The 83,848-nt window shown below is 66.1% G+C and carries 71 protein-coding genes and 3 pseudogenes (1 of these 74 cut by a window edge); 30 read left to right on the top strand and 44 right to left on the bottom strand.

What is annotated here, in order from left to right; all coding sequences use genetic code 11:
• Positions 1-496: pseudogene (locus tag CJ028_RS16820) on the bottom strand (DEAD/DEAH box helicase); the annotation flags it as partial.
• A 258-nt stretch (positions 497-754) separates the two neighbouring features.
• Here CJ028_RS16820 and CJ028_RS16815 point away from each other — a divergent pair.
• Positions 755-1,216, top strand: a complete 462-nt coding sequence (locus CJ028_RS16815; protein WP_105036364.1) for a GNAT family N-acetyltransferase — start codon at positions 755-757, stop codon at positions 1,214-1,216.
• Positions 1,217-1,353: 137 nt separating this feature from the next.
• On the top strand, positions 1,354-2,511 hold the full coding sequence (locus CJ028_RS16810; protein ID WP_105036363.1) for an alpha/beta hydrolase: 1,158 nt from the start codon (positions 1,354-1,356) through the stop codon (positions 2,509-2,511).
• 91 nt (positions 2,512-2,602) lie between these two features.
• Here CJ028_RS16810 and CJ028_RS16805 read toward each other — a convergent pair whose 3' ends face one another.
• A complete protein-coding gene (locus CJ028_RS16805; RefSeq protein WP_105036362.1) occupies positions 2,603-3,370 on the bottom strand; it encodes an IclR family transcriptional regulator in 768 nt (255 codons plus the stop codon).
• Between the two features lie 98 nt (positions 3,371-3,468).
• Here CJ028_RS16805 and hutH point away from each other — a divergent pair, with 98 nt between their 5' ends.
• Complete coding sequence (hutH, locus tag CJ028_RS16800) at positions 3,469-5,052, top strand: histidine ammonia-lyase (RefSeq protein WP_105036361.1); 1,584 nt, start codon at positions 3,469-3,471, stop codon at positions 5,050-5,052.
• Between the two features lie 216 nt (positions 5,053-5,268).
• Positions 5,269-6,840 carry a M23 family metallopeptidase gene (locus tag CJ028_RS16795; RefSeq protein WP_105036360.1) on the top strand — a complete coding sequence of 524 codons (1,572 nt, stop codon included), beginning with the start codon at positions 5,269-5,271 and terminating at the stop codon, positions 6,838-6,840.
• 175 nt (positions 6,841-7,015) lie between these two features.
• Here the strand turns inward: CJ028_RS16795 and CJ028_RS16790 are convergent, their stop codons facing one another.
• Both CJ028_RS16790 and yczR read right to left on the bottom strand, forming a co-directional pair.
• Positions 7,016-10,255: an efflux RND transporter permease subunit gene (locus CJ028_RS16790; protein ID WP_105036359.1), complete on the bottom strand. Its 3,240-nt coding sequence runs from the start codon at positions 10,253-10,255 to the stop codon at positions 7,016-7,018.
• A gap of 35 nt (positions 10,256-10,290) precedes the next feature.
• Positions 10,291-11,751 (bottom strand): MocR-like transcription factor YczR, encoded by a 1,461-nt coding sequence (gene yczR / locus CJ028_RS16785; RefSeq protein WP_105036358.1) that lies wholly within the window; start codon positions 11,749-11,751, stop codon positions 10,291-10,293.
• Positions 11,752-11,814: 63 nt separating this feature from the next.
• Between yczR and yczE the strand changes: the two genes are divergently transcribed.
• Positions 11,815-12,429 (top strand): membrane protein YczE, encoded by a 615-nt coding sequence (gene yczE, locus CJ028_RS16780; RefSeq protein ID WP_105036357.1) that lies wholly within the window; start codon positions 11,815-11,817, stop codon positions 12,427-12,429.
• 9 nt (positions 12,430-12,438) lie between these two features.
• On the opposite strand, the gene CJ028_RS16775 is transcribed toward yczE, so the two are convergent.
• Positions 12,439-12,843, bottom strand: coding sequence for a TipAS antibiotic-recognition domain-containing protein (locus CJ028_RS16775; RefSeq protein WP_105036356.1), 405 nt, complete (start codon positions 12,841-12,843; stop codon positions 12,439-12,441).
• A gap of 157 nt (positions 12,844-13,000) precedes the next feature.
• Between CJ028_RS16775 and CJ028_RS16770 the strand changes: the two genes are divergently transcribed.
• A complete protein-coding gene (locus tag CJ028_RS16770) occupies positions 13,001-13,459 on the top strand; it encodes a pyridoxamine 5'-phosphate oxidase family protein (protein ID WP_105036355.1) in 459 nt (152 codons plus the stop codon).
• Here the strand turns inward: CJ028_RS16770 and CJ028_RS16765 are convergent.
• Positions 13,446-14,612, bottom strand: a complete 1,167-nt coding sequence (locus CJ028_RS16765) for a M20/M25/M40 family metallo-hydrolase (RefSeq protein WP_105036354.1) — start codon at positions 14,610-14,612, stop codon at positions 13,446-13,448. The two genes, CJ028_RS16770 and CJ028_RS16765, sit on opposite strands and share 14 nt — an antisense overlap.
• A 126-nt stretch (positions 14,613-14,738) precedes the next feature.
• Here CJ028_RS16765 and CJ028_RS16760 point away from each other — a divergent pair, with 126 nt between their 5' ends.
• The 4 genes from CJ028_RS16760 to CJ028_RS16745 all read left to right on the top strand — a co-directional run bounded on the left by CJ028_RS16760 (position 14,739) and on the right by CJ028_RS16745 (position 19,766).
• On the top strand, positions 14,739-15,533 hold the full coding sequence (locus CJ028_RS16760) for a CPBP family intramembrane glutamic endopeptidase (protein WP_105036353.1): 795 nt from the start codon (positions 14,739-14,741) through the stop codon (positions 15,531-15,533).
• Positions 15,534-15,621: 88 nt separating this feature from the next.
• The gene (locus CJ028_RS16755) at positions 15,622-16,503 is read left to right on the top strand and encodes a DUF4097 family beta strand repeat-containing protein (RefSeq protein WP_105036352.1); all 882 of its coding nucleotides are present in this window, start codon (positions 15,622-15,624) and stop codon (positions 16,501-16,503) included.
• Positions 16,500-17,240 (top strand): PadR family transcriptional regulator, encoded by a 741-nt coding sequence (locus CJ028_RS21530; protein WP_240607374.1) that lies wholly within the window; start codon positions 16,500-16,502, stop codon positions 17,238-17,240. The genes CJ028_RS16755 and CJ028_RS21530 overlap by 4 nt, the downstream gene beginning before the upstream one ends.
• Positions 17,241-17,624: 384 nt before the next feature.
• Positions 17,625-19,766, top strand: a complete 2,142-nt coding sequence (locus CJ028_RS16745) for an APC family permease (RefSeq protein WP_240607373.1) — start codon at positions 17,625-17,627, stop codon at positions 19,764-19,766.
• A 6-nt stretch (positions 19,767-19,772) separates the two neighbouring features.
• On the opposite strand, the gene CJ028_RS16740 is transcribed toward CJ028_RS16745, so the two are convergent.
• Positions 19,773-20,858: an NAD(P)-binding domain-containing protein gene (locus CJ028_RS16740; protein WP_105036351.1), complete on the bottom strand. Its 1,086-nt coding sequence runs from the start codon at positions 20,856-20,858 to the stop codon at positions 19,773-19,775.
• Between the two features lie 152 nt (positions 20,859-21,010).
• On the opposite strand from CJ028_RS16740, the gene CJ028_RS16735 reads away from it, so the two are divergent.
• Complete coding sequence (locus CJ028_RS16735; protein ID WP_105036350.1) at positions 21,011-21,292, top strand: DUF3073 domain-containing protein; 282 nt, start codon at positions 21,011-21,013, stop codon at positions 21,290-21,292.
• A gap of 113 nt (positions 21,293-21,405) precedes the next feature.
• On the opposite strand, the gene purM is transcribed toward CJ028_RS16735, so the two are convergent.
• The 3 genes from purM to CJ028_RS16720 are packed head-to-tail and all read right to left on the bottom strand — an operon-like array spanning position 21,406 to position 24,587.
• A complete protein-coding gene (gene purM, locus CJ028_RS16730; RefSeq protein WP_105036349.1) occupies positions 21,406-22,527 on the bottom strand; it encodes a phosphoribosylformylglycinamidine cyclo-ligase in 1,122 nt (373 codons plus the stop codon).
• On the bottom strand, positions 22,524-24,113 hold the full coding sequence (gene purF, locus CJ028_RS16725) for an amidophosphoribosyltransferase (RefSeq protein ID WP_240607372.1): 1,590 nt from the start codon (positions 24,111-24,113) through the stop codon (positions 22,524-22,526). The genes purM and purF overlap by 4 nt, the downstream gene beginning before the upstream one ends.
• A 12-nt stretch (positions 24,114-24,125) precedes the next feature.
• Positions 24,126-24,587: a hypothetical protein gene (locus tag CJ028_RS16720; protein ID WP_105036348.1), complete on the bottom strand. Its 462-nt coding sequence runs from the start codon at positions 24,585-24,587 to the stop codon at positions 24,126-24,128.
• Between the two features lie 38 nt (positions 24,588-24,625).
• Between CJ028_RS16720 and CJ028_RS16715 the strand changes: the two genes are divergently transcribed.
• Complete coding sequence (locus tag CJ028_RS16715) at positions 24,626-25,543, top strand: ribokinase (protein ID WP_105036347.1); 918 nt, start codon at positions 24,626-24,628, stop codon at positions 25,541-25,543.
• Positions 25,544-25,557: 14 nt separating this feature from the next.
• Here the strand turns inward: CJ028_RS16715 and CJ028_RS16710 are convergent, their stop codons facing one another.
• Together CJ028_RS16710 and CJ028_RS16705 are read right to left on the bottom strand one after the other, a co-directional pair.
• Positions 25,558-30,120: a metallophosphoesterase gene (locus CJ028_RS16710; RefSeq protein ID WP_105036346.1), complete on the bottom strand. Its 4,563-nt coding sequence runs from the start codon at positions 30,118-30,120 to the stop codon at positions 25,558-25,560.
• A 209-nt stretch (positions 30,121-30,329) separates the two neighbouring features.
• The gene (locus tag CJ028_RS16705) at positions 30,330-30,707 is read right to left on the bottom strand and encodes a sterol carrier family protein (RefSeq protein WP_105036377.1); all 378 of its coding nucleotides are present in this window, start codon (positions 30,705-30,707) and stop codon (positions 30,330-30,332) included.
• Positions 30,708-30,759: 52 nt separating this feature from the next.
• On the opposite strand from CJ028_RS16705, the gene purD reads away from it, so the two are divergent.
• Positions 30,760-32,025 carry a phosphoribosylamine--glycine ligase gene (gene purD / locus CJ028_RS16700; protein ID WP_105036345.1) on the top strand — a complete coding sequence of 422 codons (1,266 nt, stop codon included), beginning with the start codon at positions 30,760-30,762 and terminating at the stop codon, positions 32,023-32,025.
• A gap of 51 nt (positions 32,026-32,076) precedes the next feature.
• Here purD and CJ028_RS16695 read toward each other — a convergent pair whose 3' ends face one another.
• Genes CJ028_RS16695 through CJ028_RS16685 form a run of 3 tightly spaced genes read right to left on the bottom strand, consistent with a single transcriptional unit; the run spans position 32,077 to position 36,219 of the window.
• Complete coding sequence (locus CJ028_RS16695; protein ID WP_240607371.1) at positions 32,077-33,603, bottom strand: carboxyl transferase domain-containing protein; 1,527 nt, start codon at positions 33,601-33,603, stop codon at positions 32,077-32,079.
• Position 33,604: 1 nt separating this feature from the next.
• On the bottom strand, positions 33,605-34,813 hold the full coding sequence (locus tag CJ028_RS16690; protein WP_105036344.1) for a CaiB/BaiF CoA transferase family protein: 1,209 nt from the start codon (positions 34,811-34,813) through the stop codon (positions 33,605-33,607).
• A gap of 38 nt (positions 34,814-34,851) precedes the next feature.
• Positions 34,852-36,219, bottom strand: a complete 1,368-nt coding sequence (locus CJ028_RS16685) for an SLC13 family permease (protein WP_105036343.1) — start codon at positions 36,217-36,219, stop codon at positions 34,852-34,854.
• Between the two features lie 125 nt (positions 36,220-36,344).
• On the opposite strand from CJ028_RS16685, the gene CJ028_RS16680 reads away from it, so the two are divergent.
• From CJ028_RS16680 to CJ028_RS16670, 3 genes are all read left to right on the top strand, one after another.
• Positions 36,345-37,046, top strand: coding sequence for a FadR/GntR family transcriptional regulator (locus CJ028_RS16680; protein WP_105036342.1), 702 nt, complete (start codon positions 36,345-36,347; stop codon positions 37,044-37,046).
• Between the two features lie 14 nt (positions 37,047-37,060).
• Positions 37,061-38,011, top strand: a complete 951-nt coding sequence (locus CJ028_RS16675; RefSeq protein ID WP_105036341.1) for a phosphoribosylaminoimidazolesuccinocarboxamide synthase — start codon at positions 37,061-37,063, stop codon at positions 38,009-38,011.
• Between the two features lie 145 nt (positions 38,012-38,156).
• The gene (locus tag CJ028_RS16670) at positions 38,157-38,987 is read left to right on the top strand and encodes a VOC family protein (protein ID WP_105036375.1); all 831 of its coding nucleotides are present in this window, start codon (positions 38,157-38,159) and stop codon (positions 38,985-38,987) included.
• Between the two features lie 3 nt (positions 38,988-38,990).
• Here CJ028_RS16670 and CJ028_RS16665 read toward each other — a convergent pair whose 3' ends face one another.
• Positions 38,991-39,710, bottom strand: a complete 720-nt coding sequence (locus CJ028_RS16665) for a TetR/AcrR family transcriptional regulator (protein WP_105036340.1) — start codon at positions 39,708-39,710, stop codon at positions 38,991-38,993.
• A 96-nt stretch (positions 39,711-39,806) separates the two neighbouring features.
• Between CJ028_RS16665 and kynA the strand changes: the two genes are divergently transcribed.
• The 5 genes from kynA (at position 39,807) to purQ (ending at position 43,915) form a co-directional block, all read left to right on the top strand.
• Positions 39,807-40,661, top strand: coding sequence for a tryptophan 2,3-dioxygenase (gene kynA / locus CJ028_RS16660; RefSeq protein WP_105036339.1), 855 nt, complete (start codon positions 39,807-39,809; stop codon positions 40,659-40,661).
• Positions 40,658-41,557 carry an amidohydrolase family protein gene (locus CJ028_RS16655; protein WP_105036338.1) on the top strand — a complete coding sequence of 300 codons (900 nt, stop codon included), beginning with the start codon at positions 40,658-40,660 and terminating at the stop codon, positions 41,555-41,557. The genes kynA and CJ028_RS16655 overlap by 4 nt, the downstream gene beginning before the upstream one ends.
• A complete protein-coding gene (locus CJ028_RS16650) occupies positions 41,554-42,846 on the top strand; it encodes a kynureninase (protein WP_105036337.1) in 1,293 nt (430 codons plus the stop codon). The genes CJ028_RS16655 and CJ028_RS16650 overlap by 4 nt, the downstream gene beginning before the upstream one ends.
• Before the next feature lie 86 nt (positions 42,847-42,932).
• Positions 42,933-43,217, top strand: coding sequence for a phosphoribosylformylglycinamidine synthase subunit PurS (locus CJ028_RS16645; protein ID WP_105036336.1), 285 nt, complete (start codon positions 42,933-42,935; stop codon positions 43,215-43,217).
• Entirely contained in the window at positions 43,217-43,915 is a 699-nt protein-coding gene (gene purQ, locus CJ028_RS16640) for a phosphoribosylformylglycinamidine synthase subunit PurQ (RefSeq protein WP_105036335.1), read from the top strand. The genes CJ028_RS16645 and purQ overlap by 1 nt, the downstream gene beginning before the upstream one ends.
• Positions 43,916-43,921: 6 nt before the next feature.
• Here the strand turns inward: purQ and CJ028_RS16635 are convergent, their stop codons facing one another.
• From CJ028_RS16635 to CJ028_RS16630, 3 genes and pseudogenes are all read right to left on the bottom strand, one after another.
• A complete protein-coding gene (locus CJ028_RS16635; RefSeq protein ID WP_439099055.1) occupies positions 43,922-45,055 on the bottom strand; it encodes an MFS transporter in 1,134 nt (377 codons plus the stop codon).
• A gap of 91 nt (positions 45,056-45,146) precedes the next feature.
• A pseudogene (locus CJ028_RS22100) lies at positions 45,147-45,440 on the bottom strand (MFS transporter); the annotation flags it as partial.
• Between the two features lie 89 nt (positions 45,441-45,529).
• Positions 45,530-46,168 (bottom strand): TetR/AcrR family transcriptional regulator, encoded by a 639-nt coding sequence (locus CJ028_RS16630; RefSeq protein WP_105036334.1) that lies wholly within the window; start codon positions 46,166-46,168, stop codon positions 45,530-45,532.
• 149 nt (positions 46,169-46,317) lie between these two features.
• Here CJ028_RS16630 and CJ028_RS16625 point away from each other — a divergent pair, with 149 nt between their 5' ends.
• Positions 46,318-46,779 (top strand): DUF3817 domain-containing protein, encoded by a 462-nt coding sequence (locus tag CJ028_RS16625; protein WP_105036333.1) that lies wholly within the window; start codon positions 46,318-46,320, stop codon positions 46,777-46,779.
• 128 nt (positions 46,780-46,907) lie between these two features.
• Here the strand turns inward: CJ028_RS16625 and CJ028_RS16620 are convergent, their stop codons facing one another.
• From CJ028_RS16620 to CJ028_RS16595, 6 genes are read right to left on the bottom strand one after another with little or no spacing between them, the layout of a single operon-like run.
• Positions 46,908-48,110, bottom strand: coding sequence for an alcohol dehydrogenase catalytic domain-containing protein (locus CJ028_RS16620; RefSeq protein ID WP_105036332.1), 1,203 nt, complete (start codon positions 48,108-48,110; stop codon positions 46,908-46,910).
• 2 nt (positions 48,111-48,112) lie between these two features.
• Positions 48,113-48,865 carry a phosphonatase-like hydrolase gene (locus CJ028_RS16615; protein ID WP_105036331.1) on the bottom strand — a complete coding sequence of 251 codons (753 nt, stop codon included), beginning with the start codon at positions 48,863-48,865 and terminating at the stop codon, positions 48,113-48,115.
• Complete coding sequence (locus CJ028_RS16610) at positions 48,862-50,025, bottom strand: TIGR03364 family FAD-dependent oxidoreductase (protein ID WP_240607370.1); 1,164 nt, start codon at positions 50,023-50,025, stop codon at positions 48,862-48,864. Before CJ028_RS16610 ends, CJ028_RS16615 begins: the two co-directional genes overlap by 4 nt.
• Positions 50,022-51,707: a PhnE/PtxC family ABC transporter permease gene (locus tag CJ028_RS16605; protein WP_105036330.1), complete on the bottom strand. Its 1,686-nt coding sequence runs from the start codon at positions 51,705-51,707 to the stop codon at positions 50,022-50,024. The genes CJ028_RS16610 and CJ028_RS16605 overlap by 4 nt, the downstream gene beginning before the upstream one ends.
• Positions 51,704-52,591 (bottom strand): phosphonate ABC transporter ATP-binding protein, encoded by an 888-nt coding sequence (gene phnC / locus CJ028_RS16600; RefSeq protein WP_105036329.1) that lies wholly within the window; start codon positions 52,589-52,591, stop codon positions 51,704-51,706. The genes CJ028_RS16605 and phnC overlap by 4 nt, the downstream gene beginning before the upstream one ends.
• Positions 52,592-52,608: 17 nt before the next feature.
• Positions 52,609-53,556 carry a phosphate/phosphite/phosphonate ABC transporter substrate-binding protein gene (locus CJ028_RS16595; protein ID WP_240607369.1) on the bottom strand — a complete coding sequence of 316 codons (948 nt, stop codon included), beginning with the start codon at positions 53,554-53,556 and terminating at the stop codon, positions 52,609-52,611.
• A gap of 194 nt (positions 53,557-53,750) precedes the next feature.
• Between CJ028_RS16595 and CJ028_RS16590 the strand changes: the two genes are divergently transcribed.
• Positions 53,751-55,343 (top strand): AMP-binding protein, encoded by a 1,593-nt coding sequence (locus tag CJ028_RS16590; protein ID WP_105036328.1) that lies wholly within the window; start codon positions 53,751-53,753, stop codon positions 55,341-55,343.
• Positions 55,344-55,490: 147 nt separating this feature from the next.
• Here CJ028_RS16590 and CJ028_RS16585 read toward each other — a convergent pair whose 3' ends face one another.
• Complete coding sequence (locus tag CJ028_RS16585; RefSeq protein ID WP_105036327.1) at positions 55,491-56,330, bottom strand: endonuclease/exonuclease/phosphatase family protein; 840 nt, start codon at positions 56,328-56,330, stop codon at positions 55,491-55,493.
• A 272-nt stretch (positions 56,331-56,602) separates the two neighbouring features.
• Here CJ028_RS16585 and purL point away from each other — a divergent pair, with 272 nt between their 5' ends.
• Entirely contained in the window at positions 56,603-58,909 is a 2,307-nt protein-coding gene (gene purL / locus CJ028_RS16580) for a phosphoribosylformylglycinamidine synthase subunit PurL (protein WP_240607368.1), read from the top strand.
• Between the two features lie 144 nt (positions 58,910-59,053).
• Positions 59,054-60,040: a DUF559 domain-containing protein gene (locus CJ028_RS16575; RefSeq protein ID WP_105036325.1), complete on the top strand. Its 987-nt coding sequence runs from the start codon at positions 59,054-59,056 to the stop codon at positions 60,038-60,040.
• Between the two features lie 74 nt (positions 60,041-60,114).
• On the opposite strand, the gene CJ028_RS16570 is transcribed toward CJ028_RS16575, so the two are convergent.
• From CJ028_RS16570 to CJ028_RS16530, 9 genes and pseudogenes are all read right to left on the bottom strand, one after another.
• The gene (locus CJ028_RS16570) at positions 60,115-61,125 is read right to left on the bottom strand and encodes an aldo/keto reductase (RefSeq protein ID WP_105036324.1); all 1,011 of its coding nucleotides are present in this window, start codon (positions 61,123-61,125) and stop codon (positions 60,115-60,117) included.
• A 99-nt stretch (positions 61,126-61,224) separates the two neighbouring features.
• Positions 61,225-62,148: an SDR family NAD(P)-dependent oxidoreductase gene (locus tag CJ028_RS16565; RefSeq protein ID WP_105036323.1), complete on the bottom strand. Its 924-nt coding sequence runs from the start codon at positions 62,146-62,148 to the stop codon at positions 61,225-61,227.
• A gap of 131 nt (positions 62,149-62,279) precedes the next feature.
• Positions 62,280-62,606 (bottom strand): annotated as a pseudogene (locus CJ028_RS16560) (chorismate mutase); the annotation flags it as partial.
• A gap of 21 nt (positions 62,607-62,627) precedes the next feature.
• Complete coding sequence (locus CJ028_RS16555) at positions 62,628-63,587, bottom strand: DMT family transporter (protein WP_276309397.1); 960 nt, start codon at positions 63,585-63,587, stop codon at positions 62,628-62,630.
• 108 nt (positions 63,588-63,695) lie between these two features.
• A complete protein-coding gene (locus CJ028_RS16550; protein ID WP_105036321.1) occupies positions 63,696-64,454 on the bottom strand; it encodes a GNAT family N-acetyltransferase in 759 nt (252 codons plus the stop codon).
• A 63-nt stretch (positions 64,455-64,517) separates the two neighbouring features.
• Entirely contained in the window at positions 64,518-65,804 is a 1,287-nt protein-coding gene (locus CJ028_RS16545; protein WP_105036320.1) for an adenylosuccinate synthase, read from the bottom strand.
• Positions 65,805-66,290: a DUF3151 domain-containing protein gene (locus tag CJ028_RS16540; protein WP_240607367.1), complete on the bottom strand. Its 486-nt coding sequence runs from the start codon at positions 66,288-66,290 to the stop codon at positions 65,805-65,807.
• Between the two features lie 77 nt (positions 66,291-66,367).
• On the bottom strand, positions 66,368-66,736 hold the full coding sequence (locus CJ028_RS16535; RefSeq protein WP_105036318.1) for a nuclear transport factor 2 family protein: 369 nt from the start codon (positions 66,734-66,736) through the stop codon (positions 66,368-66,370).
• A 42-nt stretch (positions 66,737-66,778) separates the two neighbouring features.
• A complete protein-coding gene (locus CJ028_RS16530) occupies positions 66,779-67,441 on the bottom strand; it encodes a TrmH family RNA methyltransferase (protein ID WP_105036317.1) in 663 nt (220 codons plus the stop codon).
• Positions 67,442-67,659: 218 nt separating this feature from the next.
• On the opposite strand from CJ028_RS16530, the gene CJ028_RS16525 reads away from it, so the two are divergent.
• The 4 genes from CJ028_RS16525 (at position 67,660) to CJ028_RS16510 (ending at position 72,034) form a co-directional block, all read left to right on the top strand.
• Positions 67,660-69,111: a catalase gene (locus CJ028_RS16525; protein ID WP_105036316.1), complete on the top strand. Its 1,452-nt coding sequence runs from the start codon at positions 67,660-67,662 to the stop codon at positions 69,109-69,111.
• A 75-nt stretch (positions 69,112-69,186) separates the two neighbouring features.
• The gene (locus CJ028_RS16520) at positions 69,187-70,458 is read left to right on the top strand and encodes an Nramp family divalent metal transporter (protein ID WP_105036315.1); all 1,272 of its coding nucleotides are present in this window, start codon (positions 69,187-69,189) and stop codon (positions 70,456-70,458) included.
• Positions 70,459-70,494: 36 nt separating this feature from the next.
• Positions 70,495-71,139, top strand: coding sequence for a metal-dependent transcriptional regulator (locus tag CJ028_RS16515; RefSeq protein WP_105036314.1), 645 nt, complete (start codon positions 70,495-70,497; stop codon positions 71,137-71,139).
• Positions 71,140-71,233: 94 nt separating this feature from the next.
• On the top strand, positions 71,234-72,034 hold the full coding sequence (locus CJ028_RS16510; protein ID WP_105036313.1) for an HAD-IIA family hydrolase: 801 nt from the start codon (positions 71,234-71,236) through the stop codon (positions 72,032-72,034).
• A 296-nt stretch (positions 72,035-72,330) separates the two neighbouring features.
• On the opposite strand, the gene CJ028_RS16505 is transcribed toward CJ028_RS16510, so the two are convergent.
• The 3 genes from CJ028_RS16505 to pyrE all read right to left on the bottom strand — a co-directional run bounded on the left by CJ028_RS16505 (position 72,331) and on the right by pyrE (position 76,348).
• Positions 72,331-74,112 carry an HNH endonuclease signature motif containing protein gene (locus tag CJ028_RS16505; RefSeq protein WP_161499013.1) on the bottom strand — a complete coding sequence of 594 codons (1,782 nt, stop codon included), beginning with the start codon at positions 74,110-74,112 and terminating at the stop codon, positions 72,331-72,333.
• Between the two features lie 416 nt (positions 74,113-74,528).
• Positions 74,529-75,800: a hypothetical protein gene (locus tag CJ028_RS16500; protein ID WP_105036311.1), complete on the bottom strand. Its 1,272-nt coding sequence runs from the start codon at positions 75,798-75,800 to the stop codon at positions 74,529-74,531.
• On the bottom strand, positions 75,800-76,348 hold the full coding sequence (gene pyrE / locus CJ028_RS16495; protein WP_105036310.1) for an orotate phosphoribosyltransferase: 549 nt from the start codon (positions 76,346-76,348) through the stop codon (positions 75,800-75,802). Before pyrE ends, CJ028_RS16500 begins: the two co-directional genes overlap by 1 nt.
• Positions 76,349-76,824: 476 nt before the next feature.
• Here pyrE and CJ028_RS16490 point away from each other — a divergent pair, with 476 nt between their 5' ends.
• Positions 76,825-77,739, top strand: a complete 915-nt coding sequence (locus CJ028_RS16490; protein ID WP_105036309.1) for a LysR family transcriptional regulator — start codon at positions 76,825-76,827, stop codon at positions 77,737-77,739.
• Positions 77,740-77,813: 74 nt separating this feature from the next.
• Here the strand turns inward: CJ028_RS16490 and CJ028_RS16485 are convergent, their stop codons facing one another.
• The 6 genes from CJ028_RS16485 to CJ028_RS16460 form a co-directional block, all read right to left on the bottom strand.
• A complete protein-coding gene (locus CJ028_RS16485; protein WP_105036308.1) occupies positions 77,814-79,313 on the bottom strand; it encodes a CoA-acylating methylmalonate-semialdehyde dehydrogenase in 1,500 nt (499 codons plus the stop codon).
• Between the two features lie 27 nt (positions 79,314-79,340).
• Complete coding sequence (locus CJ028_RS16480) at positions 79,341-80,663, bottom strand: aspartate aminotransferase family protein (RefSeq protein ID WP_105036307.1); 1,323 nt, start codon at positions 80,661-80,663, stop codon at positions 79,341-79,343.
• Positions 80,664-80,779: 116 nt separating this feature from the next.
• The gene (locus CJ028_RS16475) at positions 80,780-81,916 is read right to left on the bottom strand and encodes an ABC transporter substrate-binding protein (protein WP_105036306.1); all 1,137 of its coding nucleotides are present in this window, start codon (positions 81,914-81,916) and stop codon (positions 80,780-80,782) included.
• A 44-nt stretch (positions 81,917-81,960) separates the two neighbouring features.
• On the bottom strand, positions 81,961-82,731 hold the full coding sequence (locus CJ028_RS16470) for an ABC transporter permease (protein ID WP_105036305.1): 771 nt from the start codon (positions 82,729-82,731) through the stop codon (positions 81,961-81,963).
• Positions 82,728-83,570: an ABC transporter ATP-binding protein gene (locus CJ028_RS16465; protein ID WP_105036304.1), complete on the bottom strand. Its 843-nt coding sequence runs from the start codon at positions 83,568-83,570 to the stop codon at positions 82,728-82,730. Before CJ028_RS16465 ends, CJ028_RS16470 begins: the two co-directional genes overlap by 4 nt.
• Positions 83,567-83,848, bottom strand: partial view of an ABC transporter permease gene (locus CJ028_RS16460; protein ID WP_105036303.1) — the end only. The gene runs 675 nt beyond the window's last position; only the last 282 of its 957 coding nucleotides appear in the window; its start codon lies off the right edge, out of view; it ends in the stop codon at positions 83,567-83,569. The genes CJ028_RS16465 and CJ028_RS16460 overlap by 4 nt, the downstream gene beginning before the upstream one ends.

Raw genomic sequence — 83,848 nt, 5'->3', positions numbered from 1 at the left:
GGGGACGGTCGTTGTTGTAGGCCGGACGGTCGGTGCGCGGGGCACGGTCACCATACGACGGACGGTCGTTGTTGCGGTCGTTGTTGTAGGCCGGGCGGTCGGTGCGCGGGGCACGGTCACCGTAGGACGGACGCTCGGTGCGGGCCGGACGGTCGTTGTTGTAGGCCGGACGATCCGTGCGGGGACGGTCGTTGTTGTAGGCGGGGCGCTCGTTGCGCTCGCTGTTGGTGCGGCCACCGTTTTCGGGTCGAACGGAACGCGAGCCATAGGCCGGGCGCTCGCTCGAGGGGCGCTCGTTCGAACGCGCAGCGCGCTCGTCGGCGTTCCAGCGCTGCTTCTTAGGGGCTCCCTCGTCAGCGCGGTAGCCGCGGTGTCCGGGGCTCTTGCTGCCGGCGTTGTTGGAACCGCCGTGGCCCGATCCACCCTTGGCGTACTTGGGATCGAAGTTCTTACCATTACGACCGACGGTAGAGTTGTGCGAATTGCCTTGAGGCATAAAAATATCTCTGGGTTGTGTTCAGTACATGGCAGAACAACATCGCACATGCGACGTAACTGAGAACCCGAGCAATCTTGGTCGGGGCCGTTCACATACAGTGATTTTTCACCAGCGGATTACTGGGAAACCGGCCCAACTTGACTTACAAACCCATCCGCGCACAGCGCGGTGTCAAGAGCCGACTTGTCTACGTTACCGGAAGCTTCCTGAAATGTCACGCACAAGGGTGCACTTGCCTCGCTATATTCTGGTGACATGACCATTTCGATCAATATCGAGCCGCCCCGGCAGGCCGACGTCGAGGCGTTGCTCGCCGCCGGAACCGTGTTCGCGTACTCGCTCTACCCAGTGGAGAACACGTTCCTGCTCAATACTGACGAACTCGAGCGTCCGGGCGTCACCGTGTACGTGGCCCGCGACGCGGAGGGTGCCGCCTGCGGCATGGCCGCTCTGGTTCCGCTGGACTCCCCTGGCACGGCCGAGCTGAAGCGACTGTTCGTGCACTCCGAGGTCCGGGGCCGCGGTGTGGCCGGCCGCCTGCTCGACCGCATCGAAGCGGATGCCGCCAGCCGCGGCATCCGCTCTCTCGCGTTGGAGACCGGCACGCTGCAAGACGCTGCCATGGCGCTGTACCGCGGTCGCGGCTACCAGCAAATCGAGCTGTTCGGCCCGTACATCGGCGAAGAGCTCAGCGTCTGCTTCGCCAAAAGCCTCTGACTAAAGCGGCGCGTGTCGGTGAGGGCGTTCCTGACCACACTGTCGGCGATCGCAGCACCGGGTCGGCCGGCCGCGATTCGGTGGCCGCAGCGGATGCGCCTAGTCTCGAATCGACGAGATACGATCCGGGGGCGTCAGTGACACGAGCACGACGCCCGACCCCGCGCAGCCAACGCCGACTCACCCGCGGGAGCATCGCGCTCATTGCGACCAGCGTGGCGATCGTCGCCACTGGTCTGTTGGCCGGCTTTCGGGTCGACCTGTATGACGTCGCTCCCGACGATCCGGCCGCGCGCGCCAGCGAGCTGACCACCAACGACGTCGTGGGAATCCGCACCTTTATGCCCGGCGACAACGTGACCGTCACGACCGATGTGGTCTACGGCACGCAATCCGACGGCGCGCTGCTCACCCTCGACGTCTGTTCGCCGGCTCCCCCACGATCGACCAGCACCCCCGACCCGTCGGCCACCGCTTTTGTTAACACAGATTCTGTTGACGCGACGGATGCCGACACTGCCGCGACCGTTCTGCCGGGCACCGGCACCGAAACCGAGGCTGCGGAACCGTCGGACGCCACGGCATCCGCTGCTGAGCGAGCACTGCTGCCGGCCGTCATCTCGGTGCACGGCGGCAGTTGGGCCCGCGGCGACAAGGGCAACAGCGACTGGCGGCTGGTCTGCGAATGGCTGGCGAGTGAGGGGTTCGTAACCTACTCGGTGAACTATCGGCTGGTTCCCGACGCCGTCTTTCCGGCCGCGATCGACGATCTGAAGCTCGCCGTGGAATGGGTACGTGACCTGGACAACGCCGAGGAATACGGCATCGATCCCAACCACATCGGGGCGTTCGGCGGGTCGGCCGGCGGCAACCTCGTTGCGCTGCTCGGCACGAGCGGCCGCGGCGCGCTCACGGCCGATGCACGGATCGCCGCAGTGGCCGAGCTGTCGGGGCCGGTCGATCTGCGGGCGACGGGGCTGGTCAATGCCTCCGACGGGCTCACTCGCATCTCCCGCAACTACCTCGGCTGCGAGAACATCAACCGGTGCGCGCAGTCCGTGGAGGCCTCGGCATCGAGTCGGCTCGACCGCAGCGACCCGCCGGTGTTCATTGGCACATCCTCGGACGAGTTCATTCCGTTGAGCCAGTCGACCGACTTCGCGGCTCAGTTGGAGAGCCTCGGCATTCGCACCGAGCTCGTGGTCGTGCCCGGAGACCTGCACTCGATTGGCATCCTCGACGCGGGCATGCGCGCCCGGGTCGCGGCCTTCCTGCACGCCGAACTGGGCTGGTAGACGGTGGCGGCACTCGTTGGTGCTGGGGCACCCCTAGCACCGAGCGCCCGCAGCTGTAACGAGTGCCGCGAGGTCCGTAAGGGGTGCGCGCTCAGCGCGGCCGGCCGCCGATCCGGCGGGACAGCTCCGCCGCAGTCGCCGCCACGGTCTCGGCGAGCGCCGGCCAGTCAGCGTCGGGGAACCGGTCGTGCGCGAAGGTCACCGCGATGGCGGCGGCGGGCCAGCCGGCGTGGTCGTGCACTGCGAGCGCAACGGAGGCGATGCCGGGCGTGATCTCACCGTTTTCGGTGGCGTAGGCATCCGTTTTGACGCGGTCGAGCACGGCTCGAAGTTCGAGCCGGGTGCGCGGGCCGCGGCCGTCGCGCTGTTCGAGCGCAGCCTGGTTCGGGTAGAGTGCGCGCACTTGGGCGGCGGGCAGCGCCGCGAGCAGGGCACGTCCACTCGCGGTGAGGTGGGCGGGCAGCCGCACCCCCACGTCGGAAACGAGGGAAGGGCGATGCAGAGCACGCTCCTCGACCAGGTAGATCACATCACGCCCGTGCAGCACCACGAGGTGTGCGCTCTCCCCGAGCCGGTCGACGAGCTGGGCGATCAGCGGGCGGCCGAGGCGGGAGAGTGGTTCCTGGCGGCTGAACCCCGAGCTCAATTCGAAGGCGGCGATGCCGAGCCCGTAGCGGTGTTCCTCGGGCAGGTGCACCACGAAACCCTCGGCCACGAGCACGTCGAGCAACTGGTACACCGTTGAGCGCGGCAGGCCGAGCGCACTGGCGAGGGCCACCGCGGGGATTGGCCCGCGCTGGGCGGCGAGATGCGTCAGAACGCGCAGTGTGCCCTGCGCGGCTGGAACCTTCGACGCCATCTGCGTTCCCTTCAGAGCGGATGCCTGTGTCCGGTATGCCAGACACCGTCCAGCGTATCGCTCTGTCGCCTGGCTCCGCGAGGGTGTGCAATCGAAGCATGAGCCTTGCAACCACGCCCGAAACCGACCTGACCGACCCGAACGGGGCATCCGCTTCGAGCATTGTTGTGGGAGCCGGAGCACTCTCGTTTGCCGACGTGATCGCCGTTGCCCGCCACAATGCACACGTCACCCTCGACCCGGCCAGTCTCGGCGAGGTCGCGACGACCCGAACGATCATCGATGCCCTCGCGGCCGACACCGAGCCGCACTACGGCATCTCCACCGGCTTCGGCGCCCTCGCGACGACGTTCATCACCAATGACCGACGCGCCCAGCTGCAGGCGAGCCTGGTGCGCTCGCACGCCGCCGGCAGCGGCCCCGAGGTAGAACGCGAGGTCGTACGCGCCCTCATGCTGCTGCGCCTCGGCACCCTGATGACCGGGCGCACCGGCGTGCGGCCGGCCACCGCGGAGACCTACGCCGCCGTGCTGAACGCCCAGATCACGCCGGTCGTGCACGAATACGGATCCCTCGGCTGCTCCGGCGACCTCGCTCCGCTCGCCCACTGCGCCCTCGTCCTGATGGGCGAGGGCCAGGCGCGCGATGCGACCGGCGCGCTGGTCAGCGGCGGCGATGCCCTGGCCGCTGCCGGCATCGCACCAGTCGTGCTCGCCGAAAAAGAAGGCCTCGCCCTGATCAACGGCACCGACGGCATGCTCGGCATGCTCGTACTCGCCCTCGACGACCTCGCCCGCCTGCTCGTGACGGCCGACATCGCGGCGGCCATGAGCGTCGAGGCCCTGCTCGGAACGGATGCCGTCTTCGCGGCCGATCTGCAGCAGCTGCGGCCCCAGCTCGGCCAGGCCGACAGCGCCGCGAACCTGCGCCGGCTGCTCGCCGGCTCGGGCCTGCTGGCGAGCCATGCCGGGCCGGAAGACACGTCTGTGCAGGACGCCTACTCGCTGCGCTGCGCCCCGCAGGTGCACGGAGCCGCGCGCGACACCGCCGCCCACGCCGCCCTGGTGGCCGGCCGCGAACTGGCCAGCGCCATCGACAACCCGGTCGTTACCCTCGACGGGCGCGTGATGTCGAACGGCAACTTTCACGGCGCTCCGCTCGGCTACGTCCTCGACTTTCTTGCCATCGCCTCAGCGGATGTCGCGAGCATGAGTGAGAGGCGCACGGACCGCCACCTCGATGCCAGCCGCAGCAAGGGCCTGCCGCCATTTCTCGCGCACGAGGTGGGTGTGGATTCCGGGCTTATGATCGCGCAGTACACCGCCGCCGGGATCGTGTCGGAGATGAAGCGATTGGCCGCGCCGGCCTCCGTTGACTCGATTCCGTCGTCGGCGATGCAGGAGGACCACGTGTCAATGGGCTGGCATGCCGCCCGCAAGCTGCGCCGTTCGCTCGACGGACTCGGCCGTGTGCTCGCGATCGAGATCATGACCGCCGCTCGATCGCTCGACCTGAGGGCGCCGCTCACCCCGGCGGCGGCGACCGGAGCGGTGCGCGACCTCGTGCGCACCGTGGCCGCCGGCCCTGGGCACGACCGCTTTCTCTCCCCCGAAATCGAGGGGATCGTGGCGCTCGTGGCGTCTGGCGCGGTGCGCTGGGCTGCCGGAACCGGATTGGCATGAAAATTCGGCCAACCTTGTAGCGACCTTGCACAACGCCTCCAACCCGTTGTAAGCACTGCGGTGCCGTGCCATACTTGCGCCACGCTGGCCCGCCCGAGCCGCGTAAATCCATTACCCGAAATGGATCAGGTCCCCAAAATGTTGCCACCCGCCAAACACCGACGCACAGTGTGGTTCGAGCGAGCGAAACCGCGGCGTCGGGCCAGTGTTAAGCGGATGCTGGGACGCCGCGACGGCTGGCTCGCCGCGGTCGTTGTCACGGCACTCGTACTGTTCGGCGCACCGACCGCGGCGAGCGCCGACGGCCTGCCAGCGGATTCGTCGGCCACGCCGACGCCCGTTGTCAGCGCGACGACGGAGCCGGCACCGACGCCTGCGCCGACGCCCGCGCCAATGGCGCCGACGCCAGAACCCGTGTCGCCGCCCATGCCTGACCCCGCACCTGAACCGACCATCGCGCCGACCCCGGAACCGACCGCACAGCCCACACCGGAGCCGACACAGACCCCCACACCGACTCCGACGCCAACCCCGACCGAGGCGCCCGCCCCGGAACCGAGTGATGGTCCCATCCCACCGGTGACGGAGACTCCAGAGCCAACCCCAGACCCGACCACCGACCTGAACCCGGTCACTCCCACCGATGCCATCGCAACGGCAGCACAGGCCGCGGCCGCAGCATCCGCTCAAGCGACGGCACGCGAGGCCGCCGCCCTGGCACTCGCGGCGCAGCGGGCCACCGCCACGCGGGTGGCCGCCGAGCGCGCCGCTGCCCAGGATCTGACCGTGCAACGCGCCGCAGCACTGGCGACCGCACTGACCCGCTCGCAGACCGCGCAGGTCGCGCTGGACACCGCGCACAGCGACCTGGAATCAACGCGGGCGAGCCAGACGATCGCGCTCGGTCGCGCCTCCCTCGTGCACCGCCTCGCTCTCGAGGCCTCGCAGCAGGCGGCCGTCTCACGGCGCAGCTTCGCGGTACTCGCGCGCAAGCTCGCCCAGCAACAAGGCGGCGCCGGCGTTGCCGACGTCTTCCTCGGCGGGCACTCGCTGGGCAACGTGCTCGATCAGCTCAGCACGCTCGACCAGCTGGGCCGCGTCACCGAAAACATCGAGACGATCCAGTCGCGCGCCGAGGCCGACTCAGCGCGCGCCGACCGGCTGAACCGGCAAGATTCCGAGACGCGCGCCGCAGCGAGCACGGTGTCGGTTGACGCCAGCCAGGAAACCCTCGACGCGGCCACGAGCGACTTCGAGGCCGCGGGGGTGGCACTAGTCGCGGCAGCATCGCTGGCGGCTACCGCAGCCGCCAGCCTGGCCGCACTCGACGTGCGCCCGATCATTCGCACCGACGTCGGCCAGCTCAGCGCGCAAGGTTGGGCCAACCCGGTGCACGGTGCAATAACGGATACCTACGGGCCACGCCCGACTCGCCCGCTCCCCGGAGTCGGCGCGTTCCACTACGGCACCGACATCGGGGCGAGCTGTCGGGCACCCGTTTTTGCAGCCACGTCGGGAATCGTGCGGGCAGCGGGCTCCGTGGGGAGTTATGGCAACTGGATCCTGATCGACCATGGGGAGGGGGTGCAGACGGGCTACGCCCACCTCGCCAGCGGTGAAACCCTGGTCGCTGCCGGTGATCGGGTTACCCCCGGCCAGCAGATTGGCAGCGTCGGCAGCACCGGCCTGTCCACCGGCTGCCACTCCCACCTCGAGGTTCGGGTCGACGGCGTGCGCATCGACCCGCAGCCATTTTTCCTGAACCGCGGCGTCGTTCTCGGAAGCTGACGGCATCGTTTTTGATGCCGAGGCGGGCCATTCTGGCTGTGCGTATCGAGGGTGCCGTGCATAACCGCGGAGACTCTACCCTTCGACGGCGAGAATGGACAATTTCGCGGCTGCCGCTCGGAATTTCCGCACTTGTGAACAGCACCCCGACGAAACCAGCCGCCCCTGGCCGAATTCAGCCGGCCCGACGCACCGCCCGCCGCTCGCGCGTGCCCTCAACCAGCAGGTAGAGCACCGGCAGCACGATCAGGGTCAGCACGGTCGACGAGACGAGCCCGCCGATGACCACGAGGGCGAGCGGCTGCGAGATGAATCCGCCGTGACCGGTGAGGCCGATCGCCATCGGCAGCAGGGCGAAGATCGTGGCGAGCGCCGTCATCAGAATGGGCCGCAGCCGCCGACTGGCACCGGCCACGAGGGCGTCGGGCACCGAGAGACCGCGCCGCCGGTACTGGTTGACCAGGTCCACCAGCACGATCGCGTTGGTCACGACGATTCCAATCAGCATGAGCACGCCGATGAGTGACGGCACCCCGAGCGGGATGCCGGTCATAACCTGCAGTGCAATCGCCCCGGTCGCCGCGAACGGCACCGACACGAGCAGCAACAGCGGCTGAAGCAGTGACCGGAACGTGGCGACCATCACGATGTAGACGATGAGGATGGCCACGAGCATCGCTACGCCGAGCTGCGCAAAAGCCTCGGCCTGGTCGGCGCTCACCCCGCCGAGGGTCGCGGTGGCCCCGGTCGGCAGCGTCGTGTCGGCGAGCATCTGGTTCAGCTGTGCGTTCGCCGTACCCAGGTCATCGCTCGCAGGGGTCGCCGAAACGGTCGCCGTGCGCAGCCCCTTCGCCGTCGTGAGCGTGCTCGGACCCTCGACCTGTTTCACGGTCGCGAGGGTATCCAGGGCCACCGCCCCGGTACGGGTGGGAATCTGCAGGGTCGCGAGTTCGGCGCTCGTCGTCGGCGGTGACTGCGCCGACAGGTACACGGTGAGGCTGGTCTCGTCGATCACGATCGAGCCGATCGCGCTCGGCTGCATGGCCTGCGACACCAGCGTTCCGAGGGCGAATTCGCTCAGGCCGACCGCGGCCGCCGCCTCCCGATTGACGGTGATGGCAAGGTACGGCAGCGAGGCGGCGAGGGTGCTCGCGCTCTCTTTGATGGCGGCGAGTTTCTGCACCGCGCTGAGAATGGAGGTGGTCGCGGCTTCAAGGTCGGCATCCGTTGCGGCCGTGATATCGACGGCGATGTCGGACGAGGCCCCGAAACCGCTCGCCGCAGCCACCGAAATCTCGCCGACGTCGCCCAGTTTGGCCAGGGCCGTGCGCGCGTTATTTTGCACCGCATCAGCGTTGGCGCCGTCGGCGGTGGTGATCGAATAGGTGACCGCGCTCGAGGTGGGCGCCCCGCCGCGGAACGCGCTCGCGGCGCTCCCTCCGCCGATCGAGAGCTGCACGATGTCGATTCCGCTCAGGTCACGCAGAGCTTTTTCGACCGAAGCGGATGCCGTATCCTGCGCGGCCAGGCTGCTGCCGACCGGCAGCGTTTGCGTCACCCGGAAGGTGTTCTGTCCGGTGGATCCGAGAAAGTTCACCTTCATGAACGGCACGAGCGCGGCTGTTCCGCCGAGCACGAGCACGGCGAGCAACAGTGTCGCGACGGCGTGTTTGAGGGTGAACCGAATCACCGGCAGGTAGCCCTTCTGCAGCCGCCCCGGGTTCTCGCCGGCCTCGGCGGCCGCCGACAGCCCTGTTGGCCGGTCCGGCGCCAGCCCGGTCGTAGCGGATACCGCGGCTGCATGCCGCGAGTGCGCTGCGGTCACTGCAACGGCCACGGGCACCGGTACCGCGTCCGACCCGGTCGGCCTGACTTCGTCTGCCGGGTCGGCGGGGCTCTCCGCGGCGGCCACGACGGCCTTCGGCACGCGCAGAAACCAGTACGCGAGCACGGGCACGATGGTGAGCGACACGAGCAGTGAGGCCAGCAGAGCGATCGTCACGGTGAGCGCGAACGGTCGAAACAGCTCGCCGGTTGACCCTCCCACGAAGGAGATGGGCAGGAACACGGTGACCGTCGTGATGGTGGACGCCGTGATGGCCCCGGCCACTTCACGCACGGCGAAGACGATCGTGACCGCCCGGTCGGCGCCCGCGACGAGGTGACGCTTGATGTTCTCGATCACCACAATGGAGTCGTCGACGACCCGGCCGATAGCGATGGTGAGCGCGCCGAGGGTGAGGATATTGAGCGAATACCCCACGCTCTGCAAGCCGATGAAGGTGATCAGCACCGACGTCGGAATCGAGATCGCGGTGACGAGCGTGGCGCGCACGGAGAGCAAAAACAACAAAATCACGATCACCGCGAAGACGAGGCCGAGCAATCCTTCCTGGGTGAGCGCGTCGATCGACTGCTGAATGAACGGCGCCTGGTCGAACACGACCGTGAACGTCGCGGGCGCGACGGCCGCCTCGAGCTGCGGCAAAATCGCGCGCACCGCCTTCGACACGTCAACGGTGTTCGCGGCGGGAACCTTGGTGACGGCGATGGTGAGCGCAGGTTCGCCGTTCACCCGGGAGATGCTCGTGACCGGGTTCTCGGCGAGGACGACCGTGGCGACGTCGCCGATGGTCGCGGGGGCGGCATCCGCTGTGCTGGCGGTGAAACCGGTTGCGCTGGTCACGAGCGGCAGTGCGGCGATGTCGTCGACCGACCCGAGCTTTGCGCCGGCCTGCACCGACAGCGCCGTGTCGCCCTCGGTGATGGCGCCGGCCGGAATGAGCGACCCGTTCTGCTGCAGCGCATCCCGCAGGTTTTGCGTGCTGAAGCCGCGGGCGGCGAGCTCGTCGGCGTTGGGCGTGATCGTGACGCGGCGTCCGATATCGCCGACCAACGCGGCTTCGCGCACGCCGGCCACGTCGCGAATATCGCCGAGCACGCTGCGTTTCAGCTGGTCGGCGAGGGCCACGGTATCACTCGAGGCGACCGCGAGGGAGATCACGGGGAAATCGTCGATGCTACCGCTGATCACCTGCGGGTCGACATCGGCCGGCAGAGCGTTTTTGATGCGGTTGATAGCCTGATCAATGCGGGATTCGGCCTTGACCAGGTCTGTGCCGTAGGTGAAGGTGGCGCTCACCAGCGACGAGTTCGTGTTGCTCGTCGTCGACGTCGTTTCGAGGCCGACGAGCCCCTGAATGGCAGTCTCGATCGGGGTCGAGACGTCGTCGTTGACGACCTGCGGCGATGCCCCCGGATAGCTGGTGGACACGAGCAGCTGCGGCAGTTGCAGCGACGGGATCAGCTCCTGCTTGAGGCCGGTCAGGGCCAGGCTGCCGAACACGGCAGCCACAATGGTGATGAGGGCGATCAACGCCCGATTCTTCATGCTTACTACCGCAAGAAAATGCACCCGCTCAGTATGCCAGTGCGCGCCGGCCGCACGGGTCAGACCACTTCGGCCAGGTACCCGGTATCGATAAATGGATGCTGCAGCAGCGACCCCCAAGCGGCCTCCAGCGCGTCGACGGCCCGGTCGGTGTCCGCAACGGAGTGCGAGAACGGTACTCGCAGGAACCGCTCGAAGGCACCGTCGAGGCCGAACCGCGGACCGGCCGGCACGAGCAGGCCGTGGCTGCGCGCGGCGAGCGCGAGCTGCGAACTCACGGGGCTGCCGAGGTTCACCCAGGCGGTGATTCCGCCGTCGACGTGCGGCACCTGCCAGTCGGGAAAGGTCTCGCCGAGACGGCGTTCCAGGTGGTCACGGCCCACTCGCAGCAGCTCCCGGCGTCCGGCCAGGATGGCGGGCATCTCGGCGAGCAGCCGCGTCACGATGAGCTGTTCGAGAATGGGGGTACCGAGGTCGTTGGTGCAGCGGGAGGCCGCAAGCTTGCTGATGAGCGCCGGTTCGGCGCGGATCCATCCGATGCGAATGCCGCCCCACACGGTTTTGCCCACCGAGCCGACACTCACCACGCGCGGAGCCGAACGCACGTCGGTGCAGGCCGCGAACGGCGGAAACTCGCCCTCGCGGTCAATGTCGAGTTCGGCGATGGTCTCGTCGATGATGAGCATCGTGCACGCGTCGGCAGCGGCGGAGGCCACCCGTTCGCGTTGCTCGGCGGGCATGCTTTGGCCGGTGGGATTGTGAAAGTCGGGCATGAGGTAGCCGACGACCGGGCTGCTGCGCTGCAGGGTCTGCAGCAGGCCGGCTTCATCCCAGCCCCGGGTGTCCGGGTCGTCCTGCGGCCCGCCGACCGACACGTTCACGGCGGCGAGGCGGGCACCGGCCGCACGCAGGGCCTCGGCCGCGTGCGGATACGTCGGCGTTTCGATCAGGGCGCGGTCTCCCCGGCCCACGAGCACGCGGGCGAGGAGGGCGATGGCGTGCTGGGCACCGAGGGTCACCATGACCTGCTCCGGCGCGGTGGGCAGGCCGCGAGCGGTGTAGCGGTCGGCAATGGCGACCCGCAGCTCGGGGATGCCCACGGGGTCGAAACCGGAGTCACCCAGGTGCCGCGGAAATTCGGCGGCGGCGTGAGCTGCGGCATCCGCCAGCCCGGGCAGGGCCGGCATTGTGGCCTTGCTGAAATCGAGGATGCCCTCGGCGTCCGGAGTCGGGCTCGGGGTGCCCGCCAGCGGCAAACGCACGACACTGCCCGAACCGCGCACACTGCGCAGGTAACCCGCGTCGCGCAGTTCGCGATAGGCAGCCGTCACCGTGGTTCGACTCACGCCCAGGCGCTCGCTCAAGTCACGTTCGGCCGGCAGGCGGCTGTCAGTGGGGATCCGTCCGTCGAGGGTCAGCAAGCGGATGCGATCGCTCAACGCACGATAGGCGCTCGCTCCGCCGCGCCACTCGCCCAACAGGGCGTCGAGACCCCGCGCACTCAGGTGGTTCTCACTCATGAGGCCACTCTAGTCAGATTGGCCTCTTGATAACAGGCCAGTTATGCAATTGGATTGGCAACTATGACACGTCGAATCACGCAACTACTTATTGGCCTCTTCCTCTATGGAATCGGCATTGCTCTGATCGTGCGCGGCGGCATAGGCGTTGCCCCCTGGGACGTGCTCACCCAGGGCATCGACAACCACACCCACCTGGGCTTCGGGCTGATCACCATTCTGACCAGCGCCGTCGTACTCCTGCTGTGGATTCCGATTCGGCAGAAGCCCGGCTCCGGAACACTTCTGAACGCCGTACTCGTCGGGCCGGCAGCGGATGTTGGGTTGTGGCTGATTCCCGCCGACCTCGACCTCTGGGCGCGCATCCTCCTGTTCGCCGTTGGCCTCCTGACCATCGCCGTCGCCACCGGCCTGTACATCGGTGCTCACTTCGGCCCCGGCCCGCGCGACGGCCTGATGACCGGTCTGCACAAGCGCACCGGCTGGAAGATCTGGATCGTGCGCACCGGCATCGAAGTGATCGCCCTTGGCATCGGCTGGGCGCTCGGCGGCAACGTGGGAATCGGAACCCTCCTGTTCGCCGTGCTGATCGGCCCCCTCTGCCAGCGCACGCTGCCGTTGTTCGCGATCAAGCGCCCCGTCATCGCCGCCGAGCCGATTCTTGAGCCCGCGCCGTAGCCGAGAAGCCTATAGGTTCCGCTCTGCAAACCGAAGCATCGCGTCCCGCACGAATTCAGTGCCGACCTGACCGCCGTAGTTCGCCGCGAACCGCTCGTCCGCCACGTACATCTCGGCGAGCCCCACGAAGTATTCCCGGGCCAGCCCCGGTCCTTCCCCGCCCGGCGTTCCCGGGATGGCCCGGAGCCATTCGAACTGCCGCTGCGCTAAGTCCTGCGCTTCGTCGCCGCCCGGGTCGATGCCCCGCACGGCTGCCGCCTGCCAGTCGGCACCGAGTGACTGCTGGCTCAGCTTCCATGCGGCTTTCTCCGCCGTGGACGTGCTGCCCCACCAATGGTCGCCTTGGCGGTAGGCATCCGCTCCCCCAGCGTTGCTCGACCTCCTCGCGATCCTTGGTGTGGTCGAAACCGTCAAACATGTTCTCGGCCATGAGTTGCTCTTCTCCGTTCAGCGTGTCAATCGTGTTTATGGGCCAGTCCATATCGCTCCTGCCGGGTTGCTCCCACCAGAGGACTTGACGCTACGTCAAGGTCAAGCGCTCGTGTCGGTGCGGCGGGGTACCGTTTATGGCATGGCAACGTGGCGAGAAATTCAGGCGGATTCCCCGCAATTCGCGTCAAGGGTGCGCGCGCTATTCGATGCGGGCACCAACAAGACAATGGCCTCTCTGCGCCGAGATGGTTCCCCGCGGATCAGCGGCACCGAACTGGTTTTCGACACCGAGCGCATCACTCTGGGCATGATGCCCGATTCGCTCAAGCTGCACGACGTGCTGCGGGACCCGCGGGTCGCCATCCACTCGCCCACCCTGGAACCATCGGCCGGGCAACCGTCAGACTGGGCCGGCGACGCGAAGCTGGCCGGCGAGCTGGTCGGGACCGAGCCAGCACTAGGGGATCCACCCCGCACGTCGAGCTTCGAGGTAAACGTACACGAGGTCGTGCTCACCTACATCGACCCCGACAACACCCATCTGGTCATCGAGTCCTGGCATGAGGGCAGAGGGTGGCAGCGAATCAACCGGCTGTAGGCCCGCAGAACTCGGTGATCGTGCCGGTCAGAATGTCGGCGAGCGCGCGCACCGACTTCGCGTCGGCCCACTCGGTATCGGCGTGCAAGCCTTCGCCGTCGGCGCCGAACACCACGCAGGGAATGCCGGCTTCGAGAATGAGCCCGGCGTCGGTCCAGAACGGTTCGCCGCGCGTTTTCGCTGGTTGCCCGAGCACGCGCTCGGCGTTCGCGGTGAGCGCCCGCACGATGGGCCAGTGCGGCTCGGCTTCGAAGGCCGCCCGGGCCACCAGCCGGGTGAGCGTGAACTGAAACTGGGGTTCGTCAACGGCCAGCTCGGTGAACAGGGCGCGCAGCTCGGCCTCGATACTGTCGGGGGACTGGCCGGGCAGCATCCGTCGTTCCAGGGTGAGCACGCAGCGGGCCGCGACGGTGGCAGCATCGTCGCCGCCAGCGATCTTTGACACCCGCACGGCGCCGTGACCGAGCGTGGCGTGGGCCGGTTCCGAGTTCAGTCGCTGGCGCAGTCCGTCGAGGGCGGCGAGGGCCAGCCCTGCATGCCAGATGGCGTCGACGCCGAGCTCGGGCTGCGAGCCGTGTGCGGCCAGGCCGGCCAGTCCGAGCTCGAACCAGGCGAAGCCGCGATGCGCGGTGGTGAGTTCAAGGCTGCTCGGCTCGATCACCAGGGCGGCGTCGGCGCTTACTGTGCGCAGCACCTCTTCGGTGCCGATGCTGCCGAATTCTTCGTCGGCGACCAGCGTCACGATCACGTCGCCGGCCAACTCGCCAGCGGATGCCCGCGCCGCCGCCACGAGAATGGCCGCGAGCCCGCTCTTGGTGTCGACGGCTCCGCGCCCGTACACCCGGCCGTCCCGTCGCGCGCCGCTGAACGGGTCGCCAGCGTAGGTTGCGACACCGACCGTGTCGAGGTGGGCGTTGAGCATGAGCGAGCGGCCGGCGCCGCTGCCGCGCTTCACGCCGACGACCGACGGGCGCCCGGGAGTCTCCTCCAGCACGGTGACCTCGAAACCCTGCTGGCGCAGCCAGCCACCGCACCAGGCCGCGATCTCGGCCTCCCCGGCGGCTCCCGGCACGAGGTCGGGGTTCACTGAATCGATGCGCACGAGCTGCTGCAAAATCGCGACGGGGTCGCTCTCCGGGGGTAGACGAGTCATCCCTAAAATCTAGGCCCTCCCGCGAGAGCGGGAAAATCGCTGCTTCCGGGTCGCTGAAGCAACATTTTTCCCGCTCTCGCGGAACTGGGAACTGGGAACTGGGAACTGCTCTGGATAGGGTGCAGCATGGCAAAGACATTGCGGTGGGGGCTGATTCCGGCGGCGCTGGTGAGCGCATCCGCTGTGCTGCTCTTTGCGCTGCGGATGCCGGCTCCCGGCTACTTCATGCTCGCCGCGGCCCTGGTGCTCGCGTTTGTGATCAACCGGGCTTTGTTTCGCGACCTGTTGCTCATTGCCGTCGGCCTCGGCATCATCAGCACGATCTCGGTCGAGGCGAACATCAGTTACCCGAACATCGCCGTCATGGGAACCGTGCTGAGCCTCGCGGTACTCGTGCCCTACCTGCTCTCGCGCTACTACTTCAAGGACCACACGATCCGGTTTCCGATTCGCACCGGGCAACGCTGGACCACCCTGGAACGGGCGTACTTGCCGATCGTGTTGCTGCTCGGGTACCTGATTCTGCCGACCTATTTCATCGGAAGCGGCGCCTACCAGAACTGGCCGACCGTGACCGCGCCCGATGAGATCGCCCGGCTGTTCGTGGGCGTGGGTTTCGTGGGCATTTGGGACGAACTGTTCTTCATCTGCATCGCGTTCGCCCTGCTGCGGCGGCATTTTGCCGACTGGCAGGCCAACATTCTGCAGGCCGTGATCTTCTCGTCATTTCTCTGGGAGCTCGGCTACCAGGCGTGGGGTCCGTTGCTGACCGTGCCGTTCGCGCTGCTGCAGGGCTACACGTTTGCCCGCACCCGCTCCTTGACCTACGTGGTCTGCGTGCACCTTCTGTTCGACGTGGTGGTGTTTCTCGTGCTCGTGCACGCCCACAATCGCCAGTGGCTTGACATCTTTCTATATTGACCCTCTTGCGTGTCACAGGAACGCGATATATCGTGGCCTTCAGAACTCGCGATATAGCGCGAGTTCACCCTTCTGAAAGGACAACCCAGTGTCACTGGAAAAATGGCTGGTCGCCCCCGGGCAAACCAAAATCATTGATGTCGAGCTGGTGCGCAAGCTCAAGGTCGGTCTCATCGCCGGCACGGTCGACATCATCGGCCATGACGAACCCGGCGCTCGCATCGAAGTGCACGGCGTCACCGGCAAAGACCTGAAGATCTCGATGGATGGCGACCGCCTCGAAATCGACCACCCGCAGCTGCGCTGGGACAACTTCATCGAGGTGTTCGCCTCGTTCCGCGGCACCGCGCGGGCCGAGGTGAGCATCTCGGTCCCCCGCGATGTCGCGCTGCGCTTCGGCGTGGTCTCGGCCGATGCCCTCGTCTCTGGCCTCCGCAATGACGCCAAACTCAGCACTGTCTCCGGCGATCTCGTCATCGATGACGTTCAGGGCGACCTCGAACTCAATGCGGTGAACGGTGAGATCTCGGTGCGCAACCACGTGGGAGCCTTGGTCGTGCACACCGTTTCCGGCGATATCACGGCGAGCGGCAGCATCCGTCAATTCACGCTCGACGGGGTTTCGAGCAACGTGTTCCTCGACGTCACGGGCACGCCAGACCAGATCGTGACGAACTCGGTCAGCGGCAACCTCACGGTGCGGCTCGAGCCGGGCGTCGCCGCAAGGTACCACCTCAATACCCTCTCCGGCACGCTGCAGCTTGATGATCACACCGTGCGCACCGCGTTCGGCAAGGGTTACGAGGGCTCCACGGGCGCCCTCGACGGCAGCTGGGTCGACATGCGTTCCAACTCGGTGTCCGGCGATATCTCGGTCGTGCGCAGCGAATCCACGAGCACCGCATCGACCACGACAGCGGATGCCGCAGCGCCCGCCTCCGACACCCACTCTCCCCAGGACCCGGCATGAGTGCCATGTTCGCCCACGGCAGCCTGCGGCTCTACCTGCTGAGCCTGCTCAATGAGCGACCTCGGCACGGCTACGAGCTGATCCAGGCACTCAGCGACCGCTTCGGCGGGACCTACAGCCCGAGCGCCGGCACGATCTACCCGCGGCTGGCCAAGCTCGAGGAGGAAGGCCTCGTCACCAAGCAAGCGGATGGCCGCAAGACCGTCTACGAGATCACCGACGCCGGCCGCGCCGAGCTGCTCGCCCGCGAGGGCGAACTCGGCGCGATCGAAGACGAGGTGACCGACTCGGTGCGCAGGCTCGCCGATCAGGTGCGTACCGGCGTCAACTCCGCCATGAAGACCCTGCGCGCCGACCTCGCCTCGGCCGCCCGCCAGGCCCGCGACGCGTCGTCGCCGACGCGCGGCTACGACGGCACGCCTGAATCCTGGGATCCAACGGGGTCGTCGACCTGGCATCGTTCCCACCCGACGCCGACAGAGGGAGTGCCAGCCGAACCCTCGACCGCCAATGCTGCGACCGACAACGTCCCGGCCGAGGCTGCCGGGGGCGCGCGCCAGGAATCGACGCAGGCCCTACGGGAGGCCGACATGGTGCTGAACGAGTTCCGGCAGCAGCTCCGCACGGACCTCCGAACGCAGGCGGCTCGATCGGTCGTTCCATCGGACACTGTGCCGTCACTTCGGCGGCAGCTCGCCGACGTGCGCGCGAGCATCCTGGCGACCTTGCACCCGTAGCCCCGCCTCCCCGAGATCGCCAGCGCCAGCCGATGGCGGTCTCGTGGGCAGGACCTGGATCGAGCCTGTCAGTGATCTCGACTACCGGAATGGTTGGCTTCCGCAGACACAGCTGCGCCAGCCGATGGCGGTCTCGGCGGGCTCGACCAACGGATGGGGACGTTCCAGAGACATGTTGCGTTGCGCTCGCGCCCGATCCAGTGCCAGAGCGGCTGAATACGTCGGCGAGATGGCTCGGCTCCAAGGATTGGGTCGCGTCGATTGCCCGTGCTTCGCAGCGTGCAGTGTCTCGCCCCTCGTCGTCGCGGCCCACACGCACCTGTTTCGGACCCGAGGAAACGCCCAAGAACACCCAGGGATTTGACAGGGGTCGCCGTAGGTGTAATGTCGTCCCTCGTGACACCCGAGGCGAGCGCCCCAGTACCGGAAAGTCGTTCACCCAAGCGGTGGATCATCGGCGATCCGCTTCCCACCGAGCATTTGGACGGCCAACTGCTGCCCAAACACCTCGCCTTGCCCATCTTCGCAAGCGACCCGCTATCGAGTGTGGCGTACGCGCCGCAAGAACTCCTCATGATCCTCACCCTCGGCGGGCTCGCCTTTTTGAGCTTCGCGCCGTGGGTAGCCGCGGTCGTCGTCGTGCTGCTCGTCGTCGTGGTCGCCTCCTACCGCCAGCTGATCAAGGCCTACCCCTCTGGCGGCGGTGACTACGAGGTCGCCCACAAAAACCTGGGCGAGAAGGCCGGTTTGGTCGTCGCATCCGCTCTGCTGGTGGACTACGTGATGACCGTGGTCGTGTCGGTCGCCAGCGGCGTGGACAACATCATCTCGGCGATACCGTCGCTGGCCCCCCTGCGCGTCGAACTCGCCGTCGTGTTCATCATCTTGCTCGCGGCAGCCAACCTGCGCGGCGTACGGGAGTCAAGCAAGGCCTTCGCCGTTCCGACCTACCTGTTCATCGGCAGCGTGCTGCTCATGATCGTCGTCGGCCTTGTTCGCGCGTTGCTCGGCGATGCGCCGGTGGCCGAATCGGCTGGCTATGACGTGAAGGGCGAGAACCTCGCGCAGGCCGCTTTCATCTTGCTGCTGCTGCGCTCCTTCGCGAGCGGATGCTCCGCCCTCACCGGCGTGGAAGCGATCGCCAATGGGGTGCCAGCGTTCAAACACCCCAAGATCAAGAACGCCCAGCGCACGCTCACCCTCATGGGCGGCATCGCCATCGTCCTGTTCGTCGGGCTGACGACCCTCGCCCTCATCTCCCAGGTGCACTACGCGGAGCGCGCCTGCGACCTGATCGGCTGGGCCGAGTGCGCCACAGCTCCGCAACGCAGCCTGATCGCTCAGGTCGCCGCGGCAACGTTCGGCGATTTCTCGATCATGTTCTTCGTACTGCAGGCGGCCACAGCGGCCGTGCTGCTGCTCGCTGCGAACACGGCTTTCAACGGCTTCCCGCTGCTCGGATCGGTGCTCGCCCGCGACTCCTACGCGCCGAAGTCGCTCAGCACCCGGGGTGACCGTCTCATCTATTCCAACGGGGTTGTGCTGCTCGCCCTCGCCGCCTGCATGATCATGGTGGTCTACCGGGCCAACCTCACGGTGCTTATTCAGCTGTATATCATCGGCGTTTTCGTGTCGTTCACGCTTGGCCAGACCGGCATGGTGCGACACTGGCTGAAACTTCTCAAGAAGAATCCGCCGAACCGAGGCTCGATCATTCTGAGCTTGTCGATCAACGGTTTTGGCGCGGCATTGACCGGCGTCGTGCTTATCGTCGTCACCGTGACGAAGTTCACCCACGGCGCGTGGCTGGTGTTCGTGATGATGCCGGTGCTGTTCTTTCTCATGATGGGCGTCAACCGCTATTACCGGGACGTGGCCAAGGAGATCGAGGTCGACCCGATCACGACCTTCGGCTCGCAGGGCGACCACGCAATCGTGCTCGTCGGCAAGATGCAGAAGCCGGTGCTGAAGGCCCTCGACTACGCCATCGCCGCGCGGCATGTCAGCCTCGAAGCGGTGCATGTCTCCATTGACACCGCCGAGACCAAGGAGCTTAAACGCGCCTGGGTCAAACAGAACATCCAGGTGCCGCTGCGTATCGTCGCCTCGCCCTACCGGGACATCAGCTGGCCGCTGATCAGCTACATTCGCGGACGTCGTGACGATCACGGTTCCGAAGTCATCACCGTATACACCCCCATCTACATTGTCGGCCACTGGTGGGAAGGCCTACTGCACAACCACAAGGCCCGCCGCCTGCGCCAGAAGCTGATGCTCGTGCACGGGGTCACGATCGCCCTCGTGCCGTGGCTGCTCGACTCCTCCGAGCTCATCTACGGCCGTCGCTCCCGCCCGATCCCCGGCCAGGACCGTCGCTGCGAGCCGGTGCGTTCCCGGCCGGTGTCGCGCCGACCGCTCGCCCCGCCGGCGGGCACCGTGGACGGGGCGACAAAGTCGACCCCAATCGTCGGAACCGTTCCGCCGCAGTCCCGACCGTCGGCATCACGAAGGCGCAAACGCAAATAGTGGCTGCTAGAGCTTGGCCATGATCTGCCGCGCGATGATGCGGCCAGCCCGGTTGGCGCCCACCGTGCTCGCCTGCGGGCCGTACCCGGCGAAGAAGATGCGCGGGTCGGTCCAGGACACACCAGACCCGACCGAGACGCCACCGGCCTTTTCCCGCAGTTTAAGCGGGGCCAGGTGCCGCAGCTCCGGTCGGAAACCGGACGCCCAGACAATCGCGTCAGCCTCGGTGAAGGTTCCGTCGCTCCAGCGCACCCCTTTTGGTTCGATTCTCGCGAACATGGGGCGCGCCACGAGCAGTCCACGGTCGATGCCGGCCGCAATACGGCGGGTGACCGGCACTCCGGTACCGCTGACGATGCTGGGAAGGGCCTTGCCCGCGCGGGCTGCGCGATCCTGTTGCATCACGGCCGCGACGGCAGTCACCTCGGCGAGCTCGTCGGTGTGACTGAAGTCGATCGGTCGACGTGACACCCAGGTGAGGTCGCTCGCCACCCCCTCGAGCTCGAGCAGAAAACCGATCGCCGACGTGCCGCCGCCGACAACGATTACCCGCTGGCCGGCAAACGTCTCGCTCGAGACGTAGTTGGCCGTGTGCACCTGCGTTCCCTCGAAGGTGTTCGCGCCCGGGTAATGCGGCACGAACGGCGCACCCCAGGTGCCGGTCGCATTAACGATCATGCGCGCGTTGGTCTTCTGGTCGCCGAAGACGGGTGAACTCGTGGACACGACCAGGTCGGACTTCATCGGCGCCACGCTGGTCACGGTCACCGGACGCACCACGTTCAACTCGTAGTGCTGCTCATAGTCACGGTAGTAGTCGCTGACGACGTCGCGGGCCGGCAGATTTCGGTCGGCCGTGTCAAAGCTCAGGCCGAGCTCTTTCATACCGGGAAGGTCGTTTACGCGGTGCGCCGACCCGAGATGCAGGGCCTGCCAACGGTGCTGCCAGGCGCCGCCGGTGCCCGGTCCTCGGTCGAAGATAATGAAGTCCCGGCCTGCCACGAGCTCGAACCGGCGCAGGTAGAAACCAACGGATAGCCCGGCCTGGCCGGCGCCGATGATGACGATGGGCACGCTGACATTGCCCGTCATGCCACCCCATTCCTACGGATTAGCCTTGCGAACGGCGTCCGCGGGGCGCAAGGCCCACCATGCTAAACTAAACTCTAGTTTTTACACATTCCGTTCGGCAAATCCCGAGGGTCTCACGACTCGCTCGGCCTGGCATCGTAAGGGGGTCACGCATGGGGCGCGGCCGTCAAAAAGCAAAGCACACCAAGGTAGCTCGGGAGCTGAAATATTTCAGCCCGGATACCAACTACAACGCGCTCGAACGCGAGCTCACCGGGCATCCGTCCGACCCGCGTCTCGACGAGGATCTCGCCAAATGGCCTGAGTACGAAGCGGACAAGGCCAAGAAGGCTGCTGACGCTGGCACCACGGATTCCGCTGACGACGATGACGATCCCGACGACGACCGCTACGTCGACCACTACGCCACCGAAGACGAGAAGAAGCGCGCCTAGGCTTCTTCCTCGTCGGCGAGCGGCGGCATCCGTTTAGGGTGCCCGCGATGTGTCAATCAGCGTACGCGCTGCCGAATGGTTCGCTCGCCGGGGTCACCGCCGCCGGCCGCGCGCTAGCTCGCGTAGGCCCCGACCAGGCGCACAGCGCCACCGTTGACGCCCTTTGCGCCCTGCTCGAATCCGGTCAGGTCGTGAGCAGCGCGCGAGACCCGGCCGGTGACCCAGGCGGGAATGCCGCTCGTGGCCAACCGGGCGATGACCGACGAAGCGGATGCCGCATCCACGACCGCAAACATGCCCACTCCCAGGTTCCAGGTTCCTTCAGCGCTTTCCAGCGTGGACCCGGCCATGTCGCCGAGCACCCGGAACACGGGGGCGGGCGACCAGGTGGACCGGTCAACCTCGACCCAGGATCCGACGGGCAGCACGCGGGCGAGGTTCGCCGCGATGCCGCCACCGGTGACATGGCTGAGCGAGTGGATGGCGCCGACCAGCTCTGGGTCATTGATCACGTCGAGCAGCGGGCCGGTGTACAGGCGGGTCGGCTCGAGCAGAACCTCGCCGACCACGCCGCCGAGTTCGGCCGACGTGTCGGTGTAGCCGATGCCGCGTTGCGCCAGAATGTGGCGCACGAGCGAGTATCCGTTGGAGTGCAGGCCGCTGGAGGCCATCGCGATGACGACGTCACCGGAAACGACCTTGTCGGCGCCGAGTACCTGGTCGGCTTCGACCACTCCGGTGGCCGCGCCGGCCACGTCGTAGTCGTCAGTGCCGAGCAGGCCAGGGTGTTCGGCGGTTTCGCCGCCGACGAGGGCGGTTCCAGTCTCAGAGCAGGCCCGGGCGATGCCTGCCACGATCGAGGCGATGCGCTCGGGTACGACCTTGCCACAGGCGATGTAGTCGGTCATGAACAACGGGCGCGCGCCGACGACGATGATGTCGTCGACGACCATGCCGACCAGGTCTTGCCCAATGGTGTCGTGCTTGTCGATGGCTTGGGCGATGGCGACCTTGGTGCCAACACCGTCCGTTGAGGTGGCCAGCAGGGGCTGGCGAAACTTGGTGAGGAACGACACGTTGAACAGTCCGGCGAAGCCGCCGACCCCGCCCCAGACCTCGGGGCCGTGCGTCTTCGCGACGGCCGACTTCATGAGCTCGACCGCCAGGTCACCGGCGTGGGTGTCGACTCCGGCTGCTGCATACGTTGCATTTGAACTAGTGCGGGCGTTGCTCATTCTGGTCTTCCCGGGTCACCGAACGGTACCTGGCCCAGACGGGCGAGGGCTTCTTCTTTGCGCGAGACGGGTGCCAGCACGACTTCCAGATCAGAATCCGGCCCGGGATCGCATCCGTTCGAGGCGGTAGGCCGCTCGAGCAGATTCTTGCCGAGGTGCTGCGCTTCGGGCAGCGCAATCGGGTAGACGCCGGTGAAGCAGGCGGTGCAGAGACGTTCGCGCGGCTGCTCGGTGGCTTCGATCATGCCGTCTTCGGAGAGATAGCCGAGGCTGTCGGCTCCGATCGATTGGCGCACCTCGTCGATCTCCAGGCCGGTCGCAATGAGCTCGGCGCGGCTGGCGAAGTCGATTCCGTAGAAACACGGCCAGGTGATCGGCGGGCTCGAGATGCGCACGTGCACCTCGGCGGCGCCGGCCTCCCGAAGCATGCTCACGAGGGCGCGCTGCGTGTTGCCGCGCACGATCGAGTCGTCCACCACGATCAGGCGTTTGCCCTTGATCACGTTCTTGAGCGGATTCAATTTCAAGCGGATGCCGCGCTGCCGGATAGTCTGCGACGGCGCGATGAAGGTACGCCCGACGTAGGAGTTCTTGACGAGACCCTGGCCGAACGGAATGCCAGACGCCTGCGCGTAGCCGATGGCTGCCGGGGTGCCGGATTCCGGGGTGGGGATGACGAGGTCGGCCTCGACCGGGTGCTCGGCGGCGAGCTTGCGGCCCATTTCGACCCTGGCTTCGTGCACGCCGCGACCGGCGATCGTGGTGTCGGGGCGGGCGAGGTAGACGTACTCGAAGACACAGCCCTTGGGCTCGGCCTTGGCGAAGCGCTGCGTGCGCAGCCCGTTCTCATCGATGGTGATGAGCTCACCCGGTTCGACCTCGCGCACGAAGCTCGCCCCGACGATGTCGAGGGCGGCGGTCTCGGAGGCGACGACCCAGCCGCGTTCGAGGCGGCCGAGCACCAGCGGCCTGACACCCTGGGGGTCGCGGGCCGCGTAAAGCGTGGATTCATCCATGAAGACGAGGCAGTAGGCGCCGCGGAGGCGCGGCAGTACCTCGAGTGCGGTGGCTTCGAGGGTGTGGTCGAGGTCGCCGGTGAGCAGCGCAGTGACCACGGCGGTGTCGGTGGTGTTGCCGCGGGCGAGTTCGCCGTCGACCTTCGGGTAGCGCTCCCGCACCAGTTCGAGCAACTCAGCCGTGTTGGTGAGGTTGCCGTTGTGACCGAGGGCCACTGTTCCACTCGCCGTGCGACCGAGGGTCGGCTGGGCGTTCTGCCAGCTCGACGAACCGGTGGTGGAATAGCGGGTGTGCCCCACGGCGATGTGCCCGAGCAGGGTGCTCAGCGAGGCCTCATTGAACACCTGTGAGACCAGTCCCATGTCTTTGTAGATGAGAATCTTGCTGCCGTCGCTCGTGGCGATTCCAGCCGATTCCTGGCCGCGGTGTTGCAGGGCATAGAGGCCGAAGTAGCTGAGTTTGGCTACCTCTTCGCCGGGAGCCCACACACCGAAGACTCCACAAGCATCTTGTGGGCCCTTCTCATTGGGAAGAAGATCGTGATTTAACAGTCCGTCGCCACCGGGCAAGCCGCAGCCTCTTTACTTCTCGTTGAACGTTTGAAAATCATCATTGGGGGTGCCGGAGCCAGGCTCAGCAGCACGCACTTCGTTCGCACTGTGCTGGTTGGCATCGCGGTCGTTGGTGCGCAGTTCGTTCGCGCCCAGTCTATCGGCGACCACCGTCATTCGCGATCGACCGACAATGCGGTCGATCACGAGCGCGACCGCGGCGCCGAGAGTCGTACCGACAGCCAAACCACCGAGCAGCAGAAAGCCGAAAATCTGCAACCGATCATAGTCTTTATTCTCGGGAAAGGAGACCGTGAGAATGAGGGCGAGCAGCACGCCGACCACCGCCCCGAGCAGCATGAAGTTGCGGTAGCGCGGCGCCCGGTGCACGGTCACGGTCGCCTCGGACAGCACGGTTTCGCCGTTATCGACGAGATTCTCGGCCGACTGGTCTTGGGGTTGTTCAGCGCTGGGCTGCTCAGAAGAACTCACCCGTTCATTGTCCCATGGGCAGATGCGAGACTGACTCTATGAACACGATTGCGGTACTCGGAAGCGCCAACATGGATCTCGTCGTACGCCAGGCGCGCCTCCCCCGGCCCGGCGAGACGATGTTCGGGGCCGGGTTCAGTACGGTTCCGGGCGGCAAAGGTCTGAACCAGGCGGTCGCTGCAGCCCGATTGGGAGCGGATGTGACTTTTCTGGGAGCGGTGGGAGCGGATGCCTACGGGACACAACTGCGCGCGCTGCTGGCGACCGAGGGCATCCGTTCTACCGAATTGGCCGTAGCGGATGCCCCCACCGGCACCGCCCACATCTCCGTGGTGGACAGCGGCGAGAATTCCATCGTCGTGGTCTCGGGGGCCAATGCCACCGTAACCACCCTGAACGTGGAGCAGCGCGCGGTCGTGGCCGATTCGGTCTTTCTCGTGATGCAGTGCGAGCTGCCGGTTTCTGTGCTCGTCGAAGGGATCCGGGTTGCCCGCGCCGCCGGCGTGTTCACGGTGCTGACCCCGGCGCCGGTGGTGCGCCTGCCGGCCGGTTTTCTCGCCTCGGTCGACCTCGTCGTGCCGAACCAGATCGAGGCCGCCGAGCTCACCGGGGAGAGCGACCCCGTGCGTGCCGCCGAGGTGCTGAGCGCCGGGGGCACGTGGGCGATCGTGACGCTGGGTTCGGAGGGTTCGGTCGTGGCCTTCGACGGCGAAGCCCTCGGGCTTGCGCCGGCCCGCCCGGTGACGGCCGTCGATACGACGGCGGCCGGCGACACCTTTGTCGGAGCCCTGGTGGCGCGCCTGGCTGTCGATTACGTGCGCGGCACCGCCGTCACCCCCGACCAGATGATCGAAGCGGTGCGCTACGCCACGGTGGCGTCCTCCATCGCGGTGACCCGGGCCGGGGCCACCACCTCGATGCCGGTCTCGGCCGAAGTCGCGGCAATCCTCGCCTAGCCCGCGAGAGCAGGTTAGTGGCGGGCGCGGAAAATTCGGATGGTCACCACGCCGATCGTGGCCGCGGCCAGGGCACCGAGCAGGATCAGCGCCAGGGTCCGGATGTTGAATGGCACGACATCGTCAACGACGGTGACCTCGCCGAGGGCACCACGATCGTCGCTCGGGGTGTCGCCGCCGCGAGTTGTCTGTGGGGCGGTGGCGGCATCCGTTTGTGCGGCGGCTATCTCTGCCGCGAGCGCTGCTCTCGCGGCGTCGGCGATGGCCTGCGAGGCGGCCGTCAGCTCGGCGGGAACCGCGGTGCGTCGCGAGCTGGATGCGCTGGATGGGGGAACGGATTCCGCAGATGGCGCCACCTCTGGCAGGCTCACCGCTGGCACGCTCGCCTCTGGCACGACCGTCGCGGCGACGGTCAGGCGGCGCACCTCGGAGTAGGCGACAGCTCCGTAGGGGTCTTCGGAATAGGCGAACCAGCCGTGGGTGCCGATGCCGGGATTCCAGCTCGCGGTGACGGCTGTGCCGCTGGCCACGGCCTCGAAGGCGGCGATCGGGGTGGTCGTCAGGATGTCGACGGTGAAGGCATCCGTTGCGAGCGTTTTCTGCATCGACGTCATGCCGAAGGCTGCGTAGGGAACCGTGAATTCCTGGTGCTCGAGGTCGAGGGTGGGGTCGTCGGAGTTGTACGCGTCGAGGTAGGGCGAGTAGGTGCGCACGCTGATCTGCTCGGCGGCGTTGTCGAAGTGCAGCAGCCGCAGAAACGACTGGCCCCCCTCGGGCAGGCCCTGATAGTCGAACAGCATCTGGTAGACCGAGCGGTCGGGGGTGCCGTCACCGTTGTCGTCGAACTGATCGATGCGCGTGAAGGCGTCGTGGTAGTGCCCGGAGAAGACCATGGCGACGTTAGCGTTCGGCGCGACGACCTCGTCGTAAATCTGCTGCGGCACCGCCCCTAATCCGCCGGTGGTGAGCATATATTCGTGCAGGTTGAGAATGGCCGTGCGCTCTGGGTATTGGGCGAGCACCTCGTTGAGCCAGGCGATTCCCTCCGCGCTCGGCGCCCAGCCGAGGTAGAGCATGATGAAGTCGATGCCGCCAGCTGTGATCAGGTCGTAGTGACCCCGATTGTTTTCGAAGCTCTCGCCGTACCAGGGGTTGGCCTGGTATCGTTCGGCCCCGAAATTCGCCTTATAGGCGGCATAGTCGGCGTCTTTCTGGCCGACATCGTGGTTGCCGGCGAGCACGCCGTAGGGCAGCTGGGCGTCGTCGAGCATGCTGTAGGCCGCGTTGGCGTTGGTCCACTGGTGTTCGGCTTCGAAGTTGTCGACGATATCGCCGGTGTGAAACAGGTACTGCAGGTTGATGGCCGATCGTTGCTCGAGCAGGTAGTCGTGGATGTCGAGTTGGCGCTGGTAGAACGTGTCGTTGTAGTACTGCGTGTCGGACTCGACGGCGAGCGTGAAGTCGTAGTTTGCCCGCGCGGTGTCGTTCACGTTGTTCACGGGTAGGGTGCTCGACCGGTCGGAGAGGTCGGCACCGGCGAAGCCCTCGGAGTGCTGGATCAGCACGGTCATGACCTGGTTTTTCACGTGGTCGAGGGCCGGCACCATGGCATCGAGGGTGAACGCGGTCGCGCCCTCGCCGATGGTCACGTGGCGGTCGAATTCTTCCCAGGCGCCCGTGCTGAGGTTCTGCACGTAGAGCAGCACCTTGGCGTCGGCGTTCGCCGTGCCGTCCCACCGCACCCGCGCGGTGAAGTCGGCGCCGGCATCCGCTGGCACATCCACCTCGAATAATTGGTAGGGAAACTGCGAGTCGGAGGTGACCGGCTCTGCCGTGCCGTCCAGGCGCGCCATGGCTGTGACCTGGTCATCGGTCAGGAGGGTTTTGATGGCGCGATCGGTGCCGTTCGCGATGGCCGTGGTGCCCGAGTAGCCGCGTACGCTGCTGTCAGCAGCGGATGCGACGAATCCCCGTCGAAAGTCGACGTCCAGCTGGTCACTGCTCGGGTCGGTCGCCCGCGCGCTGAGGTCGAGCGGTCCTTCCTCGACGATGGCGCCGTCTAGCGGGGTGATCAGTTCATTGCCGGGTTCCTCGACCGGGGTGGAGAACACCGTGCTCAGCTCACCGACGTTGCCGACCCGATCTCTGGCCGTCAGCAGCAGGGTGTGTTCACCGTCGGCCAGTTTGATCGACGAAGTGGCATAGGGCAGCTCGATGACCCGGCCGTCGAGGGTCGCGACGAGCGTGTCAAAGCCGGCACCGGCATCCGTCGCCGCGCCGTCGAGCATGAACTCGCCCTGGTAGAGCTGGCCCGAAACAGCGGATGTCGTCACGACCGGAGCTGTGTTGTCGACCATCAGCGAGCGGGTCACCGAGTCGACCCCGTTGCTCGCCTGAACGGTGTGCGCGCCGTCGGTGACCGTGGTGGTATCCCAGTCGTAGGCGACGGCCTGGTAGGCGTCTTCGGGAAGGGTGAAGCTCGAGTTGTAGAAGTCGAGCTTGCCGGCGCTGTCACCCATGTTGAGCGCCAGGCTGGGGTCGGTATAGCCGTCGGGCTGCAGGCTGCGGCCGTCGGGCAGAACCAGGCGCATGTTTCGAATTTGAAAGTCGTCGTTGTTCTCGTTCGGGTTGATCTCTGGGGCGACCTTGGAGCCGGCCCAGACGCCGACAACGAGGTCCTCGCCCTGCTTCACGTAGGTGAGCGGCACCGGCGTCGCGATGGTCTCCCAGCCCGTCGGGATGCCGTCGTCGAAGATGCGCAGCACGTCGGTCCCGATTCGCACACCGTTTTGAAAGAAGGTATTGACGGCGGTGACCTCGAACACGAATTGGGGGGCGAACTCCAGTTCGAGGTTCGTCGGCACGATCTGGTCGTCGATGCTCAAGCTCATGGTGCTGCTGTCGCCGGCGGCCGAGAGCGTGGTGCTGCCGGCGACGAACTGGCCATCGGTGACGTTGAGGCGCACCGGCGAGTTGTCGACGCCGGTGAGGTCGACCCGCACGACCGGGGAGCTGGCCTCTGTGCTGCCATCGCCGGCCGTGAAGTAGTACTCGTACCAGCGCTTGCCGGTGAGGTCGACCCGTTGCAGGTCGTGGCGGTAACCGTCGGAGCCGTCGGTCGACAGGTTCATTGTCGCGAAGTCGGCGTCAATGTTGCTCTTCAGGTGCAGTTCAACGGTGCGCGCCTGCACGTCGTCGGTGACCGTGGCCGAGAGGGCGAAATTCTGCGCCGGATCAATTTCGTCGAGGGTGTCATCGACGATCACCGGTGGGGTCGCGTCGTCGGCGACAGTCTTGAGGTTGCCGGCCACCTGCGCCGCGAACACCGTGCCCGGGTTGGCCGCGACCTTCGCGAGGTTGAGCTGTCGCCCCGGGTTGCTGCTGTCGTTGCCGTACTGAATACCCACGTTCGCATCGACGTCGTCAGCGCCGGCCAGGTTGTAGTACGCGGTATTCACGCTGAACCCGGTGTTGGTCAAAATCTCGATGCCGCGTGGTGAGCCGTTGGCCATTCCGCCGCTGAAGACCTCGACCAAGTCGGTGCCGAGGGTCAGGTTTGACCCGAACGCAGCGTTGAAGTCGGTGGCCGTGAGAGCGTCATTCTGGCCGTTCTTGATCCAGAACACGAGGTTGCCGCCGGGGGCGACGTCCAGGTCGGTCGGAGTGCTCGGCCAGCGCACGGTGGAACTGTTGGTGAGGTCGGCGAGCGGGTACAGGTAGTTGAGCGCGTAGTCCCCAAAGTTGATGGAGGCATCGGTGGCGTTGAACACCTCGATGAACTCAAAGCCGTCGGCCGACCCGACGTTGGTGGAGTCTGGCGTGATCTCGGTAATTTGCAGCGGGGCGGTGTCGGCATTGGATGGCGCAGACGGCGCCGCCGTGGCGGTCGGACTGGGGGTTGGCGTCGGCGCTGATTCCGGGGCGGGGTTGCCGGGTGTGGGAACGCCGCGTGACTGCACGAGCTCCTGCGACAGGGATGCGCTCGTTGCGGGGGCGCCGAAGTGCGCGCTCGCGTCGACGGCGACGGAACCGGCGGGGTAGACCGCCCAACTGATCGAGGCGTCGGTGCCGTCGACGATGCGGATTCCGCGGCCACCACCGTTGGCCATACCCGGCTGCCCGGTGACCCGCACCACTGGATACACGTCGGTGGAACTGGTCTCCGTGGCGAAATGGGCACGGAAATCGGCTGTGCTAAACGCCTGGGTATCGACTGTCGTAGTGCGGTAATCGAGCCAGAACACGGTGCTTGCCCCGGCAGCGATGGCGGTGTAAGCCGGGATACGGAATGGTACGTCCTTGGCGCGGTCATCCGAGTCGGTGAAGATGTAGTTCAGGCCGATGCCGGCCGCATCGAGGTCGATGTCGACGGTTGTCGTGTTCGTGACCTCGAAGAACTCGAAATTGTCGTAGCCCACGTTGTCCGGGGTGATTTCGGTGACGAGGAGCGCCGGCATTGCCACCTCGGTGGCGGCCGTGGCCGACAGCGCAGGGGCGATGGCGCCCGCTCCTCCGATCAGCAGCACGAGGCCCAATGCGGTCAGCGACAGACGGAAGGAACGAGAGAGAATGCGCACTGAACAAGGCCTTTGTTTCCGGGGCGGTCCCGCTCAAGCTAGGGGCGTCAAGGGGCTTGTTTGTGACTTCCCGGTGAACGGGCGGGGTCGCAGCGGATCACTCCTGCGTACTCGCAGATGCCGTTCAAAGTTGCGGAGATACCGCAGGCCACGGGCGTTTCCAACCAAATTCCACAGAATTCAGCCGGAATCTCCGCACTTCGGTACGGCTACTGCGGAGGCAGCACCGGGACGTGGCCGGTCAGGTCGGCGCGGGCACCTGAGGCGTGGATGGCTCCGCTCGCCAGGCCGTCCGCCCAGGGCAGGGAGCCGGTGGCGAGCGCGAGCCAGGTGGCGGCATCCGTTTCGATGACGTTGGGCGGTGTACCGCGGGTGTGGCGGGGCCCGGCGACGCACTGCACGGCACCGAACGGCGGCACGCGCACCTCGAGGGTGTTGCCCTCAGCCTGTTCGGCCAGCAGCTGCAGGGTGTAACGCACGGCCTGCGCCCGGATGTCCCGGCTCGCGCTGGTTCCGCCGGCGAGCGCGGCGAGCGCCTGACGCACGGCCGCACGGCCAGCTCCGTCGTCAATTCGTGCTCGTGCCATGGTTCCAGTCTGCACGATCGGCCAGCCCCGAGGCATCGGGTAGCCTGAAACGGTGAAAATTCTGGTCCTTGGTTCCGGTGCCCGCGAGCACGCCATCATCACCGCGCTGCTTCGCGAGGAGCCGCGGCCGAGCGTTACGTGCGCCCCCGGCAATGCCGGTATCGCCGCCGAAGTTGCGGTCGTAGCGCTCGACCCCAACGACCCGGTCGCCGTCACCGACTATGCGGTGCTGCACAGCATCGAACTCGTCGTCATCGGTCCGGAGGCTCCGCTCGTGGCCGGGGTCGCCGACGCCCTGCGCGCCCGTGGAATCGCCGTGTTCGGGCCCGACCGGGCCGCCGCCGCGCTCGAAGGAAGCAAAACCTTCGCCAAACGCATCATGGATGCGGCCGGCGTTCCGACCGGGCGCGCCGTGCGCGCCGGCACTCTCGCCGAGGCCGAAGCCGCTCTCGACGAGTTCGGAGCCCCCTACGTGGTGAAGGCCGACGGCCTCGCCGCCGGCAAGGGCGTGCTCGTCACCCCGGATCGCCCCGCGGCCCTCGCCCACGCGACCTACTGGCTCGAACACGGCAGCGTGCTCATCGAAGAGTTTCTCGACGGCCAGGAGATCTCGCTCTTTCTGCTCAGCGACGGCCAAAATGTGCTGCCGCTCTCCCCCGCCCAGGACTACAAACGCGCCCTCGACCACGACGCCGGGCCCAACACCGGCGGCATGGGCGCCTATTCGCCGCTGCCCTGGCTCGACGAAAAGTTCGGCAGTGAAAACAAATTCATCGACGAGATCATCGAAACCGTCGCACTGCCGACCGTGCGCCAGCTCGCCGCCGAGGGTACCCCGTTCGTCGGCCTGCTCTACTGCGGACTCATTCTGACGGATGCCGGCATTCGCGTCATCGAGTTCAATGCACGTTTCGGAGATCCAGAGACGCAGGTCGTGCTGCCGCGCTTGGTCACGCCGCTGTCCGGCCTGCTGCTGGCCGCCGCGACCGGCACGCTCGGCGCACTCCCCCGGCCCGAATTCTCGGCCGAGGTCGCCGTGACGGTCGTGCTGGCGAGCGAGAACTACCCGGACACCCCGCTCATCGGGCGTGAAATCAGCGGGCTCACGGCCGCCCTGACCGTGGACGGCGTCACGATCGCCCACGCGGCCACCCGGGTGGTTGACGGAGCTCTCGTATCCACCGGCGGACGCGTGCTCAGCGTGGTCGCCGTCGGCGAATCCTTCGCCCACGCCCGAGCCCGCGCCTACGAGGCCATGGGACACGTGTCCCTAGCCGGCGCCCACTTTCGCACGGATATTGCCGCCCGGGTAGCCTGAGCGAAGCCCCGACACCGCGCAAAAGTCGGTGCCGGGCTTCGCCACCAGGGCTCAGGTACGTCGGCCCATTGCCCGGAACTTAGACACCCGGCGGGTGAGCAGCTCGTCTACCGGCACGCTCGCGAGCGTGGAGAGCTCGTACTCGATGGCCGCCGCCATCCGCTGGCAGAATGCCCGACCTTCCTCCGCTGCGTCGGGGCGCTCGTCGACGATGTGGTCGACGATCCCATTGGCAAAGAGCGACGCAACGTTCACGCCCTGCGCTTCCGACATGGCCGGGGCAAATTCCGTCGTCCGGTGCACGATGGCGCTCGCGCCCTCGGGCGGCAGCGGCGACAGCCAGGAATGCTGCGCGGCAATGGTGCGGTCGGCCGGTAACAGTGCGAGTGCCCCACCGCCGGCTCCCTGGCCGAGCAAGACCGACACGCTGGCCGACCGCAGGCCGATGAGCTCGTGCAGGGAGCGGGCGATTTCACCGGCCATCCCGCCCTCCTCTGACTCCTTCGACAGGGCCGCCCCGGCCGTATCGATCACGGTGAGCAGCGGCAGGCCGAGTTCCTCGGCGAGGCGCATACCCCGGCGGGCCTCGCGCAGCGACCCCGGGCCCATCGTGGTGTCTCGCGACGGCCGCGGGCGGATGTGGCCGAGAACGATGCAGCTCTGCTGCCCGAAGCGCGCCATGGCGAGCATGAGCCCCGGGTCGTTCTCGCCCTCGCCCGTGCCGTTGAGCGGCAGCACGTCGTGGGAGCCATAGGCGAGTAGCTGGCGCAGGTCGGGCCGGCGCGGGTTTCTCGAGATTTGAATGGATTCCCACGCGCCAACAGGAACGGGCCGCACCTGCAGGGTCGCCGGGACCGCCACCGGGGTGGTCGCCTTGCCGGTGAGGATGGTGAGCGCCCGGTCGACAATTTCCGGCAGCTGCTCGGGCGGAACAACGGCGTCGATCAGGCCGTGGTGGAACAAGTTTTCGGCGACCTGCACGTTCTCCGGAAACTTTTTTCCGTAGAGCGCTTCATAGACCCGTGGGCCCAGAAACCCGAGCAGCGCGCCCGGCTCCGCCACCGTGACATGCCCGAGCGATCCCCACGACGCCATGACCCCACCCGTGGTGGGGTGCCGCAGGTAGACCAGATACGGATGCCCCGCCTCGCGATGCGCGCGCACGGCGGCGGTGATCTTCACCATGGACAGAAAGGCCAGCGTGCCCTCCTGCATGCGGGTACCGCCGGAGGCTGGTCCGGCCAGTACCGGCAACCCGTCGCGGGTGGCGCGCTCGATCGCGTCGACGATACGGTCCGCGGCGGAGAGCCCGATCGAGCCGGCCAGAAAAGCGAACTCGCTCACCACGATAGCTACCCGATGCCCGCGGATCAGGCCCTCACCCGTTAGCACGGATTCGTCACTGCCGCTCTTCTGCCGAGCCTTCACCAAATCAAGCCGGTAGGCCTCGTTCGGGTCGGGATCGACCACGGGTTGGTCCCAGCTCGAGAATGATCCGCCGTCGAGGACCACCGCAATGAGTTCGGCGGCGCTGAGGTGGCGGGTTTTCGGTTCGGTCAACGCGTTCTCTTTCTGCACGTTAGATCCCTTCCACTGCGCGATTGAGCCACTCACGTATTTCGGCGCCGTGCTGGTTGAGCACCGGCGGAGCAGAGTGCGTGGTGTTGGTCGTTTCGGCGGTGTCGGCGGGTCCGAAGAACCGCAGCGGCGGGCCCGGGAGGCTGATCTTGCCGAGCACGTCATGCTCGACGTCGATCAACAGCCCCTGCGACAACACCTGATCCCACTGGTAGACCTCGTCCAATGAGCGCACCTTCCCGGCCGGAATTCCAGCCTGTGCGAGCTTCTCAAGCAGCGGCGCGGCGTCGAACTGAGCGAAGGCATCCGTTATCGCCGCCTTGAGGCTCTCTCGGTTGCGCACGCGGTGCGCGTTAGTGGCCCACTCGGCCTGGGCGGGATCGAGGCCGAACTGGGCCGCGAAGGTGGCCCAGAGCTTCTCACTTCCGATGCTGATCTGCACGCTGCCGTCGCGGCACGCGTACAGGCCGTAGGGTGCGATCGACGGATGGTGGTTGCCCTGGGCCTCGGGCACCTCACCAGCTACCGTGGCACGGGTGCCCTGAAAGGCGTGCACTCCCACGAGCGCGGCCAAAAGCGAGGTGCGAACGATCTGCCCCTCCCCCGTGCGCTCGCGCTGCAGTAAGGCCGCGAGAAGCCCGAAGGCGCCGTACATGCCCGAGAGCAGATCGGCGATCGGCACCCCCACCCGCTGCGGGTCGTCGGGGCCGGATCCGGTGAGCGACATGAGGCCGGCTTCGCCCTGCAGAATCTGGTCGTAGCCGCTGCGGCTCGACTCGGGGCCGTCGTGGCCGAAACCGGTGATCGAGAGAATAACGAGCGACGGGTTGAGCTCGTGCATCGCCTCCGGCGAGAATCCGAGGCGGTCCAGAACGCCGGGGCGGAAGTTCTCCACCACCACGTCGGCGCGCAGCAGCAGGTCGCGCAGCACCGCGCGGCCGTCGTCGCTCTTCAAGTCGAGGGCGATCGACTCCTTGTTGCGATTGCAAGAGAGGAAATACGTGGATTGCAGGTTGTCGTCGGGACCGACGAACGGCGGACCCCAGCCCCGGGTATCGTCTCCCATTCCGGGATTCTCCACCTTGATGACGCGTGCCCCGAGGTCGGCGAGCATCATGCTCGCGTGCGGCCCGGCGAGGGCACGACTCAGGTCGACGACCAGATAGCCCTCGAGTGGACCTTTCGCTCGGGTCTGAGTGTCCGTGCTCATATTCAATCCTCTCTCGATGTGCGGTATGCGGTATGCGTCTACAGCCAGCCGGGTAGGACCAGCACCGCCCAGGCGATGGCGGGGCCGGCCACCACGACGATGCCGCTGTAGGCCAGGATCTGCTTGTAGAAGCGGTCCTTGTCGACGTCGTCGGGGGCGTTGGCCAGCACGAGAGCACCGTTCGTGGAGAACGGCGACACGTCCACGATGGTCGAGGCCACGGCGAGGGCGCAGATCACGCCGATCGCGCCGATTTCGCCGGTGGCCAGGAACGGCACGGCGAGCGGAATCAGGGCGGCCAGGATGGCGGTCGAGGAAGCGAACGCCGAGACGATGGCACCGATGTAGCAAATCAGCAGCGCCGCCAGCAGGGGCATGCCCAGGTGGGCTACGGCATCCGACACGTATTCGATGGTGCCTGCCTCTTCGAGGACGCCCACGAAGGTGAGCATGCCGCAGATGAGCAGCACGGTCGACCAGCTGATCTTGTTGACGGCACCCTTCTGCGCCGCGGGCGAGACCAGGGCGAGGATGACGGCGATGGTGATGGCCACGAAGCCGACGTCAACCTTGAAGCCGAGCGCGATGACGGCCAGGGCGATGAGGCCGGCCATGGTGATCAGCTGAGGAATGCGTTCTGCACGGCTCGGCGCCTCTTGTGCGCCGTCACCGGCGGGGTCGCGGGGGCCGTAGATGCCGGAGCCGAAGCCCTTGAACGCCACGTCGCCACCGGCTCTGGCGCCCACGCTGACCGCCATCCGAGCCTCGGCTGCCTGCTCCACGAAGTGTCCGACCCGGCTCGAGAGGAGCCCCCGGCCACCGAGCACGATGAACAAGACGACGGCGATCAGGAAGTTGAAGATGAGGCTCGACAGGAACACCGCCGTGGGGCTCGCGTCGAGCCCCGTGGTCGAGATGAGGCTGTTGACGATCACGCCGTAGACGGCGATGGGCGAGAATCCGCCACCCTGCGCTCCGTGAATCACCATCATGCCCATGAGCAGGGGGCTGATCTTGTACTTGCGGGCGAAACCGAGCGCGATCGGTGCCACGATGGCCACTGCGGCCGGAGACAGGGCGCCCACGGCGGTGATCACGGCCGTGATGATGAACATGATCCAGGGAATGAGCGCGACCCGTCCACCGACAAGTCGAACCGAGCCGCGCACGAGCAGGTCGATCGTGCCGTTGCCCTGCGCGATCGCAAAGAGGTACGTGACCCCGACGAGTGTCAGGAAGAGCCCGCCGGGAAAATTGGCGAGAATATCGGTGGTCTCCATGCCGAGGAATACGGTCCCCAGCAGGAAGGCACCGACGAAAGCCAGCGCCCCCATGTTGACGGGAAGTAGCGTGGCGGTCAGAAACATCACCGCCAGGATGATGATCGAGATGATGGGAGCGGACATCCTTGTTCCTCCATGATTTAAGCGAATGTGGGCTATTGGCTCACTGGACTAGCCTCCTAGATAGTAGGTGAGTTTGTCAATGCCCATGTATCCTGAGGATCACACTTCGATGAGGAGGCATACGCGTGGCCCAGGAAGTAGAACCCCAGCCCCTGTCGCGAGTGTCGAAACCACGGCTGTACGAACAGCTCGTGGCGCAGCTTCTCTCCTATATCGAGTCGGCACATCTCGGCCCCGGCGACCTGCTGCCCGCCGAGCGCGATCTCGCGGAACGTCTCGGTGTCTCCCGCGCCACCCTGGCGCAGGCGCTCGTCGCTCTCGAGGTGCTCGGAGTCATCGATGTTCAGCACGGCACCGGCGCCGTACTCGTGTACCGGCCCAGCATCGCGACGGTGATCAAGGGACTTCGTGACCACCGAAATCGGTTGCCGGAAATCGTTGAGGCTCGCAGTACCCTTGAGGTAAAACTGGCCGAGCTCGCCGCGCTGCGGCGTACCGATGCCGACCTGGCCGCGATCGAGAACGCCGTGCAGATAATGGCCGAAGAAATCGCGGTCGGCGACCGCGGCGCGCACGGCGACGAGCTCTTCCACCAGGCCGTCACGGCAGCCGCCCATTCCCCCGTACTCGCCCAGCTCATGACGTTCATCGCCGAGATGATTCTCGAAACCAGATTGGAATCCCTGGCCCAGCCCGGCCGGCCCGAGCAGTCCCTGGCCTCGCACCAAACGATCACCGCAGCGATCCGGGCGCAGGACGTCACGGCCACGAGCGCGGCGATGCTCTCGCACATCGAGCTCGTCTCCGACGTTGCCCTGCTGAAGTAAGAGAGAATACAAGCGTGACCGAATCCGCGCAGCCCACAGCATCCATCGCCCGCGATCTGCCCGGATGGCTTCATGCCTACTCGGGCAAGGTGCGGGACCTCTATATTCCAACCGACGGCACGACGGATGCCCCGGCCGACTTGCTGAGCGCCTCCCGTGTGCTCGTGGTCGCCAGCGACCGAGTGAGCGCGTTCGATCATGTGCTCGAGCCCGGAATTCCAGGAAAGGGCGAGTTGCTCACCACCCTGAGCCTGTGGTGGTTCGACCGGTTGACCGGTGTGCCCAACCACCTCATCGCCGACCACGAACAGGTCGGCGATACCGTGCGTGAGCTCATTCCCGCGAGCGTCGCCGGCCGGGCAATGCTCTGCCGCACCCTCGACATGTACCCGATCGAGTGCGTCGTGCGCGGCTACCTGACCGGCAGCGGCTGGAAGGAATACCTCGACACCCAGTCGGTCTGCGGCATCGCATTGCCGGCCGGTCTGCAGAACGGTGACCGCCTCCCGGAACCCATCTACACCCCGGCCTGGAAGGCCCCGATGGGCCAGCACGACGAGAACATCTCGTTCGAGCGCACCGTGGAACTCGTCGGGCCCACCATTGCCGCCGAACTGCGCGACCTCTCCCTTGCCCTGTTTCAGGCGGCCGGAACGATCGCCGAGAAGGCCGGCGTCATCCTCGCCGACACCAAGTTCGAATTCGGCGCTGACCGACAGACCGGCGTAACCGTACTCGCCGACGAGGTTCTCACGAGCGACTCCAGCCGCTACTGGGATGCCGCCGCCTGGCACACCGGCACCACCCCCGAAGCCCGCATGGCCAGCTTCGACAAGCAGATCGTGCGCAACTGGCTCTCCGCCCACTGGGACGGCGCCGGCACCCCGCCCGACTTGCCCACCGAGATCGTGGAGCAGACGGCGGCCCGCTACCGTGAGCTGCTCGAACGCCTCACCGGCGCCTGAGTACACCAACACCCCGGCATACCCAAAACACGACGCGCAAACGGGGGTAGCCGAACCCTACCGATCGCGGAATAGCCGCACCCACATCGCAGTTGTGCCTGCTGTGACCCTCACTGCGAAAGACCTCCTCGCCGGCGACACCGGAATGGGCGCGGTGACCCTGCGCGTGGGCAACCTCGACGCCATGATCGCCTATTACCGCGACATTGTGACCCTGGAGCTGCAAAGCCACGACGGCCCGGTCGCCGTGCTCGGGCGCGGCCAGACCCCGCTCGTGATTTTGCAGCACTCCCTCGAGCTCAAAGCCGCCGACGCACGCTCAGCCGGGCTCTATCACACGGCCATTCTGTTCGACACGCAGGCAGACCTCGCCGCCGCCGTGTACTCGATCGGCACGAAGTCCCCGGGAACGTTCACCGGCAGCGCCGATCACCTGGTCAGCCAGGCTTTCTATTTCACCGACCCCGAGGGCAACGGCATCGAGCTGTACTGGGATCGCGACCGCACCCTGTGGAGCTGGACCCACGGACAGGTCGAAATGGCCTCGCTTTACCTCGACCCGAACGCATTCATTTCCGAGCATTTGTCGGCTGAAGCGAGCGAGGGCCATGCCATCGTTGGCCACATCCACCTCTCGGTGGGCGACGTCGCGAGCGCCCGGGAGTTCTACGTGAACCGTCTCGGTTTCGAGGCGACCGCGAACTTCGGCCCCTCAGCCCTGTTCGTCTCGGCCGGCGGCTATCACCACCATATGGCGATGAACACCTGGGAAAGCTCGGGCAGCGGCAAGCGCCGCCTGGCGCTCGGTCTCGGCGAAGTCAGCATCATCGTGCCCAGCACCGACGACGTGGGCGCTCTCAACGAGCGGATGTCCCACTACAAAGTCGACACCGCTCACGACGGTCAGACCCTCGCCTTCGACGACCCGTGGGCCAACCGCATCCGGGTGAGCGCGACCGACGCAGCAACCGTCTGACCCTCACCGCGCGGCGCGGGCTGCCCGACGGGTCAGGCCGTGCACGGTGGCCTGGTAGTCCTTCACGTTGAGCGGGCGGCCAGGCAATTTGGGCCGGGGCGCGTCGGCGGCGCGCAGGCCGTCGAGCACGATCGAGAGCTGACGCCGCCACTGCCCGGCGTAACCGTCGCCGAGGCCGCCGAGCGAGCCGACCATGGTAACCAGTACCGCGAGGTCGACCGCGTCGACGTCACGCCGCAGGGTACCGTCCTTCTTAGCGCGGGCTACCAGGCTCGCGATGAAGCCGTCGAACTCGGCAGCGGGCCTTGCTGAGGGGTCGAGCTGCGCCATGCGCCGCAGAATCGGCGGGAGTGACGGGTCGGCGACGAGCCATTCGGCGACTCGTTCGGTGTAGACAACGAGTGCCTCCCACGAGGTAGGCGCGGCCTCGATCTCCCCGCGCACCGCGTGCAGTTCTGCCAGAGCCAAGTCGTAGAGCGCCCGAACCAGGTCGTCTCGCGCCGGAAAGTTGCGGTACAGGGTCGCCACACCCACCTCGGCCTGACGCGCGATCTCCTCGAGTGAGGCGTCGATCCCATACTGGGCGAACTGGGCGCGAGCCGACACAATGAGGCGGTCCCGATTCAACCGGGCGTCTCGGCGCCGGGGCGGCGGTGGGGCAGTTCGCTCGGGTGCAGACGGGGCTGGCACGCCATCCTGGGGCTTTCGGGTCGGCGGGGTCATGCGCTCCAGTCTAGAACTTTGACCTGCACGGTTCGCTGTGGTGTTGCGCCGACAGCCTCAACCTGCGCACAATTTGAACAAGCCGAACGGAACCCGATGACTCTCAAGAACAATACCCGCGACTTCGACCCCGAAATCGTCACCGATTTTCGAGAGAAGATGAGCTACGGGGCCTACCTCGACCTGCCCACCCTGCTCGATGCCCAGAAGCCGGTCAGTGTTCCGGAACATCACGACGAGCTCTTGTTCATCATCCAGCACCAGACCACAGAGCTCTGGCTCAAGCTCGTGCTGCACGAGATCCAGGCGGCCATCCAGGCGCTGCTTCAGGATCAGCTCGCGCCGGCCCTCAAGGGCATCGCCCGGGTCAAGCACATTCAGCGCACCCTCACCGAACAGTGGTCGGTGCTCGCGACCCTCACGCCCACCGAATACGCCCAGTTTCGGCACTTTCTCGGCTCTTCCAGCGGCTTTCAGTCGTACCAGTACCGCGCCGTCGAGTTCGCGCTCGGCAACAAGAATGCTCGCATGCTCACGGTCTTCGAAGCGGATTCCGCCGCCCACGCTCTGCTCACCGCCACCTTCGAGGCACCCAGCCTCTACGACGAGTTTCTGCGTTACCTGCACCGTGCCGGCTACGACATTCCCGCCGCCGTGCTTGAACGCGACGTCACCGAGGCGTGGACCTTCCACCCCGAACTCGTGCATACCTTTCGCGGAATATACGAGAATGCCTCCGAGCATTGGGCTGCTTATGAGGCCTGCGAAGAACTCGTCGACCTCGAGGACAACTTTCAACTGTGGCGGTTTCGCCACCTCAAGACGGTGCAGCGCATCATCGGCATGAAGCACGGCACCGGCGGTTCGAGCGGTGCCGCATTTCTGCAGAAGGCCCTCGAACTCACCTTCTTCCCGGAGCTGTTCGCCGTGCGCACGGAGATCGGCGCGTGACCACTCACTTTCTGGTCGGTCGCGGCACCGTGTTGCCGGGCTTTCTGGACGCGCACCTGCACCTGGCCCTGATCGACGGCACACTTCTTTCCAGCGGCGGAATCGCCCGTGCACTCGATCTCGGCGGCTGGCTGCCAGAAGGCCTCCGCACGTCCATGCCCGATCTGGCATACGCGCACCAGTTCATCACTGCTCCCGGAGGCTACCCCAGTCGGGCCGGCTGGGCCGAGCCCGATTGGAGCTGCGGCGTCGCGGGGGCAGCGGATGCCGCCACCGCGGTCGACCTGCAGGCGGCGGCCGGGGCATCCGTTCTGAAAATCACCCTCAACTCGGTGGCGGGCCCGGTGCTCGGCACCGAGGTGTTGGCCGCGCTCGTCGGGCGGGCGCACGAACGCTCCCTGCCGGTCGTAGCGCACGCCGAGGGTGCCGGTCAGGCCGATCGCGCGTTCACCGCCGGAGTGGATGCGTTCGCGCACACTCCCTTTACGGAGCGCCTGGCCGACGACCTGGTGACCGCGATGGCCGCCCGCATGACCTGGATCAGCACCCTGGACATTCACGGCTGGGGTCGCCCCACCGCCGCGTTCGAGATTGCCAGCGACAATCTGCGGCGGTTCCACGCCGCTGGCGGTCGGGTGCTGTACGGCACCGATCTCGGCAACGGGCCGCTGCCGCTCGGGCTGAACTCCGGTGAGATCGCGGCACTGCTCGGCGCGGGGCTGACCCCCGGCGAGGTTCTGACCGCCCTGTGCTCGCCGGCACCGCTTGGCCTGACCCTGTCCGATACTCGGGTGACCTTTATTCCGGGCGAACGGCCGCGCGATCCCCTGGACTTCACCGACTGGCTCTGCACCGCTCGCGCCCTCACTCGCCCCGAACTCGAGGTCCTCGCATGACTCCCAGCTTCACCAGCTCGACCGGCCTCGATGCCCACCTCGCCTTCGCGCGCCGGATGGACCGTATCGACGGTCTTGCGCACTACAGAGTCCGGTTCCTCGGCACCGACGCCGGCCCCGACACGGCCAACCCGCGCGCCTACCTCGACGGCAACTCGCTCGGCCGCCCGCTGCACGCGAGCGCCGAACGTATCGCCGATTTTCTCGTCAACGACTGGGGCACTCGGCTCATTCGCGGCTGGGACGAGCAGTGGATGGAACTGCCCCTGCAGATCGGCGACGACCTCGGCCGGGCCTGCCTCGGCGCCGCGGCCGGCCAGATTTTCGTCGGCGACTCCACCACCGTGCTGCTCTACAAACTGGCCCGCGCCGCCGTGGATTCGCGCCCGCACCGCACCGAGATCGTGCTCGACAGCGATAACTTTCCCACCGACCGCTACATTCTGGAGGGCATTGCACGGGAGCGCGGCCTCACCCTGCGGTGGATCGAATCCGATACCACGGGCGGGGTGACCGCCGAACAGGTGCGCAGCGTGATCGGCCCCGAGACATCGCTCGTGCTGCTCAGCCACGTGGCTTACCGTTCCGGCTACCTCGCCGACATGCAGACCATCACCGCCGTCGCCCACGAGCACGATGCCCTCGTGCTCTGGGACCTCAGCCATTCGGTCGGGTCGGTGCCGGTCGAACTCGACCGCTGCGACGTCGACCTCGCCGTCGGCTGCTCCTACAAATACTTGAGCGGCGGCCCGGGCGCCCCCGCCTTCGGCTACGTCAAGAGTGACCTGCACGAGGTGCTGACCCAGCCGATCCAGGGTTGGATGGGCGCGCAGGCCATCTTCGAGATGGGGCCGGGGTATCGGCCGGCCACTGGCATCCGTCGTTTTATGAGCGGCACGCCCGCGGTGCTGGGCATGCTCGCCATGCAGGACACGATTGCCATGATCGATGAGGCCACGATCAATTCGGTGCGGGCGAAGTCGGTGGCGCTGACCGAGTTCGCGATCACCCTCGTCGATGAGTGGCTGGCACCGATGGGCGTCACCGTCGCCTCGCCTCGCGAGCAGACGCATCGCGGCGGTCACGTGACCATCAACCATCGACTCATGCGTCAGGTCACGAAAATTCTGTGGGACAACGACGTGATTCCGGATTTTCGCGGCCCCAACGGCCTGCGACTCGGCCTCGCCCCGCTCAGCACGAGCTTCGTCGAAACCTACGACGGTGTGGCCGCCGTACGCGACGTGCTGCGCGGCATCCTGCTCGGCCAGAACGGTGTCGCCGAGTGACGCGCGCCGGGCCGCCCGAGCTGCGGCCTGTAGAATTGCAGTGATTTACCACGACTATAAGCCCCAGACTGTATGCGGAGTGCCCTGTGCCAACGATCGTCGTCGAAGTAATGCCCAAGGCCGAGTTGCTTGACCCCCAGGGCAAGGCCGTCGCCGGCGCCCTCGGTCGCCTCGGTCAGACCCAGCCAGCGCTGGCCAACGTCACCGGCGTGCGCGTCGGCAAGCGCTTCGAGATTTCCATTGACGGCGAAGCGGATGCCGCTACCCTCGCCGCCGTGCGCGAGCTCGCCGACACCGTGCTCTCCAACTCCGTGATCGAGGATGTCGTCGGCATCCACGTGCAGGACGCCCCCTCGGCAGCGGTCGCCTGATGCGCATCGGCGTCGTCACCTTTCCCGGCTCGCTCGATGATCGTGACGCTGCGCGCGCGATCCGCCTGGCCGGCGCCGACGCCGTAGCCCTCTGGCACGGCGACCACGACCTGCACGGCGTCGACGCCCTCGTGCTGCCGGGCGGGTTCAGCTACGGCGATTATCTGCGGGCCGGCGCCATCGCGAGCCTGTCACCGATCATGACCGAGGTCATCGACGCGGCGAACCAGGGCATGCCGGTGCTCGGAATCTGCAACGGATTCCAGATGCTCACCGAGGCCCACCTGCTCGACGGCGGACTCATCCGGAACGACAAGGGCCGCTTCATCTGCCGCGACCAGGGTCTGCGCATCGAGAACAACGCGAGCGACTGGACGACCGGGTTCGAAGCCAACACCGAGATCGTCATTCCGCTCAAGAACGGTGAGGGCTCGTTTATGGCCTCCGCCGAGACCCTCAAGGCACTCGAGGGCGAGGGCCGCATCGTGGCCCGCTACATCGGCGGCAACCCGAACGGATCACTGAACGACATCGCCGGCGTGACCAACGCCCGCGGCAATGTCGTGGGCCTCATGCCCCACCCCGAGCACGCCGTCGAGGCCGGGTTCGGTCCCGACACCGACGACGCCATGGCGAGCGGCATCGACGGCCTCACCTTCTTCACCTCGGTCATCGCCCGGGCGCTCGTCGGCGCGTAGCCGCACTCACGAATCCCGCCCGGGAACGGCAACTGACCCCCGGGTCGTGGACGGCAGGGCGCCATCCGTTTCGAGGGTTTCGGGCAGGATATCGCGCTCGATCGTGGTGGCGAGCGGCTTCTCGGTCACGAAGCAGAGCAGGATGACCGCGACAACGATCAGCGGCACGATATAGAGGAAGACCGGGGTGAGCGCGTCGTTGTAGCCGCCGATGATGACCTGGCGGGCGGCCTCCGGCAGCTCGCGCACCATAGCCGGGGTGAAGGAGTTCGCCGCGCTGGCACCACCGGCGGGCATCCGCTCGGTCAGCAGCTCGGTCAGGCGGGCGGCGAACAGGCTGCCGACCACAGCGGAGCCGATGGAGGCTCCGATCTGGCGGAAGTAGTTGTTCGAGGCTGTGGCCGTTCCAACCTGCGAGTTCGGGAAGGAGTTCTGCACGATCAGGATGAGAATCTGCATGCTCAGGCCGAGCCCAACGCCCATGACGGCGAGGTAGCTGCAGAGCACCCAGGTCGCCAACGTGGGGGTCATGGTCGAGAGCAGCACGAGAGCGACACCGACGATGATCGTGCCGACGACGGGCATCCACTTGTACCGACCGAATTTGCTGACCAGCCAGCCGGATCCGATCGAACTGATCAGCAGCGCGGCCATCATCGGGATCATCAGGAACCCGGCCTCGGTGGCGTTCGCACCGGTCACCATCTGCAGGTAGGTGGGCAGGTAGGCCAGGGCACCGAACATCGCGATACCGGTGATGAGACCGGCGATGGTGGTGAGGTTGAAGTTGCGGTCCTTGAACAGGTGCAGCGGCATGATCGGCTCGGCGGCGCGACGCTCGACCATGACGAAGGCCACGGCGGCGACGATAGTGCCGACGATGAGCGAGAGGATCAGCAGGGAATCCCAGTCGTAGGTCGTTCCGCCCCAGGTCGTGATCAGCACGAGTCCGGTCGAGGCCAGGGCGAGCAGGCCCATACCGGCGACGTCGAGCTTCGGCTTCGTGTTGTCCACCTTGGGCAGGCGGAGGAAGAAGATGGCGGTGACGATGGCGAGGGCACCGAGGGGGATGTTCATCCAGAACGCCCAGCGCCAGCCGATGCCCTCGGTGAACCAGCCACCGAGCAGCGGACCGGCCACGGAGGACAGGGCGAAGACGCCCCCCCATGATGCCCATGTATTTTCCGCGCTCGCGGGCCGGCACGACGTCGGCGATGATCGCCTGCGAGAGGATCATCAGCCCGCCGCCACCGAGGCCCTGCACCGCACGGCCGATGATGAGCCAGGTCATATCGGGGGCCAGTCCGCCCACGATCGAGCCCAGAATGAAGATGCTGATCGCGCCGATGAACAGGCCCTTACGGCCGATCAGGTCGCCGAGCTTGCCGTAGACGGGCAGCATGATGGTCGACGCGAGAATGTAAGCGGTCGTCACCCAAAGCATGTGGTCGACGCCGTTGAGTTCGCCAACGATGGTCGGCAGGGCGGTGCTGAAGATGGTCTGGTCGAGCGAGGCGAGCAGCATGGTGACCATGAGCCCGGCGAAGACCAGCAGAATGTGACGCTTGCCGGGTAAAGCGGCTGCCGGGGCCTCGCGCAAGGACAGTGTGGTGGTCATGAAAGTTTTACGGATACCTCTCTGGCGAGCGAGATTGCTCGTGATTCAAGTTGTTCGGCCGCACCATCGGCGTCGGTCGGGTTCATTTCGGCCCATTCCTTCACGGCAACGCGCACCGCGCCGCCGCAGAGGACGAGCACCAGGTCAGCGGATGCCGCCAGCTCGGCCGATGAGCCGCCAGCGAAGTGTGCGTCCCGCGCCACGAGGGCGGCGACGGCATCGGTAACTTCGGTGGTCATCTGGGTAAATTGGGCAAGCTGCGTCGTGAGTAGGTGGGGGTGACGGCGCAGGATCTCCAGCCGATCCTCGCGCATGGTCAGTCGGGTCGACGGCGGGCCGATCACGGTCAGCAGCAGGTGAATGACGCACTCGATCAGTCCATGTTCGGCCACGCGGTCGCACTGTTCGGCCAGCTCGGACTCTGCGATTTCAACCTGGCGGAGGCCGAGGATGGCGGCATCCTTGCTCTCGAAGTATTTGAAGAAGGTGCGCGGCGACACGTCGGCGAGCTCGCTTATCGCGTCGACCGTGGTGTGCTCGAGTCCATCGCGGAGCACGAGGGTTACCGCGGCGTCTTCGAGCCGCAGACGCGTTGCGAGGCGCTTGCGGTCTCGCAGGCCGAGGTTCGGTTCCATGTTCACGTTAACAGTTATTGCGCACACTGCGTATTTGCACAACTGCAATTTTACAGTGATGCATCTTTCTTGGCGAATGCTCAGGTGCTTGTTCAGGTGCGGCTGAGACGATAGAAGCTCCCTTGCCCCGCCATCACTGGAAAGTCCCGATGACCCCGCGCCTGCTGTTTCGTTCTGTTGCCATTGCCGAAGCCATCACCTGGGCAATGTTGATCGCAGGGATGCTCATGAAATACGTGCTCGAGGTCGGTGAGGTCGGGGTGCAAATTGGTGGTTTTGTACACGGTCTCGTCTTCATCGCCTTTGGACTGATGGCCCTGCTGGTGGGAATCAACCAGCACTGGGGCATGCGCCTCACTCTGATCGCAATGTTCACGGCGATCGTTCCGTTTGGCACGATCCCATTGGACCGCGGGCTCGAGAAGAACGGCTTGCTCGACGGCGACTGGCGGCATACCCGCACCAACGACCCCCGCGATCACACCCGAGTGAGCGCTCTGCTGCGGCAGATGCTGGCCCGACCGGTGCTTCTGACGCTAGCCATGGGCGTCGCCCTGGTCGGGGTCATGGCCACCCTACTCCGGATCGGCCCACCCGGCGGCGCCAGCTAGCCGCCCTCAATACGGACGGGGCCCGGGCCCCATCCCGGGGCCCAGTTTATAAACTGGGCCCGCGGACGGGGCCTGGGCCCCGTCCAACGAAGGATGGGCCCCATCGACCAGAGGGAGCGCCGGGCGGGTCAGCCGAGGGTGGCCGGCGGCTGCGGTGTCAGGCCCACGCGGGGGTGGCGGGCTGTCGCGGCCATCAGGAGGGCGGCATCCGCTTTCGCGAGATCGTAGGTCGTCCCGACCAGGGCAGAGAACGGATGCCGGTGCCAGGCAACGCTGAGATAGGTCACCGCCTGCGCCAGATCGTCCGGCGTGTAGTTGTGCACGCCGCGCACGGTGATCAGGCGGCGCACGATCGACTCCGGGTCGAGCAGAACCGGCTCCCCGGGTGAGACGCTGCCGACCAGCACGACCACGCCACCGATGCCGATTAAATCGAGCGCGGTGTGCACGGCCGAGCGGGCACCGCTCAGTTCGAGGGCGATCGTCACCTCGGCAGCACCGGCATCCGCGAGCGCGGCGAGCACGCTCGCCACTCCGGTCGGAGACTCACGCGGTGCCCCCGGGTCCGCGACGGCGGCGGCACCGAAGGCGAGCGCGAGTTGCCGCCGGGCGGGGTCCGGATCGCTGACGACCACGAGAGCACCGGCATCCGTCGCCATCGCGCAGGCCGTCACTCCGAGCATCCCCGCGCCGGTCACCAGCACGGTCGCTCCGGCCAGCGGCACGAGAGCGGATGCCGCCCCCAGCGCCGCAACTACCGTCGCGGTCGCGCAGGAGGCCGGCGCCAAAACCGTGGCCGGCACCTGTTCGTCGACGACCACGACCGCTGTTCCGGCACGCACCTGCACGTGGGTGGCGAAACCGCCGCTCAGTTCCCAGCCACGCTGCATCCGCTCGTGGCCGTATTTCACCAACTCGAGGCACTTCTGGGGCAGGCCGCGGCGACAGCGCGGGCAGGTTCCGCAGCTCACGGCGACCGACCAGACCACGCGCTGCCCGACCCGCAGTGGCATTCCAGTTGCGGCATATGACTGCTCAGTGACGGCAATGATGCGGCCGACCTGCTCGTGCCCGAGCACAAGCGGCTTCGAAGTGAGGCGGTGACCCACAGCCGTGTGCACGTCGGAGCCGCAGATCGTGGCCAATTCGACCTCCACCAGTACGTCGCCGGGCCGGAGCAGCACGCCGGGTACTGCCACGCACTCCAGCGGCAGGCCGACACCCGACCAGACCATGGCCTCGGCGGCGCGCGGCAAGACGACCCCCCGGCCGACGCCGAGGGTGAGGGCCGGCAGCGTCACGGGTTGAGCAGCTGGATCGTGTTCGGGCATGGCTACTCGATCGTTTCCTCACGCAGGCCGAGCAGTTCGGCGAGGTCGGCGACGCTCGCGATGACGACGTCAGCCCCTGCGTCCTCGAGGGTGTCGGTGTCGTGCGTGCCGGTCAGCACTCCCACGACCAGGCCGGCGCCCGCACTCAGGCCGGAGAGCATGTCGCTCGCCGTGTCACCGACGACGACCATGGCGGCAACGCTCGACGCGCCGGTGCGGAGCAGCGCGGTGAGCGGCAGGTCGGGGTACGGGCGACCACGGCCAGCTTCGGCCGGGCACAGGCTCACGTCGATCAACTCACTCCAGCCCAGTGCATCGATGAGCGTGTCCTGCGTTGCTCGGGAGAATCCGGTGACCAGGGCCACCTTCACGCCGGCGTCCCGGAGTTCCTGGAACAGGTCGGCCGCGCCAGCGATGGCCGTCACCCCCACCTGTTCGACGAGTTCGCCGTAGGCGGTTTCGAAGGCCACGGTCGCCGCGACGGCCTGCTCTTCGGAATCGGTCAGCTCGCGAAAGACGTCGAGTTTGGACTGCCCCATGGTCTCGCGCACGAACGCGACGGCCTCCTCGAGGTCCTCGGCGGTGTCGACCAGTCCGCTGCGCTCGGCGGCGAGCACGAACGCCCGCTCGACCAGTCCGTCGTCACTCACGGTGGTGCCCGCCATGTCGAAAACGACGAGCTCAACGTCAACGTCTTCGGTGTCGAAATCATCAAGGTCAAGGTCAAGGTCAAGATCAAGGGGTGCGGTGCTCATACGGTGCCTTTCAGGGTGAGGGAGCGGGAGTCATAAACGCAGGAAACGACGTGTTCGGCAAGACCAAGCCCGGTGGTCATGCCGATTCCCGTGGTGGCTGCTACGAGATACACACCGGGTTCGGGCTGGTCGATGAGAAAGTCGGCCCGGCCGGAGGCGTAGACGCCCTGCCACCGTTCGAGCACCCGCGGGCGCGGTACGCCGAACAGCTCACCGGTGAGCTGCAGCAGCTGTTCGAACGCATTCTCATTTTGGAATGGAGAAACGGATGCCCCGCGATAGTGGGTGTCCCCCACGATCAGCGAGCCGTCGGGTAGTTGGGTGTACATCTGGTTGAGGTCGAGTTCGGCCAGCAGCGGATACTCCCGCCGCAGCCGTTCGCCCAGAGTGACTGCCGCCGGAAGGCTGGAAAATGCGCCGTAGCGCAGCAGCGACCAGCCGGTGAGGATCGGGGCGGGCAGCGGCGTGCGCAGGCCGGCATCGACGCGCAGCATGTCCAGGCCGCACCGCACAATGCCGTCGCGCTCGGCGATTTCCGGGTAGAGCTGGTCGATGTCATGGTTGACCGCGACGATGACCGTTCCGGCGTCGATCGACCCACGGGTGGTCGCAACCCGCCCCGTCCGCACGGCCGTGACGGCGGTGCGGTAGCGAAACTCGACGCCCTGGCCGGCCAGGTACGCGGCCAGTCCCGCACCGGCCTGGCGCGGATTGACCTGCAGGTCCCAAGGAAGGTACGCGCCGCCCAGCGCGGTGCCTTCGGCGAGCGGCAGACGTTCCGATACCTCGGTGGCGTCGAGCAGCACGACGTCCGGTTCACCGATACCAAAGACCGACTCGGCTCCGCGCTGCGCCGCCAGCTCCTGCAGCACCGCCAATTCGTCGTCGTGCCGGGCGAGCACGACCGTGCCCGATTCGCGTAGCCAGACACCGGCATCCACTTGCAGACGCAGCCAGAGCGGGCGGGACCGCAGGGCGAATTCTCGAGCCGGCCCGCTTTGCGGGGTGAAACACAGGTGCCCAAAATTGCGAACGGATGCCCCACCGATGGCCGCCGCGCGGTCCACAACCACGACGGACAGCCCGCGGTCACTGGCGGCGAGGGCGTGCCCGAGTCCCACGATGCCGCTGCCGATGACGACCACGTCGAAGTGGGTCACCGGAACACCCGTCGCATCCACATCGCCAGGCCTTCGACCGCGACCACCGTCACGAGAATCATCAGCACGATCGTGGTGACCAGGTCGTACCGCGAGCCCTGACCGGCGTTCAGCAGGTAGTAGCCGACCCCGCCACCACCGACCAGGCCGAGGATGGTGGCCGCCCGTATATTGGTATCGAGCATGTAGAAGCTGTGTCCGATCAGGGCTTTCATGCCCTGCGGCGCCGTGGCGCCGGCATAGACCTGCAGCCGGGTCGCGCCAACCGCGGCGAGCGCCTGCTCCGGACCGGACCTGACCTCTTCGAGCGAGTCGGCGAGCAGCTTGCCGAGCAGGCCGATGCCTCCGATGGCCAGCGCGATGGTGCCGGCCTGCGTGCCGAGGCCGGTCACGACGATCAGAACGATGGCCAGGATGATCTCGGGTATGCCGCGGATCGTGACGAGCACCAGCCGAAAGCCGGCGCGCACGCGCTTCGACGGCGCCACGTTGCGGGCGGCGAGCGAGCCGATCACGATCGAGGCGACGATCGTGAGGATCGTCGCAGCCAGGGCGATCGCAATGGTTTCGCCCATCGCCGCGAGCATGACCGAGGCGTCATAGCTGCCGAAGCTCGGCGGCCAGAATTTGGCGGCGGTTTCGGGCAGGTAAGACCAGACAGTGAGAAAGTCGCCCCATTTAATCTCGCAGATCCAGACACTGCCGATGACGATCAGCACGAAGAGCAAACCCCAGACCGCGTTGCGCAGGCGGGCGTAGGTCCAGGGACGGTGCGAGGCATCCGCTTTCAGGCCGGTAACCCCGAGGCGGCGCAGCAGCCGGTCTCCGATCCCTTGGCGGGTGGGCGCGAGGCCGAGCATGACGGTGCGAACGGCGCTCGACACGATCTCCATGACCACACAGAGCGCGAAAATGACCAGCGCTATGCCGAGCCCAAGCGAGTAGTTGAGCGATTTGAAGGCGTACGACATCTCGAGGCCGAGGCCGGCGACCCCGACGTAACCGAGAATGACCGAGCCGCGCAGGTTAATGTCATTGCGGTGCAGCACGGTCGCCACCCACGACGGCAGCACCTGCGGCAGCACGCCGGAAAAGAACTCCTGTACCGGGGTTCCGCCGGCGGCACGAATGGCCAGCCGTGGCCCTTCGTCAATCTGCTCGATCGCGTCGGCGAACATTTTGCTGATCATACCGATCGAGTGGATGCCGATCGCCAGAATTCCGGGAAGGGTGCCGAGCGAGAACATGAGCACGAACACCATCGCGAGCACGACGTCGGGCACCGCCCGGATCAGCACGCCGAGAAATCGGGCGAAGGCCATCCACCCGCGACTGGGCGCGGTATTCGTGGCGGCGAGCCAGGCCAGCGGCACCGAGAAGAAGGCGGCGAACAGGGTGCCGAGCAGCACGAGGCCCACGGTGAGCGCGGTCAGGTAGAGCAGCTCGCCCGGCGCGGGAAAGCTGATGACTCCCACCCGATCAAAGAACCGAGTGGCGTTCGACCAGCTCGCCGCTATTTGCGGCAGCGAGATATCCACGCTGATCAGCGACAGAACGGATGCCGTCACCAGCGCCACGAGGGTGAGCCCGGCCGCGATTTTCTCGGGGCGCGCGCGGGGTTGCGGGGCCGGGGTGACGGCATGCGCTTGGTCGGCCCTGGGGCGTTCGAGCGTGAGCGTCACCGGCGGTTGTCCCGCGCCGAGCTGAAGGTCGCGAGGTCGAGCTCGCCCTGCTCGTCTGGCTCACCCGGTTCAACGGTGCCCAGCTCGGTCTCGATCGCGTCGAGCTCACCGGTCGAGGTCGTGACCCGGCCGTAGATCTCCATTACGTTCTGCTTCGACAGACCCTGCGTAGCGGTATCAAGTACCACTTCGCCGTGCCGCAGGCCGACGATGCGATCGCCCCAGGACAGGGCGAGGTCAACCTGATGCAGGCTGCAGACCACGGTCAGACCACTGTCAATGGCGATCTCCCGGATGAGTGCCATCACCTGGGCGCTGGACTCCGGGTCAAGCGAGGCGACCGGTTCGTCGGCGAGCAGAATGCGCGGGTTCTGCATGAGCGCTCTCGCGATGCCGACCCGCTGCTGCTGGCCGCCCGACAGGGTGTCGGCGCGCTGGTAGGCCTGTGCGAGCAGTCCCACCCGATCAAGGTGGCCGCGCGCGGCCTGCTTGAGGTCGCGGCGGTATCCCCAGAGGCCAAGTCTCGGCCCGCGCACCCGGAACAGGGCGCCGGTCAGCACATTTTCGAGCACGGTGAGCGACCCGACCAGCTCGAACTGCTGAAACACGAAGCCGACCTGACCGCGCAGCGCGCGCAGCGGCCGACCCCTGAGGCTCGATACCGCGGTGCCGAGCACGGTTACCGTGCCGGAATCGGGCCGGTCGAGGCCATCGAGGTGTCGAAGCAGGGTGGATTTGCCCGACCCCGACAACCCGAGCAGCACGACAATTTCGCCGCGGGCGACGGTGAGTGACACGTGCTTCAGGGCCGTGGTCTCGCCGAAGTTTTTGGTAATACCGCGCACGTCGATCACCGGTTCCGCCGCGGGGACGGAACCGGCCATGACGCTGGACTTACTGGTTAGCCCTGGCACTGCGAGGCCGACGTCTTCACGCAGATGTCGCGAATGGTGTCGTAGTACTGGTCATCCACCGGCTCGGTGGCGTAGAACGTGTCGCGAAAGGCCTGGGTGTCGGCGCTGGTCACGCCCGAGGCGATGATGTCGTCGATGGTGACCTCGCCGAGCACCTCGGCGAGCTGGGTCTTCAGCTCGGCCGGCAGGGTGTCGGAGACGACGATCGGCGCACCGGGAACCATGGTCTCGGCGATGACCTTCACCTTGTCGCTCTTAGCGACCTCGCTGTCTTCGGCGAAGCCGACCTCGCACTCCTTGCCCTCGCCCACCTTCTGCACACTCACGTCGTGCTTGCCAGCGAACACCGCCGTCACGTCGGAGACGGGGTCAACGCCGGCTTCGAGCAGGTTGTAGGACGGAAACAGGTATCCGCTCGTCGATGACGGGTCGACGAAGCAGACCTTCTTGCCGGCGAACTCGTCGAGCGACGTGATCGTGCTGTCGGACGGAACGATCGCCTGCGAGTAATACCCGGGCACCTCGCCCTCGGTCGTCACGATCGAGGAGATCGGGGTGATGGCCGCGCCGTTGTTGGTCGCGGTGATGTAGGTGAAACCGGAGAACGAGGCCACGTCGATCTTGCCGGCGATTGCGGCTTCGATCAGCGCGGCGTAGTCGGTCGACTCGTGGTACTCCACGGTTTTGCCGGTCTCCTGCTCGATGTAGTCCATCAGCGGCTGGTAGTTGGTCTGGGTGTCGACCGAGTCGGGAACCACACCGAACACGAGAGTGTTCTCATCGGCGGCATAGCTGACGCCGTCGGTGCCCGCCGCGTCGGCGGTGTCCGCCGAGCAGGAGGCAAGGCTCAGGGTGAGCAGAACAGCGGCGCCGGCGGCAAACGCCGACTTGGCTGCGAGAGAAGTGGTGCGTGAAAAAGCGCTGTGGATTGCCACGTGAAACCTTCCTGCGTCGAGGGCATTACGTTTACCCACGTTAAGCAGGTCGCCCGAACAGCGAAGGTGCACCGGGTAACGGGCAGGTAAACGGGCAGCGGCAATTCAACGAGCGTGACTGAGGCACATGCACAGTTTCGCCCCAGCGCTGGGCGGTACCGTGGGCAGGCCACACCCGATCAAAGGAGATCCCTGTGTTCACGAGCCCGTACGCTCCCGTTGAGATTCCCAACGTCAGCATTTTCGATTACCTGTTCGGTGACCTGAGCGAGGGCGAGCTCGATCGCACCGCCGTCATCGACGGGGTCAGCGGCGAGGAACTCAGCTATCGCACTCTGGTCGATCAGATCACCCGGGTGGCCGGTGCCCTCGCCGCCGACGGCGTCGGTCCCGGCACGGTCGTGGGTCTGCTCTGCCCGAACACGCCTCAATTCACGGCCGTCTTCCACGGCATCCTGCGCGCGGGCGCCACCGTCACCACCATCAACTCGCTCTACACCCGCGACGACATCCAGCGTCAGCTCCACGATTCCGGTGCAAGCTGGCTGGTGACCGTCACCCCGTTACTGGTGGGCGCCAAGGCTGCAGCGCACGCGGCGGGCATCTCCAACGAGCACATCGTGGTGATCGAAGGTGAGCCGGGGCATCCGTCGCTGGCTGATTTTCTGGCAGCGAATGCCGCAGCGCCGGCCGTAGCCATCGACCCGGCCACGCACGTGGCCGTTCTGCCCTACTCCTCTGGCACGACCGCGGCACCGAAGGGCGTCATGCTCAGCCACCGCAACCTGGTGGCGAATGTGCAGCAGGCCCGCAACCTGATCGGGGTCGCACCCGAGGACAAGGTGCTCGCGCTACTGCCGTTTTATCACATTTATGGAATGACGGTTCTGCTAAATCTCGCCTTTAAACAGCGGGCCTCCCTCGTCACGATGGCCAAGTTCGACTTTGTCGAGTTTCTACGCATGATCCAGGATCACCGCTGCAGTTACGTCTTTATCGCGCCGCCGATTGCGGTGGCCGTGGCGAAGCATCCGCTGGTAGAAAATTACGACCTGTCGAGCGTGCACACCATTCTCTCCGGGGCTGCCCCGCTCGACGGCGCGCTCGCCGCGGCCGTGGCCACCCGGCTGGACTGCCGCATTCTGCAGGGCTACGGCATGACCGAGGTCAGCCCGGTGAGTCACCTGATTCCTATCGATGCTCCGCACCTGTCACGCGCCTCGGTGGGGGTGACCGTGCCGAACATGGACTGCAAGCTCGTCTCGACCGAAACCGGCGAAGAGATCGAGATTCCGGCAGAAGGGGTTAGCGAGCCCGGTGAGCTGCTTGTTCGCGGCCCGAACGTGATGCTCGGCTACCTGAACAATGAGAAAGCCACCCGGGAGACCATCGATGCCGACGGGTTTCTGCACACCGGCGACATCGCCACCGTGAGTGCGCAGGGCGAGGTGACCATCGTCGACCGCAGCAAGGAGCTGATCAAATACAAGGGCTACCAGATCGCTCCGGCCGAGCTGGAGGCGCTGCTGCTCACCCACCCGCACATCAAGGATGCGGCCGTGATCGGTGCAGCGGATGCCGACGGCCAGGAGATACCGAAAGCTTTCGTCGTCGTCGCGGCTGAGTCGACGGTCACCGCCGAGGAGATCATGGCCTACGTCACCGAGCGGGTCGCCCCGCACAAGAAGGTGCGCGCGGTCGAGTTCATCGAGGTGATTCCGAAGTCGGCCTCCGGCAAGATTCTGCGCAAGGACCTGCGCGCCAAGGAGAAGGCCGCCGCGGTGTAGCCGTGCGGGCGAGTCAGTACCCGCTCCCGGACATACCGCCCATCGGTCATGCGCGCGGCGCGACTCCTCACTTCCGCCTGACTTGCCCCCTCACTGAGAGCGATAGTGAGGGCGCAGTGAAGACGAGTCAGGGATCGAAGTCCCTTCTCATGTTTCGGAGGCGATGCCTGCGAGATTCACGACGGTCTGGATCGCGGCGTGGTCCGACGGCCAGCCGCCGTCACAGCGCTTCACGTTAATGGCGGCCTTCAGCACGGTGACGCCGGGCGTGACGAGGATCCAGTCGATCCGCTTGTGGTTGCCTTGCGGCGGGCGGTAGTTCAGGAACGTTCCCCACCCGTCGGTGAGGCGTTCTTCTGCTGTATCCCAGGAATCCAGGAGCAGGCCCTGGCCGGTGAGGCGGTCATACGGGGCGGTACTCGCATCCGTGTTGAAATCGCCGGTCACGATCGTGGGCAGCTGCGACGCTGACACGATTCGTCGAAGCACGTCGGCGGATCGCAGCCGCGAGGTGCGGGAGCGGTGGTCGAAGTGCGTGTTCACGGCCTGAAAATCGATACCGGTGGCGATGTCGTGAAAGAGCGCGTCGACGACGACGCGCGGGGTGCGGTTACCCCAGGAGGTGGATCCCGGCTGCGATGGTGTCTCGAAGAGTGCCGTCTGCTTCCACTCAAGCACGCGCAGCCGATGTGAATCGTAAAAGATCGGGCAGCCTTCCCCTCCCTTGTTGGTTTCCCGGCCATAGCCGATCGAGCGGTAACGCTCGCCGAGCGCGTGGCGCACAAAGTTCGCCTGGTCGAACAGTGCTTCTTGCACGCCGATCAGTGCGGGCCGTTCCGCCGCGAGCAGACGTTTCAGTAGCGGCCGGCGGTGCACCCACCGATCGGGGCTGCGCGGGTTGAGGTGCGGCAGGCGTCGACGGATGTTGAAACTCATGACATGCAGATCCGGCGCGGCGACGGGCCCGATCAGTGCGCTGTCTGTCATGGAGACAGCCTATGGCGACGGTGCGCGAAGTCGTGCTCGGTCACCGCGCCACCTACCGGTGAGCGCGCCATCTACACCTGGCGCGGTCACCCACAACGGGCGCGCTGACGGTGGCCAAGCCCACCTCGGTTGCGAACCGCAACCGCCCATTCCGGCAGGAGGCGCACGAGATGACTCAGACCTCCACTCTGACGAGAGCCACGCGGGCAGGGGCGAGGCGACCGGTAGACTTGCCGGGTCAAGCATCCGCTATCTCGGGGAGAATTCCACACGTGACCGCTGTTTCCAACACCTCTTCCCGCGGCGTCGCCGACACCGTTTCCAACGCCATTGCGACGCCAGAGAAGGACCAGCCCTACGGCGCGCTCGGGCTCAAGGCCGACGAATACGCGAAGATCCGTGAAATTCTGGGCCGCCGCCCCACGAGCGGCGAACTCGCCATGTATTCGGTGATGTGGAGCGAGCACTGCTCCTATAAAAGCTCGAAAATGTACCTGCGCCAGTTCGGAGACAAGGTCACCCCCGCCATGAAGAAGAACCTCATGGTCGGCATGGGCGAAAACGCCGGTGTGCTCGACGTCGGCGAGGGCTGGGCGGTCACGTTCAAGATCGAATCGCACAACCACCCCTCCTACATCGAGCCGTTCCAGGGCGCCGCGACCGGCGTCGGCGGAATCGTGCGCGACATCATCTCGATGGGCGCCCGCCCGGTCGCCGTGATGGATGCCCTACGCTTCGGTGACATCAACGATCCAGATACCGCCCGCGTCGTACACGGCGTGGTCTCCGGCATCAGCTTCTACGGCAACTGCCTCGGCCTGCCGAACATCGGCGGTGAGACCGTGTTCGACAAGGTCTACCAGGGCAACCCGCTGGTCAACGCGCTCTCGGTTGGCGTGCTGCGCCACGAAGACCTGCACCTTGCCAACGCCCGCGGCGTCGGCAACCAGGTCGTGTTGTTTGGAGCCCGCACCGGCGGCGACGGCATCGGCGGGGCATCCATTCTCGCCTCCGACACCTTCAGTGCTGGCGGACCGACCAAGCGCCCAGCCGTGCAGGTCGGCGACCCGTTCGCCGAGAAGGTACTCATCGAGTGCTGCCTCGAACTGTTCGCCGGCAAGCTCGTCGAGGGTATCCAGGACCTCGGCGCGGCCGGAATCAGCTGCGCGACCAGCGAGCTCGCCTCGAACGGTGACGGCGGCATGTTCATCGAACTCGAGAAGGTGCTGCTGCGCGACCCAACGCTCACCGCCGAAGAGATTCTGATGAGCGAGAGCCAGGAACGCATGATGGCCATCGTCACGCCAGAGAAGCTCGAGGGCTTCCTCGCCGTCACGAAAAAGTGGGATGTCGAGACCAGCGTGCTCGGCGAGGTCACCGACACCGGCCGCCTCATCATCAATTGGCACGGTGAAGAGATCGTCAACGTGCTGCCGCGCACCGTGGCCGTGGACGGCCCGGTCTACGAGCGCCCGCTCGCCTACCCGACCTGGATCGACGCCCTGCAGGCCGATACCGCCTCCGTGCTGCCGCGCGCGCTCGACGGGGAGACCCTGCGCGAGCAGTTCCTCGACCTGCTCGGCTCGCCGAACCAGGCCGACCCGAGCTGGATCACCGACCAGTACGACCACTACGTGCAGGGCAACACGGCGCTGTCCTTTCCCGATGACGGCGGCATGATCCGCGTCGACGAAGAGAGCGGCCTCGGTTTCGCGATCGCGACCGACGCGAACGGCCGTTACTGCCAGCTCGACCCGTACCGCGGCGCGCAGCTGGCCCTGGCCGAGGCGTACCGCAACGTCGCCGCGACCGGCGCGGTACCCGCCGGCGTCAGCGACTGCCTCAACTTCGGCTCGCCCGAGAACCCCGAGGTCATGTGGCAGTTCCGCGAGGCCGTTACCGCCCTCGCCGACGGATGCCTGGAGCTCGAGATTCCCGTCACCGGTGGCAACGTCTCGTTCTACAACCAGACCGGCGACCAGCCGATCCACCCGACCCCGGTCGTGGCCGTGCTCGGCGTGATCGACGACGTCGCCCGCCGCATCCCGAGCGGCTGGCAGGACGACGGGCACAACATCTACCTGCTGGGGGATACCCGCCTCGAACTCGACGGCTCGGCCTGGGCCGGCGTCGTGCACGACCACCTCGGTGGTCGTCCGCCGGTCGTGGATCTTGGCCGCGAGAAGGCCCTTGCCGGTCTGCTGCACGCCGCGTCGAAGGAAGCCCTCATCGACAGTGCCCACGACCTCAGCGAGGGTGGGCTCGCCCAGGCCCTCGCCGAAGCCGTGATGCGCTTCGGTGTGGGCGCGCGGGTCTGGCTGGGTGACATTCTGGATCGGGACGGGGTGGACGCATCCACTGCCCTGTTCTCGGAATCGGCCGGTCGCGTCATCGTTTCGGTGCCGCGCGAAGACGACGTAAAGTTTCTCGGTCTGTGCGCCGGCCGCTACATTCCGGTGCTGCGCATCGGCGTAACGGATGCCACCCTGCACGCCCTAGAGGTGCAGGACGTCTTTACGGCGCCGCTCGCCGAGGTGCGCAACCGCCACCAATCACCCCTCCCCGCAGCCTTCGCCTAACTCCCTCCCTCCCTCCCTCCCTCCATCCCTCCCTCCCTCCCTCCCTCCCTCCCTCCATCCCTCCCTCCCTCCCCGACTGCTCGCGAAAGCGGGAAAATTGTTGCTTCACGGTAGCTGAAGCAACGTATTTTCCGCTTTCGCGTGATGGACGGCCTGTGGAACCAGCCGAACCTGTGGATAACCTGCACGGGATCTCGGGTGCAGGGCATGCTCTGGAGCATGAAGCGTGCCAGTCAACTCCCGCCGGAACTGCAGCACAGGGGATTTAGCACCCGCGAGGGCCTCGATTTCGGATTGAGCGCCACACGCATGCGCGGCGCTGACCTCGGGCATCCGTTCCCTGGCACGCGAGTGCAGCGCGGCGCCCCCGACAACGTTGAATCGCGCATCGAAACCTACAGCAAGCGGATGCCGACGACCCACTACTTCAGTCACGTGACGGCCGCCATCATCCACGGTCTCCCGATGCCCTGGGGCCGGCAGCATTCCTGGGACGTGCACGTCTGCTCGGACGTGGCCGCTACTCGTCCCGACGTTCGCGGCGTCATCGCGCACCACGCTGAGCCCGGCAGCCTGCGCATCCAGGAGGTGCGCGGCCTGCACGTCACGTGCCCGGTTGACACGTGGTGCCAGCTCTCCAGCATGCTCGGCCTCGACGACTTGATCCGCCTGGGCGATGCGCTCGTGCGCCGTCAACATCCGTTAGCCGAGATGCGCGACCTGCTGGCAGCCGTTCGTCGCTATTCCGGACACCGTGGCGTTAAACGCCTGCACGAGGCGCTGATCTGGATTCGACCGGGCGTCGATTCACCCCGCGAGACCGACCTGCGGCTGCTCATCGTGCGGGCCGGCCTGCCCGAACCCGAGGTCAATGCCATCATCATGAGCCGCACCGGGGTGAAACTCGCCACCGGCGACCTGGTCTTTCGCCGGTACCGCGTTCTGCTCGAGTACGATGGCGGGCAGCATCGTACCGACGAAAACCAGTACCACTGGGACGTTGACCGCCTCGACGCGCTCATGGAGAACACCTGGCGGGTCATCCGCATCAACAAATCCCACCTCCGAAATCCATCCGAGGTGATCCGCAGAGTAACAGCTGCGCTAATAACCGGCGGTTGGCACCCGTGAGCCGAGAGCGGGAAATTTGCTGCATCGCGCACCCCGAAGCAGCATTTTTCCTGCTCTCGCGAGACGGGTAGGGGCTATTCGCGACCGGCAGAGACCCACTGGGGGTTGAATGATCGGCCGGCGACGATGCGGTCCGCGAGCGCGTCCAAGCGCGCTACGTGTGCGGCATCGAGACGGATGTTCGTGGCCGCGAGATTCTCGTCCACTCGCTCGGTGAAACGCGACCCGGGGATCGGGGACAGAGCAAGCCCGAGGGTGCGACCCTTGTCATAGAGCCAGGCAAGCGCGACCTGCGCTGGTGAAACTGCCGCCTCGCGAGCCACCGCGATCACCTCGTCGAGAATGGGCTGGTTGGCGGCGAGGGCATCCGGGGTGAACCGGGGAAACTTATGCCGCCCGTCTGCGTCCGTGAGCGCGCTGCGGTCGAATAGCCCGGTGAGCCACTGGCGGCCCAGAGGCGAATACGGGACGAACCCGACGCCCAGCTCGATCGCGGTAGGGACAACGTGCCGCTCGACGTCTCGGCTGATAATGCTCCACTCGGACTGCACTGCGGCGATCGGGTGAACGGCGGAAGCGCGGCGCAGCTCCTCACCAGTCGGTTCGGAGAGACCGATGTGGCGGATCTTGCCCGCCTGAACCAGTTCGGCGAGCGCCCCGACGGTCTCTTCGATGGGCACGTCGGGGTCGACTCGGTGCTGGTAGTAGAGGTCCAGGTGGTCGGTGGCGAGGCGCGCGAGGCTCAGATCGATCTGCTCGAACACGTAGGCACGGTCACCACGGATGCCGCGTGCACCGATTCCCCCGCCCGAAAGGATGCCGAACTTGCTCGCCAGCTGCACTTCATCGCGTCGGGTGGCGAGCAGTCGGGCAATGGTGCGTTCGCTTAACCCGTTGCCGTAGACGTTGGCCGTGTCGATGAAGGTGAGGCCCGAGTCAACGGCGTGCGTCAGCGTGCGCAGGGCATCGTCGGGGTCGATCGGACCATAGACCGGCGTGAGCGACATGCCTCCGTAGCCCTGCGGGCTGACGGTGAGTCCGTCTCCCAGTGTGACTGCGGGCAGGACAGCGGGCAATGTAGTCATCTGATCAGACTACCTGCGACGCGTGCCGTCTTTCGAGAGCGGGAAATATGCTGCTTCGCGCACGCTGAAGCAGCATATTTCCCGCTTTCGCGTGAAGGCCTAGAGGAAGGGATCTCCGACCAGGGTCTCGGCTCGCTCCCAGAGACGCGCGGCCACCGCTCGGTCTCGGGAGGTTCGGGTGGCGGGCTGGCGCGTGGGAGCACCGCGGGTAAGCAGGCGCGGGCCGAAGTAGTCGCCGCCGTGGGCATCCGGGTCGATTGCGGCCCGTACGGTCGACCAGGCTCCGTGATGCTTGCCCTGGGCGCCGACCACCGTTTGCAGCCCGTCGATCACGCGCTTTGCCGGGGTGATTTCGTTAACACCGGAGATGGTGGGGGTCAACCCCGAAATCGAATATCCCGGATGCGCGACCAGCGACTGCACCATTCCGGCACCATTCATTCGCAGCCGCCGATCGAGCTCGAACCCAAACACCTGCATGGCGATCTTGGACTGGGCGTACGCCTTCCACCCGTTGTACGTGGTCGCCAGCTGCAGATCATCGAGCGAGGAATCCATCAGCCGAGAAATCAGCGACCCGAGCGACACCACCCGGCTGCCGGGCGTCCGCCGCAAGGCCATGAGCGACCCGGCAGTCAAAGCAAAATGCCCGAGAAAGTTCGTCGCGAAGACCAGCTCGTTACCGTCGAGGCTCACAGCTCGGTCGGTCGGCGGGTGCACGATGCCGGCGTTCAGAATCAGGCCGTCCAGGCGCGGTAGCGCGCGCAGAGTTTCGCTGACATCGCGCACCGAGCTCAGGTCAGATACGTCGAGCTGCAACACCGAAACGGATGCCGCGGGCACACGCGCGCGAATCGCCGCCGCTGCGGCATCCGCTTTCACCAGGTTGCGGCAGGCGAGCACGACGTGGGCGCCCGCGCCGGCGAGCTGTTCGCTGGTGAAGTAGCCGAGGCCGGCGTTGGCGCCGGTGATAACGAACGTCTTGCCGGTCTGGTCGGGCAGAGCCCGCGGGTTCCAGCTCACCTACGCTACAACGCTGCGCTCGGCGCGTGCGCGGCCGGCGGACGTGGAAGCGGATGCGCCGCAGCAACCTGCACAGCCGGCGCGGCAACGGGAGTGGACAGCGGTGCCGCCCCTGCAACACGCCCCGGCGGCACAGCATCCCCACCGGCGATCTTCACGTGGTGGTGGATGACCTCAGCGATGATGAAATTCAGAAACTTCTCGGCGAAGGCCGGGTCGAGGTGGGCCTCTTCGGCGAGCCCGCGCAGCCGGTCGATCTGCATGAGTTCACGCGCCGGGTCAGCAGCCGGCAGCCCGTGGGCAGCTTTAAGCCGCCCGACCTGCTGGGTGAACTTGAACCGCTCGGCCAGCAGGTGAATGAGCGCGGCGTCGATATTATCGATGCTCTCGCGAATACTGTGCAGCTCCTCGATGGCAGCGGCGTCGGCGCCTTCGGGTAATTCCTCGTATACGACCATACTTTTACGATAATGCATGGCCTAAGCGGATGCCGCCGCCTCCCGGACTGCGGGTCGCAGCGCCCCGAACCGCAACCGTTTCTGCGTCAGAAGTATGCCCAGCAGCACCAGCAGCGCCCCCGTCGGCTCGTGCCAGGAGAACGTTTCGGCCAGCACCAGCACCCCCAGAATCACTCCGACCACGGGCGTCACGTAGGTCACCGTGGACGCGTTGGTCGGGCCCCAGGCGCGCAACACGTTGATGTTCCAGATGTACGCCAGACCGGTGCCGAGCGCACCGAGCGCGAGCAGGCCCAGCACGATCGGCAGCGTCAGCTGCACCGGGCTCCAGGCCAGCACCGGGGTCAACAGCAGCATGATCCCGCCGGCAATCCCGATATTGAGAAACGCGAACGTCGATGCCGCGATCGGCCGCCCACTCAGAAAACGGCGGGTGTAGCCGAAAGTGAAGCCGTAGCAGACGGCCGCGCCAAGGCAGGCAAGCTGGCCCCACAGATCACCGGTCAGCGAGGAATACTGCCACGGACCAATGATCACAACTACGCCGACAATGCCGAGTACGACACCCGCGACCTGCGCGCGCACGAGCCTCTCCACCCGAAACGCGAGCGTCGCCATGAGCGCGGTCATGATCGGGGTGACCGCGTTGTAGATGCTTGCCAGGCTCGAAGAGACGTACTGTTCGGCCCAGGCGAACAGCAGGTGGGGAATCACGCACCCGCTGACCGCGATCACCAGAAAGTGCAGCCAGACCGCGCCCTCCCGCGGCAGCACCGGCCCGTTGTTGATGCGCGGCCGGTTCACCAGCACGATCAGGCCAAGGGTCAGCCCGCCGAGCACGAGCCGCGACCAGGCGATCTGCCCGAAGCTCACACCATCGAGGGCGATCTTCATGAACAGAAAACTGGAGCCCCAGATCAATCCCATGCCCAGAAATTGCAGCACAATGAGAGTCTTATTGGCGGCAGGAGTTGAGGACACTCTCCGAGCCTATAGCCGGCCGTGCCGCGCGCACGCCCGGCCGAGCACAACGTCTGAAAAGCGCCGAAAAAAGTGGCAGCGGATGCCCGCCCACGCGGATGCGCGCACCTACTGCGACGTGTCAGCCCCGGCGTTGCGTTCGACGTCCGGCGCCTCTGGGGCGTTTCTGGCGCTCAGACCAAAGCCGCCCCGCGGCCCACCGCCGCTGATGGTGCCGCTCGAACCGGCCGGGCGCAGGCTCCGATACGTGACGAACCGGGCCTCGAACGCGTCGAGGCGGGCCTCGAGCCCGGCGCGCACGGCCGGCCACTCGTCAGCGAGGATCGAGTACACGGCGCTGTCCCGCCAGGTGCCGTCCGCGCGAGGGCGATCATGGCGCAGGATGCCCTCGAAGGTGGCGCCGATGCCGAGGATGGCGGCGCGGGAACGCTCGTTGATGGCATCCGCTTGAATTTTGACCCGGCCGAACCCATTGTCGAAGGCGGTACCGAGCACGAGCAGTTTGGTTTCGGCGTTGACGGCGGTACCCCAGACGCGCGGGTCATAGGCGGTCCAGCCGAGGTGGATGGATTCGTTGACCTCGTCGATGTCGCCGAGGGTGGTGGTGCCGACGACGTCGCCGTCGTTGGGGCCGCCGAGCAGGCGCACCACGTAGGGCAGGTCTTCCCACTGAAAATAATCGTGTGCCCACTTGATGAAGCCATCGACGCCCTGGTGCAGCGCGGCCGGGCCGCCGCCGTAGCCCACGGCGAAGACTTCGGGGTGCGCGATGGCGCGCGCCAGGTCGGGCAGCACCGCACTTCCGAGCGGTTGCAACTGCACAAAACGACCGGTCAGGGTCAGGGAATGGGGTCTCACGGCGTTCACTGCCCCAGTGTGGCACGTCAAAGTGAGGTTTTGTACCCGGTTAGTGGCAACCAGCCCAGAAAGTTAGTCGATCAGGTCGTGCCGTACCACGATGGCTTCACGGTCGGGGCCGACGCCGATCGCGGAAATACGCGATCCGCTCATACCCTCGAGGGCGAGCACGTAGTTCTGTGCGGCCTGCGGCAGTTCCTCGAAGGTGCGCATGCCGGTGATGTCCTCGGTCCAGCCGGGAAAGTTCTCGTAGATCGGAACGGCGTGGTGAAAGTCGCTCTGCGAGACCGGGACCTCTTCGACGCGCACACCGTCGACCGAGTACGCCACGCAGACCGGAATCTCGGCCAGGCCGGTGAGCACGTCCAGCTTGGTCAGCACGAAGTCGGTGACGCCGTTGATGCGCGCGGTGTAGCGGGCGATCGGAGCGTCGTACCAGCCGCAGCGACGCGGGCGCCCGGTGGTGGTGCCGAACTCGAAGCCGTTGGCGCGCAGGTATTCGCCCGACTCGTCGAAGAGCTCGGTAGGGAACGGGCCGCTGCCGACCCGGGTCGTGTACGCCTTGACCACGGCGATGACGCGGTCGATGCGGTTCGGGGCTATGCCGGAACCGGTCACCGCACCGCCGGAGGTGGCGTTCGACGACGTGACGAAGGGGTAGGTACCATGGTCGACGTCGAGCATGGTGGCCTGGCCGCCCTCGAACAATACGGTCTTGCCCGCCGTCAACGCCTGATGCAGCAGCAGCGCCGTGTCGGTGACCATGGGGCGCATACGTTCGGCGTAGCTGAGCAGCTCGGTGACGATCTCCTCGACCTCAATGGCACGACGGTTGTAGACCTTGACCAGCATGTGGTTCTTCTGGTCGAGGGCTCCCTCGACCTTCTGGCGCAGAATGTTCTCGTCAAACAGGTCCTGCACGCGGACACCGACCCGGTTGATCTTGTCGGCGTAGGCCGGGCCGATGCCGCGGCCGGTGGTGCCGATTTGGCGCTTGCCGAGAAAACGCTCGGTGACCTTGTCGAGGGTGCGGTGGTACGCGGTAATGACGTGCGCGTTGAGGCTGACCTTGAGCCGGGAAACGTCGACACCGCGCTCAGCGAGAGCGTCGAGCTCTTCGAACAATACCTCGACGTCGACGACGACGCCGTTGGCGATGACCGGGGTGACTCCCGGGCTCAGGATGCCCGACGGCAGCAGGTGCAGCGCATACTTCTCGTCGCCCACGACCACGGTGTGGCCGGCGTTGTTGCCGCCATTGAACTTGACGACATAGTCGACCCGGCTGCCGAGCAGGTCGGTGGCCTTACCCTTGCCCTCGTCGCCCCACTGGGCTCCGATGAGTACGATCGCGGGCATTTAGTCTTCTCCTCGAATAACAAAAGCTTCAGTGGGCGGCGCCGGATCGAACCCCGGGCTACCGGTGTGCAGGGTGGCGATGATGTCGATGGCGTCCGGATCGGCATCCGTCAGAAAAGCCGTGAGGCGGGCGACTTCGTCGCCCTCGCCGATCTCTTCGGCGCCGCGGCGCAGCGCGAACAGGGCGCGCAGCACACCGCGGTTGGGTTCGTGGTGCCACGGAATGGGGCCGTGGCCGCGCCAGCCGGCCTTGCGCAGGGCGTCGAGTCCGCGGTGGTAGCCGACCCGGGCGTAGGCGTATGACTCGAGGATGCGACCCTCATGATGGGTGGCGTCGGCCAGTTCGGCCCAGGCCAGCGGGGAGGTCGGGTGCACCTGCACCACGGCCGCGATCTCGCTCCTCGCGGTTCGGCGCAGGGCCTCGAGCACCTCCGGTTCTGCGGGAAGAAGGGTCTCGGGCTCTGAAATCAAATTGTCGCCGGTCACACTGAATGCTACCAAGACCGCAGGGCTGGTAGCCCCGGCGACCGGCCCGATGACCATAAACGCCAGGGTCTACATCGCTACGCCGGGCTCTGCTGCCGAGCCGCGACCCGCCAGCCACCGTTGACGAACAGGTAAGTCGTCGACATGTTCAGCTCGGCCACGACCTCACCGCGGCGAGCGATGGCCTTGTACACCACGACACCGGCATGCTCGCCGAGCCGGATGATCGCGGGTTCGTGAATGCCGTAGCTCTCCCACGGAGCCGCCTCGTCGAAGTAGGCGGTGACCTGGTCGCGCGTGATGACTGCGCCCGGCACGATCATCAAGCCGTCGTCGGTCATTTCGCGCTGGTAGTAGGCGCCGCCGTTCCCGCCCAGGATGGCCTCCCATCCGGCATTTTCTTCGTGGAGGAGGCGGGCCGGAAGATCGTCAGTGATCGCAGTCATACCGCCACGCTAGCCCCAAACCGTCACTGAAGACAGGAAAGATCAGAACCGGTGCTGAACCACCCAGGAATGCATCGTGACGGCCGCGGCGGCCGAGGCGTTGATCGACCGGGTCGACCCGAACTGGCTAATTTCCACGATGGAATCGGCAGCCGCGATGGCTTCTTCCGACAGGCCGGGACCTTCCTGACCGAACAACAACACGCAGCGCTCCGGAAAAGTGAAGGTCTCGATGATGACGCTGCCGGGCACGTTGTCGATGGCGATAATCGGCAGTTCCCCGGTGGCACACCAGTCGACGAACGCGGCGACATCCGGGTGGTGCAGCACGTGCTGGTAGCGGTCGGTGACCATGGCGCCGCGCTTGTTCCAGCGCTTGCGGCCGATAATGTGCACGGTGTCGGCGCCGAACGCGTTGGCGCTGCGCACGATCGAGCCGATATTCATGTCGTGCTGCCAGTTTTCGATGGCCACGTGAAACGGATGCCGATGCTCGTCCAGGTCGGCCACGATCGCGGCCATATTCCAGTAGCGGTAGCGGTCGATCACGTTGCGAGTGTCGCCGTGCTCGAGCAACTCGGCGTCGTAGCGATCTTCGCTCGGCCATTCCCCCGGCCAGGGTCCGACGCCGTAGGTGGAGCGTTCTGGCGTGGGGTTGTCGGGCGTCGTCGCAAGATCTGGCCGGTTGACTTCTGGTTCATTCACTGCTTAACCGTATCCCCCAGATCAGAGAGCAGCATGACCGTGGTCTGAAGCTGGCGATGTTCCAGATTGTTCTTGACGCCGCCTCATAGGAGGAGTCGTATGGAGGTACTGGTTGAGGAACAACGTTCACAGGGATCGCTGCTGTCATCATCTCGGCCGGAAGCTAGCTATCCGCTTTCGAACCTTCGAAAGCGGATCGGTCGACAGATTGGAAAATCGTGTCAGAGCAGAATTTCACCACGAACAGCGCCGGCATTCCGGTAGCCAGCGACGAGCACTCATTGACCGTCGGACCGGACGGACCGATACTTCTGCAGGACCATTACCTCATCGAAAAGATGGCGCAGTTCAATCGTGAACGTGTGCCGGAACGACAGCCGCATGCCAAGGGCGGTGGCGCGTTTGGCCGGTTGGAAGTGACCCATGACGTGAGTGCATATACCAAAGCGGATCTATTCCAACCCGGACGCAAGACTGACCTCCTGATCAGGTTTTCCACGGTAGCCGGAGAACGAGGAAGCCCCGATACGTGGCGTGATCCGCGTGGTTTTGCCATCAAGTTCTACACGGAGCAGGGCAACTACGACATGGTCGGCAACAACACCCCGGTCTTCTTCATGCGGGATCCGATGAAGTTCATGGACTTCATCCGGTCGCAAAAACGTCGCGCCGATACGAATCTTCGTGACCATGACATGCAGTGGGATTACTGGACTCTGTCCCCGGAGTCGGCGCATCAGGTGACGTGGCTGATGGGTGACCGCGGGATCCCGCGCACCTGGCGAAACATGGATGGTTTCTCCAGCCACACCTACCTGTGGGTGAATGCGTCAGGTGAACGGTTCTGGGTTCGCTATCACTTCAAGACCGATCAGGGCATCGAGTTCTTTACCCAGGTTGAAGCTGACGAGATGGCTGGGAAAGACGGTGACTATCACACCCGCGATCTGCACGCGGCCATCGAGCGCGGTGAATACCCGAGCTGGAGCCTGAAAATACAGATCATGCCCTTCGGTGAAGCAAAGGACTATCGCTTCAATCCCTTCGATCTGACCAAGGTTATTTCCCAGAAGGATTACCCACTCATCGATGTTGGCCGGATGACGCTCGACCGAAACCCGTCTGACTATCACACAGAAATCGAGCAGGCAGCGTTCGAGGTGAACAACATGGTGCCCGGGATTGGGGCGAGTCCAGACCGCATGCTGCAGGGCCGAATGTTCTCCTATCCGGATGCGCATCGGGCGCGGATCGGCACCAACTACAACGAGCTACCGGTCAACCGGCCGCGGGGTGCTGAAGTTCGCTCCTATGCCAAAGATGGGAGCATGCGCCAGCACAACCCTGGGGATCCGGTCTACGTGCCCAACTCCAAGGGTGGGCCGACCGCGGACACGGCACGCTTTGGCGAATCGGCCGTGTGGTTTGCCGACGGCGATCTGGTGCGTTCAGCCGCTTCCCTCCACCCGGAGGATGACGACTGGGGGCAAGCGGGAACGCTCGTGCGGGAGGTGTTGGACGATTCTGCCCGAGCGCGCTTGGTGAGCAACATCGTGGGGCATCTTCTCAATGGCGTGAGCGAGCCAGTGCTTCTGCGTGCTTTCGCATATTGGCACAACGTTGACAACGATCTTGGCGACCGGGTTGAGAGCGGTGTGCGCGCAGGATAACCCGGATGAATATCGACTCGATGAAAGTTCAACTTCGGGGTTTCGGCTTACCTAAATATTGAGTATGGTCTCGGTATGACTAAAACGGATGCTCCGACCCACGATCGCGTGCTCTCCCAAGCTCCCACCACGGTCGCCTCCAGCCGCCTGCTCTGGCTGCTCGGACCGGCCCTCGTCGCCGGGGTCGCCTACCTCGACCCCGGCAATGTCGCGAGCAACATGACCGCGGGTGCCCGCTACGGCTATCTGCTCGTCTGGGTGGTCGTGGCCGGCAACGTCATGGCCTGGCTCATCCAATACCTTTCGGCCAAGCTCGGCATCGTTACGGGGGCGAGCCTGCCTGAGATTCTCGGGGTGCGCATGAAGCGGCCCACCGCGCGCAGGCTGTACTGGATCCAGGCCGAGCTGGTGGCCATGGCCACCGACCTGGCAGAGATCATCGGCGGTGCGGTAGCCCTCAACCTGTTGTTCAACCTGCCGCTTATCTGGGGCGGCGTGATCACTGGAACCATCTCGATGATCGTGCTCATGGTGCACTCCCGGCGCGGACCGCGCATTTTTGAACGCGTCATAATCACGCTCATGCTCATTATCACCGTCGGGTTCACGGCCGGTGTCTTCGTCTCGCCGCCCGACGCCGGCGGCGTTCTCGACGGGCTGGTACCCCGGTTCGACGGTTCCAATTCCGTGTTGCTCGCCGCGTCCATTCTCGGCGCCACGATCATGCCGCACGCCATCTACGCGCATTCTTCCCTCACCCGCGACCGCTTTCCGGAGTGGCAGGGCGTCGTCGCCACCCGGCGCCTGCTCTGGGCCACGAAGTGGGACGTCACGATCGCGATGGTCATCGCCGGAACCGTGAACCTAGCGATTCTGCTGCTGGCGGCATCCGCTCTGCAGGGTGTGGACGGAACGGACACCCTCGAGGGCGCCTATGCGGCTCTGAAAGACACGCTCGGGCCGATCGTGGCGACCCTGTTCGCGGTGGGGCTGCTGGCCTCTGGCCTGGCCTCGACCTCGGTCGGCGCTTACGCCGGTGCCGAGATCATGCACGGCCTGCTGCACGTGCGCATTCCGCTGCTGCTGAGAAGACTGGTCACCCTGATTCCGGCACTGTTCATTCTCGGCGTGGGGTTCGACCCCACGCAGGCGCTCGTGCTGAGCCAGGTGGTGTTGTCGTTCGGCATTCCTTTCGCGCTGATTCCGCTGGTCTGGCTCACCGCCCAGCGCGGTCTGCTGGGAACCTTCACCAACCGCTGGTTCACGACCGCCGCCGGGGTAGTCTGCGCGTTGGCGCTGGTAGCGCTGAACGTGGTGCTGCTCGTGCTGGTATTCAGCGGCATTTAAGGGCGGAGGCGCGCGAGCGGATACGCTGAAACAGATATGACGCACACGACCGGCGCGGCCGAGGACTACCTCAAGACCATTTATGCCCACACCGAGTGGCAGTCCGATTTGATCACGCCGTCCGCGCTGGCTGCGCGACTGGGTGTGGCGCCGTCATCCGTCACCGAAATGGTCAAGAAACTCGCAACGAGCGGGCTCATCACCCATATTCCCTACGGCCCGCTCGCGCTGACGGACGCTGGTCGCCTGCGCGCGACCGCCGTCGTGCGGCGACATCGCCTGATCGAGACCTGGCTGGTCGGGGAGATGGGCTACGACTGGGACCAGGTGCACGACGAGGCCGAGATTCTCGAGCACTCCATCTCCGATCGCCTACTCGACGCCATCAATGCGCGCCTCGGGTTTCCGGCGCACGATCCGCACGGCGATCCCATTCCCTCCGCCGACGGCACCGTGCTGCGGCCGCCGGCGTTGCTGCTGGCCGACGCCACGGTCGGTCATGCGGGCACCGTGCTGCGCATCAGCGACCGCGACCCGGCCGTGCTGCGCGAGCTCGCCGTCGACCTCATCGGGCCCGGAACCGAGTTCACCTTGGCAGCGCCCCTCACCATCGTTCTAGCGGATGGCCAGAGTCGGCTGGTGACGCCGGCTGCGGCCGCGTCGATCTGGGTGACCGCCTGAGGCGACTTGTACGGCATCCGCTTATTTGAGCAATACCCGTAACCGTAGGGAAACGTTGCGCGGCTAGGCTGAACACGACGAAAAGGAGCGCCCGATGGCACGACGCGACGAGATCGAATGCTGGCTCACCGACATGGACGGTGTGCTCGTACACGAGAACCAGGCTCTACCGGGCGCGGCCGAGCTGCTACAGCAGTGGACCGACTCTGGCACGCCGTTTCTGGTGCTCACCAACAACTCCATCTTCACCCCGCGTGATCTGAGCGCCCGGCTGCGCTCGAGCGGGCTGAACGTGCCGGAGGATCGCATCTGGACCTCCGCTCTCGCCACGGCGGACTTTCTGAAATCGCAGGTATCGAACGGCACCGCCTTCGTCATCGGCGAGGTCGGCATTACGACCGCGCTGCACGAGGCCGGGTTTATCATGACCGAGTCCAACCCCGACTATGTTGTGGTTGGTGAGACCCGCAACTACTCGTTCGAGGCGATCACCAAGGCGATCCGGTTGATTCTGGGCGGGGCGCGGTTCATCGCGACCAATCCGGATGCGACCGGACCGAGCAAGGACGGTCCGATGCCGGCAACCGGCGCGATTTCGGCGCTCATCACCAAAGCTACCGGCATGGAACCCTACGTCGTCGGCAAGCCCAACCCCATGATGTTTCGCTCGGCGATGAACAAGATCGGCGCACACTCGGAGAACACCGGCATGATCGGCGACCGCATGGACACCGACATCGTCGCCGGTATCGAGGCCGGACTACACACCATTCTCGTAATGACCGGCATCAGCGACGAGGCCGAGATCAATCGCTACCCGTTTAGGCCCGACGAGATCGTGGCCGGCGTGCACGAGCTGCTCTCGACCGATCTCATCGAGAGCGACGAGATCTAAGCGCCTCCTCCACAGGCGCTCGCTCGCCCGCTCCTACGCGCCGTTCCCGGTCGGCGCTGACCTGCCCGCGCAGCTCGGCTGCGTGGTCGGCTGCGTGGTCGGCTGCTGCACGCGTAGCCGGCCTATCCCCGTACCCGCCTGAGATCGCAACGGAAGGCCGCCAGCCGACGCCCCGCGGCAGCGCCACTCCGCTGCTCAAGCCCGTCGAGACCGCCATAGTCCTGCGCTGGCTGCCTGCGCTGGCTCCCTGCGCCGCCCAGCCATCCCGTCGGTCGAGTGCCTCCGGCCGATCGGACTTACTTGTTCCAGTTGGGTTTTTCGGTGGGGGTGGCTGCGCGGTTTTGTGCGGCGGGGCGCCAGGTTTGGGTGGGGTCGAAGATGAGGGGTCCGCGGATCCAGGGGCGGCCGTCTCGCATGTCGATGTCCCAGCCGGAGGTGTCGATGCTGGCATGGCCGGCGTTGCAGAGCAGGACGGCGTTGTCGATATCGGTGGGGCCGCCCTGGCGCCACGGGACGACGTGGTGCACTTGGGTGAGGTGGGGTGGCATGGTGCAGCCGGGGATGACGCAGCCGCCATCTCGGGCGGCGAGTGCTCGGCGTTGTTGGGCGGTGAAGAATCGGTTGCTGGTGCCGAGGTGCAGGATCTTTCCGTTGTGGCCGAACAGCACCGGTTGATACCCGCCGGCGCAGATGAGTTCGTCGACTTGGTTGGTGGTGAGGGGGCCGTCGAGGCCATCGATCCAGCCGGCGCCGCGGCCGGCGAGGAGGTCGTTGATGTTGATGTGCACGAGCACGGTGGGGGCGGCTCCGCCCATGGTCGGGGTGCCGGGCTGCCGGGCGGCGGCTTCGAACACAGCGCGGAGGATGCCAGCTTGCTTTTCGCTGCGGGAGCGGGTGTCGTCGGGTTGCTGCGAGCACGGACTGAGTCTGTCGGAGCTGAGCGGGTCGGGCAGGTCGTTACTCTCGACCTCGATTTCGATTTCGATTTCGATTTCGATTTCGACCTCGACCTCGGCTTCGGCTTGGGTGTCAGGGCTGTTGCCAGTGCTCTTCTTTTCGCTGGTGCTGGGGTCGGCGGGGTCGGTGTCACGAAACGCGACCGTGGCGCGCGGTGTTACTTGGGTGCCAGGAGTAGCTGCGGTGGCGTTGGCTCCGGGGACCGGGTTGGACGCGGCGGCGGACAGGTACGCGTCAAAGACGTTGCCGATGATGGCGCGGTCGAGGGTGGTGAACCAGCCGTTGAGGCTGTAGCCGCCGTTGCTGAGGGTGCCGAAGGTGAGCCAGCTGCGCCGCTCCGGCGGCGCCTCGCCGGGCGCCGTGCCGTCGGGAGCGAGGCGCGCCTTCCACTGGATGCCCTGCTGCCGCAGCAACTCCGGCGCAAACGCGATACCCGCACCGGGGAGCCCGTCGGTTTCGGGGGTGATTGCGCCGGAGCCGCTGGCGACGAGGGAGCGTTCGACCCGGTCGAGGTCTTCCACCAGAACTGAAGAGCGCAGGCCGTCGAGCACCGTGACGATCACCCGGGCCTGCTCGAGACCGAGTTCCCCACCTTGCAGGGCTTCGCCGAGAACGGGGTAGGTGGGAGTGAGGGGGCGACCGAGCAGCATCCGCTGGCCGGCTTTCTCACCGAGCGCTGACCGCTGCCGCACCTCCGAGCGAGACAGCCGGGCCAGGGTGCAGACCAGCTCGACGCCGCTGCGGCAGCCCAGCCGACGGGCCAGCGTCGGCGCACCCAGAGTCGTCGCCGTGCCAGGAGCAGCCTCGCCCGACCCCGCCGGCGCGGCGCTCTCCGCCATCGCAGACTCCGCAGCAGCACTCGTAGCAGCGGCCTGGGCAGCGGCAGCATCGAAATATTCGGACCGGCGCAGCACATCGGTCGTGGAGAGCACCCGGGCCCCGTCGACCACTCGGCCCACACTCTCCAGCGCGAGCAACATGGTCAGCGACTCTTCGTCACCGAGCAGCCCGAACGACACCCCACGCAACGCCGCCAACAGAATCTCCCGAGCCTGCTCCACCGCCACAATGACGGGGTGTGAACTGAACTCACTCGGGTTTTCCATGAACATGGGTGCCATTGCCTCCTTCATGCCAATTCTACCGCGAATCGAACATAAAGTCGAGAGAATCTCAGATAGATTCCCAGCAGCAGATATGACCGCCTGATCCGAATTCGCCAACAATAACGCCATCGCGAGCAGACAGAGCGAGGGCGATCGCGCGAGTTTCACCGCCGTCACGATTTGCTGTCAAGGGTTTATTATCGAATCAATAGACGATTTTTCATTACACATGCATCCGACGATTCGGGTCTACTCCACGGCCGCGCACACTATACCCGAGCCAATTCCGCGTCGCCGAGGCCCGGCCGCGATCCGGCCCATATCCTCCACAGCGTCAGCGCCACAGCCTCACCGTAAACCTCGATGAATTTTGAGACTCAGCCATGAGCCCGCGCATCAGCGAATGCGTCGCGGTCACGGCCGTTTCTGGATCAGGCGGTGGGGCCGGCGCCCATGATGGTCGCGGCCAGCGGTTCGACCGAGGCACGGCTCACGAAGCAGTAGTAGTTGCGTAGGCCGGTGGTCCACTGTTCTTCGGTGATCGGGTAACTGCCCTGCATTTGCAGGTTCGGGTAAGCACCCGCGGCGTTCAGGTCAAGGATTCCGGGTGCCGTGCAGAGCAGGTTGATCTGGGCGGCGAGTGCCGCCTCGCCCGGAAACACGGTGGTTGCGTCGCCGCCGAAGTTGCCGCGGTAGACCAGCTGCGCGGTGTGTGCGACGGCGCAATCCACGACCGTGAGCTCTTCCTCCCACGGCGAGACGTACGGTTCGAGGCACTCGCCACCGAATAGGGTGTTCCACTCGTGCACGCCGGCGGCCTGCGCCGCCGTGATCTCCGGGACCGGCCTGGGCGTGGGGCTTGGAGTGGGAGTCGGCGTCGCGGATTGGGTCGGTGCCGGAGCCGCTACCGGGCTCGCGACCAGACGCTGGCCGAGATAGAACAGCCCCACCAGCACGATGAGGGCAAGCAGCCCGACGGCGGTCCAGACCAGGGCGGCCTGCGTTCCCCCGGCAAGAACTCGCCGGGACCGGTGGCGACTCGGCGCCTCGGTGTGCGTTGGCTGGTCGGTTTCGGCTAAGCGGATGCTCGCCCCCGAGTCGGGTGCGTCAGCATCCGCTGCCGAGACGGGAAGCAGCTCGGTTGCGGCCGTGGCCTGCTCTTCGACCGCTTCGGGCACGACAGCTGCCGCCGGTGCCGGTGCCGGTGTGATCAGCTCGGCGGTGCTGGGCACAGGCGCGATCGGCTCTACAGCGATCGGCTCGGCCCTTGCAGCGGGCTGCGGGGCCAGCTCTGGTGAACTATCGGTCGGCGGAACGGCTTCCTGCTCGAGAGCAGTGGCCGGCTCATCGTCATCCGCCGAATCGGAGTGCACACTGCGCTCAGCAGCCTCAACGGTGTCAGCGTCAACTTCGACCGATCGAGGCAGCGGAGTGTTCCACCAGGGAACCGGCCCGGCGGGCGCTGCCGGAACGGGCGGCTCAACGGGCTCGACGACCTCGGGCTCTGCTACGACCGGCTTGGCGCGACGTGCGCGACGTCCAAAGCGGCTCGTGGGGGCGGCGGCATCCGTTTTGGCAGCATCCGTTTTGGCATTATCTGAAGCGGCGGCAGCTGAGTCGTTGGGTGAGTCAGCACCGGTGCCTTCCGGGTCGAGCTGCGACGCGAGCCAGTCGATTCCCCGCTCGTCGTCGTCTGATGCCACTAGTTGAGCCCCAGGTCCTCAAGGGAGATCGCGGCGAAATAGGGGTAGCCGGCGGCCTCGATCACTTCGCGAGCACCGGTGTTGCGGTCGACCACGACGGCAACGCCGGCAATCTTGGCACCAACCTTGAGCAGCGCTTCGATGGCGGCGAGGGGCGACCCCCCGGTGGTCGAGGTGTCTTCGAGCACGATCACGCGCTTGCCGGCGAGGTCGGGACCCTCGACCTGGCGTCCGCGGCCGTGGTCCTTGGGTTCCTTGCGCACGACGAACGCGTCATAACTCACGCCGCGGGCCGCGCCCTGGTGCATGACCGAGGCGGCGATCGGGTCGGCGCCCATGGTCATGCCGCCGACGGCGACGACATCGGGCACATCCTTGATGAGGTCGAGCATTACCTGCCCGATCAGCGGGGCGACCCGGTGGTCGAGGCTCACCCGGCGCAGGTCGACGTAGTACGTGGCCTTTTTACCGCTGGTGAGAACGAAGTCTCCGTGAAAAACGGCCTCGGCCGAGATGAAGTCGATGAGTTTCTGCCGTGTATCAGTCACAATCGCCAGTTTAGGGCATGCCTCACAGCCGCAAAGAGTCGAGGTGGGGGCGGGGTTTCCTGCGGCGCCTTCGAGTTTTCGGGTGTTTCGGGGTCGCCGCACGCATTTCGCGGTAGTCCCCGGGACATCCACATGTTTGAGCGAGGAGCAGGTGACCCTGTTCCCGCCGCCCCGCGAAGGAGCGCCCCCTCAACCTCCCGCGAGAGCGGGAAGAGAAGTGAGAGCTAGAAGATGCGCACCAAGTTGCGACGCTCTACCTGGCGGTAGCCGTCGCGGTGCACCTCGACGACGAGGGCGACGGTTGAAACAACGGCAATGAGCACGATGGCGATGAGGATGAACACGAGGTGCCTTTCGAAGGAGGTGGACTGGCCCGGCACGGAGGCGTCACTGCTCGTGTATGACTCTCTTATTTGACCACCCCTGACCGTGCAGCACAATCGATTTATTCTGTATGAATTGTTTAGACTGCCTACATGGATGTGCAACGACTCGAGCTTCTCCGTGAACTCGCCGACCGCGGCAGTGTCACGGCGGTCGCCCTCGCCACTCACCGCACCCCGTCGGCGGTCTCACAACAGCTCAAGGTACTCGAACGTGAGGCAGGTCTGCCGCTCACCCAGCGGCAAGGACGCGGCCTTGTACTCACCGATGCTGGCCGGGCCCTCGCCCGCAGTGCAACGGATGTCGCGGTGTCACTCGCGAAAGCAACCGCGCTCTGGGACGACTTTCGCAACAACGCCACCGGCGAAGTGAGCCTCGTCACCTTTCCAACGGCCGGTCAAATGCTGTTGCCCGGTGTCATTAAAAACCTGGGGCCAGGGCTCGTGCTCAACTGCGCCGACGAAGACCCCGAACTGAGCGACTTTCCCGCCTTCACCGCCGAGTATGACATTGTATTGGCGCACTCGATGAGTGGGCAGCTGTCCTGGGCCGGCCGCGGTCTCACGGTCGTTCCGCTGATGACCGAGCCGCTCGATGTGGGTCTGCCGGTGGGGCATCCGCTTGCCGATCGCGCCTGGGTGCGCCCAAGCGACCTCATCGGAGAGACCTGGATCGGGGTGACCGACGGTTACCCGTTCGAGCGCATTTTGCACGCGATCGAGCAGGAAGCCGGCGCCCGACTGTCGATGTCGCAGCGCTTCGCCGACCTGGCCCTGATCGAATCATTCGTGATCGCCGGGCTCGGCATCGCTCTCGTGCCGCGCTACACCTCCGGTGGCGGCCAGCCCGGTCGCCTCGTATTGAAGCCCCTGCGGGGCATCGAATCCGAGCGCCAGATCGTGGCCCTGATGCGCCCCGACCGAGCCGAACGCTTAGCCGTGCGCACCATAATCGCCGCGCTGCAATCCGAGGCCGCGACGGTGCAGCAATCCCACACCCCTAAATAGGTCGTCGAGAGCGGGAAAAGTGTTGCTTCGGCCATGCTGAAATAACACTTTTCCCGCTCTCGCGAGATAGGGAGCTAGTTGTTCTGGGGAAAGCCCAGGTTGATGCCTCCGTGGCTGGGATCCGGCCAGCGGCTGGTGACGGCTTTTTCTCGGGTGTAGAAGTTCACTCCGGCGGGGCCGTAGGCCTTGGCGTCGCCGAACAGCGAGTTCTTCCAGCCGCCGAAGGAGTGGTATGCGACCGGCACCGGAATCGGCACGTTGATGCCGACCATGCCCACCTGAACCTCGTTCTGGAACCGGCGAGCGGCCCCACCGTCGTTGGTGAAGATCGCGGTGCCGTTGCCGTACTGGCTCGCATTAATGAGGTCGAGGCCCGCTTGGTAGCTGGCCACGCGCACGATCGACAACACCGGGCCGAAGATTTCGTCGAGGTACACGGCCGAGTCGACGCTGACCTTGTCGAACAGGGTCGGGCCGAGCCAGAAGCCGTCGGCGTCACCATCCACCGTGATGTCGCGGCCGTCGATGACGACGTCGGCACCGTCTGCCTGAGCGATGTCGATGTAGCCGGCCACCTTGTCGCGGTGCACCTGGGTGATCAGCGGGCCCATGTCGCAGCCGCGCGTGCCGTCGCCGACGGTGAGGCCCTTGACGCGTTCGGCAATCTTGGCGATGAGTTCGTCTGCGACCGGCTCGACGGCCACGATGACGCTGATGGCCATGCAGCGCTCACCGGCGGATCCGAAACCGGCATTCACTGCGGCATCCGCTGTCAACTCGAGATCGGCGTCTGGCAGAACCAGCATGTGGTTTTTCGCACCGCCGAGGGACTGCACACGCTTGCCGTTCTTGGCAGCGGTCTCGTAGATGTAGCGGGCGATCGGGGTGGAACCGACGAAGGAGATCGCCTGCACGTCGGGGTTCACCAGCAGGGCATCGACGGCCTCTTTGTCGCCGTGCACGACGTTGAGCACACCATTGGGCAGGCCGGCCTCCGTGAACAGCTCGGCCAGCCAGTTCGACGCCGAAGGGTCCTTCTCACTCGGCTTGAGCACGACGGTGTTGCCGGCCGCGATCGCAATCGGGAAGTACCAGAGTGGCACCATGGCCGGAAAGTTGAACGGGCTGATGATGCCCACGACGCCGAGCGACTGGCGAATCGAGTAGACATCAACGCCGGTCGAGACGTTTTCGGAGTACTCGCCCTTGGTCAGGTGCGGCATGCCGAGGGCGAATTCGACGACCTCGAGGCCGCGAATGATTTCGCCGAGCGCGTCGGAGGTGACCTTGCCGTGTTCGGCGGTGAGAATATCGGCCAGGTCGCCTTTCCGTGCGTTCAGCAGCTCGCGAAAGTTGTACATGATGGTCTGGCGGCGGGCCTGGCTCGTGTCGCGCCAGGCCGGGTAGGCGGCCTGGGCGACCGCGACGGCTGCGTCGAGGTCGGCCGTGCTCGCCAGCAGCACGTTTTTGGCGACTTTGCCGGTGGCCGGGTTGTAAACGGGCGCGGTGCGGGTCGAGGTGCCAGCGGCAGCTTTGCCGTCGATGTAGTGCTGAATAGTGGGGATGTCAGTCATTGTGAAGGTCCTTAGTGGTTGGAGGGATTAAGCGAGCAGGTCGAGGCTGAGCACCTCGTCGTAGATGGCGAGCGCTTCGGCCACCTCAGCGTCGGTGACGACGCAGGGCGGCACGACGTGGATACGGTTCTCCATCAGGAACGGCAGCAGGCCCCGGCCGAGCAGTTCGGCCTTCACCCGGGCCATGACCGCGGCGCTCACCGGTTCGCGGGTCGACGGGTCGGCGACGAGCTCGAGAGCCCAGAACACGCCGACACCGCGCACTTCGCCGATGATCGGGTGCTTGGCCTGTAGGGCTTCCAGGCCCGGCTCGAGCACGTCGCGTCCGATGCGAGCGGCGTTCTCGACGATGCCCTCGGCCTCCATGGCGTCGAGTGCGCCGACGATCGACGCCATCGCGAGCGGATGCCCGCTGTAAGTGAGTCCGCCGGGAAAGACCGTCTCGTCGAAGGTGGCGGCGATGGCATCGGAGATGATCACGCCGCCGGTGGGCACGTAACCGGAGTTGACACCCTTGGCGAAGGTGATCAGATCGGGCACGACGTCGTACGCCTGAAAGGCGAACCAGTGGCCGGTGCGGCCGAAGCCGCACATGACCTCGTCGAGGATGAGCTTGATGCCGTACTTGTCGCACAGTGCGCGCACTCCGGGCAGGTAGCCGGCCGGCGGCATCATGATTCCGGCGGTCCCCGGAATGGATTCGAGCAGAATGGCCGCAACCGAGGCCACGCCCTCGCCCTGGATGACGCGTTCGAGGTGGTGCAGCGCGCGAGCGCATTCCTCGGCCTCGCTGGTCGCCCAGAATTCGCTGCGGTAGAGGAACGGGCCGAAGAAGTGCACGTGGCCGCGCGAATACTCGTTGGGAATGCGGCGCCAGTCGCCGGTGGCCACGATGGCCGCACCGGTGTTGCCGTGGTACGACTTATAGAGGGAGAGCACCTTGTCGCGGCCGGTGTGTACGCGGGCCATGCGCATGGCGTTTTCGTTCGCATCCGCTCCACCGTTGGTGAAGAAGACCTTGTTGAAACCGACCGGGGCACGGTCGGTGATGCGCTTGGCCGCCTCGCCGCGGGCCAGGTTGGCGGTGGACGGCGCGATGGTCGTCAGCAGAGCGGCCTGCTCGGTGATGGCTTGCACCACGGCCGGATGCTGATGGCCGATGTTCACGTTCACCAACTGACTCGAGAAGTCGAGATACGAGCGTCCGTCATGATCCCAGACGCGGCAGCCCAACCCGCCGGCGATGACGAGCGGCGCAAGCTTCGCCTGTGCCGACCAGGAATGGAACACGTGCGCCCGGTCGAGTTCGCTGGTGTGCGCGTTGAGAGTTTGTGTGCTGGTGTCAGTCACGTATATCGCTGGCTTTCTCTGTGGTGGTGGGTGGAACAGGGATTCGGAAATCGGAAAGATTGTGGGCCGGGCGGCCCGCCTGGAGCCGCCCGGCCGGTCATCCAGTGGTGCAGCAGCTAGTTGCCGCCCTCGTTGAGGGTGACCTCGGTGGGCTTCCAGTCGGTGCCCATAACGTCGACGCCCTCGGCCTTCAGCTCGTCGAGCGCCTTCGTCACGTATTCATTCGAGTACGCCGTCGCCGGTGGTTCGGTGGTGATGATGGTCGCGCCGGTCTCATTCTTGGTGTTCATGGCGATATCGACCGTGTTGGCCCAGGCCGCTTCGTCGATCATTCCGACGCCGTTGGTCGACGGGAAGATGAGTTTGCTGACCTCGTTGGTCATCCACAGCTGGTGGCTCTCACCGAGGGTCGAACCGGCGGCCGTGACGATGCCGGCCGCTTCGGACGGATTGTTGGCCGCGTAGATCCAGCCCTTGATCGACGCCTTGATGAACTTCACCGTGTTGTCGGCGTAGTCCGAGTCGCTTTCGAGCTTGTCGGCGTTGGCCCAGATGGAGTCCTGCAGCATCGCGGTGCCCTCATCGTTCCAGTCGATAACGTTGAGTTCATCGGGCTGAAACAGCTTGCCGGTATCGGGGTTGATGGTTTCCAGAACCTGGGCGTACTCGTTGTACGTCATGGCCTGGGCAGCATCGATATCGCCGGCGAGGAATCCGGTCATGTCGAAGGCCTGCTGAATGAGGTTGATGTCGCCGAGCTCAACGTCGGCCTTCTGCATGCCGGCAAACAGCTCCCACTCGTTGCCGTAGCCCCAGCTGCCGACGTTCTTGCCCGCTAGGTCGGCCGCGGTCGTGATGTCCTTGTCCTTGAGCGAGATCTGGGTGGTGGCACTGCGTTCGAAGATCTGGGCGACGTCGGTGATGTTGGCACCCTGCTCGATCGAGCCGAGCACCTTGGGCACCCAGGAGATGGCGTAGTCGGCGTCGCCGGCGGCGAGTACATCCTGCGGCACGATGTCGGAGCCACCCTCGTCGATGGTCACGTCGAGGCCTTCGTCTTCGTAGTAACCCTGGTCGAGAGCGGCGTAGTAGCCAGCGAACTGGGCCTGCGCGAACCATTGCAGCTGCAGGGTGATCGGGGTGAGATCGCCAGCGGCATCCGTTGTGGGAGCAGTGCTCGCCGTGCTGCAGCCGGAGAGAACGAGCGCGCCGACGGCGGTGATTGCGCCAAGCCATGTAATGCGGTGTTTCATGGTGCCTCCTTGGTTGCTGGTGCTGTGTGTGGTGGGGTGGTGGTCTAGCCGCCGGAACGGCGGGTGACGAGCTTCTCAACGATGAGAGCTGCGCAGTAAAAAGCAAGTCCGAGAATGATCGAGCCGAGCACGTAGGCCCAAGCCAGGCCGTAGTTGCTGCTCGACGCGGCTGACGTGATCGATTTGCCGAGGCCGCCGACCGGTCCGCCGAAATATTCGGCGATCAGAGCGCTGATTACGGCGAGCGAGGATGCCACGCGCAGGCCGGTGAAGACGTAGGGCAACGCGGTGGGCAGGGTGACCGCCCGGGTGGCCTGCCAACCGGTGACGGCGTAGGCACGCATGAGGTCGCGGTGCACCGGACGCACTTGGCGCAGGCCCTTGAGGGTGTTGAAGTAGACCGGCACAAACACGGCAAGCGCAGCGACCAGCTGCCGGGCGGTCTCGGCGCCGGCGCCGAACATCGTGTAGAGCACCGGCGCGAGCGCCACGATCGGCACCACCGAGAGGGCGGCGACGATGGGCGCCGCCATCTCATCGAGCAGGCGCGCGAGCGCCGCCACGATCGCCAGCGCGATTCCGAGCACGGCACCGATGACGAGGCCGATCAGCGAGTTACGGCCGGTGACCACCATTCCCCCGGCGACATTGTTCAGATTGCCGGCGAATTCGGCGCCGATCGCAAACGGGGCCGGAAGAATGAACGCCTTGATCGCCAGCCCGGTGACCAGGCCCTGCCAGAGCAAAATGACGGCAACCCCGAACACGATCGGGGCGAGGACGGTCTGAACGAGCCCCGGCTGGGCGGTTCTCATCGCGTCTCGACTCCGCGAGCGCCGGCCTGGTTGTGGCCAGCCCCGGCCGCTTCATCGCCGTGCAGCAGGTCGCGCACCTCGCTGAGGGAGCGAAAGAAGCCCTCATCTTCGCGCAGGTCTTCGCCCCGGCCGCTCATATCGCCAAGTCCCACGCTCACAATAGAACGGATGCGCCCAGGCCGCGGCGACATGACCACCACCCGGTTGGAGAGAAACACCGCTTCGGGAATGGAGTGCGTGACGAAAACCACGGCCGCCTGGGTTTCGGCGCAGATACGCACGAGTTCGTTCTGCATGCGCTCGCGGGTCATCTCGTCGAGGGCGCCGAAGGGTTCGTCCATGAGCAGCAGGCTCGGGCTTTCAGCGAGCGAACGGGCGATCGCGACACGCTGCTGCATACCGCCGGAGAGCTGGTCCGGGTAGTGGCTGGCGAAGTCCGAGAGCCCGACCAGCGCGATGAGTTCGGCGGCGCGCCCCCGCCTGGCCGCCTTACCCACTCCGTGCAGTTCGAGCGGCAGCTCGATGTTGCCGGCAACCGTGCGCCAGGGCAGCAGGCCGGCCTGCTGAAAAGCGATGCCGTAGGACTGGTCGATGCGTGCCCGCCGCGCGGGCTTGCCAAACACCTCGATGCTGCCGCTGGTGGGCACGTCGAGGTCGGCGACCAGTCTCAAAAGCGTGCTCTTGCCGCATCCGCTTGGCCCAATCAGGCTGACGAACTCGCCGGGCGCGACCGTGAGGCTCACATCGTCGAGGGCGGTGACGCCGGGGCCCTTGCGGGCGGCGAAGATGCGACTGACACTGTGTACATCAACAGCAGGCACACTCGTTGTGTTGGTCATGCTGACACCTCTCCCCTGCGAAAACGACGAAGGAACAGGCCGATCAGGCCCACAAAACCGGCGGCGACGAGGCCGACCAGGATCGAACCGAAGATGGGCGCCCAGGGCTTGCCCGGGTCGTTGCCGGCCGCGCCGGCGTATTCCACGATGAGCCGACCGATGCCGCCGCGCAGCCCGATCGACACTTCGGCCACGACGCTGCCGACGACCGCGCTGACCGCAGCCAGGCGCAGGGCTGGCAGCAGGTAGCCGACGCTGGCCGGTAGGCGCAGCCGCCA

It is taken from the genome of Cryobacterium aureum (genome assembly GCF_002954245.1).
In the GTDB taxonomy this organism is placed as follows: Bacteria; Actinomycetota; Actinomycetes; order Actinomycetales; family Microbacteriaceae; genus Cryobacterium; species Cryobacterium aureum.
The sequence above is the reverse complement of the archived record's forward strand: the minus strand, read 5'-3'. Positions and strand labels throughout refer to the sequence as shown.

Bases quoted from the DNA above. Each gene is read 5' to 3' on its own strand.
- CJ028_RS16475 (WP_105036306.1), bottom strand. From the start codon at position 81,916: ATGAAACACCGCATTACATGGCTTGGCGCAATCACCGCCGTCGGCGCG.
- CJ028_RS16765 (WP_105036354.1), bottom strand. From the start codon at position 14,612: ATGACTCGTCTACCCCCGGAGAGCGACCCCGTCGCGATTTTGCAGCAG.
- CJ028_RS16735 (WP_105036350.1), top strand. From the start codon at position 21,011: ATGGGGCGCGGCCGTCAAAAAGCAAAGCACACCAAGGTAGCTCGGGAG.
- CJ028_RS16485 (WP_105036308.1), bottom strand. From the start codon at position 79,313: ATGACTGACATCCCCACTATTCAGCACTACATCGACGGCAAAGCTGCC.
- CJ028_RS16470 (WP_105036305.1), bottom strand. From the start codon at position 82,731: ATGAGAACCGCCCAGCCGGGGCTCGTTCAGACCGTCCTCGCCCCGATC.
- CJ028_RS16575 (WP_105036325.1), top strand. From the start codon at position 59,054: ATGGACGGCCTGTGGAACCAGCCGAACCTGTGGATAACCTGCACGGGA.
- CJ028_RS16665 (WP_105036340.1), bottom strand. From the start codon at position 39,710: ATGACCCCGCCGACCCGAAAGCCCCAGGATGGCGTGCCAGCCCCGTCT.
- CJ028_RS16715 (WP_105036347.1), top strand. From the start codon at position 24,626: ATGAACACGATTGCGGTACTCGGAAGCGCCAACATGGATCTCGTCGTA.
- CJ028_RS16620 (WP_105036332.1), bottom strand. From the start codon at position 48,110: ATGCCCGAACACGATCCAGCTGCTCAACCCGTGACGCTGCCGGCCCTC.
- CJ028_RS16705 (WP_105036377.1), bottom strand. From the start codon at position 30,707: ATGGCACGAGCACGAATTGACGACGGAGCTGGCCGTGCGGCCGTGCGT.
- phnC (WP_105036329.1), bottom strand. From the start codon at position 52,591: ATGGCCGGTTCCGTCCCCGCGGCGGAACCGGTGATCGACGTGCGCGGT.
- yczR (WP_105036358.1), bottom strand. From the start codon at position 11,751: ATGAGTGAGAACCACCTGAGTGCGCGGGGTCTCGACGCCCTGTTGGGC.
- kynA (WP_105036339.1), top strand. From the start codon at position 39,807: ATGACTCTCAAGAACAATACCCGCGACTTCGACCCCGAAATCGTCACC.
- CJ028_RS16630 (WP_105036334.1), bottom strand. From the start codon at position 46,168: ATGGAACCGAACCTCGGCCTGCGAGACCGCAAGCGCCTCGCAACGCGT.
- yczE (WP_105036357.1), top strand. From the start codon at position 11,815: ATGACACGTCGAATCACGCAACTACTTATTGGCCTCTTCCTCTATGGA.
- CJ028_RS16685 (WP_105036343.1), bottom strand. From the start codon at position 36,219: ATGTCCGCTCCCATCATCTCGATCATCATCCTGGCGGTGATGTTTCTG.
- CJ028_RS16795 (WP_105036360.1), top strand. From the start codon at position 5,269: ATGCTGGGACGCCGCGACGGCTGGCTCGCCGCGGTCGTTGTCACGGCA.
- CJ028_RS16515 (WP_105036314.1), top strand. From the start codon at position 70,495: ATGACGCACACGACCGGCGCGGCCGAGGACTACCTCAAGACCATTTAT.
- CJ028_RS16545 (WP_105036320.1), bottom strand. From the start codon at position 65,804: ATGCCCGCGATCGTACTCATCGGAGCCCAGTGGGGCGACGAGGGCAAG.
- hutH (WP_105036361.1), top strand. From the start codon at position 3,469: ATGAGCCTTGCAACCACGCCCGAAACCGACCTGACCGACCCGAACGGG.
- CJ028_RS16650 (WP_105036337.1), top strand. From the start codon at position 41,554: ATGACTCCCAGCTTCACCAGCTCGACCGGCCTCGATGCCCACCTCGCC.
- CJ028_RS16805 (WP_105036362.1), bottom strand. From the start codon at position 3,370: ATGGCGTCGAAGGTTCCAGCCGCGCAGGGCACACTGCGCGTTCTGACG.
- CJ028_RS16510 (WP_105036313.1), top strand. From the start codon at position 71,234: ATGGCACGACGCGACGAGATCGAATGCTGGCTCACCGACATGGACGGT.
- CJ028_RS16770 (WP_105036355.1), top strand. From the start codon at position 13,001: ATGGCAACGTGGCGAGAAATTCAGGCGGATTCCCCGCAATTCGCGTCA.
- CJ028_RS16465 (WP_105036304.1), bottom strand. From the start codon at position 83,570: ATGACCAACACAACGAGTGTGCCTGCTGTTGATGTACACAGTGTCAGT.
- CJ028_RS16535 (WP_105036318.1), bottom strand. From the start codon at position 66,736: ATGACTGCGATCACTGACGATCTTCCGGCCCGCCTCCTCCACGAAGAA.
- purM (WP_105036349.1), bottom strand. From the start codon at position 22,527: ATGAGCAACGCCCGCACTAGTTCAAATGCAACGTATGCAGCAGCCGGA.
- CJ028_RS16815 (WP_105036364.1), top strand. From the start codon at position 755: ATGACCATTTCGATCAATATCGAGCCGCCCCGGCAGGCCGACGTCGAG.
- CJ028_RS16505 (WP_161499013.1), bottom strand. From the start codon at position 74,112: ATGGCACCCATGTTCATGGAAAACCCGAGTGAGTTCAGTTCACACCCC.
- CJ028_RS16740 (WP_105036351.1), bottom strand. From the start codon at position 20,858: ATGACGGGCAATGTCAGCGTGCCCATCGTCATCATCGGCGCCGGCCAG.
- CJ028_RS16585 (WP_105036327.1), bottom strand. From the start codon at position 56,330: ATGACAGACAGCGCACTGATCGGGCCCGTCGCCGCGCCGGATCTGCAT.
- CJ028_RS16490 (WP_105036309.1), top strand. From the start codon at position 76,825: ATGGATGTGCAACGACTCGAGCTTCTCCGTGAACTCGCCGACCGCGGC.
- purQ (WP_105036335.1), top strand. From the start codon at position 43,217: ATGCGCATCGGCGTCGTCACCTTTCCCGGCTCGCTCGATGATCGTGAC.
- CJ028_RS16745 (WP_240607373.1), top strand. From the start codon at position 17,625: ATGTCGTCCCTCGTGACACCCGAGGCGAGCGCCCCAGTACCGGAAAGT.
- CJ028_RS16570 (WP_105036324.1), bottom strand. From the start codon at position 61,125: ATGACTACATTGCCCGCTGTCCTGCCCGCAGTCACACTGGGAGACGGA.
- CJ028_RS16625 (WP_105036333.1), top strand. From the start codon at position 46,318: ATGACCCCGCGCCTGCTGTTTCGTTCTGTTGCCATTGCCGAAGCCATC.
- CJ028_RS16520 (WP_105036315.1), top strand. From the start codon at position 69,187: ATGACTAAAACGGATGCTCCGACCCACGATCGCGTGCTCTCCCAAGCT.
- CJ028_RS16670 (WP_105036375.1), top strand. From the start codon at position 38,157: ATGGGCGCGGTGACCCTGCGCGTGGGCAACCTCGACGCCATGATCGCC.
- CJ028_RS16615 (WP_105036331.1), bottom strand. From the start codon at position 48,865: ATGAGCACCGCACCCCTTGATCTTGACCTTGACCTTGACCTTGATGAT.
- CJ028_RS16690 (WP_105036344.1), bottom strand. From the start codon at position 34,813: ATGAGCACGGACACTCAGACCCGAGCGAAAGGTCCACTCGAGGGCTAT.
- CJ028_RS21530 (WP_240607374.1), top strand. From the start codon at position 16,500: ATGAGTGCCATGTTCGCCCACGGCAGCCTGCGGCTCTACCTGCTGAGC.
- CJ028_RS16760 (WP_105036353.1), top strand. From the start codon at position 14,739: ATGGCAAAGACATTGCGGTGGGGGCTGATTCCGGCGGCGCTGGTGAGC.